Source organism: Planomicrobium stackebrandtii (genome assembly GCF_030814955.1).
Classification (GTDB): Bacteria; Bacillota; Bacilli; order Bacillales_A; family Planococcaceae; genus Planococcus; species Planococcus stackebrandtii.
The window spans coordinates 288,358-401,491 of sequence record NZ_JAUSWB010000004.1 but is presented as its reverse complement, the minus strand read 5'-3'; the positions used below and the strand labels follow the sequence as shown (position 1 = coordinate 401,491).

The 113,134-nt window shown below is 44.7% G+C and carries 106 protein-coding genes, 1 tRNA gene and 1 other annotated feature (1 of these 108 cut by a window edge); of the genes, 27 read left to right on the top strand and 80 right to left on the bottom strand.

The window, feature by feature from the left end:
- Positions 1–104: 104 nt before the first annotated feature.
- Positions 105–434, bottom strand: coding sequence for a YlaH-like family protein (locus QOZ98_RS09770; RefSeq protein ID WP_308787271.1), 330 nt, complete (start codon positions 432–434; stop codon positions 105–107).
- A gap of 24 nt (positions 435–458) precedes the next feature.
- The gene (typA, locus tag QOZ98_RS09765; protein ID WP_142826209.1) at positions 459–2,306 is read right to left on the bottom strand and encodes a translational GTPase TypA; all 1,848 of its coding nucleotides are present in this window, start codon (positions 2,304–2,306) and stop codon (positions 459–461) included.
- A 111-nt stretch (positions 2,307–2,417) separates the two neighbouring features.
- On the opposite strand from typA, the gene QOZ98_RS09760 reads away from it, so the two are divergent.
- Entirely contained in the window at positions 2,418–2,615 is a 198-nt protein-coding gene (locus QOZ98_RS09760; RefSeq protein ID WP_407676704.1) for a YlaF family protein, read from the top strand.
- Between the two features lie 34 nt (positions 2,616–2,649).
- Here the strand turns inward: QOZ98_RS09760 and QOZ98_RS09755 are convergent, their stop codons facing one another.
- Both QOZ98_RS09755 and QOZ98_RS09750 read right to left on the bottom strand, forming a co-directional pair.
- Entirely contained in the window at positions 2,650–3,441 is a 792-nt protein-coding gene (locus tag QOZ98_RS09755; protein ID WP_308787270.1) for an inositol monophosphatase family protein, read from the bottom strand.
- Positions 3,442–3,527: 86 nt separating this feature from the next.
- Positions 3,528–3,722: a hypothetical protein gene (locus QOZ98_RS09750; RefSeq protein ID WP_142826207.1), complete on the bottom strand. Its 195-nt coding sequence runs from the start codon at positions 3,720–3,722 to the stop codon at positions 3,528–3,530.
- 171 nt (positions 3,723–3,893) lie between these two features.
- Between QOZ98_RS09750 and QOZ98_RS09745 the strand changes: the two genes are divergently transcribed.
- Positions 3,894–4,535 carry a YktB family protein gene (locus tag QOZ98_RS09745; RefSeq protein WP_308787269.1) on the top strand — a complete coding sequence of 214 codons (642 nt, stop codon included), beginning with the start codon at positions 3,894–3,896 and terminating at the stop codon, positions 4,533–4,535.
- A gap of 21 nt (positions 4,536–4,556) precedes the next feature.
- On the opposite strand, the gene QOZ98_RS09740 is transcribed toward QOZ98_RS09745, so the two are convergent.
- Together QOZ98_RS09740 and QOZ98_RS09735 are read right to left on the bottom strand one after the other, a co-directional pair.
- A complete protein-coding gene (locus tag QOZ98_RS09740) occupies positions 4,557–4,835 on the bottom strand; it encodes a UPF0223 family protein (RefSeq protein WP_308787268.1) in 279 nt (92 codons plus the stop codon).
- Positions 4,836–4,850: 15 nt separating this feature from the next.
- The gene (locus QOZ98_RS09735) at positions 4,851–5,846 is read right to left on the bottom strand and encodes an NAD(P)H-dependent flavin oxidoreductase (RefSeq protein ID WP_308787267.1); all 996 of its coding nucleotides are present in this window, start codon (positions 5,844–5,846) and stop codon (positions 4,851–4,853) included.
- Between the two features lie 105 nt (positions 5,847–5,951).
- Here QOZ98_RS09735 and QOZ98_RS09730 point away from each other — a divergent pair, with 105 nt between their 5' ends.
- Positions 5,952–7,421, top strand: a complete 1,470-nt coding sequence (locus QOZ98_RS09730) for an aminotransferase class I/II-fold pyridoxal phosphate-dependent enzyme (protein ID WP_308787266.1) — start codon at positions 5,952–5,954, stop codon at positions 7,419–7,421.
- A 39-nt stretch (positions 7,422–7,460) separates the two neighbouring features.
- Here QOZ98_RS09730 and QOZ98_RS09725 read toward each other — a convergent pair whose 3' ends face one another.
- From QOZ98_RS09725 to QOZ98_RS09700, 6 genes are all read right to left on the bottom strand, one after another.
- Positions 7,461–8,291 (bottom strand): polysaccharide deacetylase family protein, encoded by an 831-nt coding sequence (locus QOZ98_RS09725; protein ID WP_308787265.1) that lies wholly within the window; start codon positions 8,289–8,291, stop codon positions 7,461–7,463.
- Between the two features lie 85 nt (positions 8,292–8,376).
- The gene (gene lpdA / locus QOZ98_RS09720) at positions 8,377–9,786 is read right to left on the bottom strand and encodes a dihydrolipoyl dehydrogenase (RefSeq protein WP_308787264.1); all 1,410 of its coding nucleotides are present in this window, start codon (positions 9,784–9,786) and stop codon (positions 8,377–8,379) included.
- A gap of 5 nt (positions 9,787–9,791) precedes the next feature.
- On the bottom strand, positions 9,792–11,195 hold the full coding sequence (locus QOZ98_RS09715) for a dihydrolipoamide acetyltransferase family protein (RefSeq protein ID WP_308787263.1): 1,404 nt from the start codon (positions 11,193–11,195) through the stop codon (positions 9,792–9,794).
- A gap of 28 nt (positions 11,196–11,223) precedes the next feature.
- Positions 11,224–12,201 (bottom strand): alpha-ketoacid dehydrogenase subunit beta, encoded by a 978-nt coding sequence (locus tag QOZ98_RS09710; RefSeq protein ID WP_308787262.1) that lies wholly within the window; start codon positions 12,199–12,201, stop codon positions 11,224–11,226.
- Positions 12,202–12,204: 3 nt separating this feature from the next.
- Positions 12,205–13,317, bottom strand: a complete 1,113-nt coding sequence (gene pdhA / locus QOZ98_RS09705) for a pyruvate dehydrogenase (acetyl-transferring) E1 component subunit alpha (protein ID WP_308787261.1) — start codon at positions 13,315–13,317, stop codon at positions 12,205–12,207.
- Between the two features lie 253 nt (positions 13,318–13,570).
- Positions 13,571–14,215: a YkyA family protein gene (locus tag QOZ98_RS09700; protein ID WP_308787260.1), complete on the bottom strand. Its 645-nt coding sequence runs from the start codon at positions 14,213–14,215 to the stop codon at positions 13,571–13,573.
- A 146-nt stretch (positions 14,216–14,361) separates the two neighbouring features.
- On the opposite strand from QOZ98_RS09700, the gene def reads away from it, so the two are divergent.
- Positions 14,362–14,928 (top strand): peptide deformylase, encoded by a 567-nt coding sequence (gene def, locus QOZ98_RS09695; protein ID WP_308787259.1) that lies wholly within the window; start codon positions 14,362–14,364, stop codon positions 14,926–14,928.
- A 315-nt stretch (positions 14,929–15,243) separates the two neighbouring features.
- On the opposite strand, the gene QOZ98_RS09690 is transcribed toward def, so the two are convergent.
- The gene (locus tag QOZ98_RS09690) at positions 15,244–16,014 is read right to left on the bottom strand and encodes a Cof-type HAD-IIB family hydrolase (protein WP_308787258.1); all 771 of its coding nucleotides are present in this window, start codon (positions 16,012–16,014) and stop codon (positions 15,244–15,246) included.
- Positions 16,015–16,299: 285 nt separating this feature from the next.
- Between QOZ98_RS09690 and QOZ98_RS09685 the strand changes: the two genes are divergently transcribed.
- Positions 16,300–16,512 (top strand): DNA-dependent RNA polymerase subunit epsilon, encoded by a 213-nt coding sequence (locus tag QOZ98_RS09685; RefSeq protein WP_142826194.1) that lies wholly within the window; start codon positions 16,300–16,302, stop codon positions 16,510–16,512.
- Positions 16,513–16,514: 2 nt separating this feature from the next.
- Positions 16,515–18,182, top strand: coding sequence for a ribonuclease J1 (rnjA, locus tag QOZ98_RS09680; RefSeq protein WP_308787257.1), 1,668 nt, complete (start codon positions 16,515–16,517; stop codon positions 18,180–18,182).
- A gap of 148 nt (positions 18,183–18,330) precedes the next feature.
- Here the strand turns inward: rnjA and QOZ98_RS09675 are convergent, their stop codons facing one another.
- Positions 18,331–18,990 (bottom strand): potassium channel family protein, encoded by a 660-nt coding sequence (locus tag QOZ98_RS09675; RefSeq protein WP_142826192.1) that lies wholly within the window; start codon positions 18,988–18,990, stop codon positions 18,331–18,333.
- A gap of 102 nt (positions 18,991–19,092) precedes the next feature.
- Positions 19,093–19,389: a hypothetical protein gene (locus tag QOZ98_RS09670; protein ID WP_308787256.1), complete on the bottom strand. Its 297-nt coding sequence runs from the start codon at positions 19,387–19,389 to the stop codon at positions 19,093–19,095.
- 382 nt (positions 19,390–19,771) lie between these two features.
- Between QOZ98_RS09670 and QOZ98_RS09665 the strand changes: the two genes are divergently transcribed.
- The 6 genes from QOZ98_RS09665 to QOZ98_RS09640 all read left to right on the top strand — a co-directional run bounded on the left by QOZ98_RS09665 (position 19,772) and on the right by QOZ98_RS09640 (position 25,407).
- Positions 19,772–20,311 carry a helix-turn-helix domain-containing protein gene (locus QOZ98_RS09665; RefSeq protein WP_308787255.1) on the top strand — a complete coding sequence of 180 codons (540 nt, stop codon included), beginning with the start codon at positions 19,772–19,774 and terminating at the stop codon, positions 20,309–20,311.
- A 15-nt stretch (positions 20,312–20,326) separates the two neighbouring features.
- On the top strand, positions 20,327–21,433 hold the full coding sequence (locus QOZ98_RS09660; RefSeq protein WP_308787254.1) for an ABC transporter ATP-binding protein: 1,107 nt from the start codon (positions 20,327–20,329) through the stop codon (positions 21,431–21,433).
- Positions 21,423–22,247 (top strand): ABC transporter permease, encoded by an 825-nt coding sequence (locus tag QOZ98_RS09655; RefSeq protein WP_308787253.1) that lies wholly within the window; start codon positions 21,423–21,425, stop codon positions 22,245–22,247. The genes QOZ98_RS09660 and QOZ98_RS09655 overlap by 11 nt, the downstream gene beginning before the upstream one ends.
- Entirely contained in the window at positions 22,231–23,037 is an 807-nt protein-coding gene (locus tag QOZ98_RS09650; RefSeq protein ID WP_142826187.1) for an ABC transporter permease, read from the top strand. The genes QOZ98_RS09655 and QOZ98_RS09650 overlap by 17 nt, the downstream gene beginning before the upstream one ends.
- Positions 23,034–24,110, top strand: a complete 1,077-nt coding sequence (locus QOZ98_RS09645; protein WP_308787252.1) for an ABC transporter substrate-binding protein — start codon at positions 23,034–23,036, stop codon at positions 24,108–24,110. Before QOZ98_RS09650 ends, QOZ98_RS09645 begins: the two co-directional genes overlap by 4 nt.
- A 106-nt stretch (positions 24,111–24,216) precedes the next feature.
- Positions 24,217–25,407, top strand: a complete 1,191-nt coding sequence (locus QOZ98_RS09640) for an MFS transporter (protein WP_308787251.1) — start codon at positions 24,217–24,219, stop codon at positions 25,405–25,407.
- A 20-nt stretch (positions 25,408–25,427) separates the two neighbouring features.
- Here the strand turns inward: QOZ98_RS09640 and QOZ98_RS09635 are convergent, their stop codons facing one another.
- The 14 genes from QOZ98_RS09635 to fadH all read right to left on the bottom strand — a co-directional run bounded on the left by QOZ98_RS09635 (position 25,428) and on the right by fadH (position 43,039).
- Positions 25,428–28,001 carry a VWA domain-containing protein gene (locus QOZ98_RS09635; RefSeq protein WP_308787250.1) on the bottom strand — a complete coding sequence of 858 codons (2,574 nt, stop codon included), beginning with the start codon at positions 27,999–28,001 and terminating at the stop codon, positions 25,428–25,430.
- Entirely contained in the window at positions 27,982–29,715 is a 1,734-nt protein-coding gene (locus QOZ98_RS09630; protein ID WP_308787249.1) for a vWA domain-containing protein, read from the bottom strand. Before QOZ98_RS09630 ends, QOZ98_RS09635 begins: the two co-directional genes overlap by 20 nt.
- 11 nt (positions 29,716–29,726) lie before the next feature.
- Entirely contained in the window at positions 29,727–30,587 is an 861-nt protein-coding gene (locus QOZ98_RS09625; protein WP_308787248.1) for a DUF58 domain-containing protein, read from the bottom strand.
- Entirely contained in the window at positions 30,584–31,576 is a 993-nt protein-coding gene (locus QOZ98_RS09620) for an AAA family ATPase (RefSeq protein WP_308787247.1), read from the bottom strand. The genes QOZ98_RS09625 and QOZ98_RS09620 overlap by 4 nt, the downstream gene beginning before the upstream one ends.
- 14 nt (positions 31,577–31,590) lie before the next feature.
- Positions 31,591–33,006 (bottom strand): hypothetical protein, encoded by a 1,416-nt coding sequence (locus QOZ98_RS09615; protein WP_308787246.1) that lies wholly within the window; start codon positions 33,004–33,006, stop codon positions 31,591–31,593.
- Between the two features lie 14 nt (positions 33,007–33,020).
- The gene (locus QOZ98_RS09610; RefSeq protein ID WP_308787245.1) at positions 33,021–33,863 is read right to left on the bottom strand and encodes an ABC transporter permease; all 843 of its coding nucleotides are present in this window, start codon (positions 33,861–33,863) and stop codon (positions 33,021–33,023) included.
- Positions 33,860–34,795, bottom strand: a complete 936-nt coding sequence (locus QOZ98_RS09605; protein WP_308787244.1) for an ABC transporter ATP-binding protein — start codon at positions 34,793–34,795, stop codon at positions 33,860–33,862. Before QOZ98_RS09605 ends, QOZ98_RS09610 begins: the two co-directional genes overlap by 4 nt.
- On the bottom strand, positions 34,792–37,149 hold the full coding sequence (locus QOZ98_RS09600) for a hypothetical protein (RefSeq protein WP_308787243.1): 2,358 nt from the start codon (positions 37,147–37,149) through the stop codon (positions 34,792–34,794). Before QOZ98_RS09600 ends, QOZ98_RS09605 begins: the two co-directional genes overlap by 4 nt.
- Positions 37,150–37,282: 133 nt before the next feature.
- Positions 37,283–38,398 (bottom strand): N-acetyldiaminopimelate deacetylase, encoded by a 1,116-nt coding sequence (locus QOZ98_RS09595; RefSeq protein ID WP_308787242.1) that lies wholly within the window; start codon positions 38,396–38,398, stop codon positions 37,283–37,285.
- Positions 38,399–38,410: 12 nt separating this feature from the next.
- The gene (gene dapD, locus QOZ98_RS09590; protein ID WP_142826175.1) at positions 38,411–39,124 is read right to left on the bottom strand and encodes a 2,3,4,5-tetrahydropyridine-2,6-dicarboxylate N-acetyltransferase; all 714 of its coding nucleotides are present in this window, start codon (positions 39,122–39,124) and stop codon (positions 38,411–38,413) included.
- Positions 39,125–39,192: 68 nt separating this feature from the next.
- Positions 39,193–40,068 (bottom strand): LysR family transcriptional regulator, encoded by an 876-nt coding sequence (locus QOZ98_RS09585; RefSeq protein ID WP_308787241.1) that lies wholly within the window; start codon positions 40,066–40,068, stop codon positions 39,193–39,195.
- Positions 40,058–41,536, bottom strand: a complete 1,479-nt coding sequence (locus QOZ98_RS09580) for an MDR family MFS transporter (protein ID WP_308787240.1) — start codon at positions 41,534–41,536, stop codon at positions 40,058–40,060. The genes QOZ98_RS09585 and QOZ98_RS09580 overlap by 11 nt, the downstream gene beginning before the upstream one ends.
- Positions 41,537–41,724: 188 nt before the next feature.
- On the bottom strand, positions 41,725–42,168 hold the full coding sequence (gene cbpB, locus QOZ98_RS09575; protein ID WP_142826172.1) for a cyclic-di-AMP-binding protein CbpB: 444 nt from the start codon (positions 42,166–42,168) through the stop codon (positions 41,725–41,727).
- Between the two features lie 103 nt (positions 42,169–42,271).
- Positions 42,272–43,039 carry a 2,4-dienoyl-CoA reductase gene (gene fadH / locus QOZ98_RS09570; protein WP_308787239.1) on the bottom strand — a complete coding sequence of 256 codons (768 nt, stop codon included), beginning with the start codon at positions 43,037–43,039 and terminating at the stop codon, positions 42,272–42,274.
- Between the two features lie 231 nt (positions 43,040–43,270).
- Between fadH and QOZ98_RS09565 the strand changes: the two genes are divergently transcribed.
- Positions 43,271–43,732: a YkyB family protein gene (locus tag QOZ98_RS09565; RefSeq protein WP_308787280.1), complete on the top strand. Its 462-nt coding sequence runs from the start codon at positions 43,271–43,273 to the stop codon at positions 43,730–43,732.
- Between the two features lie 43 nt (positions 43,733–43,775).
- On the opposite strand, the gene QOZ98_RS09560 is transcribed toward QOZ98_RS09565, so the two are convergent.
- The 5 genes from QOZ98_RS09560 to QOZ98_RS09540 form a co-directional block, all read right to left on the bottom strand.
- On the bottom strand, positions 43,776–44,636 hold the full coding sequence (locus QOZ98_RS09560) for an NAD(P)-dependent oxidoreductase (RefSeq protein WP_308787238.1): 861 nt from the start codon (positions 44,634–44,636) through the stop codon (positions 43,776–43,778).
- A 403-nt stretch (positions 44,637–45,039) separates the two neighbouring features.
- Positions 45,040–46,257, bottom strand: coding sequence for a hypothetical protein (locus tag QOZ98_RS09555; protein WP_308787237.1), 1,218 nt, complete (start codon positions 46,255–46,257; stop codon positions 45,040–45,042).
- The gene (locus QOZ98_RS09550; protein ID WP_308787236.1) at positions 46,254–47,408 is read right to left on the bottom strand and encodes a DUF58 domain-containing protein; all 1,155 of its coding nucleotides are present in this window, start codon (positions 47,406–47,408) and stop codon (positions 46,254–46,256) included. The genes QOZ98_RS09555 and QOZ98_RS09550 overlap by 4 nt, the downstream gene beginning before the upstream one ends.
- Positions 47,409–48,344 carry an AAA family ATPase gene (locus QOZ98_RS09545; protein WP_308787235.1) on the bottom strand — a complete coding sequence of 312 codons (936 nt, stop codon included), beginning with the start codon at positions 48,342–48,344 and terminating at the stop codon, positions 47,409–47,411.
- A 32-nt stretch (positions 48,345–48,376) separates the two neighbouring features.
- Positions 48,377–48,565, bottom strand: a complete 189-nt coding sequence (locus QOZ98_RS09540) for a hypothetical protein (protein ID WP_308787234.1) — start codon at positions 48,563–48,565, stop codon at positions 48,377–48,379.
- A gap of 221 nt (positions 48,566–48,786) precedes the next feature.
- On the opposite strand from QOZ98_RS09540, the gene QOZ98_RS09535 reads away from it, so the two are divergent.
- Together QOZ98_RS09535 and QOZ98_RS09530 are read left to right on the top strand one after the other, a co-directional pair.
- Positions 48,787–49,401 (top strand): CPBP family intramembrane glutamic endopeptidase, encoded by a 615-nt coding sequence (locus tag QOZ98_RS09535; protein WP_308787233.1) that lies wholly within the window; start codon positions 48,787–48,789, stop codon positions 49,399–49,401.
- Positions 49,402–49,461: 60 nt separating this feature from the next.
- Positions 49,462–50,097 (top strand): hypothetical protein, encoded by a 636-nt coding sequence (locus QOZ98_RS09530; RefSeq protein ID WP_308787232.1) that lies wholly within the window; start codon positions 49,462–49,464, stop codon positions 50,095–50,097.
- A 67-nt stretch (positions 50,098–50,164) separates the two neighbouring features.
- Here QOZ98_RS09530 and QOZ98_RS09525 read toward each other — a convergent pair whose 3' ends face one another.
- The 10 genes from QOZ98_RS09525 to QOZ98_RS09480 form a co-directional block, all read right to left on the bottom strand.
- Positions 50,165–50,608, bottom strand: a complete 444-nt coding sequence (locus QOZ98_RS09525; protein WP_308787231.1) for a MarR family winged helix-turn-helix transcriptional regulator — start codon at positions 50,606–50,608, stop codon at positions 50,165–50,167.
- Positions 50,609–50,698: 90 nt separating this feature from the next.
- Positions 50,699–52,048 (bottom strand): TrkH family potassium uptake protein, encoded by a 1,350-nt coding sequence (locus QOZ98_RS09520; RefSeq protein WP_308787230.1) that lies wholly within the window; start codon positions 52,046–52,048, stop codon positions 50,699–50,701.
- 224 nt (positions 52,049–52,272) lie between these two features.
- Positions 52,273–53,559, bottom strand: coding sequence for an anti-sigma-I factor RsgI family protein (locus tag QOZ98_RS09515; RefSeq protein ID WP_308787229.1), 1,287 nt, complete (start codon positions 53,557–53,559; stop codon positions 52,273–52,275).
- Positions 53,559–54,305, bottom strand: coding sequence for an RNA polymerase sigma-I factor (gene sigI / locus QOZ98_RS09510; RefSeq protein ID WP_308787228.1), 747 nt, complete (start codon positions 54,303–54,305; stop codon positions 53,559–53,561). The genes QOZ98_RS09515 and sigI overlap by 1 nt, the downstream gene beginning before the upstream one ends.
- Positions 54,306–54,538: 233 nt before the next feature.
- Entirely contained in the window at positions 54,539–55,333 is a 795-nt protein-coding gene (locus QOZ98_RS09505; RefSeq protein ID WP_308787227.1) for a TerC family protein, read from the bottom strand.
- Positions 55,334–55,555: 222 nt separating this feature from the next.
- Entirely contained in the window at positions 55,556–56,635 is a 1,080-nt protein-coding gene (locus QOZ98_RS09500) for an SDR family oxidoreductase (protein WP_308787226.1), read from the bottom strand.
- Positions 56,636–56,712: 77 nt separating this feature from the next.
- Positions 56,713–59,772, bottom strand: a complete 3,060-nt coding sequence (locus QOZ98_RS09495; protein WP_308787225.1) for an efflux RND transporter permease subunit — start codon at positions 59,770–59,772, stop codon at positions 56,713–56,715.
- A 134-nt stretch (positions 59,773–59,906) separates the two neighbouring features.
- Positions 59,907–61,475 carry a peptide chain release factor 3 gene (locus QOZ98_RS09490; RefSeq protein ID WP_308787224.1) on the bottom strand — a complete coding sequence of 523 codons (1,569 nt, stop codon included), beginning with the start codon at positions 61,473–61,475 and terminating at the stop codon, positions 59,907–59,909.
- A 106-nt stretch (positions 61,476–61,581) separates the two neighbouring features.
- Positions 61,582–63,042, bottom strand: coding sequence for a UDP-N-acetylmuramoyl-L-alanyl-D-glutamate--2,6-diaminopimelate ligase (locus QOZ98_RS09485; RefSeq protein WP_308787223.1), 1,461 nt, complete (start codon positions 63,040–63,042; stop codon positions 61,582–61,584).
- 19 nt (positions 63,043–63,061) lie between these two features.
- Entirely contained in the window at positions 63,062–64,114 is a 1,053-nt protein-coding gene (locus QOZ98_RS09480; protein ID WP_308787222.1) for a M42 family metallopeptidase, read from the bottom strand.
- A 230-nt stretch (positions 64,115–64,344) separates the two neighbouring features.
- Between QOZ98_RS09480 and QOZ98_RS09475 the strand changes: the two genes are divergently transcribed.
- Positions 64,345–65,913, top strand: a complete 1,569-nt coding sequence (locus QOZ98_RS09475; RefSeq protein WP_308787221.1) for an ATP-binding protein — start codon at positions 64,345–64,347, stop codon at positions 65,911–65,913.
- An 85-nt stretch (positions 65,914–65,998) separates the two neighbouring features.
- Here the strand turns inward: QOZ98_RS09475 and QOZ98_RS09470 are convergent, their stop codons facing one another.
- From QOZ98_RS09470 to QOZ98_RS09445, 6 genes are all read right to left on the bottom strand, one after another.
- On the bottom strand, positions 65,999–66,664 hold the full coding sequence (locus tag QOZ98_RS09470) for a PepSY domain-containing protein (RefSeq protein WP_308787220.1): 666 nt from the start codon (positions 66,662–66,664) through the stop codon (positions 65,999–66,001).
- Positions 66,665–66,774: 110 nt separating this feature from the next.
- Positions 66,775–67,494 (bottom strand): PepSY domain-containing protein, encoded by a 720-nt coding sequence (locus QOZ98_RS09465; RefSeq protein ID WP_308787219.1) that lies wholly within the window; start codon positions 67,492–67,494, stop codon positions 66,775–66,777.
- Positions 67,494–68,864, bottom strand: a complete 1,371-nt coding sequence (locus QOZ98_RS09460; RefSeq protein WP_308787218.1) for a HAMP domain-containing sensor histidine kinase — start codon at positions 68,862–68,864, stop codon at positions 67,494–67,496. The genes QOZ98_RS09465 and QOZ98_RS09460 overlap by 1 nt, the downstream gene beginning before the upstream one ends.
- Positions 68,848–69,546, bottom strand: coding sequence for a response regulator transcription factor (locus QOZ98_RS09455; RefSeq protein ID WP_308787217.1), 699 nt, complete (start codon positions 69,544–69,546; stop codon positions 68,848–68,850). Before QOZ98_RS09455 ends, QOZ98_RS09460 begins: the two co-directional genes overlap by 17 nt.
- A 62-nt stretch (positions 69,547–69,608) precedes the next feature.
- Positions 69,609–70,997, bottom strand: coding sequence for an aldehyde dehydrogenase (locus tag QOZ98_RS09450; protein ID WP_308787216.1), 1,389 nt, complete (start codon positions 70,995–70,997; stop codon positions 69,609–69,611).
- 117 nt (positions 70,998–71,114) lie between these two features.
- Positions 71,115–72,038: a Gfo/Idh/MocA family protein gene (locus QOZ98_RS09445; protein WP_308787215.1), complete on the bottom strand. Its 924-nt coding sequence runs from the start codon at positions 72,036–72,038 to the stop codon at positions 71,115–71,117.
- Between the two features lie 116 nt (positions 72,039–72,154).
- On the opposite strand from QOZ98_RS09445, the gene QOZ98_RS09440 reads away from it, so the two are divergent.
- Together QOZ98_RS09440 and QOZ98_RS09435 are read left to right on the top strand one after the other, a co-directional pair.
- Entirely contained in the window at positions 72,155–72,298 is a 144-nt protein-coding gene (locus QOZ98_RS09440) for a hypothetical protein (protein ID WP_308787214.1), read from the top strand.
- 182 nt (positions 72,299–72,480) lie between these two features.
- Positions 72,481–73,203, top strand: coding sequence for a thermonuclease family protein (locus QOZ98_RS09435; protein ID WP_308787213.1), 723 nt, complete (start codon positions 72,481–72,483; stop codon positions 73,201–73,203).
- A gap of 129 nt (positions 73,204–73,332) precedes the next feature.
- Here QOZ98_RS09435 and QOZ98_RS09430 read toward each other — a convergent pair.
- The 7 genes from QOZ98_RS09430 to QOZ98_RS09400 form a co-directional block, all read right to left on the bottom strand.
- Positions 73,333–73,405 (bottom strand) — tRNA-Val (locus tag QOZ98_RS09430).
- Positions 73,406–73,591: 186 nt separating this feature from the next.
- Positions 73,592–73,954, bottom strand: a complete 363-nt coding sequence (locus QOZ98_RS09425; protein ID WP_308787212.1) for a YolD-like family protein — start codon at positions 73,952–73,954, stop codon at positions 73,592–73,594.
- 12 nt (positions 73,955–73,966) lie between these two features.
- On the bottom strand, positions 73,967–75,226 hold the full coding sequence (locus tag QOZ98_RS09420; RefSeq protein WP_308787211.1) for a Y-family DNA polymerase: 1,260 nt from the start codon (positions 75,224–75,226) through the stop codon (positions 73,967–73,969).
- A gap of 449 nt (positions 75,227–75,675) precedes the next feature.
- Positions 75,676–77,709, bottom strand: a complete 2,034-nt coding sequence (locus QOZ98_RS09415) for a TRAP transporter permease (RefSeq protein ID WP_308787210.1) — start codon at positions 77,707–77,709, stop codon at positions 75,676–75,678.
- Positions 77,699–78,223: a DUF1850 domain-containing protein gene (locus tag QOZ98_RS09410; protein WP_308787209.1), complete on the bottom strand. Its 525-nt coding sequence runs from the start codon at positions 78,221–78,223 to the stop codon at positions 77,699–77,701. Before QOZ98_RS09410 ends, QOZ98_RS09415 begins: the two co-directional genes overlap by 11 nt.
- Before the next feature lie 77 nt (positions 78,224–78,300).
- Positions 78,301–79,281: a TAXI family TRAP transporter solute-binding subunit gene (locus QOZ98_RS09405; protein ID WP_308787208.1), complete on the bottom strand. Its 981-nt coding sequence runs from the start codon at positions 79,279–79,281 to the stop codon at positions 78,301–78,303.
- 121 nt (positions 79,282–79,402) lie between these two features.
- Positions 79,403–79,987 (bottom strand): phosphatidylglycerophosphatase A family protein, encoded by a 585-nt coding sequence (locus QOZ98_RS09400; RefSeq protein ID WP_142826140.1) that lies wholly within the window; start codon positions 79,985–79,987, stop codon positions 79,403–79,405.
- Positions 79,988–80,091: 104 nt separating this feature from the next.
- Here QOZ98_RS09400 and QOZ98_RS09395 point away from each other — a divergent pair, with 104 nt between their 5' ends.
- The 3 genes from QOZ98_RS09395 (at position 80,092) to QOZ98_RS09385 (ending at position 81,838) form a co-directional block, all read left to right on the top strand.
- Positions 80,092–80,814 (top strand): alpha/beta hydrolase, encoded by a 723-nt coding sequence (locus tag QOZ98_RS09395; RefSeq protein WP_142826139.1) that lies wholly within the window; start codon positions 80,092–80,094, stop codon positions 80,812–80,814.
- 73 nt (positions 80,815–80,887) lie between these two features.
- A complete protein-coding gene (locus QOZ98_RS09390; RefSeq protein WP_308787207.1) occupies positions 80,888–81,406 on the top strand; it encodes a YjcG family protein in 519 nt (172 codons plus the stop codon).
- Positions 81,407–81,838 (top strand): GNAT family N-acetyltransferase, encoded by a 432-nt coding sequence (locus QOZ98_RS09385; RefSeq protein WP_308787206.1) that lies wholly within the window; start codon positions 81,407–81,409, stop codon positions 81,836–81,838.
- Positions 81,839–81,898: 60 nt separating this feature from the next.
- Here QOZ98_RS09385 and fabI read toward each other — a convergent pair whose 3' ends face one another.
- Together fabI and mgtE are read right to left on the bottom strand one after the other, a co-directional pair.
- Complete coding sequence (fabI, locus tag QOZ98_RS09380) at positions 81,899–82,669, bottom strand: enoyl-ACP reductase FabI (protein ID WP_142826136.1); 771 nt, start codon at positions 82,667–82,669, stop codon at positions 81,899–81,901.
- 79 nt (positions 82,670–82,748) lie between these two features.
- Positions 82,749–84,119, bottom strand: coding sequence for a magnesium transporter (mgtE, locus tag QOZ98_RS09375; RefSeq protein ID WP_308787205.1), 1,371 nt, complete (start codon positions 84,117–84,119; stop codon positions 82,749–82,751).
- A 102-nt stretch (positions 84,120–84,221) separates the two neighbouring features.
- On the opposite strand from mgtE, the gene prpE reads away from it, so the two are divergent.
- On the top strand, positions 84,222–84,959 hold the full coding sequence (prpE, locus tag QOZ98_RS09370; RefSeq protein ID WP_308787204.1) for a bis(5'-nucleosyl)-tetraphosphatase PrpE: 738 nt from the start codon (positions 84,222–84,224) through the stop codon (positions 84,957–84,959).
- Here prpE and QOZ98_RS09365 read toward each other — a convergent pair.
- The 4 genes from QOZ98_RS09365 to QOZ98_RS09350 are packed head-to-tail and all read right to left on the bottom strand — an operon-like array spanning position 84,956 to position 87,728.
- Complete coding sequence (locus tag QOZ98_RS09365; protein ID WP_308787203.1) at positions 84,956–85,831, bottom strand: RluA family pseudouridine synthase; 876 nt, start codon at positions 85,829–85,831, stop codon at positions 84,956–84,958. The two genes, prpE and QOZ98_RS09365, sit on opposite strands and share 4 nt — an antisense overlap.
- Before the next feature lie 5 nt (positions 85,832–85,836).
- On the bottom strand, positions 85,837–86,643 hold the full coding sequence (locus QOZ98_RS09360) for an NAD kinase (RefSeq protein WP_308787202.1): 807 nt from the start codon (positions 86,641–86,643) through the stop codon (positions 85,837–85,839).
- Positions 86,640–87,317: a GTP pyrophosphokinase gene (locus tag QOZ98_RS09355; protein ID WP_308787201.1), complete on the bottom strand. Its 678-nt coding sequence runs from the start codon at positions 87,315–87,317 to the stop codon at positions 86,640–86,642. Before QOZ98_RS09355 ends, QOZ98_RS09360 begins: the two co-directional genes overlap by 4 nt.
- 21 nt (positions 87,318–87,338) lie before the next feature.
- Positions 87,339–87,728: a UPF0738 family protein gene (locus QOZ98_RS09350; protein ID WP_308787200.1), complete on the bottom strand. Its 390-nt coding sequence runs from the start codon at positions 87,726–87,728 to the stop codon at positions 87,339–87,341.
- A gap of 111 nt (positions 87,729–87,839) precedes the next feature.
- On the opposite strand from QOZ98_RS09350, the gene QOZ98_RS09345 reads away from it, so the two are divergent.
- The 3 genes from QOZ98_RS09345 to QOZ98_RS09335 all read left to right on the top strand — a co-directional run bounded on the left by QOZ98_RS09345 (position 87,840) and on the right by QOZ98_RS09335 (position 89,724).
- A complete protein-coding gene (locus QOZ98_RS09345) occupies positions 87,840–88,418 on the top strand; it encodes a CYTH domain-containing protein (protein ID WP_308787199.1) in 579 nt (192 codons plus the stop codon).
- Positions 88,419–88,531: 113 nt separating this feature from the next.
- A complete protein-coding gene (locus tag QOZ98_RS09340) occupies positions 88,532–88,930 on the top strand; it encodes a globin domain-containing protein (protein ID WP_308787198.1) in 399 nt (132 codons plus the stop codon).
- Positions 88,927–89,724 (top strand): ClpXP adapter SpxH family protein, encoded by a 798-nt coding sequence (locus QOZ98_RS09335; protein WP_308787197.1) that lies wholly within the window; start codon positions 88,927–88,929, stop codon positions 89,722–89,724. The genes QOZ98_RS09340 and QOZ98_RS09335 overlap by 4 nt, the downstream gene beginning before the upstream one ends.
- A 931-nt stretch (positions 89,725–90,655) precedes the next feature.
- Here the strand turns inward: QOZ98_RS09335 and pepF are convergent.
- The 10 genes from pepF to QOZ98_RS09285 all read right to left on the bottom strand — a co-directional run bounded on the left by pepF (position 90,656) and on the right by QOZ98_RS09285 (position 102,810).
- The gene (gene pepF, locus QOZ98_RS09330; RefSeq protein WP_308787196.1) at positions 90,656–92,464 is read right to left on the bottom strand and encodes an oligoendopeptidase F; all 1,809 of its coding nucleotides are present in this window, start codon (positions 92,462–92,464) and stop codon (positions 90,656–90,658) included.
- 45 nt (positions 92,465–92,509) lie between these two features.
- Complete coding sequence (locus QOZ98_RS09325; protein WP_308787195.1) at positions 92,510–93,616, bottom strand: competence protein CoiA; 1,107 nt, start codon at positions 93,614–93,616, stop codon at positions 92,510–92,512.
- Between the two features lie 71 nt (positions 93,617–93,687).
- Positions 93,688–94,344 (bottom strand): adaptor protein MecA, encoded by a 657-nt coding sequence (gene mecA, locus QOZ98_RS09320; RefSeq protein WP_308787194.1) that lies wholly within the window; start codon positions 94,342–94,344, stop codon positions 93,688–93,690.
- Between the two features lie 243 nt (positions 94,345–94,587).
- Complete coding sequence (gene spxA, locus QOZ98_RS09315; RefSeq protein WP_006829729.1) at positions 94,588–94,983, bottom strand: transcriptional regulator SpxA; 396 nt, start codon at positions 94,981–94,983, stop codon at positions 94,588–94,590.
- Between the two features lie 453 nt (positions 94,984–95,436).
- Positions 95,437–96,645 carry a putative glycoside hydrolase gene (locus QOZ98_RS09310; protein WP_308787193.1) on the bottom strand — a complete coding sequence of 403 codons (1,209 nt, stop codon included), beginning with the start codon at positions 96,643–96,645 and terminating at the stop codon, positions 95,437–95,439.
- 303 nt (positions 96,646–96,948) lie between these two features.
- The gene (locus QOZ98_RS09305; protein WP_308787192.1) at positions 96,949–97,887 is read right to left on the bottom strand and encodes an ABC transporter ATP-binding protein; all 939 of its coding nucleotides are present in this window, start codon (positions 97,885–97,887) and stop codon (positions 96,949–96,951) included.
- Positions 97,887–98,942: an ABC transporter ATP-binding protein gene (locus QOZ98_RS09300; protein WP_308787191.1), complete on the bottom strand. Its 1,056-nt coding sequence runs from the start codon at positions 98,940–98,942 to the stop codon at positions 97,887–97,889. The genes QOZ98_RS09305 and QOZ98_RS09300 overlap by 1 nt, the downstream gene beginning before the upstream one ends.
- Before the next feature lie 15 nt (positions 98,943–98,957).
- Positions 98,958–99,986 carry an oligopeptide ABC transporter permease gene (gene opp3C, locus QOZ98_RS09295; protein ID WP_308787190.1) on the bottom strand — a complete coding sequence of 343 codons (1,029 nt, stop codon included), beginning with the start codon at positions 99,984–99,986 and terminating at the stop codon, positions 98,958–98,960.
- Positions 99,986–100,921: an oligopeptide ABC transporter permease gene (opp3b, locus tag QOZ98_RS09290; protein WP_142826120.1), complete on the bottom strand. Its 936-nt coding sequence runs from the start codon at positions 100,919–100,921 to the stop codon at positions 99,986–99,988. Before opp3b ends, opp3C begins: the two co-directional genes overlap by 1 nt.
- Before the next feature lie 185 nt (positions 100,922–101,106).
- Entirely contained in the window at positions 101,107–102,810 is a 1,704-nt protein-coding gene (locus QOZ98_RS09285; protein WP_308787189.1) for a peptide ABC transporter substrate-binding protein, read from the bottom strand.
- Between the two features lie 234 nt (positions 102,811–103,044).
- Between QOZ98_RS09285 and QOZ98_RS09280 the strand changes: the two genes are divergently transcribed.
- Positions 103,045–103,395, top strand: coding sequence for a DUF3899 domain-containing protein (locus QOZ98_RS09280; RefSeq protein ID WP_308787188.1), 351 nt, complete (start codon positions 103,045–103,047; stop codon positions 103,393–103,395).
- A 43-nt stretch (positions 103,396–103,438) separates the two neighbouring features.
- Positions 103,439–103,652 (top strand) — a binding site (T-box leader).
- 47 nt (positions 103,653–103,699) lie between these two features.
- Positions 103,700–104,689: a tryptophan--tRNA ligase gene (gene trpS / locus QOZ98_RS09275; protein ID WP_308787187.1), complete on the top strand. Its 990-nt coding sequence runs from the start codon at positions 103,700–103,702 to the stop codon at positions 104,687–104,689.
- A 36-nt stretch (positions 104,690–104,725) separates the two neighbouring features.
- On the opposite strand, the gene QOZ98_RS09270 is transcribed toward trpS, so the two are convergent.
- The 7 genes from QOZ98_RS09270 to fabF form a co-directional block, all read right to left on the bottom strand.
- On the bottom strand, positions 104,726–106,456 hold the full coding sequence (locus QOZ98_RS09270) for a peptide ABC transporter substrate-binding protein (protein ID WP_308787186.1): 1,731 nt from the start codon (positions 106,454–106,456) through the stop codon (positions 104,726–104,728).
- Positions 106,457–106,745: 289 nt separating this feature from the next.
- Complete coding sequence (opp4A, locus tag QOZ98_RS09265; RefSeq protein ID WP_142826115.1) at positions 106,746–108,572, bottom strand: oligopeptide ABC transporter substrate-binding protein; 1,827 nt, start codon at positions 108,570–108,572, stop codon at positions 106,746–106,748.
- Positions 108,573–108,689: 117 nt separating this feature from the next.
- Positions 108,690–109,601, bottom strand: a complete 912-nt coding sequence (locus tag QOZ98_RS09260) for an ABC transporter permease (protein WP_308787185.1) — start codon at positions 109,599–109,601, stop codon at positions 108,690–108,692.
- A 25-nt stretch (positions 109,602–109,626) separates the two neighbouring features.
- Positions 109,627–110,589: an oligopeptide ABC transporter permease gene (gene opp4B / locus QOZ98_RS09255; protein WP_308787184.1), complete on the bottom strand. Its 963-nt coding sequence runs from the start codon at positions 110,587–110,589 to the stop codon at positions 109,627–109,629.
- Positions 110,590–110,594: 5 nt separating this feature from the next.
- Positions 110,595–111,530, bottom strand: coding sequence for an ABC transporter ATP-binding protein (locus tag QOZ98_RS09250; RefSeq protein WP_142826112.1), 936 nt, complete (start codon positions 111,528–111,530; stop codon positions 110,595–110,597).
- Positions 111,517–112,533, bottom strand: coding sequence for an ABC transporter ATP-binding protein (locus QOZ98_RS09245; protein WP_142826111.1), 1,017 nt, complete (start codon positions 112,531–112,533; stop codon positions 111,517–111,519). The genes QOZ98_RS09250 and QOZ98_RS09245 overlap by 14 nt, the downstream gene beginning before the upstream one ends.
- A 563-nt stretch (positions 112,534–113,096) precedes the next feature.
- Positions 113,097–113,134, bottom strand: partial view of a beta-ketoacyl-ACP synthase II gene (gene fabF / locus QOZ98_RS09240; protein WP_308787183.1) — the final stretch only. 1,198 nt of this gene lie beyond the right edge of the window; the window shows 38 of its 1,236 coding nt (coding positions 1,199–1,236); its start codon lies off the right edge, out of view; its stop codon occupies positions 113,097–113,099.

The window sequence follows — 113,134 nt, the reverse complement described above, 5'->3', positions numbered from 1 at the left end:
TAGCAGAAGGACCTAAAAACTTCAGATTCTTTTTTTACTACATAACCTAAACTAAGTAAAAACGAATAAAATCTTAGTTTCTCAACAAGCTGAAACGCTGTATCTCAATGAGATACAGCGTTTTCGCGTTTTTCGCGCCATAGGCGGATTTTATAAAGAATCAGTATGAGCGCTGCAATAACGAGCCCTTCCACAATCGGCAGGAAAAAGGCCAGAAACGTAAGCCCCAAACCGCCGACTGCCAGAAACAGGCCAATCAATGCATTTTTTCCAATTGATAACTTTTTAGCAAACCCCAATTTATAGACGAATGCCGAAAGCAGGAAAATTACCGCAAACAATGCGTATCCCGCCATTTCATAGCTCGGCAGATTCTGATATAGAATTCGGGCTACCGGATACATATGGTCATAGACAAAAGCTTGATCGTCCACGGGCTATACATCCTTCCCATTCGCTTATTCTTCGATGGCAACTTTCTTTTTCTTAGCCATACGTTCACGTTCGTTTTTATCAAGAATTTTTTTGCGCAAACGAATCGTTTGTGGTGTAATTTCGCAATACTCATCATCGTTCAAGTATTCAAGAGCTTCTTCAAGACTCATCAAACGTGCTTTTTTCATCGTAGTTGTCTGGTCTTTGTTAGCTGAACGAATGTTTGTTGCAGCTTTGATTTTTACAATATTCACTGTCAAATCGCTGTCGCGGTTATGTTCTCCGACGATCATGCCTTCGTAGATTTCAGCACCGACTTCAACAAATGCAGTACCACGGTCCTCAATGCCCATCAAGCCGTAAGTCGAAACTTTACCGCGCTCCATAGATACCAATACTCCCTGGCGACGTCCGCCCACACGGCCAGAAGCAACTGGCTGGTAGCTGTCGAATGTATGGTTGATGATTCCGTATCCGCGAGTCTGTGTCAAGAACTCAGTTGTGTAACCGATCAATCCACGTGCTGGTACGTTAAACACTAAACGAACTTGTCCGCTGCCGTTGTTGACCATATCCAGCATCTCGCCTTTACGTTCACCTAATGATTCGATGATTGAACCTGTATACTCTTCAGGTACATCTACTTGAACACGTTCTACTGGTTCGCAGCGAACTCCGTCAACCATACGTACGATAACTTCAGGTTTTGAAACTTGAATTTCAAATCCTTCACGGCGCATGTTTTCGATAAGGATCGACAAATGCAGCTCTCCGCGTCCAGATACAACCCAAGCGTCAGGTGAATCTGTAGGTTCTACACGTAAAGATACATCAGTCTGCAACTGAGCGTCCAAACGTTCCTGAATTTTTCTAGAAGTAATCCATTTACCTTCTTTACCTGCAAATGGGCTATTGTTTACTAGGAAAGTCATTTGTAAAGTAGGTTCATCGATGCGCAGGATCGGCAATGCTTCCTGATGATCCTGTGGACAAACAGTTTCCCCTACGTTGATGTCTTCCATACCAGAAATGGCAATCAAGTCGCCAGCTTCCGCTTTTTCGATTTCCACCCGTTTAAGGCCCATGAAACCATGCATTTTCGTAACACGGAAGTTTTTGAATGAACCGTCAAGTTTCATCAAAGAAACAGATTGTCCAACTTCGATCGTCCCGCGGAATACGCGGCCGATTCCGATACGTCCAACATAATCACTATAATCAAGAAGAGCAACCTGGAACTGAAGTGGCTCATCTCTGTTATCGATTGGCGCTGGGACGTGTTCCAGGATCGCATCATAAATGACCTGCATGTTTTCTTCCTGATCAGCAGGATCTGAAGAAAGACTTGCTGTGCCGTTCATACCTGATGCAAAAATAACCGGGAATTCCAATTGATCGTCATTCGCTTCAAGTTCAATGAACAATTCGATGACTTCGTCAACCACTTCTTCAGGACGTGCAAAGTCACGGTCAATTTTGTTTACAACAACGATTGGCTTCAGGTTTTGTTCCAATGCTTTTTTCAGTACGAAGCGCGTTTGTGGCATACAGCCTTCATAAGCGTCTACTACTAATAGAACACCATCAACCATTTTCATGATACGTTCAACTTCTCCACCGAAATCAGCGTGTCCAGGAGTATCCAAGATGTTGATTTTAGCGTCTTTGTATTGGATTGCAGTATTTTTCGCAAGAATTGTAATTCCGCGTTCTCTTTCGATATCGCCAGAATCCATCGCGCGTTCGTCAACATGTTCGTTCGAACGGAAAGTTCCGGATTGTTGTAGAAGCTGATCCACTAGAGTTGTTTTACCATGGTCAACGTGGGCAATAATTGCAATGTTTCTTAGGTCGTTACGTAATTTAGTCATAATTTCACTCCAATATTCTTTTTTCATGTCTATAACTGTGCTAGTATAGCACATATAGGTGTAAAACCCTAAGATTTTATTTCAGGCACTAAGCTACGGGAGGAAAATCGAGTGAAAAGCTTAATTAAAAACACGAAATGGATTTTTGTATTGTATTCCCTGGCAGCAATACTGGCCATGGTCGGAATTGGCTTAGCTGTTGGCCTGCGCAGTGTAATTGGCATATTTGCGGCAATCTTATTGCTTTGTCTCATCATGGGCATGGGCTTCAAAAAGAAAAAAGAAATGCGGGAAGCCGGATTACTATAAGTATAAAAAAAGATGCGGAATTCCGCATCTTTTTTTACTTGAGCCGAATATATTTATTTAATAGCTCCTGATGTATTGCTGGATTGGCTGCGATGAATGTATCTTGTTTCAATAAGTTCGCAGAGTCACCTTTAAAATTCGTCGTTACCGCTCCTACTTCCTGCGCAATGACCATGCCGCCGGCAATATCCCACGGAGATAGCCTCATGGAAATATAAGCATCTACGCGTCCACTTGCTAAATAGGCCAGTTCGAGGGCAGCTGAGCCATAAGAACGCATTCCGCGAACGTCGCGAATCAACTGGATGGCAGCTTCGTGATCTATGCGGCGGTTTGGCACCGCCCAGGTAGCATTCATGGCTACAATCGATTCGGTGATTACTGTTTCCATTAATGGCTTCAGCTGTTCATCGTTGTAATAAGCCCCGCCGTCTTTGGCACCGTGGTATAAATCATCGTTGACAACGTCGTAGATATAACCGAGTTTACCGACCCCGTCTTCATAGATGCCCAATGAAATGGCAAAATTTCGTTTCTGATGGACAAAATTCATGGTGCCATCAATCGGATCCAGCAGCCAAATAACCCCTTCTGAATCCTGGATGTCGTCTCCAAAGCCTTCTTCTCCGAAAATTCGGTGACCCGGAAAATCCCTGCGGATACGCCCAATGAAGAATTGTTCGATTTCCTTGTCGATATTCGTCACCAAATCATTGGCATTTGATTTCGACTCAATTGTGATGTCGGTCAAAAATGAATTGCGGATTCGGTGACCCGCCTCTTTTATGAGCGACTTTATGTAATTGTCCATAGCATGCAAGTCCATGTATGCATTCCTCCTCATTTATTTCAGTATAACGAAAAAGGCATCTGCTGTCTTACTTCAGCAGATGCCTTTAATGTATAGATGGATTAGAGCGCATGGAGGGCCTCCAGTTCTACGTGAATCTCTTGGAGACGCAGCTTGCTTTTTGAAATTTGATTATCATCTTTCTGCTGCATTGCATCGAATAATGACGCAAGCTCATAATCTAGTTCCAGTTTCAGCACGTGCACATATTCCTTCTCTACATCCGCTTTGCGGATTATCTGAATCATCTGTTTCATAATGAGCACCCCTTTCTCATCATACTCCGAAAATTCTGACTAATCTTGTTACAATTATTATAATACCACTTTATGCGACTGAAATCCATTGGCAGAATCGTATTTATATTCTTTTTTCCCAAACTTCGTTAAAATGAAACCTGATTACCTATTTATAAGGAGGATATTTACTTGAAGCCTTACTGGAATGAACAAGATTTCGAAGTTTTTAACACTCCTGGTCTAGATACCCGGATGAATGCATTGAAAGAATACGTACGTCCAAAGTTCGAAGAGCTTGGCACTGAAGTGTCATCATACTTTTCCGGAAAAACTGGAGATGAGTTTTTTCCGCATGTTGCCAAGCATATGCGAAGAACCGTCAATCCACCGAACGACAGCTGGGTAGCTTTTGCCCCTTACAAAAGAGGATATAAAGCGGTGCCCCATTTTCAGATTGGCATGTGGGAAAGCCATGTATTCGTTATTCTCGCTGTGATTTACGAAGCACCGAATAAAACATCGATGGCTGAAAACCTGCTTCGTTCGGAAGTACTGAATCACCTGTCAGAAGACTTTGTTGCTTCCGGCGACCATATGAAACCACAAGCCGATTCCTTGATCGAATTAGGTAAGGAAGGCATTGAAAAGTTGTTGATTCGCCTGCGCGACGTAAAAAAAGGCGAATTTGTGATAGGCCGCCATTTGACAAGAGAGCAGGCTGCTTCTTTAAATAAGGAACAGTTTCTGCAATTCGCCGAAGAAACCTTCGATGCTTTATTACCTGTATACGATGCCTTGCTCCAACCAATAAAAGAACCTGTCAGCCGCTGAGGCTGCAGGTTCTTTTTGCTGTCATTTCTTTTTCAGTTTGATGCTTTCGCTGCCGGTTCCTGCTTTCATTTCTTTTATAACCGGGAAACTGGCATAGCCGCTTTCTTCTTCAAATTCACGGAAGTAGGTTTTTTCTTCCGATATCGCAGGAACCACCTGCTTGAATTTGCGGTAACGCGTCAGTAATTCCTGCCGATTGATGCCTTTCTCATAAGCCAGTTCGATGCCTTCGAAAAAACTTACAACATCAATGATTTCTTCTGTAGACCATTCAATCGAAAATGGATAGGAATAATCCATTTTTCATCCCTCTTTTCATTCAGTGATTGCCCATTTTTTCCGGACTTCTCCAGCTTGTCTGACCATGTCGTCGATCAGTTCCTGAACCGTCGGAACATCTTTGATCAGCCCTGTGACCTGCCCGGCCCACCCAAAGCCCTGATCTTTTTCTCCATCATAAATAAAGCGTTTGTTGGCTTCACCGCTGATAAACTCTTTCAAGGCCTCGTAAGTCGGCGTCTTGCTCTCGATTTCCAGAATCTTGTCCGTCCAGCTGCTGCGCAGGGTCCGTGCCGGAGCTCCGATGCTGCGTTTGATGATAACCGTATCGTTCTCCGAGCTGCTGACCAGCTGGTCTTTATAGGCTTGTGAAGCATGAACGCATTCTTTGGTTGCGATAAAGCGTGTACCCATCTCAATGCCTTCTGCACCGAGTGCATGAGCAGCCATCCATCCTCTGCCATCGCCGATTCCGCCCGAAGCGATCACTGGAATTTTCACGGCATCCACTACTTGCGGAATCAATACCATTGTTCCGATGTCGTCACGCCCTAAATGTCCGCCGCCTTCTTGGCCCACGACCATCACAGCGTCAGCACCTAAGCTTTCTGCTTTTTCTGCCTGCCGCCTTGCAGCTACTAAGACTAATTTTTTTATATCTGTCCCTTTCAGCTGTTCAAATATTGGGGTCGGATTACCGCCCGTCATCGAAACCACCGGCACCTTTTCTTCGATTGCTACGTCCAGCATATGTGAAAATGCACGCCCATGATCGCCAATCGCAAAATTAACACCAAAAGGCTTGTCCGTCAATTTCTTTACACTTTGTATTTCTTTCCGCAATTCTTCAGGTGTGGCTAAGCTCATTGCTGTAATTTGTCCGAGCCCGCCAGCATTCGAAACAGCCGCCGCTAATTCCGCATAGGCTAAATAAGCCAAGCCTCCCTGTATGATAGGATAGCGGATTCCCAATAGTTCTGTCACTCTCGTTTTGAATTCCATCGACTCACTCCTTTTCTCTCTATATGTCATGTATTCGCTTCTGCAACAGAAAATCCTTTTATTTTGTACTATAGCGAGTAGCATCATGCTATAATTCTTTTTGTTTTCATTTTATATAGTGAGGTGGGCTTATCATTGTCTCAATTAGAAACTCCGTTATTTGATGCGCTCTTAAAGCATCGAAACCGGCACCCGATCCAATTCCATATTCCCGGTCACAAAAAAGGCCAGGGCGTCGATCCCGCATTCCGGGAATTTGTCGGCGATAATATTTTATCCATCGATTTAATAAACATCGCTCCTCTGGACGATTTGCATTCGCCTAAAGGCGCGATCAAAGAAGCGCAGGAATTAGCTGCCAAGGCATTCGGCGCAGATTACACATTCTTTTCAGTACAAGGCACAAGCGGCGCCATCATGACTATGATCCTGAGCGTCGTCGGTCCCAATGACAAAATATTGGTGCCACGCAATGTTCACAAATCTATTATGTCTGCCATCGTCTTTGCCGGAGCTATTCCAATTTTCATCCACCCGGAAGTAGATCCAGAACTTGGCATCTCGCACGGTATTTCAGCCGAAGCAGTAGAAAAAGCGATGATCGAATATCCTGATGCCAAAGCGGTTTTAGTCATCAATCCGACTTATTTCGGTGTAGCTGCTGATTTAAAACGAATTGTCGATATTGCGCATGCACGAAACGTACCTGTATTGGTTGATGAAGCACATGGTGTCCATATTCATTTCCACAAATCTCTGCCCGTATCGGCAATGGCGGCAGGGGCCGATATGGCAGCAACTTCAGTCCATAAGCTTGGCGGATCCATGACGCAAAGTTCCGTACTAAATGTCCGGGAAGGCTTAGTATCGCCCAAACGCGTACAGTCTACTTTGTCTATGCTGACAACTACATCGACTTCCTATCCGATTCTCGCATCCCTCGACACCGCACGCCGCCAATTGGCTATCCATGGCTATGATTTGATAGACCAGGCGATTCGGTTGGCTCAGGATGCACGCAAGCGCATCAATAAGATTCCTCATTTGCACTGCGTCGGCAAGGAATTGCTGAATTCATCAGCCACTTTTGATATGGATCCGACAAAGTTGCTGATCACAGTCAAAAATTTAGGCATTACTGGCCATCAAGCTGAAGAATGGCTGAGAGAAAACGCCAATATTGAAATTGAACTTTCCGATTTATACAATATTCTCTGCCTGGTGACGATTGGTGACACCCGCAAAGAATTAAACTTATTGATTAATGCCCTGCAGCGCATGAGTGAGGCTTTTGACAGTGATGCGGCTATTATCGAACCAGTCGTGCTGCTGCCGGATATCCCACGCCTCGCCATGACACCGCGCGATGCTTTTTACGCGACAACCGAAGTCATTTCCATCGATGACGCTGTGGGCCGCATTTCCGCCGAATTCATCATGGTTTATCCGCCAGGCATTCCTATTTTCATTCCCGGCGAAATCATCACAGAAGAAAACATCAATTATATCCATATGAACGTTGCTGCCGGCTTGCCGGTACAAGGACCAGAAGACGATACACTGAAGATGCTGCGCGTTATAAAAGAACAGCAAGCTATCAGATAAACACACAAAAGATCCAAGAGCCTCTGCTCTTGGATCTTTTTAAATGCCCTCTATAGTGGCAGGATCTACAAAGCCATAGCCCTTGTCCTTCAAGCCTTGAATAATTTCTGGAAGTGCTTCCGAGGTCCACTCGCGGTCATGCATCAGCAAGTTGGCGCCATTGTTCAGAAATTCTGTATTGACCATGATATCTGTTAAGGATTGGGCATTCTGGTACTGCTGTTCCCAGTCATAGCCGTAAGTCCAGTTCATGAGCACCATTTCCTGCTCTTTTACGAGCTGCTTGCTGAAATCGGTATTGGCTCCATGGGGTGCCCGGAAAAATTTAGGCTTTTCTCCAATAATTTGTTCGATTGTATCATTCAATTGCAAAATTTCTTCACTCTGCTGCTGTTCAGTCAGATCTCTTAAGTTCGGATGGCTGTTGGTATGGTTGCCGATCGCGAACCCCATTTCATGCAGGTCTTTTAGTTGTTGTTTTTCTTCATCAGTATCCAGAAAATGGCCATTGACGAAAAAAATTGCTGGGATGTTTTGGCTTTTCAAGGTTTCTGCCATTTCCATTGCATGCTTATCTGGCGCATCGTCAATAGTCAGCAGCACAACTTTTTCTTCCGCACCATCGATTGGCTGCACTGACCAGTTTGCGGAATTAATTTCGTATTGCGGGTCGGGCATTTTTATTTTTTCTGGTTCTTCTTGTGCCGGTTCTTCTGTGCTTTCAGCGGCTTCTTCTGGTTTAACAACCTCTGCTGTTTCTTCAGCCGTTGCAGATTCCGTTTCTTTATTAGAAGATGCCTCATTTTCTTGCCCGCATGCTGTCATCAATATTAATATTCCTGCAAGCGCAGTCCATTTTCTATGTATCAAACTAAACACCCCTTTACTGAACAAATCTTACCATGTAAAGAAAATTTTTTCCAAAAAAAAGAAGCCGCAAAAGCGGCTCCCATGTTTATTTGATGATATGAATCGGTGTTCCAAGAGCTACTTCAGCAGCTTCCATTGTAATTTCAGCAAGTGTTGGGTGAGCATGAATCGTCATTGCGATATCTTCCACTGTCATTCCAGCTTCGATAGCAAGGCCAAGCTCAGCGATCATGTCTGATGCGCCAGCTCCAACAATTTGTGCACCTAACAGCAAGCCGTCAGATTTACGTGAAACCAGTTTCACGAATCCTTCAGTTGCGTTTAATGAAAGAGCACGGCCGTTTGCAGCGAATGGGAATTTCGCAGCCGCAGCTTCAAATCCTTCTTCTTTTGCCTGTTCTTCAGACAAGCCAACGCTTGCAAGTTCCGGATCTGTAAAGCAGACCGCTGGAATAGCCATATAATCAACTTCAGACTTCTCGCCTGCAATTGCTTCTGCAGCAACTTTACCTTCATATGAAGCTTTATGCGCCAATTGAAGGCCAGCTACCACATCACCGATTGCATAAATGTTGGAGATGTTTGTACGGCATTGTTTGTCGACTTCGATCAAGCCGCGGTCAGACATGTTCAAGTTCAATTCTTCAAGACCCATATCGTCTGTATTTGGACGACGGCCAACAGTTACAAGTACATAATCAGCTTCAAGCGTTTTTTCTTCCCCGCCTGCTTCGTATGATACTGTAACGCCAGAATCAGTTTCTTCTACACCTTTAGCAGATGCTTTAGTGATAACTTCAACGCCTTTTTTCTTCAATCCTTTTTTGACGATTGCTGTCATTTGCTTTTCAAATCCAGCAAGGATGTCCGGTGCGCCTTCAAGGATCGTGACTTCAGAACCCATGTTTGCAAATGCAGTACCAAGCTCTGTACCGATATACCCGCCGCCGATAACGACAAGTTTCTTCGGAAGCTCAGTAAGTGCCAAAGCTCCAGTTGAATTAATTACGCGTTTTGTAAATTTAAAAGTCGGGATTTCCACAGGACGTGACCCTGTTGCGATAATCGCATTTTTAAATTTATAAGTTTGTGAAGACTTATCATCCATCACTTTTACTGTATTTTCATCAACGAAATAAGCTTCGCCGCGTAAAATTTCGACTTTATTGCCTTTTAGAAGAGACTCAACGCCTCCAGTCAATTTCTTAACGACCCCATCTTTGAACGCTTGCGCTTTTTCAAAGTTGAGTGAAACTTCTTTTGCAACAATTCCCATATCTTCTGAATGCTGAGCTTCCTCAAAACGGTGCCCAACAGAAATCATCGCTTTTGAAGGGATACAGCCGACATTCAAGCAAACGCCGCCAATGTATTCTTTCTCAACGATTGTTACTTTCTGGCCAGTTTGAGCTGCACGGATTGCTGCAACGTAGCCGCCAGGGCCTGAGCCAATTACGAGCGTGTCTGTTTCGATCGGAAAATCTCCTACTACCATAAGTTTTACGCCTCCATTAATAGTAATTCAGGTTGACTTAATAAACGTTTAATGTGATTTAATGCATGCTGTGCAGTTGCTCCATCGATCATTCTGTGATCAAAGCTTAATGACAATGCTAACACAGGTGCTGCTACAATTTCACCATTTTTAATTACTGGTTTTTCTGCAATTCGGCCAATTCCAAGAATCGCCACTTCCGGATGATTGATGACCGGTGTGAACCATTGCCCGCCGGCAGAGCCGATATTCGTGATCGAGCATGAAGCGCCTTTCATTTCAGCTGCGGATAATTTACCATCGCGCGCTTTTGTTGCCAAGCCGTTGATTTCATCAGAAATCGCGAATACCGATTTACGGTCTGCGTTTTTGATAACCGGAACCATCAAGCCTTTTTCTGTATCAGCTGCAATGCCGATATTGAAATAATGTTTTTGAATAACTTCGCTTGTTTCATCATCAAATGATGTGTTCAATGCTGGGAATTCACGCAATGTGCTGACCAAAGCCTTTACCACGTATGGCAAATACGTCAGTTTGATTTCTTTTTCTGCTGCAATGTCCTTGAACTTTTTACGGTGTGCCACCAATTCAGTAACATCCACTTCATCCATCAAGGTAACGTGAGGAGCGGTATGTTTTGAGTGAACCATCGCTTTAGCGATTGCTTTGCGTATACCGGACATTTTCTCACGAGTTTCAGGGAATTCGCCTTCAGGAGCTGCTGCTGCTTTAGGTGCCGCTGCTGCCGCTTTGTCGGTGCTTTCTTCTCCCGCTTCTTGTGGTGCTTCAGAAGTTGCCGAAGCCGCAGGAGTTGCTGCTTTTTGATCGCCGTTCATGAATGCTTCAACATCTTCTTTCAAAACACGGCCATTATTGCCGGATCCTGAAACTTGCTTGATGTTAACGTCATTGTCGCGCGCAAATTTGCGGACTGACGGCATAGAGATAACGCGTGCGTTCGGATCAGACTCTTCAGTTGTGTCAGCTTGCGGCTGGGCTCCAGCACCTGTCTGTTCTTTCGGCTCTTCTTCTTTAGCAGGTGCTTTGTCAACGTCCTGGCCTGCTTCAGCAGTACCGGATTGCACTAGTTCTTCTGTTTCTTCTTGCACTTCAGGAGCGGCTTCTTGTTTGTCCCCGTGATCTCCTTTAAAGTTCATTTCTTCAGCATCCGGCGCATCGATGCGAACCAGAATGTCGCCGACTACAGCAACAGTTCCTTCTTCAACCAATACCTCTTCAACTGTTCCTGAAACAGGTGATGGAATCTCAACGACGGCCTTGTCATTTTGCACTTCAACAAGAATATCGTCTTCTTCGATCGTATCTCCCGCTTTAACAAACCATTTTACAATTTCACCTTCGTGGATACCTTCACCGATATCCGGTAAACGAAATTCAAAAGCCATATATATCACCCTTTCGGTTCTGTCTAATTTAGAAAGTAAGTACTTTCTTCGCTGTCTCTACTATATCCTTCGAGTTTGGCAGCCAAACTTGTTCCGCTTGTGAGAATGGGAACACAGAGTCTGGTGCAGTAACGCGAAGAACTGGAGCTTCTAATGTCAAAATTGCACGGTCCGTAATTTCAGCTACAACGCTTGCTGCAATTCCAGCTTGCTTTTGAGCTTCTTGGACAACCATAGCGCGGCCAGTTTTCTCCACTGAAGCAATGATTGTTTCAATATCAAGCGGCTGGATGGTGCGAAGATCAACCACTTCAACCGAATAGTTTTCTTTTTCAAGCTCTTCTGCTGCTTTCATGCTTTCTTGTACCATTGCGCCGTAAGCAATAATTGTCAAATCTTTGCCTTCACGCTTCACGTCAGCTTTGCCTAGAGGAATCGTATACTCTTCTTCTGGCACTTCTTGACGGAAAGAGCGGTACAACTTCATGTGCTCAAGGAAAATAACGGGATCGTTATCGCGAATTGCCGAAATCAGCAAACCTTTTGCATCGTAAGGAGTGGAAGGAATGACCACTTTCAGACCAGGCTGAGCCGCCATTAAGCCTTCCAATGAATCTGCGTGCATTTCAGGTGTATGAACCCCGCCCCCGAATGGCGAACGGATTGTTACAGGAGAGTTCAGGCTGCCGCCGCTGCGGAAACGCATGCGTGCCATTTGTCCGCTGATAGAGTCCATCACTTCAAAAACGAATCCAAAAAACTGAATTTCCGGAACAGGGCGATAGCCTTGCAAAGCTAAACCTATTGCCAAACCGCCGATGCCTGACTCCGCTAAAGGCGTATCAAAAACACGGTCTTCCCCGAATTCTTTCTGCAAACCTTCTGTTGCACGGAATACACCGCCGTTGTTCCCTACATCTTCACCGAAAACAAGAACATTTTCATCGTTCTTCATCTCTGTTTTCAGAGCTTCGGTAATCGCTTGGATCATTGTTAATTGTGCCATGGCTTACTTCGACTCCTTTGCTTTATAAATATCCAATTGTTCCTGAACATTAAACGGCACATCTTCGTACATGATCTCCAATAGATCGGATACTTTCTGTTTTGGAGCGCCGTCAGCTTTTTTAATTGCTGCTTTGATTTCTTCTTTAGCTTTTTCAATTACTTCATTTTCTTTTGCTTCATCCCAGATGCCTTTTGCTTCCAGGTATTTGCGGAAACGAACAAGCGGATCTTTCTTTTCCCATTCGCTGTCGATGTCTGAAGTCCGGTAGCGTGTTGGATCGTCGCCAGCCATTGTATGTGGTCCATAGCGGTAGCAAAGTGTTTCGATTAATGTCGGTCCGTCGCCTTTAACAGCACGTTCACGGGCATCGCGTGTTACCGCGTATACCGCCAATGGATCCATTCCGTCTACTAGGACGCCTGGAATTCCAGCAGAAACCGCTTTTTGAGCAATTGTCTTCGCTGAAGTTTGAAGTTCGCGAGGCGTAGAAATCGCATACTGGTTATTTTGCACAATGAAAATAGCCGGTGCGCGGAATGCGCCTGCAAAGTTTAATCCTTCATAGAAATCACCTTGTGAAGATCCGCCGTCTCCAGTGTAAGTTACTGCAACAGCATCTTTTTTGCGTTTCTGCATACCAAGTGCTACTCCAGCTGCCTGGATAATCTGAGCACCTATGATAATTTGCGGAGGCAGAATGTTCAAACCTTCAGCCATTTGGTTCCCCATGAAATGTCCACGGGAGAAAAGGAATGCCTGGTGCAACGGCCAGCCGTGCCAGATCAATTGCGGCACGTCACGATAGCCCGGAAGAATAAAATCTTCTTTTGTCAATGCAAAATGCGAAGCTAATTGGGAAGCTTCCTGCCCCGCAGTTGGAGCGTAAAATCCTAGGCGTCCTTGACGGTTCAATGAAATCGAACGCTGATCAAGGATTCGGGTATAAACCATACGAGTCATCAATTCCTGAAGATCTTCATCCGAAAGTTTCGGGTCCGCCTCTTCGTTGACGATTTCGCCTTCCTCATTCAAAATCTGAACCATTTCAAACTTTTCTTCGATTGCGTTAAGCGTTTCCACTGGATCGAACTGCTGTGATTTTTTCGCAGCCATAAAAGCAACTCTCCTTTTTTATCTGTATTAAGATAATTATATACAATTTATGATACAATTTCGCATTCCTTTTCAGTATACGTCACAAGAATAACTCGGTCAATCATAGAGAACCTTACATTTTAGGACAACAACAATTGAAAGATAATTCGAATTCCATGAACTGTATCAGTAGTTTTTCACCGCTGTATTATAATACAGCGGCTGCTCAATCCATCTTTTATAGCACAGAAAAAGCGACCTTATAGGCCGCTTATTCCTCACTTTCACTTAAATTTTCCAATGTGCTGTCCTTTAAACTATTTACCTGTTGGGTTAGTTCATTAAACTCTGTAACAGCCAATTGCACTTGCTCATTTTGTGAGTTTACTTCCGCAGCCTTTTCCTGGAGCATCTGCAATGTGCTTTGGTCATCTTGAAGCATTTCATATAATTCCTTTTGACGAGCGATCAATTCTTCGTACGCTTCCGAAAATTCGTCATGTGCCGCAAAGCGTTCCAGCATTTCCGCTTTCAGCGCTTCCAAATCTGCTATCACGGATTCCTCTTCGGCCGATTCGATTACGCTGTCAATTTCAGCAAAATTTTCCTCGGCTGCCTGCATTGAATCCTTTTCAGTCTGAAGGAAGCCAAGCCGCTCATCTGCTGAATCCAGTGCTTCTTGCGCCTGATCTGTTACCTCGCCTTGCTGCTCCTGCGTCAATGCCATTGTTTCTTCAAATAATAGCTGCTCCGCTTTTTCGCGCTCTTCCAGGTCGCTTTGCACTGCCCGATAATCTTCTTCCGCGTCAAAAGTATCATTTAACACTTGATCTAAATCTTCACGAATGCCCGATCCCGAACATGCTGCCAACATTAGCAGGCTGGAGACCATAGCCATTTTCCCAAGTCTTTTCATCCTGATTCACCCCTTAATTTCCATGAATTAACTATAGTATGCAGAACAATAAAATACAACTGAGCCAATAGCTTTTTCTTTTTTCAAAATTGCTGAGTTGAGTTATACTATTAAGTATAGCAAGCCATTTGAAAGGATGAAATCACTTGATACGAATGAAAGACATAATACGTGAAGGTCATCCTACACTCAGAAAACGTTCTGAAGATGTAAAGTTTCCGCTTTCTGAAGAAGATCGAAAACTGGGCGAAGACCTTTTGGAATATGTAGTTAACAGCCAGGACGATGAACTGGCTGAAAAATATGATTTGCGGCCTGGAGTTGGAATTGCCGCTCCCCAAATAAATGAGGCAAAACGAATGTTTGCCCTTCATTTTGATGAAAGTTCTGGAGAAAATCTGAGCATGATTGCTGTTAACCCGAAAATCGTCAGTCATTCTGTAGAGAAAGCGTATCTGGCTGCCGGAGAAGGCTGTTTGTCTGTTGACCGTGCAATTCCCGGTTACGTTCCGAGGTATGCCAGAGTCACCATCAAAGCGTTAAACTTAGATGGAGAAGAAATCAAAATGCGCTTAAAAGGATTGCCTGCCATCGCCTTCCAGCATGAACTCGATCATTTGAATGGAGTTATGTTCTTTGACCACATTGATTCAAAAAATCCATTCGCTGAAATTGAAAATGCAATCGCAATTGAAAGAGACTCGGCTGAGTAAGCCGAGTCTCTTTTTAGTTGCTGCGTCTAGTGCCCGTCAGAGCTACACAGGCGCTTTCGCTTTTCTTCATTGTCCAGCTCCAACGGCCAGCTCCTCGGGTCATAAGCCACTCTGGCTGTGCGGCTGGAAACATGCCGCTTCGCCAGATCGTCTTATGCCTGTCGGAGCTGAATGGCCGTTTTCGCTTTTCTTTGTCCAGACTTCAGCGGCCAGCTCCTCGAGTCGCTTCAGCCTTACCAGCAATGGCAAAGACCGCCATTACCGGTAAGGCTTCCAGCGCTTGTCGGAGCTAAACGGCTGCTTTCGCTTTTCTAATCAAATCAATTTCAAATGCTTGAACGCTTTTGCCAATCCGTCGTTGTCGACGTGGTCGGTGACGTAGGATGCGCGTTTTTTTGTTTCTTCGTGGCCATTCTCCATTGCTACGCTGTATCCCGCGATGTCCATCATCTGCAGATCGTTCAGCCCGTCTCCGAATGCGATTGTTTCTTCAATCGTATGGCCTGTGGCGCGGATCAAATGTTCAATGCCGCTTGCCTTTGTGCCGCCTTTTGGCGTGATATCACAAGATACCCGGTGCCAACGGACAAAGTCCACTTCTTTAAAAGTATCGTGATATTGCTGTTCGTCTTCTTCTTCGCAAAATACCAGCGCCTGATAAACTTCGTTGTTCAAATAAAATTCCTTATCTGCTTCCGGATGGGGCATTTTCAGGGTTTTGATGCTTTCATCGATGTCCGGATGAAAATCGATGGAAGAAACCATTTTCTTTTCGTTCATGAACACTATTGGGTGGTTTCGTTGTTCTGCAAATTCAAAAATATCATTAAGCATAGTCGAATCAATCGCTTCTTTGTGAATGGCTTGTCCTTTATGGGCAATATACTGGCCGTTGAATGTAATATACGTATCGATATTCAGTTCTTCTAAAATTTTAGTGATCATAAAAGGTCCCCGGCCGGTAGCAATCGCCAAATCATGGCCATTCTTACGCGCCTGTTCCAACGCTTCTTTAGCGGAAGGCGGCAACTTCTTATGAGAATCCAACAAAGTTCCATCAATATCCAGCAATAATAATTTCGGCATTTTTTAGTCTCCATTCAGTTTTAATAAGGCTTTAAAACAAAAGCCCGACTTCTTTACAATTATCAGAAAACGCAGTATACTCGCCTTAAGGAGTGGTTAGCCATGCTGAAACGTTTGAAAAGAAAACTTCTCAGACAGCTCAATGGCATCATGAACAAAAAGAAAATTGCATAAACGTTTTAGCCCTTCTTTATAAATAAGGAGGGCTATTCTTTATTTTAGTCTAATGACATGATAATATAAAGGAAGTGCATTTATTTGAGCGTGGAAAAAGGAGAGCAAACAATGATTTTTAAAGTATATTACCAAGAAAACCGTTTTCAAGTACCAGTTCGTGAAAATACCCAAAGCCTTTATGTGGAAGCAGCATCCGAGCGTGAAGTCCGACACCATTTAAAAGATCGCAACTATAATATTGAACTTGTTCAACTACTGGAAGGCAATCACCTCGAGTATGAACAAGCTGGCCAATATTACGAAGTTGAGAGCATCGAATAACGATGAAATTTGTCAAGAACGACCAAACAGCTGTTTTCGCCTTAGGCGGACTGGGTGAAATCGGCAAAAATACGTACGGTGTCCAATTCCAGGACGAAATCATCCTGATTGATGCCGGCATTAAATTCCCGGAAGACGATTTGCTCGGAATCGATTATGTTATTCCGGATTACACATACTTAGTAAAAAATGTCGACAAAATTAAAGGCCTTTTTATTACACATGGCCACGAAGATCACATCGGCGGCATTCCCTACTTGCTGAAGAAAATTAATATTCCAGTATACGGCGGCAAATTGGCACTTGGCCTATTGCGCAAAAAATTGGAAGAACACGGCTTGCTGCGACAAACAAAAATGACTGAAATTGCAGAAGATGATGTCATCAAGTTCCGCAAAACAGCTGTCAGCTTTTTCAGCACAACACACAGTATTCCTGATGCTTTCGGTGTAGTAGTAAAAACTCCACCAGGCAACATCGTCCACACAGGTGACTTTAAGTTTGATTTCACTCCAGTGGGAGAGCCTGCCAACTTGTTGAAAATGGCTCAAATCGGCAGTGAAGGCGTGTTGTGTTTGCTGTCTGACAGCACCAACGCTGAAGTTCCCGATTTCACCATGTCGGAACGAAAAGTCGGCGAATCCATTAAAGACATCATGAGAAAAATCGATGGTCGCCTGATTTTCGCTACTTTTGCTTCTAACATTTATCGTCTTCAGCAAGTTACCGATGAAGCTGTTGCACAAGGACGCAAAATTGCCGTTTTTGGACGCAGCATGGACAATGCAATGACAATCGGCCGCGAGCTTGGCTATATCAACGCTCCGGAAGATGCATTTGTTGATACACAAACGTTGAATCGCCTGCCGGCAAATGAAGTATTGATTCTTTGCACCGGTTCTCAAGGCGAACCAATGGCCGCTCTTTCGAGAATCGCCAACGGTACTCATCGTCAAATTCAGATTCAACCAAACGATACAGTCGTCTTCTCGTCTTCTCCGATTCCGGGCAATACGAGCAGCGTCAACCGTACCATCAATCTGCTGTTCCGTGCTGGAGCAGACGTAATTCATGGATCACTTAACAACATCCACACATCTGGGCATGGTTCAGAGCCTGAAAACAAATTGATGCTTCGTTTGATCAAGCCAAAATACTTCATGCCGATACACGGTGAATACCGGATGTTAAAAACGCATGCAGGATTGGCAGTAGAATGTGATGTTCCACTGGAAAACACATTCATCATGGAAAATGGTGAAGTTCTAGCACTCGGGCAGGACGAAGCTTCTATTGCAGGCCGGGTCCCTTCCGGCGACGTTTACATTGATGGCAGCGGAATCGGCGATATCGGCAACATTGTCCTTCGTGACCGCCGGGTGCTTTCAGAAGAAGGCCTCGTCATCGTAGTTGTTAGCGTAGATATGCAAAAAAATAAAATGGTTTCCGGTCCAGACATCATTTCGCGCGGATTTGTCTACATGCGTGAGTCAGGTACTATGATTTACGAGGCGCAGCAAATGCTGAATCGCCATCTTAATAAAAAAATACACAGCAAAAACACGGAATGGGCAGAATTGAAAAATGATATTTCTGACGTTCTTGGACCGTATTTGTATGAAAAAACAAAACGCCGCCCAATGATTTTGCCAGTGATTATGGAAGTTTAATAATACAGGCTATAAAAAGGTGCACCGGATATCTATCCGGTGCACCTTTTGTTTTGGCCAGTTAATTTAATGAAATAATAGAAAAGCTGCAGCAGATTGATGTCTGCTACAGCTTTTCTATATATCCAGGAATTACTGGCATTCTTTTTTAATTCATCATTTTCTTTTCGAAACGATTGATGTCTGCATCAGAGCCGATGATGATCAGAATATCTTCCTGCTCGATTTCCATGTCGGCCTGCGGGGAAACGATAATATCGCCCCCTCTTTTTATAGCCACAATATTGATGCCATAGCGTGCACGGATATCAAGGCCAATCAAAGTATAGCCAGCCAGTTTGTGATTTGCCTTTATTTCCATGATGGAATGTTCATCGGACAGTTCCAGATAGTCCAATACGTTATTGGACAGGATATTATGGGCAATCCGTATGCCCATATCGCGCTCGGGATGGACTACCTTATCCGCACCGATTTTATCCAAAACTTTTGCATGGTAGTCATTTTGCGCCTTAACCGTAATTTTTTTTACGCCAATTTCCTTCAGCATAAGGGTTGTCAAAATACTGGCTTGAATATTTTCACCGATTGCAACAATTACATGTTCAAAATTCCGGATTCCCAGTGATTTCAATACCGTCTCGTCTGTCGTGTCAGCTACGACAGCTTGAGTAGCAATTGAAGAAAACTCATCCACTCGTTCCGAGTCCTTATCGATTGCCATTACATCCGCATCCTGTTCAATCAATTCACGCACAATGCTGCCGCCAAAACGGCCAAGTCCAATGACTACAAATTCCTTTTTCATACTCATCCTCCAAATATTCTATTCATATGGTTTTAGTTTAACATAGATGGCGTGAACTAAAAATCTTCTCGGCTGATCAATCGACGCAGAAAAAAACCCCGCTTATCGGCGGGGATCCAGTGGGCGTTTCGGGCGGTTCTCACAATATTCACAGCTGATGTCAGTGCAAGGTTCTTCGCGCCATTCATTGCAGCTTGCGCAATAGCTTGCATCGAATTCATCGTCAAACGTCAATGCTGCCAAGCAAGTATGGCAATACGTATGGACATCCATCCAATTGATAAAACGCTTGCCGGCTACAAGGTATAGTCCTTGCTGGTCTTGTTTGTAATTCATAATTGATGGTCTTTGGATAACCCGATTTTTCGGATCAAGAAAGAAGTTCATTTTGCCGTTCACATTAATCACTCCTAGAGTTTGGTCGAGCTGTAAAAACAAATTTACTCGGCGCCGGCGTGTTCACGGGCCGATGGTATAAAATCGTTGGTATCCGGTTTATGAAGGTTTTTCGTTTCACATCATTTTAGTTTTTATAATCGTTCATGTCATAGGATCGGTTAGTTTGTTAAAGTTATATACCATTATTAATTTCACACTTTCTCTATGATAGTAAAAACAACCGGTAAATTGCAATAGATAACAATCCCTTATTGAAAATAAATTCCGACTTGAAATATTTAAATCGTTTCGTATAATGAATATATGCTATTAGTAAACTAAAAGTATATTTTAACTAAACTTAAGTGAAATCATCACTTATTAAGAATCGAGGAGAATTCTGATGGAAATCGGAACCAAAATTAAACGCCTTCGATTAAAGAACGGATTGACTCAAGAAGAACTGGGCAAACGGACAGACTTGAGCAAAGGATTTATTTCTCAGCTGGAGCGCGATATGAACTCTCCTTCCATTGAAACCTTCTTTACCTTACTGGAAGTGCTCGGTACCACTCCAAAAGATTTTTTTGCTGATGAACATGATGTCAAAATCGTTTATTCCCCATCAGATCATACAGCGCATATTGATGAAGACGCAGGATACGAAGTAGAATGGCTGATCCCTACTTCCAATGAAAAAGAAATGGAGCCGGTCTACCTGACATTACGGGCCCAAGGCGAGTTCAAAAACTTCGAACCGTCTTCTGCCGAAACATTCATCTATGTATTGGAAGGCCAGGTCCTGCTTCAAATCGGCGATCATCGATATGTCGCAGCAACTGGCGACTCTATTTATTACGAAGCTTCTGATCATCATCAACTGATCAATGACTTTGATGGCATATCGGAAATGATCATCGTCACAACACAATCTTATTTATAATTCAGGAGGGATTTTATGACTGAAACACCCATCATCCGCTTTGAAAATGTCACTCAGACATACGAAGGTGTCGGCAATGTTTTGGACAATGTCAGCTTTGAACTTGAAAAAGGAAAATTTTATACATTGCTTGGTCCATCGGGCTGTGGAAAAACCACAATCCTGCGTTTGATTGCCGGATTTGCAACACCTACCAGCGGCGATATTTATATAGAAGATAAAAAGATGAACACCGTTCCTGCCAACCAGCGCCAGGTCAATACGGTGTTCCAGGATTACGCGCTATTTCCACATTTAAATGTCTTTGAAAACATTGCTTTCGGACTGCGCATCAAAAAAGTCAAAGGCCCGGAAGTCGAACGACGCGTGCGGGAAGCATTGGCATTCGTCAATCTGCAAGGCTATGAACAACGCGAAATTGCGGAAATGTCAGGCGGACAGCGCCAGCGTGTCGCCATAGCCCGCGCCATTGTCAACGACCCGGAAGTTATTTTGCTCGATGAGCCGCTTTCTGCATTGGATTTGAAATTGCGGACAGAAATGCAATACGAATTGCGTGAACTGCAGCAGCGTTTAGGCAAAACTTTTGTTTTTGTTACGCATGACCAGGAAGAAGCACTCGCAATGTCCGATGAAATTTTTGTCATGAATGCCGGTCAAATTCAGCAAAGCGGCACCCCTATGGATATTTACGACGAGCCCATAAACCGTTTTGTTGCTGATTTTATTGGAGAATCGAATATTGTCAGCGGCGAAATGGTTGCGGATTACCAAGTGCGCTTTGCCAATAAAAATTTTGAATGTGTGGATGCCGGATTAAATTCCAATGAGCAGGTGGAAATCGTCATTCGCCCGGAAGATCTGGAAATCACGTCAAACGGTTCCGGCAAAATGGCTGTTACGGTTGATACTCAATTGTTCCGCGGCGTCCATTTTGAAATTTCCACAATCGATGAAGTGGGAAATGAATGGCTGGTCCACTCCACGAAAAAAGTGGAAGTCGGCTCTCAGATCGGCTTGGATTTTTTGCCGGAAGCGATTCATGTCATGCGCTTGAACGAATCGGAAGAAGCGTTTGATGCCAGACTGGAGTCCTACGGAGCAGCAGCCAATGAAAGATAACCCGTCGCGTCCGCTATACCTTGTTCCTTATTATTTATGGATTGCCTTGTTTGTCATCGCACCGATTGCGCTAATCTTCTATTTTTCGTTTTTGGATCTAGCCGGGGCATTTACGCTGGAAAACTACCAAAACTTTTTTTCTTCTGTCTATTTGCGAATGACCTTGAGTTCTTTCTGGTACGCTTTCCTGATTACGTTGATCACCATCCTAATTGCTTATCCGACTGCTTATTGGCTGACCAAAACTAAGCATAAGCAGCTTTGGCTGTTGCTGATCATCATTCCTTCGTGGATCAACCTGCTGCTGAAGGCTTATGCCTTTATCGGGATTTTCGGCTTATACGGGCCTGCCAACAAATTGCTTCAAACCTTTGGTGCAGGACCTTGGCAAATTTTGTTTACCGATTTCAGTTTTATCTTTGTTTCCGTTTATATTTTCATACCGTTTATGGTGCTGCCAATTTTCAATTCATTGGACAAAATCAATCCCGCGTTGATCGATGCGTCACGCGACTTGGGAGCTTCGTCTTTCACCACTTTCAGACGGGTCATTTTCCCATTGGCGATTAATGGCGTCAAGTCTGGTGTGCAGGCAGTATTCATCCCTGCCCTGTCGCTCTTTGTCATTACCCGCTTGATTGCCGGCAACAAAGTCATTACACTTGGTACGGCAATTGAGCAGCAATTCCTGGTCACTCAAAACTGGGGCATGGGGTCAACTATTGCTGTGTTTTTGATCCTGTTTATGATCATCATCATGATGCTGACAGGCCAAAAAGAAAAAGGAGGTGCATACAATGGCAAAACTAAGTAAGCCGGCAAAAATCTATTTGGCACTCGTCTTTGCCATTCTCTATGCACCCATTTTCTATTTGATCTTTTATTCCTTCAACAGCGGCGGTACCATGTCGAGTTTTGAAGGATTTACACTGGAACATTACGGTGCGGTCTTTAACGATACCCGCCTCTTGATCATTTTGATGAACACCGTGATAGTGGCTTTACTGTCTTCTCTCATTTCGACAGCTATCGGGGTTTTGGGTGCTATCGGCATCGTATTTTTGCGGAACCGTAAAACACGCAATGCTGTATTGTCCTTGAACACCATCCTGATTGTCAGCCCGGACGTTATTATCGGAGCATCGTTCCTCATTCTATTCACCATGATCGGCGTCCAGCTCGGCTTTGCTTCAGTGCTGATTTCCCACATCGCTTTCAGCATCCCGATCGTTGTGATTATGGTCCTGCCAAAACTGCAGGAAATGAGCAGTTCGCTGATCGATGCGGCAACCGACCTTGGGGCATCCAAACGTGATATATTGACGCGCGTCATCATCCCTTATATCAAACCGGGTATTTTTGCTGGATTTTTCCTTGCTTTAACTTATTCACTGGATGACTTTGCTGTCACTTTTTTCGTTACAGGGAACGGGTTCTCGACCCTGTCAATCGAAATCTATTCCATGGCACGAGCTGGAATCACGTTGACCATCAATGCACTTTCCGCATTAATCTTCGTTGTAACGCTTGGATTGGTCCTTGGCTATTATTTCTTTACTCAACGGGCTGGACAATCCCCTGGAACAGGAGGCGCTAAAGTATGAAGGACATCACTAGAGCGGCCATCGCCATTCTTGTCGTATCAGCTGTTCTCCTCTATACCGTCAATGTCTTGGAAAAGAGTTCAGCTACAGCAGATGGCGGCACCATCTCAGTCTATAACTGGGGCGAGTACATCGACCCCGAACTGATCGACCAATTCGAAGAAGAAACCAATATTTCTGTAGTGTATGAAACCTTTGATTCCAATGAGTCGATGATGACCAAAATCGAGCAGGGCGGAACAACTTATGATGTAGCCATGCCTTCCGAGTATGCCATCGAAAAAATGAAAGATAATGATCTGCTGCAACCGATCGACCATGAGCTGATTCCAAATCTGCAAAATATCGATCCATATTTTCTTGATCTCCCTTTTGATCCGGGCAATGAATACTCAGTTCCTTATTTCTGGGGAACTGTCGGCATTGCATTCAACCCGACTTTGCTGGAAGGCCAAACCTTTGAAAGCTGGGATGATCTGTGGGATCCAACACTTGAACAGGAAGTTATCCTTGTCGACAGTGCCCGTGAAGTGATTGGAATGGGATTGAATAGCCTGGGCTACTCTTTGAACTCGACCAATTTGGACGAGTTGCGCGAAGCCACCGACAAATTAAAGACCATGGGCCCGAATGTTAAAGCCATCATTGGGGATGAAATTGTCGAAATGATGCGCCGCGAAGAAGCGGCTGTTGCGGTTACCTGGTCTGGGCAAGCTGCAGACATGATGTGGATCAACGAAAACATCGACTATTCGGTTCCAGAGGAAGGATCGAATTTATGGTTCGATAACATGATCATTCCTTCAACAGCTGACAATGTAGAAGGAGCACATGCTTTTATCAACTTCATGCTGGACCCTGAAGTGGCTGCTCAAAACGCGGACTATGTCGGATATTCTACGCCAAACGAGCAGGCTATAGCCTTGATGGATCCCGAAGTTACAGGAGACGAGCGATTTTATCCACCGGAAGAATTGCGGGAACGCCTGGAAGTCTATGAAAATTTGGGACTAGAAATGCTCGGTACCTACAATGAATTATTCTTGGAATTTAAAATGGATATGGAAAATTGACAGGCAAAACTTTTGCCTGTTTTTTTTGTGGATTTTGAGGTATAGTATGTAGATTCTAAAGTCTAAAATTTAGTGAGTCGAAATAACAATGAAAGAAGGTCTCTTTATGGCCGTTAGATCAAATAAGTTTGCACTTTATGTGCTGATGTTCAACATGTTTATTGCCATGAGCGGAATTGGTTTGATTATTCCGATTATGCCTGCCTACTTGGATACATTCGGTGTGGCAGGCCAGGCTCTCGGCACCCTGATTGCCACTTTCGCCTTGGCCCAATTCTTATTTTCTCCTTTGTCCGGCCAGCTTTCCGATAAATATGGAAGAAAAAACCTGATCATCTTCGGTTTGATCGTCTTCGGTTTGTCCCAGCTGGCATTCGGATTGGCTTCTCATTTATGGATCCTCTACCTTGCCCGCTTTTTCAGCGGCTTGGGCGCAGCTTTCCTCATCCCTCCGATGATGGCATTTGTTGCGGATATTACGACATTCGAAGAACGAGGAAGAGGCATGGGGCTGCTCGGCGCCTCGATGTCTCTAGGCTTTATGATTGGGCCCGGAATCGGTGGGTTTTTAGCTGAAGTCAGCATAGAATTCCCGTTTTACATTGCTACGGCTGTAGCACTGATTGCAGCCTTTATTTCTTTTGCGGTGCTGCCGAATGTTGTCCCAACCATCAAGGCTGCCGGTACGAAATCTGAAAACCTGCTCCAGCAGATGAAACGGTCCACTTATACACCCTATTTTGTCATGCTGCTGGTGATGTTTATTTTCGCTTTCGGTTTAGCCAACTTCCAGTCGACCATTGCCTTATATGCAGATAAGAAATTTGGGTTCACACCAAAAGAAATTGCCATTCTGATCACTGTCGGCGGATTTGTTGGTGTGGTTGTCCAAACATTTGTCATTGATAAGCTCTTTAAACGGTTTGGCGAGATGAAAGTCATCCTGGTCAACCTGCTGGTATCAGCAGCTGCGATGATCGGCATCTTGTTTGTCAGCTCGTTTTGGGCAATTTTACTGGTGGCAGCTGTATTTTTCACGGCCGCTTCCCTTTTGCGCCCAGCCATCAATACCTTGATTTCCAAATTAGCGGGTGATGAACAAGGCTTTGCAGCAGGCATGAACAATGCCTATATGAGTCTAGGCAATATGATCGGACCTGCACTCGCCGGCATCCTATTCGATATCAATATGAGCTATCCTTATATTCTCGGTACTGCCATCTTAATCACTTGTTTCTTCATCGCCAATACATGGTCGATGCGAAAACAGCAGCTTTTGGCCACAAGCCGGAGCTAAAAATAAAAAGCGAAAAAGAGTCAGCCTCTCTTTTTCGCTTTTATTAATTGATCGATAGCCGCAGGAGAAGAAGTCTCTTCTTTTGCAGATTTTCTTTTTAATGCGGGCCTTGGAATCCCAAAGCGCCTAAGTGTGATATCCGTGAAAAACAAGATCATCGCTGCCAGCAGCACGAACAGCTGAATTGGACGAATCATACCGCTGGTATAAGGCATATCGCGGAATGCATCTTCCATATCGGTCAAGACCTGCCCACCTGTCCGTTCAGCGAGTGTTGTCAATAAAGGCATGTTCATCTCTATGGTTCGGTATTCATCGCCATAAGGGATTGTCAGGCCGGTTTTATAGGCGGCTCCATTTTCATTTGTGACGCTGAAAAACACCAATCCCGGCTTAGTATCCAATTTGACGTCTACTTTTCCGGGCGCCACCGGTTCTGTCTCCAGCGTAAGCTCATTGCCTTGTTCATCAACCGCCGTAACCGTCAAGATCGCTGAACTTTGTGCAGGATCCTCAACTGTGTAAACCCCCTGTTCTTTTCGGGTCACTGAGTAGGGAATTTCTTCAAACGCCGGCAACAACTCGGAAACGCTGCGATTCCAGAAATCCGGCCACCTGTTCCAGCTCTGAAAATCTCCGCTCCATGCCCCGCTTCCGGATGTGTAAGCAATTGTTTTGCCGAGGCCGTAATTCCAGCTGGCGAGCACTGGGTCGCCTTCCTCGCTTTCCAACGCAACTGATGCTGTGCTCTTTGCTGTTGTGGCAATATAGGCGTTTAGCTGAGGGACACCATCCCCAAATAATTCATTCCACTGGCTGTCATAAACAATAGGATAAAAAGGTTCATCCACAATAAAAGTTCGGGACATCATGATGGTTTCACGCGACAAAATGGCTGGGATTGTCGTAGCATCGGTTACATCGTAAAAACGGCCGCTTCCGGTCGTTGCCAATTGCTCCAGCAGATTCCGGTCCGCGTCCTGTCCAATTGAGACCGTGGATAACGTGATGTTATTGCCTTTGCCGCCTTCAATCAACGCATCATAATCATTCGAAGTTGCCGATTGGCCATCCGTCAGCAGGATAATGTGCTTTCGCTGCAACTCCAAATTTTCCAGTTCCATATAAGCTTGCTGCAACGAACCATAAATTTCGGTCCCGCCTCCGGGTGTGATGCCCAAAATTTTATCCACTGCTTCCTGCGGATCGGTCACTTTGGCTGTCGGCAAAATTTCCCAAGGATGATCGTCAAAGGCAATGACGCCTAATGTATCATCTGGCCGAAGCAGTTCAACCGACCGGGCTGCCGCTTCTTTCGCCAACTCCATTTTCATGCCCATCATGCTTCCTGAACGGTCCATGACGATCATCAAACCAAGGGAAGGCAGTTCGTGCTTGCCTTTGACTTCCATTTCAACCGGAAGCAGGCGCTCAATCGGCGTTTTGAAATAGCCGCCAAGGCCAAAGCTTTGTTCACCGCCGACCATCATAAACCCAACCCCAAATTGCTGAACGGCCTGTTCGATGATATTCATCTGCTGCTCCCCAACCGACGTACCCGAAACGTTATCAAAAATAATGGAATCATAGCGAAGGATGGCAGACAAGCTGGTCGGCAATTGATCCGAAGACATCTGGGTCACACGCAAATTGTTTGTATCCAGTAGATCGGGGATTGGACTTGGCTCTCCCCCGTTGACCACCAGCACTTCCGGATTTCCAGATACTTCGGTGATGCTGGCCAGTGAATTATTTTCCAGAAAAGCATCTTGCGCTGTTTCCAGACGTACTTCATACTTTAAAAGGCCTTCTGAATTGGCCGGGTATGAATAATTAAAGACATTCTGTCCTTCCGCCAATTCGATTTCTTTTATATCCAAGCCACGGTCATTTACAGAAAAAACTAACCTTGCCTGAGCTGCTGCATCTGCATCAACGGTGACACTAAAGGATTGGGCTTCTCCTAAAAAAGCACGAGAAGGCGTTTCAAAGCTGCTGATGGCCATGTCGTTTTGCACGGCTTGCTCGACTGGCCAGATGTCCACCTGCAACCGGTCAGATTCCAAGCGGTTCAAGCTTTCCAGAGCGGAAGACTGCGTTTCATTGCCATCAGTCAGAACAACCAACCGCGTCGCCAGGTTAGGGTCCCCGCTGTTTGAAGCAAGTTCCAGCGCACGGGCGATATTAGTGTGCCCCTCTTCTCCGGCTGCAAGTTCAGCGGGCAAAACCTCAGGCTCTGCAGTCATTGGTATGAGACTCAAAAAATCTTCGGCAAAAGTATACACGCCAACCGATTGATGATCTTTTTTCGCTGGCAATGCCGTTTCTATAGCAGTTGCCATCTCCTTCTCCATTCCTTCAAGAGAAGCCGACCGGTCGAGCAGGAAAATGACTTGCTCTTCTTTCACAGGACGCAACAGAGAAGGTGCTGCTAACGCGAAAATCAGCAAAGCGACAGTCGCTATGCGCAGGATATAAACTACTTTCGCCAGTTTAGAACTGGTTGTGAAATTCTTTATGCCAAACCAGCCAAAATAAGCGATTGCGGGGACTAACAGGAAAAGCCAGAGCGGTTCATCGAGTCTCAATTCCACGGCGGTACACCTCCCATTCCACAGCAACCAGCAGCAGGATCAACAGGATAATAAACGGCACAAATGAAAAACGGACCGTATCTTGAGCAGTTTCTGCAACTCCCATCGTGTATGATGAGCCGGCAGTCAACGTTTTTTCTTCGCTGGCCAGCTGGACGATCAAGGTCTTAGTCTCTGCATCTCCAATTACCTCATAAACTCCAGGTTCGGAAGGCGCAATAAATGGGCCTTCTCCCTCGATATATGAATGGCTATAGTCGCCATCTTTAAAAATTTCCCATTCCCCCGTATCCGAAGCCAAGGATACGGAACGGTGTTCGTTAGGCTGGAAAAACCCAAGAAATTCCTCATCTCCGGATAAACTGTTCATGGCGCTCCATAGAAACAATGGGAATGAAGGGAAAAGAGGCCAGTCAGTAGACTCGACATCTGACAGCACCACAATGTCGCCTACTGGAGACACTTGGATAAAAGGCTGTCCGGAAATTAGAGCGATGGTTTCATAGCCGTCAAAAGGCGGATACAGTTCGGAAACGTATACTTCTTCCAGTTCGGCATACGCAAATAACGGGTGTTCCTGCGTTTCGATTTGCCCCGAAACTTCAAATGCAGTTTCGTCATTGCGGCCGATTAACAGGATTGGAACCGCTCCTTCCAATAGCTCGCTTTGATTGGTCACAACCGGCAATCCGGAGTCCGGCTGCAATTGGGCTGTATCTGCCAGACGAACATCCAAATCGAGCGAACGAAAGCCGCTGGCAATCAACTCATGCAGCGCCGAATCAATAACGACCGCATTTCCTGGAGGCGCTAAGTAGGTAGCCATGGTGTTATCGGCTGCATAATCGTCCCGCACGTCTACAGTCGCCTGCCAGTTTTTATCAGCCGGCAGTTCTTCAAAAGGAACCAGCAGTTCTTCAGCAGCTGCCAATTCTACCTCCACCGTTTTTTCCGTTGCACCAGCGGATAGCCGGACTAGAGCTGACAAAGTCTCATCGCTGTCATTCACCAGCTGGACAATGCCACGGACACCATCTTCAGTTTCGGATAGGCCGAACTGTTGGATGGCTAAATTGCGGAGCGTTTCCGAGACGCCATGAACCTTGTAGCTTTGGTCTGTTTTATTGGCTAGCAAGTCGCGGTCTAATGTATCTGTAAAGATGTGGATGACTGTCGAATCGTTGGCCGCCAATGTATCCGCAAATAAAATCGTCTGTTCCATTTCAGCCTTTTCGTAGCTTACCGCCAGTTGATCGACTGCTTGTTCAATCGCATCAAGATTCTGCTCATTGCGGACGACCACTTCCGGACTGGCACCTGTTGTTACAATCGATACCGGTTTGCCGCCAGCTTGTGCCGCTAAACTTTTCATTTCCTGCTGGTGCTTTTCAAAGTGAGACGGTGAACCCGCCAGCATCGTCGCTGAAGTATCCACTACAAAAATAAAATCATTGCCTGCCAGCGTTTCCGATTCGCTGAACGGCCCAAGCAATGCCAGTACGCAAAGCAGAAGCGCTGCCAGTTGCAAGTAAAACAATAAATGATGCTGCAATTTTTTTAAATATGGAGAAGCCTGCAGCTCTTTCATCTGTTCTTGCCAAAATAGCGTTGATGACACGCGCTGGTCCTTATACTTTTTTCTAAAGAAATAATAGAGGATCACGGCCAGCGGCATAATTGCTGTCCAGACCATTCCCCAATTCGATGCTCCCATGCCGCTTCACCTCATTTGATCCAATTTTTTCGTACCATCTGATGAAATAGCACCTGCTCGATTCCATCTTCTGCATGCACCGGCAAATAAGCAATGCCATAGGTCCGGCATAGCGACTCCAGCCCTTTGGCATGCAGTTCGCTTTGTTTTTGATACGAGCGCAGTGCCTGTTCTGTAACCGTGACATTCAATACTTGCTGTGTTTCTTCATCTATAAAACGAAGGTCGCCTTTGTACGACGGAGAACGTTCTTCTTCAGTACTGATGTGGATAAACCGGATATCATGCGCATAGGCCGGTGCCTGCTTGAAGAAAAGTTGCCAGTCTTCCAGCGGTTCCAACCCGTCCGATACGATAAACAGAACTGTAGAATCTTTCGCTGCATGGAAGCTTGCCTGCTTTACAAACGAAAGGGTTTGCGGATCTGGCATCGAAGCTATAAAATGTTCTAATAGTTTTTTCGCAGACTTCCCTTTTTTGCGAAAAGGCACAACTTCTTTTTGTCCAGCTGAAACCGTCAGGCGGTCGTCACTTCCCAACACTAAGAGTCCCAAGGAAAAGGCCAGCTGTTTGGCAAAAAGCCACTTGCTGTCCATCGATTTTGAACTGTCGATCAGGAGGTGGATGCGCATCTCCTGTTCATCCAGAAAGCGCTTGATATAGACGCGTTCGGTTCGGGCGTAGACGTTCCAGTCAATGTGTCGAACGTCATCTCCCGGGTGGTATTCACGAAAATCGGAAAAATCCAGTGAGCTGCCAAAACGCATCGACCGATGAGAGCCTTTGTGATGGCCCCTGATTTTCGTTTTAGTTCCAATGGCGTAGCGGCTGAGACGAGAGCCCCAATCAGCTGGCAAGTTTAACAAAGTCATTTTAAAACGCCTTTTCCAGCTGTGCTGAGCACCAGGTCTATCAACTCATCCGCTTCTTTCCCTATCGCTTCAGCTTCGTAATTCAATAGGAGGCGATGCCGCAATACAGGCTTGGCTACATATTTCAAATCACCGATGGAAACATGATAGCGTCCTTCCATCAACGCTCGCGCTTTAGCGAGGCGAATCAAGCTTTGCAAGCCACGTGGTCCACTGCCATATTGCACATACTGCCGAATAGAATCGTGCTCAGAATTTTCAGGATGAGTATTTTGAATAATATCGACAGCTACCATCAATATGTCATCTGCCAGCAAAACTTCTTTTACCATCTGCTGTGCTTCGATCAGACTGGCGGTATTCATCTTTTTGCTAAGGAGGACCGTATCAGCACCTGTTGTTCTTCGGCTGATTTCGGCAAGGTCATTGCGGCTTGGATAGGACACCAGGATTTTGCATAAAAAACGGTCCATCTGCGCTTCCGGAAGCGGATAGGTCCCTTCCATTTCAATGGGATTTTGTGTAGCCAGTACGAAAAATGGCCGCGCCATGTCTTTTGTATCCCCTAGGATGGTCACCGTTTTTTCTCCCATTGCCTCAAGCAATGCACTTTGGGTTTTAGGAGTCGCCCGGTTGATTTCATCAGCCAGCACCATTTGGTGGAAGATTGGTCCTTCCCGGAATGTAAACTGCTGGCGCCCTTCTGCATCCCGTTCAATCAGACTTGTGCCGGTAATATCCGACGGCATCAAATCAGGCGTAAACTGGATTCTTGAAAACGACAAATCAAGCACATCTGAAATGGTTCGGATCAACATGGTTTTTCCTAGCCCTGGAAGCCCTTCAAGCAGTGCATGACCATCCGCTAAAATAGCGTATAGCGAAAACTCAACTGCGCTTTCTTGCCCTACGATAAATCGGCCGATTTCTGATTTGACTCCTCCAAGCAATTGGCTCATTTCTGTAAATTGGTCAGTCGTATATGTCATAAAACCCCTCTTTTCTATTCGTCGGTTTCAATATCCGTAAAGTATTGTTCCACAATGGTTTGCAGATCAGGCGGCAATTGCAGGCGATCCGCGCTTGAGAAATAAGAAGCTGAATACTCACCCACTACGTCGGCAAAAGGCTGAACGCTTCCTGTGGTTGCAGGAACAGGCCCCTCTTGCTCTCCTGCCGCCTTCCCTTCATCTATTTCACCGCTGTCAACCGCGGTTTTGCCTTCTCCACCGATGCGGGAGGGCACAGTCAACAAGCTGCGGCTGCCTTGCCCTTTGCCAGCACCTTGACCCTGGCCTTGACCTTGACTCTGTCCTTGACCTTGACTCTGTCCTTGGCCTTGCCCTTGACCCTGTCCTTGTCCCTGACCTTGTCCTTGTCCCTGACCTTGTCCTTGTCCCTGACCTTGTCCTTGTCCTTGTCCTTGGCCTTGTGCCTCGCCTTGGTTGCCTTCTAATTCTTCAGCTTCCCCTGTATCTTTTCCACTGTTTGATGCCTGACCACTGGTATTGGATCCACTGCTTTCATCTGAAGATTCACCATCAGCAGACCCGCTTGGATTTTCTTGGCTGGATTGTGCACGATTGGCAATGGTCTGCTGCAATGGAAATGCTACCGGTTTGCCCATATCGCTTAGAGCTGTTTGGGTTTTCCCAGCTTGATCGGCTAATTGATCAGAAGCTTTTTGTAAATCCTCAGAGGTGGCTTCAGCATCAGCTTTCTGCTCTTCTGCAAGCTGCAGGTTTTTAAAATCCAGTTCTTTTTGTTTTTTGACGAGTTCTTTCAACACGGCTTCAGGATCTTCAGTTTTTTCTATTGCTGACTTTAATGCATCCAACTCTTTTTGAACTATTTCTGTTTGTGCCTGTTTTTCTATTTCATCAACTTCTTCTTTGATGTCTTCCACTAGTTCCAGTTCTTCTTCTACATCATTTGCCTGATTTTGCAGATTGCTCGGAAAAACCAACAACAGCAGCATCAAGGCACTGCTCGCTAGTGCCCCAATCAGCCACTTTGGCCGCAGCCAGGCTTTTCGTTCTTTACGGAACAGCTGATAGCTGTAAGGAAGGGTTTCTGCTGTTTTATTCGTCAGCTCTTCTGCGAGTGTATTTTTCCCATTCAGCTTCCATACAGTCAGCAATTGGTTATGCGGCGTGAAACGGTCCAGCTCTTGTACCGCCTGCTGAATGTTCGGCAAATCTTTAATCGTCAATAAGATCCAACTTGCGATAGCGGCAACTCCCGCTGCATATGCATAAAATTCATAATAAGGAAGCACAAACAACCGCGACACCAGCAGCAAAGCCGCCGCTGAAACAAATCCTGCAAACAAAGCGAACTGAAAGCTGCGGCTGAAATGAAGCAGTCTCAACTGCCTGGCTGTCTTTTTGACATACCTTTGAATATCGCGATTGTTCATGAGATCCCCTCTCCTTATTTGTATTTATTCATATTGACTCGAAGCTTTTTGACAGCCAGTAAAATACAGGCAATGGTCAGCAGGCTGTAGAAAATCACGTACCCGATCCACAACGGAACCGGTATCATTGTCACGGTCTGCAACTGATCTTCCATTGGCGGTTGAAGCAAGGTCAGCATGACTGCAGCCGGGTTAATGGATGCCCAAAAATGAGCCATTGGTGACATGGATGGCGTGCCTGAACCCATCTGCGAAACCTGTACCGAGATCAACAGGAAAAATGCTGTGACGCCTGCGATGAAAATCATTGCGCCATATGTGGCAATGATGGCGACAATGGTTTTCCGAATTAAAGTCGAAAACATCACGCCGATGCTGGCGATTGCCAACAAAGTCAGCAAATAAAACAGGAAGATGTAAAACAATTGGCTGGGTGAAACCCCTCCATACAAGAATACCAGACTGTAAATTGGCAATCCGGAAACAATCATCAGCAATAAAAAAGCAATGGATGATGTCATTTTCCCAAAAATGATTTGAAAAGAAGTCTGGGAGGTGGTCAGCAAAATATTCAAGGTTTGTTTTTCCCGCTCAGAACTGATGGTTCCTGCCGTTAATGCGGGTGTAATAAATAAAATCAAGCCCAATTGAATATAAGTCATGATGCTAAACAGCATAAAACTCTCATCTGGCCGGAAAAATCCATTCACTGTTAAAGAGGTAGCCAAAAAGATAAAACCAAAAACGAAAATGCTCATGGCGATCAAGTAAAACAGGATACCGGTAAAGCTTTTTAGGTTGCGGAAACGCAACTTAAGTTCTTTGATCAGCACCGGATTGGTAAGGAGCGTTTTCATCCAGTTTCCACTCCTTTTGTGATCGACATAAAGACATCTTCCAAATCTGTTTCTTCTTCTGAAAAAGACAGGATCGGCAAGTTCTGTGCTATTGCCTGCTGCAGCAAACGCAATTGATCTTCTTCTGTTCCGCGATAGAAAAACTGAATAATATTTTTATCATGCTGTTCTTCTATTTGAGAAACAAATGGATCCATTTCGAAAAACGGAACAACAGAATGAGTGTCTCCCTTAACTTTAACCCGGAGCACTTTTTCGCTTTGCAACTGAGCTTGAATTGCGTGGACAGAGCCCTGGGCAATCAACTTGCCATTATCGATAACTCCGATGCTGTCGCACATTTCAGCAAGCTCCGGCAAAATATGGGATGAAATCAAAATGGTTTTGCCCATCGCTTTCAACTCTCTCAAGATATCCCGCATTTCCACTCGCGCACGAGGATCCAGTCCAGAAGCCGGTTCATCCAAAATCAGGATTTTTGGGTCATGGATCAAAGCTCGCGCTAAACATAGCCGCTGTTTCATCCCACGGGACAGCAAGTCGACATAGTCATAGCGTTTGTTCTCCAGATTGACCAATTCCAACAGTTTTGGAATCAGCACCGCACGCTCTTTCGGCTTGATGCCGTAGCTTGCCCCGTAAAAATCCAAGTACTCATCTGTTTTCAGCTGATCGTAAACACCAAAGAAATCCGGTACATAGCCAATTTGCCTGCGCACTTCCTGTGGATTTTTGGTGACACTTATGCCATTGATAAATGCATCGCCGGCAGTCGGCTGAAGAAGGGTTGCCAGTATCGAAAAGGTCGTTGATTTTCCCGCGCCGTTTGCACCGACAAAACCAAAGACGGTGCTGTCTTCCACAACCAGATTCAAATCTTGAAGCGCATAAAACGAACCGTATTTTTTAGTCAACCCAATTGTTTCAATCACGGGGCAATCACTCCTTTCAATTTAACTTTTGGCACGACCACTTCAGCAGTTGTTGAACCGTCAGCCATTTTCAATTTTAGCTGGATGTCTCCATCCTCTCCTATATAGTTTGTTGCATTGTCGGTGAACTTTTGATTGGATTGGGTGATTTCTTCGTAGTCTTCGCTATCATGATTTAATAAGCTGACAGTCAGTCCCTGGCCTGAAGCAGCTATCGATAGTTCATTCCATTCTGCCTTTTCCAATTCAATGTCTTCCGGCAGTGTATACGTCAGGTCATAATCTCCAGGTTCCAGATAAAACAAGTAAGGGTCATTCGGCATATTATCGAAAAAGGCATTCGTGCTGGCGCCAGCCAGTTCCATGCCAAATGCATCCACATTCAAGCTGATTTCCCCACTCAAAGTCAATTCCGGCTTAAAGCTTTGTGCAAGCAAGTGGACAGAGTCTACTGAGGCTCGCTGATTTTCCAGGCTGATCGGCACGATGGCATCCTGCGTATAAGCGATGACATATGGACTTTTCCCATTTTGTGACATTTGGTCAAAAGAGGTGGAAAGCAGCGCTTGGCGCCGTGCTGTTTCCAGCTCTTCCAAATCAGCAATTGGCTGATAACTATAGGATTGCCCGATAGCTGCCGCAGGTGAAAGAATATCCGACTGAATGGTTTCATCAACTGCCAGTTCTTCCCCCGGATTCAAGTCGCCCATATCCAGTAAGCGGGTACCCGTCCAAATTGATACGTTTTCCACTCCAAATGGGAAATTATTGAGAATTGTGCCGATCACTTTATTATCCGCTACTTCCAACTCAATACCGAAGTTTCCACTGTTTTCGATATATGACTGTCCCATGATCGATTCGACAGACCAATACCGCATATCCCGAACTGTCATTTGGTTGTTTGTTGCTCCTTTTTCCATCATTGCCGAAAGATAAGGCTGTGTCTCGGAAAATTCACTGGCCAACCGGTATGTCATGGTGGTGGTGGCCGGAGCTGTAAACTGATAATTTCCCCCGCGGTTTGACAACAGTGAATTTACATAGTATCCATTTAGTCCATTATCCGCATCCACTTCAAAAAAACCAGTCTGCTGGATTTGCGGATTGCCGATCCGGTCTTTGGCTCCATAAGCGAAAAGTCCCAGCGAAGTCAGCAAAGCGACTGCCGGAATGATGAACCAGGCAAATTCCCGCTTGTCCTTTTTCTTTAGCACAATATAAAGAACCGGGACAATCAACAGAATATACAGGAGAATAATGGCAATGATAAACGGTTTTGAAACAGCAAAACTGTCAAACAGCTCGTTGACATCCCCAACTTCGTATGTCATATAATCAAGAATCGACTGGCCACCCATAGCGTTGTAGTTCACCATTGGTGCTGGAAAAAAGTTTGACAGCATCTGGCTATAACCTTCTTGCGCAGAGACGGTTTCATCTCCAAGAGAAAAACCCATCTGTGTCAAGCTGCCAGAGCCAACCGCCTGCGTTGCAGCCAGTACTTGGCCATCATTTTGCAGCTTAACTGCTGCTCCTTCTTTGGCTGTTGCCTGGAAAGCCGGCAGTGGACTTTCAAGACCTGGAACCGATACTTCGGCTTCATCAGCCAACTCCAAAGGCAGGTATTCGCTTAAGTTGCCAAGTTCAGCTTCCACGCTGCTGGACGAACCAGTAATGACACGGCCGCCTTGTTGAACCCATTGCAAAACAGCCTGCTGGGTAGTGTCCGGCAGATCACTGTAAGAAAACTCATCAATGACCAGATAATCGATCATGCTCCAGGCTTGCACATCTGTCGGCAATGTAAAGTTCGTTAATTGATTGAGATGAATCACTTCCACGCCTTCACCTGAGGGGACAGCAAGCTGCTCCAATGGAAGCAGCCGATCCTGATTATCCGTCAAAGTGGCAACAAACATTGTTCCCGGCGAATAATAGGCGGGCTGTATCGTTTTATCCCCTTTAAAAACAATCGATTCCCCTTCTTCCCATCCTCCCTCAAACAGGAAAATGCTTTGGTCGTTGGGTCCTCCCGTATAGTTCGTTTCCGACAATCCGGATGACGCAATATGAAGGGTTTTGCTTTCGCCTTCAGCGAGTTCAAGTGGCATCGCCATTCCAGCTCCCAGATTGTAGGTTTCCGAATAACTGACCACTAAATCTCCCGAGAACGCTGAGCCCTCATTAGTGACTGTAAACTGAAGCGGCAATCCCTTTTCATATTTGACCTTATTTTGAAAACCGGCACTAGAATCTACTGTAATTTCAGGCGCCGCCAACGATACCTGCGGCACGATAAATAAACTAATAAACAATGCAAAAGCAAAAAATGCCAGCAAGCGTTTATGCATGATGATCCCCCTTTTACTCGTCTCTTTATTAGTACGCTGGCAATATAAAATAGTTCCATGTTCTTATAAGAAAATCAGCAGCTGAACCACTTTTTTTCCACAAAAAAGAACAGGTAGCCGAGGCTGCCTGTTCTTATAGTTCTGTAAAGAAACTGTGGATCAATTCCGGCATAAAGTTAAGAACTTCTTCATCCGGCTCCAGCTTTGCGTGATGCAAGCCGTGGGGTGAGGAAACGCCTGCCCAGAACATCAGCCCGGGGATTTGCTCGGTAAAGTAGCCAAAATCTTCGCCTGTCATAGCTGCCTCACTGCGAATTGCTGTTATGCCTTCCGCTTTGCCAGCATATTGGAGGAACTTTTCCGCCAGCGCCTCATCATTAGTCACTTGCAAAAAACCTGAACCGTAATCGATGCTTACCCGGCAATTGTAAGCTGTCTCGACCGCCTGGCAGAAACCTTCAATCCGCTGCTTCATGTGAATCATGGACTCACTGTTTAAAGTACGGATTGTTCCTTCCAACCGCGCGTGCTCAGCGATAACGTTCTGAACCGTTCCGGCACTCATCTTACCGATTGTCAATACCGCGGAGTCCATCGGATTGACATTGCGGCTGACGATGGTCTGCAATTGCAGCAACAAAGAAGCAGCTGCAATTGCCATGTCTTCCGTTAGATGCGGAAAAGCCGCATGCCCGCCTTTACCGTGAAGATCAATAAACAGCTCCGACGTATTGGCGAACAACAACCCCGGCCGTGTGCCAACTGTACGGACCGGAAGCTCCGGCGCAATGTGCAGCGCACAAATCACGTCCGGCAGAAAGTCCGGTTTGTCATTTTTCAGCCATTCACGGAATGGCAATGCTCCTCCAGGCCCTTCTTCTGCAGGCTGGAACAAAATCACCGCATCGTCTTCTATTGGATGGTCAATGAGTTTTTGCAGCAGTCCAAGCGCAATCGCCATGTGAATATCATGTCCGCATGCGTGCATAAATCCTGGATGAACAGATTGAAATGGCAAGCCTGTTTCTTCAGTAATCGGCAAGGCATCAATGTCCGTTCGCCAGCCAATCCGCTTTGTTGGATTGGTGCCAGGCACTTTAACCGCAATCCCGGTCCGCCATTCCACCACTTCCAGCCGTTCTTGCGGCAACTGGGAAATCGTATTCAATAGATAGGCTTGTGTTTTAAGTTCCTGAAAACCAATTTCCGGAATTTGGTGCAGATCTCTTCTGATTTTCACTAAATCCATTGGATTCACTGATTAAAGCTGTCTAAGTTCTTGTTTGATTTCTGTTTTTGCACGTGTTTTTGCATCCATCAATTTCAATACGCGTGCCGGCGTGCCGCCTACAACTGAGTTTTCAGGAACATCTTCGATAACGATTGCTCCTGCTGCGACTACTGCACCTTTACCGACGCGAACACCTTCAAGAACCACAGCATTGGCACCTATCAAAACATCGTCTTCAATGATGACTGGAGTTGCAGAAGCTGGCTCGATAACGCCAGCCAGAACTGCGCCCGCTCCAATATGGCAGTTTTTGCCGACTGTTGCGCGGCCGCCCATGATGACGCCCATGTCGATCATTGTTCCATCACCGATGACTGAACCGATATTGATGACAGCGCCCATCATGATGATGCAATTATTGCCAATTTCCACGTTTTCGCGGATAAACGCACCGGGTTCGATACGGCTGTTGATGTTTTTCATGTCAAGCAATGGAATCGCTGAATTTCTGCGGTCATTTTCCACAACCGAATCTTCGATAACTGCCGCATTGGCTTCCAACGCCTTCTGAATATCTGTCCATTCGCCGAACACAGTGACTGAACTGCCTTCTCCGAATACTTTGGAGTCTGTGCCGTAATCCAAATCAGCAACTCCTTGGCCTTTTATGTACGCTTTTACGGGTGTCGCCTTTTTTGCGTTCTGTATGTACGAGATTATTTCGTTTGCATCCATCTGTTTCATCAATAAAAACCTCTTTCCATTAAGTGATGTTGTTATTATATCTGATTCAGCATAAAAATTCATCCGCTTCACCTTAATAAAGCGGCATGTTTTTCGACTATATCGACAAATGCCTCTACTTGACGCAGCTGAAAAGCGGATTCATAGCCGATGAGCCACGTATCCCGCGTCAATTCCAACTCCTCCTTATTATTCGTCAGTGGCATCATATGCACATCTTCCGTACCGGTCAATGTAATCGATGGCAGGATGGCGTAACCAATGCCGTTGACCGCCATCTGCTTGCAGGTTTCAATCTGATCCACGGTTATTTGCCTTTTCGGATTGGATGCAAAATGCTTTTGCCACCATTGCTGAATTTCCTCGTAATAGTTCGAGTCGCTTTTAAACTGGATAAACGGGCGTTCAGTCTGAAGAAGTTCCTCGAGCGAACGGATTTCCTTGTCGACCAAATACAAGGTATCTTTGAATAAATGCAGCTTCGGCCCTTTCCAATCCGTATGGCCGCGCACGATTCCGATATGCGCTTCGCCGTCATAAAGCGAACGGACAATTTCAGAGCTCCATCCAGTGATCAGCTGAATTTTTGCTTCCGGATAAAGTGTCACAAAATCCTTTAGTACTTTCGGCAGCCAGTTTTGGCCGATGATCGTCGCGCAGGCAATTTTCAGTGTGCCATGCACTTTGGAAGTCAACGTATGCAGCACTTCAAAAACCTCTTCTTTCCGCAGAATGGTTTCATTGGCATATTGAATAACCAATTCTCCGGCCGGTGTTGGCGAAAGCCCTTTTTGCGAGCGAATAAACAATTGCTGGCCCCAATCTTTCTCGATAGACTGCAGGCGCTGTGATAAAGCCGGCTGCGACAAAAATAGCCGCTCTGCCGCTTTTCTCATATTGCCTTCTTCGGCCAGCACTTTAATGATCAATTCTTCATTTGACATTGCTTTTCACTCCTTTTGGGCCGCGCAGCCCGAAGATCAGGATAAAACTGGCGAGTGCGAAAGATGCTGTGACCAGGTAGACATTATGAAGCGCGCCGGCCAACGCCAGCTGAAGAAACTCCAATGCCTCTGCTGATATGCCTGCACGGCTGTCGGCACTCAGCAAATCATTGATTGAGCTTAAAGAATAATTTTCACCATTTTCAGCAAAGGAGCGCAGCAAAGAACTGTTCAAGATGCTGCCAAGCAAAGCAACGCCAATCGTGCTGCCCAAATTTCGCATAAACATATTCGAAGCGGTAGCAGAACCGCGCTGTTCATAGGAAACGGCTGCCTGAATCGAAACAATAAACGCGGTGCTGGTCAAGCCCATTCCAAGACCCACAAAAAAGCTCGACATAGCTGCCCATAAAGGACCAAATCCAGGCTGCATAAAGATAAACAGCAAGGTTCCCGCGACGAGAAAAGCGCCGCCTGCTAATGACGTTCTGAAATAGCCAATTTTTAGCAGCAGCCGTCCGGAGAAAAAGGAAGCCAATGGCCAACCGATAGACATGGCCGTCAAGGTAAAGCCTGCAATGGCTGCTGGCTGCTCCATTACACCGGTCACATAAGTAGGCAAATAGCTGGAGATGCTGATCAAAATGACGCCGGTTGCCAAGGAAACCAGATTGGCATAGAGAATGGTTTTATTCCGCCAAATCTCAAAAGGCATCATTGGGTCGACCGCCTTCTGTTCCGCCCAAATGAACAACACAAAAAACAGTACGCTGGCTAACAGCAAAATCAGCGATTGCCTGGATAGCCAGTCAAACGACACGCCGCCTTCGACCAATAAATACAGCATGCTTGATAAGGCTGCTGTCAGCAACGCTGCCCCTTTGTAATCGATTGCCGGTTTTTTTGTATTCACCGGCTCTTTCAAATACAAAAGCACACCAAGCAGGGACAAAACGCCAAGAGGCAGGTTGATCCAAAATACATATTCCCAGCCAATAGTTGCAACGAGGATTCCGCCAATTGCAGGGCCGGTAACAGCTGAAATTCCCCAGACACTCGATAAATACCCTTGAACTTTCGCGCGTTCCTCACTCGAATAAATGTCACCGACAATTGTAGTTGCAATCGGCATGACTGCGCCGGCTCCCATTCCCTGAACAAACCGGTAAAAAATCAGTTCTTCCATTGAATCGGCAAAACCGCACAACAAGGAGCCGAACAAAAACAGCAGCATCCCTACTGCAAATATGCGCTTTCGGCCAAATATATCGGACAGCTTGCCGTATAGCAAGACCGTTACAGTGCTCATCAGCAAATAAGCCGAAAAAACCCAGCTATATTTCGAAAACCCGCCAAGTTCAGACGCTATGCTTGGCATGGCGGTCGATACGATGGTCGCTTCGACCGCACTGACGAACATTGCCAACATAACAGCTGCCAAAACAAGCGGCCTTTTTGTTTTATCCATTAACCAAACCTCTTTTCACCTGACAATAAAAGCGAAAACGCCTTTCAGGTACGACAGACATAGCCAGAACGGCTTATGCTCCTGTCATCTGGGCGCTGAAATCTAAAAATATATATAAAACAGCAATCATATGCTTTTTTAAGCATAAAAAAGGCCTCTGAGATGAGACCTTTTTTTATGTTGCCTGTTTATCTTTTCAATTGATAAATTTGTTTTTTCAGCTGTTTTAATACAACCCGCCGCGTCAAAATTCCCATAAACATTTCTTCGTCATCTATCACACAGAGAAAATTTTGGTTGATAACCATGTCCAATGCTTTTTGAAACCGTTCGTTAATGTGGATCAAAGGCAGATCTGTTTCCATGATATCTTCCACGCGGATATCAGAAAGCCGTTCGTATTCTATATGATCCATTCCGAGAATTGCATCAGTAATCCGTTGTGCATTGATCAAGCCGCGAAAGCGGTATTTCAAATCCAAAACCGGAATGGCTGAGTAGCCCGTCTTTGTCAATACGAGCAACGCATGTTCAGCACTGTTGCCCATTTGAACATGTGCAACTTTCTCGGAAGAAATGATATAGTCTTCGATTGGGGTATCCAGAAAATCTCTGCTTGGTAATGAAATCATGTACTCTACTCCTTTTGCATCGCCTATGTTAGATGCCATCCATTCAAACATCATCATAACACATCAACATTCCTGAAACTATTTAATTGGTGCAAAAAATACCTTAAAAAGGGAATTTGTTCAGCCATTGGCCGCCGTCCAAAGTGACGATTTCTCCGTTCATATAGGAAGCTTTTTCTGACATGATAAAGGCTGCAAGCTCCGCAACTTCCTCTGGTTTCCCAAGTCTGCCAAGGGGAATCGACTCTAAAGTCCGTTTCGCTGCTTTCTCCGATTCCCACAGCTTGTCTGCTCCGCCCGTCCGCTCGATGGGACCTGGGGCAATGCCATTGACCCGGATCCCAAACTGTGTGCCCCATTCAACCGCCAGCGTCCGTGTCAAGGACATAACGCCTGCTTTAGCTGCGGCTGAGTGTGCAACTCCAGCTCCCGCATTCCAGGCGTAGGTGGCAAGCATATTCAGGATCTTGCCTTTCGTACCGTTTTCAATCCAATAGTTGCCGACTGCATGAGAACAGAAAAAAGTACCATTCAAAACAATGTCAATTACTGACTTCCAGCCGTTGGGCGATAACTTTTCTGCGTGGACAATGAAATTTCCAGCGGCATTGTTGACCAATCCATCCACTCTCCCAAACTTTTCGTGAGCGAATTGCACCATGGCTTTGGCATGTTCAGGTTCCCGCACATCCATTTGAAACACTTCAACTGAACCCCGGCTTCCTGTAATCGCTTTCACAGCTTCGTTCAGCTTATCCATATCGCGTCCTGTAATAACGACATTCGCGCCTTCTGAAGCGAACTTCTTGGCCATATGCAACCCCATGCCGCTCGAGCCGCCTGTAACAATAATCGTTTGATCCGTAAACATTCAAACATCCCCTTAAGATTAGATTATGTACATAAAAAGAAAAAATTTTATATGCCGTCGGTTCACCGGACGACAACTTTTTATACATAGTTTCACTTTACTAAAATTAAATTCTACAGAGCAGTTGGATTCTCCTTTTTGTGCGTATGTCTCCTTCAGTATACAGTGGCTGGAAATTTTGATATGATGGATTCGAAACTACCTATTATTTTGGATGAAAGGAATGAGTTCATGACAGTTGCCAAGTCAGATTCAGATATCGCTCAAGCCATTTTTACGGTTAACCGGCACGCAAAAACTGCCCCCGACAATCATTATTTGTATGCGCTGAAAAAAGAAGCACTCAATCTTATGATTGAAAAAAAGCGCGCTACAAAAATCGGTTTGCACTTCAGTAAAAACCCTCAGAAAAGCCAACAACAATCTTCCGTCCTCGTAAAATGCGGCAATTACTATTTTCATATGCTCCCGAAAAAAGAAGATTTTTCTTCACTCGAGCATCTTGGCCACCTGGATGATACGTACCGCAATCCGCCAAGCCGAATGAACTTGAAAGTAGCAAAAGAAATTTTGCGGACTTTGACCGGATTGGAGCCGCAGAAAAAAGAAGCGGCTGTCTCCAACTTCACCAAGTCCTACCAGCCTCGGCAATTAGACCGATTTTATTCGCCAAAAAAATCTTATTTTGATTGATGCTGCCGATCAGCCGGAAACCTTTACGGGTTTCCGGTTTTTCTTATGCCTCGTATTGGCGGATCAAAGTTTGGGTTCCGTTATCTTCATACCCTTTAGCCGCCAACTCTTCGTACATGCTAAGCGACAACCGAAGGCCAGGCAAATTCAATCCCCAGTTTTCCGCTTCCTCGGCAGCAATCTTCATGTCTTTGATAAAATGCTTAATGTAAAAGCCTGGACGAAAATCTTCATTGATCATTTTTGGCGCCAAATTCGACAGGGACCATGACCCAGCTGCTCCAGAAGAAATAGACCGCAAGACGCGCTCTGGATCAAGACCTGCTTTTTTGGCATAGATCAAGGATTCGCAAACTCCCATCATATTATTCGCAATGTTAATTTGGTTGCACATTTTAGTATGCTGCCCAGAGCCTGCAGGACCCTGGAAGACAATGTTTTCTCCGAACAAGTTAAGCAAAGGAGAAACTTGTTTAAAGATATCTTTTTCACCGCCAACCATTATCGACAAAACAGCGTTTTTTGCGCCCACATCCCCGCCGGATACTGGAGCATCCAAAGCATGCAGGCCTTTTTCAGCAGCCGCTTCAAAAATTCGCTGCGCCAATTGCGGCTTGGAAGTTGTCATGTCGACCAGTACTGCACCTGCCTTCGCATGTTCCAGGATGCCTTTGTCACCAAAATAGATTTCTTCAACGTCTGAAGGATAGCCGACCATTGTGAAAATGACTTCACTGTTTTCAGCCACCTTCTGAGGTGATTCAACCAGCACTGCACCTGCTTCAACCAGGTTCTCCGCTTTTTTAGCCGTTCGTGTATAGATGGAAACTTCATGCTCATGGTCCAGCAAATGTTTGACCAAGCTGTTGCCCATAACTCCAGTACCAATAAATCCGAGCTTCATATGTATTTCCCCCTTTTGTATATATCTTCAGTTTAGCAAAAATCTTCAGGATATTCACTCTTGTAAAAAAATAACTATACATATCAAACTCATAAACTTTTATTGCTGACAACTTGCATTGCAGCAGCTATATTTGTTGAACTAATGATTTTCGCCTACTGATTTGCTCCGTATTTTTATAAATGCGGCAGGAAACTTAAACTTGCCTTCAATCTAATCCATCCCCTGGCGCAGATGCGGCCAGGGGCAATGTATGGAGCTCATATTATATTCAACCGTCTGCATTCTCTTCAACCTCAAAAAAACAAAAAAAAGAAGCCGACCCGTATAACGGACCGACCACAAAAGGGGGAAATGAGAATGTTGCTGTGTTCAAGTATATTATCCCCTTCCTTAAAGCTCTTTAAACATTTTCTTTTAAATATCTGTCTTTTATTTCAGCAATTTCACTAATAAACTGATTCGCCTGGGAGTCCGGCAGTTGTTTATCTCCATATCGGACTTGATCATAGGTTTTAAAGAAAGAATCGGTCACATCCCATTGCATTCGCACTATCCACTCCCGGACCGTTTCGTAATTTTTGCGGCCCATTTGTTGTTCTGTTGCCAAAAGTTCAAGACCGCGAAAAACCTCTCTTATTTGATGGAGATCCAGGTTTTGGCTGTAAGGCGAAGCTGGGTTCCGCAGAAATTGCAGCGCCGAGGGATGATCATGCCTTTTGATGATGACTTGGCTTTCTTGTACCTGTTCTTTAGAATCCGGCTTTATTTTTCGCAGCCACAGCACTAATGCAATCGCACATGCCAACACGACGAGGCCCAAGAAAATCTCAACCGGAAAATCTGATGGCAGGGCTTCGCTTGCTGCAGTATCGCCTTGGGCTGCTTCTCCATCCGGCCCGAGTTTATCCAACGTTTCCTGCATTTCTTCCTCAGTCGATAGACCCGACAAAAAGCTCGTCACCTGTTCAAGCAGCAGAGCGAGCGGCCAAAACAAAATCCTTATTGCTCCTCCGACAACCCAGCCTGCCAAACTCCGGACTTCGTCAGCAATAAAAAAAGTAATGGTTGCCGCTGCGGCCGAAAGAGTCGCGACAATGCCGAAAGCGCCAACAGCCAGGCTGAGCCGCGCACCATCTGCTTTGGAATAAAAATAACTATGCAACAGACTGCTCACTAAATAAAACAGGATTGCTGCAGGGGCAATGGTGAAAAGCAAACGGCTTGTCTGTTCTTCTGGATTCAATAGAAGAACTATCCAGCAGACACTGAACACGACCAAAAACTTCATTAAAAAATGATGGCCATGATTGAACTCGCCGGATAGAACCGAGTATCGGGCGTGGAGCAAATAAGTGGCCAGCATGCCTAAAATCAGCGCCAGCCACAATGAAACTCCTGCCGTCCACATGGCGGCAGCAATGGACATTCCAACTGCCCATATCAGTCGGTAAGGGGTTTTCGAGAAGAGAAAACAGGAAATGCATGACATCCCAAGAGCTGCCAAAATCCATGTCCAAACTGCCGGCAATGCCGTTTCTTGAGCAACAAATACCAAAATCAGGGAAATTATGAAAGCATCCAGCATAAAGTAAATGGCTGATATTAAGCGTGCTGTCATGCCGGATCACGTTCCTTTCTGCCTGGCAGGACAGTTAATGCTGTTTGGCTGCTCCATTTGTTGATAATGCGCATGGCTTCTTTCGTTTCGTCGGTCAACAGATAAGTCGTACACGGCAGTTCTGCATGTATGTCCAGATGGCCCAACATGGCGCGGTAAGAAAGCGTAGCGCTGTTTTTCGATATGATCGACAACAATTCCAGTGACTGTTGCCGGTGCCGCTGCCCTTGTCCTGGAGGCAAATACAAATAAGGCATCTTGCCCGCTGAGCGGATATTGACTGCCAGCGCATAAGAAACTCCTGCATTAAAGCAACTTTCGATATAAGAAGCCACTTCTTCAATCCGCTCTTCCAGGTCGTGGATAGTTCCATAATGAGCCGAGACATTCAGTGCAAAAAGCATCGATTCATTAGCTACCTGCGAAAATATTTTTGTCTGGTAGTTTTGCATCCTGACACTGGCTTTCCAATGAATTTGATTGAATTGATCTGTTGAAACATAATCGCGTGTGCCGATTGGCTGAAAAGCGTCGTTGAAAAGCGAATGCTGCAAATTGAATTGTCCTGGCTTATAACGGGATGGCGCATAGCGGAAAGGGTATTTCTGAAGTTTTGGAAATACCAGCTGCTCGTGCAGAATGACCGGCTTGTATTCCAGCGTAACGCTGCCTTCACCAAATGGATGCGGAATGAGCAACTCCATTTTTTTGATGCGCGACACGCCTCTTTTTTTGCCTGTCACAGGCACTTTTATTTCAATCGTCTGTTTGCTGTCTACGGTAAAAGGCAGATCAAGCTCCACTAAATCTCCATAACTTGCTCCCTGACCGTTTGTCGGTTCCACAGCATCGTAAAACCAAATTTTCAACTGCCCGCCCCAAATTGGCAGGCCCTCATTTTTAAAAACGAGATCCCAGGAAGATTCGCCTCCATAAAGTACACGCCTGCGTGTTCGATCATTTTGAAACACCAGATTTTTTCCGGCTCTATCCAAGTAAAGCTTTTGGAGCCCAACCACTGCGGCTGCAAAAATGATGACAGACGCAGCAGTAAACTGTAAAAAGGCCATAGCCATAAAGAACAAGACGCTTAAAAAGCCCAGCACCCATTTCGTATTTTTTGCTTCATCGTTATGGCGTATCCATGCCATCTAAAATGCCTCTACCGGTGAAGCTACTGAATTCAAAATTTCTTGTAAAACTGCCAAAGGCTCATGAACAAGCATGCCTTCAGCTGTCAGCATCAAGCGATGGACCGCGACAGGTTCAAGTATGTATTTCACATCGTCCGGTGTCACAAACTGACGCCCTTCCATAAAGGCCTGGCCTTGAGCTGCCTGAACAAGCGCCAGCGCTGCCCGGGAACTCAAGCCGAGTTCAATGGCCGGATGCTCACGGGTCGCGCGTACCAGCTCCAATATATACGTTTCAATATCTTCATGGACTGCCACTTCGCCAGCAGCTACACGCCACTTCCGTACGTCTTCAACTGACGCGGCCGGCAGAATTTCTTTTTTGTGGGAAAAGTTGCCGCGAAAATCCCGGATGATGGACAGTTCTTCTTGATATCCTGGGTAACCGATTTCCAGACGGAACAAAAAACGGTCCAACTGTGCAGCAGGAAGCGGAAATGTTCCCTGTTGCGATTCCACCGGATTTTGGGTAGCGATAACAATGAACGGATCCGGCAATTGAATGGTCTCACCGTCAATGGTTGCCTGCTTTTCTTCCATAGACTCTAAAAGACTTGACTGAGTCCGCGGTGTTGCCCGGTTGATTTCATCAGCCAGCAGCAAATTGGTTTGCACCGGTCCTGGGCGCAATTCAAACTCCTGGGTTTTCGGATTAAAAAAACGAATGCCTGTCACGTCTGACGGCAAAACATCCGGTGTAAATTGAATTCGCTGAAACCGGCCAGCAAACGATCCTGCAAATGCTTTGGCCATCCACGTCTTGCCTGAACCTGGTACACTTTCAAGCAGTACATGCCCCCCCTGAATCAACGCAATCAGCATAAAATCAATTTCTTTTTCTCTGCCAACCACCAATTTATTTAGCTGTGCTTTGGCCTGTGTTAACTTCTCCACAATGTCCCCTCCGCTTCTAAAATTATACTTCCTTATTTCGACGGCTCTACCGTATATGTATAGACTGTGGTTCCATGATGGTAAGCTGTACCTCTAAAGTGCTTGAAATCCTCTCGTGCGATCAGTACAGTGCGAAAATCTAGGAAATCCTCCTTCTCAATTGTGATAGATTCGATTTCCCCGTTTTTTAAACTTTCGAGTTGCTGGTTATAGTCAGTCATGAATTGTTCTCCTTTTGCCTTAGTTTTGATGGAGCCTTCTGTTATAATACTAGACGGATGATAATTCTCGGTTTCGGCTAGCATCATATAAAGCCACCTTTTAGACAGATATTAAAAATCTGTACTAAAAATTAGTATACAGCAAGAAAACAAGTCGAACATCTTTGCTCTTGCCGCTTCCCGTAATGTGGACATGGCTGCGATTTTTTAGGAGGATTTGCATGATTAACTTTTTAAAACAGCATTCTTTGATTTTGATGCTGCCCCTGGCTTTTTATTTGTACAATTTAGCTTTTGATAACACTGCTATCTTTTGGTATATGTACACATTTGCAATGCTGATCCTTATGTCACTCGCTATTATATTCGTCAAGATTTTTGATGAACTTGTCACGTGGAAGTCGCTGGTTTATGGCTTAGGCTACGGAACTCTCCTCTATGGCCTTATTGCTGTTGGATTCCAACTGCTTCTTTTGACTCCGTTCAACATATCAGGACCGGTCAATTCCTTCTTATCAGCATTTGCACCTGTTTCGATTTGGCATTATCTCCTCTTGATGTTTATCATCGTGCCGGGTGAAGAGATTTTCTGGAGGGGCCTGGTGCAACAGAAACTGAAAAAATACATCTCCACGCCGCTATCGGTTCTGGCCAGTGCCATTCTTTTCGGCTTTGCTTTGGCATTAAGTGGCTTTTGGCCCGGTGTGGCAGCAGGTATTGCAGCTGGGCTGATCCTGGGTCTGCTTTACGAATGGAAAAAGAGCCTGCCCGTCATCATCGTCGCCCATTTAGTCATGATTGTCCTGCTGTTCCTTATTCTGCCTTTGCCGGTCTAAAAATGAAACATTCCTCCTTTTCGGACGTCTACTAGACAAACCGATAGGAGGAATTTTTTTATGAAGAAGCATTTATTTTTATTATCATCCGTCCTGACGGTTGGCATTCTTCTGGCAGCTTGCGGATCGCCAGAAACTGCAGATGAGGAGCCAGGTACTGCGCCTGACGAAGCGACTGAAGAAGTGGTCGAAGAAGAAACCGATGACAGTGTGCCAGCGGAAGAAACGGAAGAAGAAACCGATGCCGGCGAAAATACAGAAACAGCTGAACCAGCCGGCACCCTGACACAAAGCGACGAGCAAACTTATGAGTTATACGTGCTCGACGGCTACGAACTGACAGCTGAAGAACCGAGAAAAGATGCGCTTTATGCAGCTGATAATTCTGCAGTCTTCATGCGCATCGAAACCTTTACTCCGGAAGAAACAGACTTTGCGGCGGCCGAAGAAAGCATGATACAGACTCTTCAAGCTGTTAATCCTGAGCAGGAGCCTGCTGAAGTTGCAGATTTTAATGGAGCGGATTTTGACCAGTCCACAGCTTATGAAGTGCCGAGCACTGAAGGCACCGTAACCGGCATTGTGTTTGAAAAAGAGGAACTTTTGGTGCGTCTGACGATTTTTGACGACAGCACAGTCAATGCCACTGACGACTTGATCGCCATGGGCAAAACAATAGAATCGCTGGAACAATAAAATAATATGCGGCTTTATATTTTAACCGCAAAAAGGCCATCCGACATGCGGATGGCCTTTTCTGTGATTAGTAGGATAAGTCTTTAATCGACAACCCCAGTTTCTTCATCAATTCAATGGCTTGCTCTTTTTCTTCGCTTGACAGCGCATCGGTCAATTCATGCAATTTCTTTTCGTGCTCCGGGAAAATCTGCGCCATGAACTCTTTGCCCTGATCTGATATTTCCGCATAAGTCACGCGCCGGTCGCTTGGGCAATTCACTCGGGTGATATAGCCTCTTTTTTCAAGCTTATCAATCACGTATGTGATGGAACCGCTTGCCAGCAGGATTTTTCCCCCAATTTTTTGAAGAGGCTGTTTTCCTTTATGGTACAGAAGCTCCAAGACAGCAAATTCCGTCGGATTGACTCCGCTTGCCTGAAAAAAATGATTGGTCTGTTCGGTGATTGCTTTATGTGCACGCGACAACACAATAAATAATTTCAATGATTGTTTAATTTCTTCGTTCATGCTATCCACTCTTTCCACTGTTTAAGCTACGTTACACTAATTATAGTCTTTTTTCCTTAAAATAACATCTTCCAGGACTCTTATGCATCTTTAACCGATGATTACACGTTCTTTTGGATAATGGAATTTTGTCGGATCTGTTTTGCCGCCGATTGTAAAGAGGAAGGAAATCAACCCGACCCGTCCGACAAACATCAATGCCATGATGATGAACTTACCTGGCTCCGACAGGTCGCTCGTGATGCCCAGAGACATTCCGCATGTTCCAAACGCTGAAGTGATTTCAAATAATATTTCCACAATCGTTGCCTGCGGTTCCGTGATGAGCAAAGTAATGGTGGCAACCAATACCATGAATACTGCCAAAAAAATAACGGCAAAAGAACGAAAAACATCAATCAATTCGATCTCACGCTTGAATATTTGAATGGTGTTTTTTCCTCGTGCAAAATTGATCAAAAAAAGGATTGCGATGGCAAACGTGGTGGTCCGAATACCTCCTCCTGCCGAACTTGGAGAAGCTCCAATAAACATTAAAGCGCTCATAAAAATATTGGTCGCCTCACTGAATTGCGTAATATCCACTGTAACAAGTCCACCCGAACGTGATGACACCGAATGAAAAATAGCCGCAAATGCAGCTTCATGCCAGCTCATTCCCCTAAATGCACGGAATGACTCTAGCAACAGAATACCAATCGCTCCGACTGCCAATAAAATAGCAAAGATGCTTGTCGTGATTTTCGTAAATAACGAAAAACGGAAATATTTTTGCTTATTGGACAAAAACTCTTTTACTTCAATTAGAACCGGGAAACCAATGGCTCCTAAAATGATAAGAATCATATTAATGATCTGAACGAAATAATCATTAAAATAAGGAATCAACGATTCACCTGTAATATCAAAGCCCCCGTTTGTCGTCGCTGTAATGGATCCGAAGACGCCATGAAGCAGAGCTTCCTGGAATGTCGGAAAATACTGTGTAAAATAAACCGTCAGGATAAGAGCCCCAACTGCTTCAATCAGCAGCAGAATTTTTACAATTTCAACAATCAGCTTTACAACACCGGACATGCTCGACTGATTATGGTCAACCATGATCAGTTGGCGCTCCCGCAAGCCGATGCGTTTGCCGACCAACAGCCAGAAAAACGTACCAATCGACATGATGCCGATTCCACCCAGCTGCAAAATAAACATCAACACGACAATTCCGAACGTGGTGTAGGTTTCTACTACGTTGATAACGGTAAGCCCTGTCACACTCACAGCGCTTACCGCAGTGAACAGGCTGTCAATCCAAGGAATGGCCATTCCTGGTTTGTGGACATTCGGCAATCTTAATAATAAGAAGGAAATTGCAATTGCTACAAAATAATACGAAACAATTGCCTGGGCAGGTGTAAGATTTCGTACTTTTTGAAAAGTTTTATTCATTAGACATTGATTCCCTTCAACATTATACTCTCTCCCCATTCTATGAAAAGAATAGACAAAAAGAAAGAGAAATCGAAAATCTATTTATGCAGAACCAAAAGATCAAGGTTTTTAAACAATTTAGCAAGAATACATTTTAAAAACCCTACCGCACCTGCGAGCAATCGAGTTGAATTAATAAGCGGCTGACAGAAAAAAAAGAAAAAAGAGCAGAAGAACTTCTCCTACTCTTTTTCTGTATTCTCTCGCGTAGCTTCTTTTTTAGGAGACTGTTCGTTTTTCTTTTTCTCTGTTTGCTTTTCTTTGCCAGGATTATCGGCAGCCGGTTCTTTTTTCTTTTCCTGTCCGGGTGGAGTGGGTGATTCTTTTTTCACTGCCGAACTATTGGCAGAAGCATCCTTTTTCTTTTGTTGGCCTGGGGCCTCACTGTTTCCCCGCTCCTCATCTGCTTTTTCAGGTTTTCCTTTTTCTTTGTTCTCAGAAGGCTGTTCTTCTGGCACTGAATTTTCTTTCTGTTGTTTCGCTGGAGGAGGATTCTTGGGTTTTTTTGAAGGTTCTTCCGCCTTGCCGTTTTGTCTTGGTGTTTTTTGCCGTTTCTCTATCTTCGGAGATGGTTTATCATTTTTCTTTTCAGCTGCTGGAGGATCGGCTTTTTTTTCTGCTGCAGGAGAAATTGATTTCGTTGGAACATCTGGCTTTTTTTCAGTTGTTTCTTTTTCGCTCTTAGTCTCTTTGGCCTCATTTTTTTCTTGATTGCGATTTCCCGCATTATTTTCGCTCGGTTTTTCCGGTTCACTTGCCGGTTCTGTTTCTTTCAGATCAGGCACGGTCTGTGTCTCCTTTGGCGGAACCTGTACTTCAGGTTCTTCCTTTACCTTCAGAGTTTCAACTTTTTCAATCATCTGGCCGACAGGCACGAGATCTTCTTTAGATTGGCGCCATTGCTCACGCGTTGCTTCTTTCATTTGAATCGTAACTTTGTCATTTTCCACAATTGAAGAAACTGCCATGACGACTTTTTTTATGGATTGATCCTGCTTGCTGCGATCTTCTTCAACTGAAGTAATGGTAATTTGCTCAGTCTGTTCGGTTACAGCTAACTCAAAAACCTTGTTCAATACGTCTTGGAGAGAAACGTTCTCCCATTCACCCAGCTCGTGGATCAACTCATGTCCATCAGTGTTCAGGTCGCGTATAGACACTACCTCGTAGCGGTCGTTGATGCCCAGTTCTATGCCCGGGTTGATTTCAACCTGCACATAGCTAAAGGCTTCTTTAACCGGAAACACCAGTACCGACATGAATAAAGCAATGGCAGCTATCGCTGCTGCTACAGGAGCCATGACGGGCTGAAAGCGAACTGCCCGTTTTCTTTCAACTGGATAAAAGGATGCTTCTTCTCCTATTGCAGGATTGCCGGTAGGTGTGCCTTTAACAAACCCCCCATTTCTAACTAGAAAAATTGAGCGGTCATCGTTCAGTTCAATGCATATTCCCGATTGTATCCGCATCAATTTAACCGCCCTTTCAAGTAATCTTTCAAAAAATGCAGATCGCTCATCTGCAGCAATGCCATTGCAATTATGTATTTTCGATTGCGCTCAATCGTTTTTCGGGAAACCTTAACCAGTTTTTCAATCTCTTTGATCGGCAGCTTCTTCTTGTCCATCAAGTAATGCTTGTATTCGTCCGTTTCAGCTACCAGCTGAGCGATTTGGATGGAGGTAATGCGCGCATCCTCATGCGCCGGAGACACCTTGGCCAGCACATGAAATGATAACCCGAACTCCTGAAGCATTGTTTCATACAAAGATATTTCCTCACGTCTTTTTTGGTCCTGCTCTTTGAGCGTATATGCATGAGTAGCTGCATGATCCGCAATGCCGTTATGAACTTCTGGTTCTGCTGACGGCATGAAATCGTGGCTGAATTCTTCCCGCCGGTTTTCTTTGCGTATAAAATCGATGACTCGCCTGCGGATGACCATATGGGCAAATGTCAGAAACGAGGCATTATTGGTTTCATCAAATTTTTCTATAGCTTCATTAAATGCCGACAATGCCACGCTGTATTCATCATCGTGATCATCGATAAATCGTTTGCATACTTGAGAAGCCGTTTTTTTCATAAAAGGTGAGTAAGAAAAAAGCAAATCGTGCAGCGCTTGTTCGTCGCCATCTTGTGCTTGCAATACCATTATTTCGGCATTGGATTTTTCAATACGTCCAAATCTTCCGCTTAATGAAGCTAAAAGCACACCATTCACCTCTTCTCAAAGTCACTGCCTACTTGATTGTAACTTTGAAGGATTCAATTGAAAAGAGGCAGGTATTTTTGTTCTTATCATTATTCGCTTATCAATTCTCTTTTTTGTCGGTAGTCGGCTATTTTCTCTTCAATATATTTCCTTTCTTAAATAAGCATAGAAAAAAGGTGCATTGAATGAGATCAATGCACCTTATTTTTTAACTCTATTTGCTAAAGATTTTTTTATTTTGCTTCATGTTCTTTAGCTTGATCTTTGTTTTGTTTAACTCCAAGAATTCCGCCAACAACTACAATTCCAAGCAGTACTGTCCAGAAGACAAGTGTCCACGGTGTAGAGTGCGGGAAATCATGTGGCAAGACGCCAACATTTTCGTGGGATAATGTCATCACCAATAATTTGACTCCTACCCAGCCCACGATAACGAATGCAGCAGTTTCAAGTTGCGGATATTTCTCAAGCAGCTGCACGAATTTATGTGCTGCAAAACGCATGATTATGACACCGATTAAACCACCGGCAAGCATGACCATAAACTGCCCTGAGTTAATGCCGCCAATGTCATCCATTCCAAACACATTTAAGTGCGGCAATGTAACAGCCAAAGCGACTGCCGCCAGCATCGAGTCGATGGCAAAAGCGATATCGGCCAACTCAACTTTTAATACGGTCATCCAAAAACTTGAACCTTTTTTCTCAGGTGCATCAACGCCCTCAAGAATTTCGTCCGTATCCCCTTTACGCTGATCATAAATGCTCTTGATCGAGATGAACAAGAGATAAGCCGCCCCAAGCGCCTGTATCTGCCAGATGTTAACAAGCAGTGTAATCATGAACAATGCTGCAAAACGGAAAACAAATGCCCCTACCAACCCATAAAATAATGCTTTTTTCTGTTGTTCTTTCGGCAAATGCTTAACCATTACTGCCATTACCACTGCATTATCTGCAGCCAGTAATCCTTCGAGTCCAACCAACACCAATAGGACCCATGCATACTCCAATATTATTGCTTCCATTCCATTCTCTCCTCCTAATTTTTACCCACAAAAAAGACCCTTGCCTAAAAAAAGGCAAAGGTCTCGCTAAGCAAATTAAATTTGCTATCACAACCGATGGCTACTAACCATGTCTTGACGACTGTGAAATAGGTTTCCCCATAGCTACTCCCCCTTGACTGAAAGTCAAAGTGTATTATTTTGTAATGTCAGTATAGCATCATTTTTATGGAAGTGGTAGTTTTAAATGATGGGAATTTGAAAATTTTTATCCTTTTTATGCAAGTTGTAAAACTGAACCATAGCCGGTATGGTTGCCAGAAAATCTGCGCAGCGTATACCACTACCTGCCAGCAGCCGTTCTGCATTTTGCGTGTCAAAATCTGCGGACCATGTCAGGTAATCCAATGTTTCCTTTTCGACCCCCAGCCCTTTTCTTACCGGTGCTATAGACAGCGATAATTTGGCCAGCCTATGGGGCAGGCGCCCTCTTGGATTTTTTCCAGTCATCGATTGGACCATGCTGCGATAAACTTCTTCTACTGGGTGGGAATTGGGATCCGTCAAATGGACAGTTTGCCCAGATGCCGCTCCCTGTTTACTGAGATAAATGGACGCCTCTAAAATATAATCTACCGGTACAACATTTATGTAGGATTTGGAATGCCCAACGAATGGAACAGCCGGCAGAAACTTCACCCGATCAATCAAATTCAAGAAAAAATAGGGGCCATCAAATTTGATGGTTTCCCCTGTGACCGAATGACCACGGACAATGCCGGGCCGAATGATTGTCACAGGTGCTGTCTTCTTCATTTCATTTACCAGCAGTTCCGCTTCAAATTTGGTTTCTTCATAGAAGTTTTTGAAGGCTTCCGGACGAACCAATTGATCTTCGTAAATAGTGCCTTCCCGATTGCCCGCTACGTAGGCTGTACTGAAGTATACATATCGCTCCAGTTTAGGAAGCTCGTTGATAAATTCATTAACCTTGCGTGTTCCTTCCACATTGACTTTCCATGCTATATCTCTGGGAACGGCCAAATCGTAAATAGCGGCAAGATGCCAGAAAATCAGCGGTTTGTCCCTCAGATATGCTTTGTCGCTTTCGGTCAATCCCAGCCCCTCTTTTGTAATATCTCCTTCTATCAGTTTGATGCTCCGGCAATTGGTTTCTTTTCGGATGCGCTCGGCTTCCTTTTCTGCTTTTTCCCGTTCAGACGATAAAATAATAGCCGAAATCGATTCGTTTTGCTCGGCATGCTTTTGGATCAATTGGCTGGCAATAAATCCTGGAAACCCTGTGAATACTATTTCTGTCATAGCTCCAGCCTCCTTTGCTCCCATCATACTAAATTTCCCAATAGATTGCAGCAAAAGAAAAAAGTAAACCCGAAGGCTTACTTTTTGTTCATTTTTCTTGTTTGTCTGTCAAACAAGCTATAGACAATCGGTACGATATAAAGTGACAGTAAAGTCGAACTGATGAGTCCGCCAATTACTGTGATCCCCATCGGCTGATTGATTTCTGTACCTTCTCCGATTCCAATCGCCAGCGGCAATAGCCCCAGAATGGTCGTTAATGCTGTCATCAAAATCGGTCGGCGGCGGTCATGAACAGAAGTGATGATGGCATCGTAAGAATTCATGCCTGCTTCTTTCCGTTGATTGATGTAATCCACCAGCACAATCCCGTTATTGACGACTATACCTACTAGAACCAGTATACCGATGACGGCGGTAATGCTGATAGGCGTCTGTGTAACAAACAGCGCAATCGCTACGCCAATCGCCATCAATGGCACAGTAAACATGATAACCAGCGGATACTTAAAGGATTCAAATTGTGCTGCCATGACAATGTAGACAAGTACAATAGCCAAAACAACAGCCATCATCATGTCGTTTATCGAGTTATCCAGCAGCTCACGGTCGCCCCCAAACGAAATCATCGTGTTTTCATTCAAGTCCAGTTCTTCGATGGTCGAGTCCACCTGATCTGACATGTCTCCCAGTGTAATGCTTGATTGGTGCTGAAGTGTAAACGAGACACTGTCTGCCTGATCTACCCGTTGGATGCTGACGGGACCTTGGGCCACTTCAATATCGGCCAGCTCCTGAAGCTCCACAAATTCTCCTGCCGGCGTTCGAAGAGACAGGCTCCGAAGCTGTTCAAGACTGTCCCGTTCTCCTTCTTCATAAGCCACATATACACTGAGAACTTCATCATTCTCCGCCAATACTTGTGTAGCCAAAACCCCGCGTGTGATGTTATTCACCGTTTGGGCTATCTGAGCCGGAGGCAGCCCGTATTCGGTCGCTGCTTCACGATTGATGGTCATTTGGATTTCATCAATCGTTTCCTGACGGTCGTTCGTCAGCTCAGTCACTTCTGAAAGCTCTGTTAAAGCCGCCTCTATATCGGCAACCGCGGTGTCCAGACGGGCACGATCCGTATCCGTTACAGTGAACGATAACGTGTTCGGTGAGGAGCCCGCTGCAGTCTGCAAATTAAAGCTGACTAACGCACGTTCCCCAACAGTCTCAAGAATTCGCGGCTGCACATCATCCACAAAATCAAAAATCGAACGGTCCCGATCTGCCAAATCCACCAGCTTCACATAAATCTCAGCGGTATTCGATTCCGCAGAGCCTTGTGCCTGGCCCTGCTGCGTAGCCCCGATCAAACTGACATACACATCGACTTCTTCTTCAATTTTCAATTCTTCTTCTATCAGATCGACCACTTCGTCCGTCGCTGCTCTTGAAGACCCATTTTCGAGCTCGACGGAAACACTGACAAAGCCTTCATCGGTCGCAGGAATAAATTCCGTGCCCACTTGCATAACGCCGAAAGCCCCGACCACTAAAAGCACCAGTGCCGTAAACAACACGACAATTCTATGGCGCAGCGCCCAAATAACGGACCCTTCGAATGCTTTGACACTTCTGGATGCATCCCTCTCCACTTTCGGTTTAGCACCGGGTTTCCCAAGCATTCGGGAAGCCATCATTGGAATGACAGTTAGCGCAACTGCCAAAGAGGCAATAAGACTGAACGAAATCGTCAAGGCAAACTCAAAGAATATTTCACCGATCAATCCCGAGATAAAGATGACCGGAATGAAGACAGCTACCGTGGTCAAAGTGGACGCAATGATTGCACCAGAAACTTCCTTCGCCCCTTCGGATGCTGCTTTTTTGGCATTTTTGCCCATCGCTAAATGCCGTTCAATGTTTTCAATAACGACAATTGCGTTATCTACCAGCATTCCGATTCCTAATGCCAGCGCACCCAAAGTTAAAATATTCAATGCAAAGTCGGCAAAAAACATAAGAACAAAGGTGACGATGACTGAATATGGAATTGCTACCCCGATAATAATGGGGCTCCTAATGCCGCGCAGGAAATAAAACAGGACCAGCATAGCAAAAAGACCACCCAAAACCAATGTCTGGCCAATATTGCCAATGGCAAGTTTGACATAGTCGCCCTGGTCAAAGAGGATGTCCGCTTCGACACCCTCGAAACGCTCTTCGCTCAGCAGTTCATCCAATCTTTCCTGGAAGGCATCTGAAACATCTGCTGTATTTGCCTGTGACTCCTGGAGAGCAGATAATAAGACAGCCGGCTCTTCATTGGTCCTGGTTTCACTGTTGCTTTCACGTTCACTGACATTAACTTCGGCTACATCACCAATGGTGACATTATCGCCTTCTAGCGGGTCAATGGTCAGCACCAAATTCCGGATTTCCTCTACATTGGTCAAGGTGCTGATAATCCGGGTTGTCAGGTTGCGCCCATCTTCGGTCTCAATCGGTTCACCAGGCAATGAAATATTGTTGGCTTGGATCAACTGTACAACATCTGATTGCTGCAAGCCCCGCTCTTCCAATTCAGCCTGATCCAATTCGATTTGAATTTCTTCTATTAAAGAACCTGAGATATTGACGCTCGCCACTCCATCCGTTTGGCGAAGCTCTGTTTCCAGCTCTTCTGCAATTACCCGTACATCGGCATCCGGATCACTCGAACGCAATGATAATTGAAGAATCGGAAATTGTGAAGGATCAAACTTTAAAAAACGCGGATCATTTGAATCATCCGGAATCGGTGTTTGATCGATCCGCTGCATAATGTCTGTTTGGACTTCGTCTATATCTGTCGACCAATCAAATTCCAGCAGGATAAAATTCGAGCCTTCCTGGCTATTCGATTGAATCGATTCGATTCCCGGCAATGTAGCCAAGTTTGCTTCTAGAGGTTTCGTGACTTTTTCACTTACTTCTGTCGGGCTGGCGCCTGGGTAATTGGTAACCACTACACCAATTGGCGGATTGAGCTCGGGGATTAAAGTAATCGGGATGCGGGTGAATGATACCGCTCCCAGAATGATGATCAAAAACATGATTACCAGTGTAAAGACTGGCCTTTTTATCGAAAAATCGCTTATTTTCATTTGCTCAACCCTCTCTCCGTGTTCTTCTATCATAAGAAAAATTGCCTGCAACCGCAAACTTTACAGAAGGTGTTCACTGATCTGCCACTTTATTGAAGAAAACAAAAAAACCTGCCAGCAGCAGGTTTTTATTTTTATAGCAGACTGTATAATCGAATGCCTGGATTTTTATCCTGGAACCATCGTGTCGCAAACTCGTTTTCGAATAAAAAGACATAGTTGTCAAAACGGTCGCGTACCAGCATTGAACGGCCGCTGGACATTGATTCTTTGACATCTTCTTCATTTTCAATCCAGCGGGCGATTTTGGAACCGATCGGCTCCATCCGCACATCCACATTGTATTCATTTTTCATCCGGTGTTCGAACACTTCAAATTGAAGCTGTCCGACTGCCCCAAGAATGACTTCTTCCAGATGAAGCGTTTTGTAGTACTGGATTGCGCCTTCCTGAACAAGCTGAAGGATCCCTTTATGGAAATGCTTTTGTTTCATGACGTTTTTAGCAGTAACTTTAACGAAAAGTTCCGGCGTAAACTGCGGCAGGCTTTCAAACTGGAACTTCTTGCCGCTCGTAATGGTATCTCCAATTTGGTAATTTCCTACGTCGTGGAGACCGATGATGTCTCCCGCCACCGCTTCGTTGACCATTTCGCGGTCATCTGCCAAAAATTGAGTTGTCTGTGACAGCTTGAAACTTTTTCCGGTGCGCGCCAAAGTGACGTTCATTCCACGTTCAAACTTGCCTGATACGATGCGCACAAATGCAATGCGGTCACGGTGAGCCGGATTCATATTGGCTTGGATTTTGAAAATAAATCCAGAGAAAGGCATCTCGATCGGATCAATTTCCTCATTGTCCTGCGTATCGCGCGGCTGTGGTGATGGTGCAAATTGCAGGTAAGTTTCCAAAAACGTTTCGACGCCGAAATTAGCTAACGCACTGCCGAAGAAAACCGGCGTCAACTCACCTTTTTTCACACGATCAATTGAAAAGTCGTTGCCTGCTTCATTCAACAGTTCGATGTCATCCATTGCCTGTGTATAATAGGAAGTTTTCTTCATCTCGTGGTCTTCGATCAATTTGCCCTGTTCGTCAAGTTCCAGGAAACGATCTCCTTCAGATCGGAACGGTTCGATGCGCTTGTTAAAACGGTCATAGATGCCCAGGAATTCTTTGCCCATGCCGATTGGCCAGTTCATCGCGTAGGATTGGATGCCAAGAACTTCTTCCAGTTCCTCCATCAATTCCAAAGGCTCTTTACCTTGGCGGTCCATCTTATTGATAAAAGTAAAAATCGGAATGCCGCGCATTTTACAAACTTTGAACAGCTTGACAGTCTGTGCTTCAATTCCTTTGGCAACATCGATGATCATGACAGCACTGTCGACTGCCATCAATGTACGATACGTATCTTCACTGAAATCCTGGTGCCCGGGAGTGTCCAGAATATTGACGCGGTGTCCGGCATAATCGAATTGCATGACGGAAGAAGTAACGGAAATCCCCCGCTGCTTTTCAATTTCCATCCAGTCGGATGTGGCGAACTTGCCGCTCTTTTTCCCTTTGACAGTTCCCGCATCACGGATCGCTCCCCCAAACAGCAAAAGCTTTTCTGTTAAGGTTGTTTTCCCGGCATCCGGGTGGGAAATGATCGCGAAAGTTCTTCTATTTTGAATTTCATTCTGTAATTGGTCTGACATGTTTATACGCTCCTTTAATCTACTCTCTTCATATTAGAGAAGGGGACTGAAAAAAACAAGGAATTTTAACGTTTGCAGAAAAAAAGGAGCCTTCATGGGCCCCTTTTCACTGAAACTTTTTCATCGCTTCCTGTATCGCGATTTCTTTGTCGCTGTGTGGATATTTGGTGCTGCCGATAATCTGGTAATCTTCATGCCCTTTACCGGCGAGAATGATGATGTCACCCGCTTCTGCTTGCTGCACCGCGTGCTTGACCGCTTCTTCCCGGTCGCCTATGCAGGCAAACTGGCTATGGGTCATTCCGATTTCCAAATCGCCTAAAATACTTTCATAGCTTTCGTCGCGCGGATCATCTGTCGTTAAGACGACATAATCTGCAACAGACGCTTTTTCAGCCATGATAGGGCGCTTTGTCTTATCTCGGTTGCCGCCTGTGCCTACTAGAAAAATGATGCGTTTTTCTTTAAAGTCCTGTACGGCATCAATTGCTTTCTCGATGGCATCAGGTGTATGGGCATAATCAATGAAAACAGAAATAGGTGCTTCCAGCTCCACTTTTTGCATGCGTCCTTCAACCGGAGCTATTATTGCCAAAGCCTTTAATATTTCGCCCAGTTCATAGCCTTCCGCGTACAATGCAGCAATGGCCGCCAAGGCGTTGGACACATTAAACTCACCCAACAGTTTCATAGAAACCGGGAATTGCCCTTCTTTGCAATCCAGCGTAAAGGTTGTTCCTTCATGCGTCAATTGAATATCTTTCGCCCGGAATTGTGCGTTGTTTTGAATTCCGTACGTGTAAACCGGATGCGGGGTCATTTTCGCCATTTCGTTGGACCATGGATCATCGGCATTTAAAATAGCTTGTTTCCGGTTGGCCAGATCCTGTCCCAGTTGCGAAAACAATAAGCTTTTGGCATGGCCGTATTCTTCCATCGTGCCATGAAAATCCAGGTGGTCGTGCGTCAGGTTAGTGAAAATCGCAGTATCAAACTCCACTCCGGCCAGGCGCCCCAATATTAATCCATGCGACGATACTTCCATGGTCATGTGTGAGCAGTCTTCGTCACGTGCACGTGCAATCATTTGCTGTGTCGTGAGTGCGTCATTTGTTGTATTGGCCGATGGATGCAATTGGCCGTTCAAGTCAAAACCGATTGTTCCTGTCAACCCTGATTTCTCACCAAGCTTCATCAGCATCGAATGCAAAATTCCCGCTACGCTGGTTTTGCCATTGGTGCCTGTGACACCGGTCATGTGCAGAAGCTTGGATGGGTAGTCGTAAAATTTTGCAGCCAACAGCCCAAGCGCCCGCGAAGTGCTGTCGACAATAACGACTGTCGCATTGTCAATCGTCAACGGTCGTTCTGCTACGATCACCGTTGCTCCCTGATCGGCTGCCTGCTGCGCGAAATTATGGCCGTCCACTGTATAGCCCGCGATGCAAACAAACATGGAGTCTGCTTTAATATCCCGGGAATCTATTGTCAGGTGTTCAATCGTTTCCGGCAGTTCACCTTTAATCTGCTTGTATGGAATTGACGTCAGTAACTCTTTGCTGTTCATAAAATCCCTCTCCTTACTGTTAAGAAACCATGGGAGACAACACATATGCGTGTAGCAATGCTGCCGCCGCTTTTAATGAATCGGTATGTGTGCGTTCGTATGAATGGGAAGCTTCAATCCCGGGACCAAACAATGCATGCTTAACATCATGGCCAGCACTGATAGCAGCAGATGCATCTGACCCATAATAGGGATAGATATCGACTTTGTAATCGATGTCATGATCTTGCGCCAAAGAAATTAAATGGCGGGTCAATCCATAATGATAGGGTCCGCTCGAGTCTTTTGCACAAATAGAAACCGTATATTCATCCGATTCCTGGCCGTCTCCGATAGCACCCATGTCAACAGCGATATACTCCTGCGTTTCCGGGGGAATGCTGGAGTTGCCGCCATAGCCGATTTCTTCGTTGTTGGAAATGTAGAAATGGGTTGTATAAGGAAGCTCTTCTCCAGTTCCGCTGAAATGCTTTACCAGCTGAAGCAATAAAGCAGTGCTTGCCTTGTCATCCAAATGCCGGGATTTGATGTAGCCGGATTGGGTCGCTTCAAATCTTGGCTGGAAGGATACGAAATCTCCCACTTCAATGCCCAGGCTTTGAACCTGCTCTTTCGAAAATGCTTTTTCATCCAAGCGCACTTCCATATTGTCGGCAGTACGTTCAGCCGTGCCCGCATCTTTGTAGACATGGACTGTTGTCTGGTGAAGCAGTATTGTTCCGGAAACGGTCGAACCGTCCGCTTTATGTATGAGGCAATTTTCGCCTTCTATCGCATTGAACTTAAAGCCGCCAACCAATGACAGCTTTAAACGGCCGCTCGGTTTGATTTCTTTCACCATGGCGCCTAATGTATCGACATGTGCAGTCAACAGTCGATGATGCTGCTGATCTCTTCCTCGGATGGTCGCAATCACTGCCCCTTTATGGGTCGTTTTGTGCTCAACATTCCACTGAGCCAGCAAAGTGCGAATTTTTGACATGACGTCCATTGTGTAGCCGGACGGACTCGGAATTTCCACTATTTCTTTCAATAACTCGATCGTTTCGCTTTGATTCCATTGGTAAGTCATCTCTATCACTCCTCGGTCTTATAATCATATCAAAATCAAAGATGTTCGGACAGTCCTGTCTTATAGTATTATAGTATTTAGTTTAAGTCTTTTTTTCAGTTGAACTGCATTCAGGTACCGCTTTGCCTAATTCCCGCTAAAGTTCCTTCCATTTTTAAGCAATGCAGAGGCGGTTTCTTTGGTTCAACCTATTCGATCAAAACTAAAATGCATAAAATTCGAGGTGCTTAATGGATAGCAATGTAACCAATCGCAAAAGAAATCAATTATTCATCCATTTATATGGGTTTTCAAGCATTTTGCATTTCTTGCTCAATCAATGGGTGGATATGAATTCAGCCATTATTTCTCCATTTTTCGGCATGGCAACTTACGTCATATTGCTGGTTTTTTTTTCCTGCAATATAAAGGAGCGGGTACTTCAACTTGCTGTGTTGTTTGCCATGAACATCTATGTCTTCATTTTGAATTTTGAATCCTTATCTTCCATAACGCTTATTTTTTTTGTAATGCCCATTATTGCTGCCGCCTTATACAACGACACGAAACCAATCATCCTGCTGGCGATTGTCACTTCTTTCGAGTTTTTACTTCTCATTACCGTATTTGACCGGTTTACCGCAAGAGCTCCGCTGCCTTATATTCAATTGTCCATCATTGTCTTTTTCACAGCAGTACTGACGATCACCTTGCTTCACAGCATTTATTTCAGCCGGTATTGGAAGCAGTTAGAGATGAAAAATGCATCAATGGAAAAGGCTCTGCTGTCGAAAGAAGGTTATTTGCAGCTGTTTTTTGAAACTGCCAAAGACGCCATTGCCGTGTTCGATTCGAATAATAAAATCATTGCAGTCAATCCGGCTTTTGAAGAACTGTATGGATGGACTTCTGAAGAAAGCATTGGAAAATCGCTGCCTCTTTATCCACTGGATATGAAAGAAGACGCCGAGAGGCGAACCTGGGAAGTCCAACAAGGAAAAAGTTATTCTCTCCTGGAAACGGTGGATGCCCGCAAAGACGGGACGCGCTTTCATGCCCAAGTGACATTATCCCCTATTTTCGACCAGTTTGGAAAAGTGATTGCCACTTCCATCATCTCACGAGACATGAGCTATCAGAAAGAATCCGAAAAAATGATGCTGCAATCCGAGAAACTCAAACTCGCCGGGGAAATTGCCGCAGGTGTTGCACATGAAATCAGAAATCCCATGACCGTTATTTCCGGATTCGTCCAAATCATGCACAATGACCCGAAACATCAGTTTCCAGAATATACGGCTTTGATTCAGTCCGAAATGGAGCGCATCAATTTAATCATCAGCGAATTTTTGGTCCTGGCTAAGCCCCAGGCTTCGGCCTTGAAAAAATTCAGCATCCAGAATGCACTGGATGATATTCTGCTGTTGTTTGGTCCAGAACTGAACCTCCATGGCATCACCGTGAAAAAAGACTGGCAGGAAGATTTTCATGTGAACGGAGAAGAGCACCACATGAAGCAAGTTTTCATCAACTTATTGAAAAATGCCATTGAATCCATGGAACAGCCTGGCGAAATTTGGATTTTGCTGAAAGCTGAAAAAGATTCTATGCTGTCTATCAGCTTCAACGATTCTGGAAATGGCATTTCCGAAATAGATCTGGGTGAAATTTTCCAGCCTTTTTATACAACGAAAGCAACCGGGACCGGTTTGGGGCTGCTCATTTCACAGAAAATCATTCAAGAACACCAAGGCGACCTTATTATATCGAGCACATTGGGAGTCGGAACAGCCGCAACCATTCTTTTGCCAGCAAAATAACCACAGACAGAGGGAGAAAAATCCATGGATTTTTCTCCCTCTGTCTTTTTCATCTTAACTGTTTTACCGAACTTCAGGCTTTTGGTCAATCCCAGTCGTTGTCATCATCGTCATCATCATCGTCGTCAAAATCCGAATCGACTTTTAGAATGGATCCGTCTTTTGCATGAACATCGACATCATGCTCGGAGCGCCCGTCTTTAATTTCGATCTCGTAATAAGCAACACCATCGTCATTTTCAAGCTCGAAGCTTTCGACTGTTCCACTCACCACGGCTAATGCCGCTTCAATGGCTTTGTCTGAACCGATCAGCCCCTCGCTTGAAGAAGCAGATTTGTTGTTCGAATCGCTTGCAGCTGATGGTGAGTTGCTAGGCGCTGCTGATTTCGATTGGGAAAGATCATCGTCTCTGTCTTTTTCACGTTTTTGCTCCAGTACTTCGCCTGTGTAAGCATCAAAGTCAAAATCATACTCATAGCCATCAAAATCGACATCGACTTCGTAATGGGCTCTTCTGTCATCATTGTCCAGCTCGATATCGGTAATGCGGCCGTTTGCCAACTCCAACGCTTTTGCTGAAATTTCTTCAAAACTGAGCATTTCTTCGGTTGCTGGCGACTTTTGCACCTCGTTGGTCACCGTTCCTGATGTGGATGATGGATCTGCTGCGGGTGTATCCGAGTTCGCCAAAACGATTCCTCCAAAAGCTAAAACCCCTGCTGCCACTGGAATGTAAATTAATTTTTTCATGTTCTTTCTCCTCCTCATTTGTTGTTACTCTTACAATAACCTTCTCTTCTGAGCAGAAGATTAAGGCTCTATGAGAATTTGATGAGAAATACATGAAACTGTTCTCAGAGTCAGTCATCCTCGTCCCACTCGACCGACATGGTATCGCCGCGGATCGCGTGGATTTGAATGGTCGCTTCTTGATCGGTCTGGTCGTTTTCAATTTCCACCAGATAGTAGCCGCCGTCTGCCGTCTGCACAAACTCGGCTTCCTGCGCCTCTCCGCTCAGCGTTTCTTGGGCCAGTACGATTGCTTCATCACGCGTAATGACTCGGTCTGGTTCTGGTTCTGGCTCAGGTACCGGTTCATTGACTGGAGCTGAAGCTTCGACCGCCTCTTGGCTGATCTTCCGCACTTCACCGGTAGCTGCAGACAAGACAACCGTCGATAACTGCGTCTCTTCTTTTACTTTGACGTCATATTCATTGCGTTCTTCGTTATAAGCAACGCTGTCAATCGTCCCAGCTGCCTGCTCCAATGCAATTTCTCCTGCCTGCTGTTCTGTCACTTCTTTTGCTGCTTCCGTTTTTTCAAGCAATTCCATCGTCTCTACTTGGCCGTTCTGGCGGTTGACGAGAGCCAAATAACGTCCATCCGGCCGTTTAAATTCCACTCTGTAGGCATCTCCGGATTCTGTGGTTTGCTCCACTTCTCCCCCGTAAAGGCTAATTACTGTTTCATTTGCCTGGTCTGCGGTAACTTCCGGAGAAGTGCGTGGGAATAGTACAAAAGCCAGGACGGCCACTCCAAACAAGATTGTTGCTGACGCCATTAACATCCATTTTCGCATCACAATCCCTCCTGATTTGAGTGTACATCATCAACATTAAAATTCTCTGAGAAAATGATGGATACTGTAGTTCCCAGCTGCTCAATGCTTTCAAGTTCAATTTCGACCTTTAAAGAGTCAGCCAATTGTTTCGCCAGCGCCAGACCCAGACCAAAACCGCCTGTTTCCCTGCTCCGTGCTTTATCCACGCGGTAAAAACGTTCAAAGACCAATGGCACTGCTTCTTTTGGAATGCCGATCCCCGTATCACGGATTTGAATCACAGTGTCCCCGTTCCTTTTTGCCACCACTTCAATCTTGTCCGAGCTGTATTTCCGTGCATTGTCCAACAGGATATACAGCAGTTGCTTAAACTTCGCAACGTCGGTAATTACCGGCAAGGATTGTTCCGTTGTGATCAGTTTGAATTCACGATCATAGGATGCGTTCAGTGCTGTGACGGTTTGTTGCAGCAGCTCGAGAGCATCCACTTCCATCCATTCCACCTGGGATTCGCTGCGGCGGGCAATGTGAAGCAATTGCTCAATCAAGGCCTTCATCCGATCGGTTTCTGCACGGATCGCCGTCACGCTTTCTTCTGCAATCTGTTTATCCTGCATGCCTTGCCGCTCGAGCAGCTTGGCGTAGCTGCCGATTACAGTCAGCGGCGTCTTCAGCTCATGGGATGCGTTGGAAACAAACTCTTCCTGCTTGGAATAGTTTTCTTCCAGCAAGCCCATCATCTCGTTGAAGGTATTGCCCATCTGTGTCAGTTCGTCCTGCGACTTCCCTTCAATCGGGAGCTTTTCAAATTGGCCATTGCGCTGGATGCGCGTCATGGTTTTCGTCAAGTTTGTAATCGGCAGGGTCACAATTTTCCCGAGCACGATGCTGGAAATAATAACAGGAATCATGGCCAACAAGGTCCCAGCCACGAGAACCAGGCGCAATGTATTTAAATTATTCGTCGTTTCCCGCAATGACTGGGCAACTGTCAATTCCGCTACTTGGCCGTCTGTCCAGATGACCGGTGCCTTGGCATAAGCAAAGCGTTCGCCTTCCACTTCGACCGTTCCGGACTGGCCGTCGAGTTCAGCAGGAAATTCCACAGTAAGCGCTGGAGATTGGATGGGTGATGGCTGTTCTCCTTCCGGGAGTGTTATCTTCACAAGCCCATTTACCGGCATATATGCACGAAGCACAATGCCAGGATCTGCAGTTTCATTTTCATTGAGCTCTGATACCAGTGCGTTTGTTTCTGCCTGCAGCTGTTCCACTTCCGTTGAATACGTCAGCTGACTGAACGAAAAATAAATAACAAAAGCCAGGATCAGCAAAATGACCAGCATGAGCAATGCCGAGGACACATGGATTTTATTTTTTAGCTTCATTGCCCTGCTCCTTCATGACATAGCCGACTCCGCGAACCGTCTGGATGTAAGTCGAACTTTCGCCGGTGTCCACTTTTCTTCGCAAATAACGGATATAGACATCTATGACATTGGTATCACCATAGTAATCGTAACCCCATACAGCATTCAGCACTTGTTCGCGGCTGAGCACCTGCTGTGGATTTTTGATGAGATACAGCAGCAGATCGAATTCACGCGGTGTCAGTTCAATCAACCGCCCATTGCGTTTCACATCGCGCGTGCTTTCGTTCATTTCAAGATCATGGAAGCGGTGCACAGCTGAATTTCCATTGCCGCTCGACAAGCGCAGACAGGCGCGAATTCTTGCCAGCAGTTCTTCGATTTCAAACGGTTTGGTGACATAGTCGTTAGCTCCCAGATCCAAGCCGGCTACTTTGTCTTTAACATCGTTTTTTGCAGTCAGCAAAATAACCGGAATCGCTGCATCGGACGAACGGATGCGTTTCAATACATCAAGACCGTGGATTTCCGGGAGCATCAAATCGAGCAGCACCAAATCCCAGTCCTGCTCGCGAAATTGAATCAACCCTTCCGATCCCGTATAGGCGACACCTATCTCATATCCTTCAAACTTCAATTCCAGTTCGAGCACGCGTGCAATGCTTTTTTCATCTTCCACTATTAAAATGCGTTCCGCCATCACCATCACCTCTTCTGTTTATCATAGCAGGAGTAAAAAGAAAAAAGCGACCCGCAGGCCGCTTATCTCAATACCGTTTTGATCCATTTCGCTTTGTTTTTATAAGGTGGGAAAACGATATTTACGGAAAACTTAGTTGATTTCTTTAGAATCGATTTGGCGTGTGTGAACGTTTCAAAGCTGGCTTTGCCGTGATAGGAATTGATTCCTGACGTGCCAACTCCACCAAACGGCAAGTAGGAGCTGCCTACATGGGAAACCGTGTCGTTGATGCAGCCGCCGCCAAATGGCAATTGATCCAGGAAAAATCGGACAGCGCGGTCGTTTTCCGAGAACAGATATGCGGACAGCGGTTTTGGCAACTTCCGTATTTGGCGCAGCAATAACGGCAAATCCGTATAGCTGATGATTGGCAAAATCGGCCCGAAAATTTCATCTTCCATTGAAGGACTGTCCCAGGTAATGTTGTCCAACACCACAGGTTCAATATAGCGGTCACTGCGATCCATTTTACCGCCGTAGATGATATTGCCGGATTCTTTCTGCACAATCTCTGCTAAACGGTCAAAATGCTGGTGATTGACGATGCGTCCGTAATCCGGACTCCTTTGTGCATCTTTGCCGTAAAAATCCTGTATCGTTTTCGTCAGCTTTTTCAGGAATTCGTCTTTGACCGATTCGTGCACACAAATATAATCAGGTGCTACACAAGTTTGGCCGGTGTTCATCAGTTTCCCCCAGGCAATGCGTTTTGCTGCCAGATCGAGATTCGCTGTCTGGTCGACAATTGCCGGACTTTTCCCGCCAAGTTCCAATGTGATTGGCGTTAAGCGCTCCGAGGCCGCTTTCATGATGACTTTTCCAACATTGACGCTGCCGGTGAAGAAAATATAATCGAACGAAGCGTGAATCAACGCCGTGACTTCTTCCCGTTCGCCTTCGACTACCCGAATGTAATAGGCAGGGAACGCTTCTTCAATGATCGTGCGAATCGCTTTTGCCACATTCGGCGTTGCTTCAGAAGGTTTGACCACTGCACAATTGCCGCCGATAATAGCGCCGATAAGCGGCTCCATCACCAATTGGAATGGATAGTTGAATGGCCCAATAACCAATACAGAGCCATACGGTTCGCGGATAACAAAGCTTTTCGATGGCTGAAGGTGGATCGGCGTCTTTACTTGCTCAGGCTTCATCCATTCCTCCAGGTTTTTAGCCATGCTGCTGATGCTGTCGAGCACAAAGCCGACCTCTGTTGCATAGGCTTCAAATTCACTTTTGCCGAGGTCGTTCTTCAAAGCTTCTATCACTTCTGCTTTATGGGACTGGATGGCGCTCTTTAACCGGAGCAATTGCTCGATCCGAAAAGCGGCCGGTTTTGTATCACCTGTATAAAAATAAGTGCGCTGTTCTTCTATCATCTGTTCTACGTCGTTTGCTGTAAAATTCACTGTCCATCCTCCTTCAAGTTTCTACATTATACCAATTGAGGCTTTATATAAGCTAAGCAAATGATTTGCGTCAAGCTAACCCACAAAGATGATCGGGTGCGGCCCAAAGCTGAGCACTTATTCAGCCAATAAATGATCGATATAACGCTGGATGACCAGACCTTCATCAAAGTTAACTAAAAAAGTCGACTGTTTGTTCATTTCTTCAAAAAGCGACGGAACCTGTTCAAATTCTGTAATTTCCTGCCGGTCTTCACCTTTTTTTGATTCGTAGAGATTTGACCAGTTCTCCAGCGTCAAAACCCCTTGTTCCCCGTAAACTTTAAATTGCAGCAATTCCTTCTGGCCGGTGCCGCTGATGCCTGTCAGCAAGAAAGGGATTTGTTGAGCGGTAACACCATGCGCGATCAGTCCGGTTTCGCATTTATCCGCTTGTTCCGGATACGTGATGTGGTGGGAAGTGAATGATAGCTCACCAAAGAGCCGGTTCATCAACTGGAAATAATGAGGGAAAACTTCACGGACAAATCCGCCTTGGCTTCTTGAACCGATCCATGGATTTTGCTGCCACAGCCTTGGCCAGTCCGGAAAAAAGGTTTGCAGTTCTACTCGGACCACTTTACCGATGTCGCCCCCTTTGATGCGCTTGGCCATCTCACGGACTGCCGGTTTGTACATCAACGGGAAATGCATGGCTGTTCGGACGCGGTTGTCCTGGACAGAGGCTGCCATCAATTCGCCGCCTTCCACATTATGTGCCAATGGTTTTTCACATAGGATATTGATTCCTGCACTGGCCGCAAGTTCTGCAATTTCTGCGTGAAAAGCGGGCGGCGTTGCTATGTAAACCCAGTTAATGTCCGAATGCAGCACTTCTTCCACAGATTTTGCCATTGGAATTCCGTAGGCTTCACTGATTTCTGTAAGGCGTTCTGTCTGTTGGTCGTAGACTGTCTTTATTTCCACATGGCTTTCCTGCTGAATTTGTTTAATGATCCGCTCCCCCACAATGCCTGCTCCAATAATGCCAATTGAAATCATGTAAAATCTCCCCTTTGAGTGCCTTTCGGCTTTTTTTCACTATTTGTTTATTAGTGTAACCTGTAAGGGTATAGAATAGTCAAACAATACCATTACACCCTCAAGGAGGAAATAACATGGACAATCCCAAAAATTGGTGGGAGCCGATTTTCACAGGCCAATTAGAAGTCGGCGTCAACAAAGAAAAGCTCGAAAGTACTATCGAAGAATCATTCTTGTATTACGATGAAGCAGCATCGCCAACGGAGCCGGCCCTTTAATTGCTGAGTCTTGCTTACTCCCGTTGCTCAAGTACATAAAAACGCCTTGTTCAATTTTGGGATTGAAAAAGGCGTTTTGTTATGCAGATTTTCAGAAGCATTGCAGGTCCGCAACCAGCTGCCTGATTGCCAGAAGGCCCATTTGTTCATATAATAATGAAGAAATGAAAGCGGGGATCCCTATGAAACTGAAACTTATGCTGTTGGCTTTATTCTTTCTATCCGGCTGCAGTATGCTGGAATCGACTGACACATCCAGCACGACCGATCGCATTGATGTGGAAGTGACGCAGGTCATTGACGGCGACACCATTAAAATCATCTACGAAGGCAAAGAAGTGACTGTTCGGTACCTATTGATGGATACGCCGGAAACCAATCACCCGCGACTTGGCGAACAGCCTCTTGGCAAAGAAGCCACGGAAGCGAACAAACGGCTGATCGAATCAGGTGACGTATCGATCGAGTTTGACGTCGGCGACCGCTTTGATGATTATGACCGGCTGCTGGCTTATATTTATGTCGATAGCGAAAGCGTCCAGGAACAAATGCTGGAGTCTGGTTTGGCCAGAGTCGCCTATGTCTTTCCTCCAAATACCCGTTACCTTGACGAATTTGAGCAAGCGGAACAAATCGCAAAAGACGATGGAGCTGGCATCTGGCAATACGAAAACTATTCAACTGACCGAGGCTTCAATTCAGATGCCTACGGACAAGAAGATGCCGCCTCTTCTGCTGAAGAACAGACGAACCGCGACTGTGACATCAAAGGCAATATCAACCGCAGCGGCAATAAAATCTACCACCTGCCAAGCGATTCTTCGTACGAACAGACCAATCCCGAAGAATGGTTCTGTTCGGAGCAGGAAGCAGAAGATGCCGGCTTTCGGGGTGTTGGGCAATAGGATGGGCGACCCTTGGGCAGAATTTATAGGACTTTATCGCCCCTGGCATTATTGGCAATTCCTCAAGGAAATCAGTTCGAAGTCAACAAAAAACCGCGCAACCTAAAGGGCTGCGCGGTTACTCTTATATGATTCCTACTGGGCTCGAACCAGCGACCTCTACCCTGTCAAGGTAGCGCTCTCCCAGCTGAGCTAAGGAATCTCAATTTCCAGGACAAATACAATTATATCCTGCCTGTGAAAAAAGTCAATAGCTATTCAGGAAGAATAATTGATAGCTACTTTTAAGTCCATCCGTTCAATGTAACAGCTTCAAGACATTGATAGTTTCCAACATAATAGGACTGCAGGTGTGCTGGTATATTTTCTGCCAGTACACCTGCAATTTTCAATCAACAATCACAATCGAAACCACTTCGTCCATCGGCAGCCTGTGCTTTTCCAATTGATCTCCGTAAATCAGCATCCGGCTTTTTTCATCGATTCCTTGAATCACTCCTCGATGCGTATGGATCGCGCCGGCCTTCCAGCTATGGATGATGACGTCGCATTGGCGCTTGAGTGCGATGTCCATTTCCTCCTGCATCAGCTGCAGGTCGAACTCATTCAGATCGGGTTTGGGCATCTTTTCGTCTTTTTCGTACCATTCCCGGATCATCTCGACATGCTCCGGCAGCATTAATGCTGTCCACTTGATCTTTCCGCGGTCTTTGATGTCGCCTACTGTCTTCAAGTATTTATTGCGTTTCATTGGACCACCCCCTTATTCTTTATTGTGTCCGCCAATCAACTTCGTCCGTGCTATGGCAGTGCCTGCACCGGTTCCCGAGATTCCCCGGTAAATCGCCGAATACCCATATCGTTTCCGTATTGTGTCCATCGCTTCTCCGAGGCTTCTGTTTTCGAACTTCCTTTCATCAAAGAGGCTTAGCTGCATCGACGATTCCTCTTCCAGGTTGCTGATAGCCAGTGAAATCTTTCGAACCGGTTTATGCTGGAAATGCTCCCGGAAAATCTCTAGGCAAACCTGGTACATCTTCAATGTGTCATTTGTAGCTTCGTCGATGGATCGCGAGCGGGAAAATCCACCGCCAAAAGCTGTCTTGCTGTAGACGACACTCAAGTGGATCGTTCGCCCCGCACGACGGGCTTGGCGCGTCCGCATCGCAACGTCTTCGCACATTTCCAGGATGATCGTCATGATGTCTTTTTCTTCTATGTAATCCCGGTATAAAATCTGGCCTTTTCCGTAACTGATTTGCCCTTCTACTAAAGGCGAGCCCAGATCTGATAGATCAATGCCATTGGCATGCTGGTGCAGCTGGTTGCCTAAAATGCCAAACTGCTCTTCCAATAGCGAGACGTCTGCGCACGCTAAATCACCAACCGAATAAATGCCCATACTGTTCAAGGTTTTTTCTGTGCGGATTCCAATCCCCCACATTCTGCTTAAAGGGCTCACTGGCCACAACTTCATTGCGATGTCGGCATGGGTCCAATAAGCAAAACCTGTTTCTTTCGCTTCCAGATCCAGGGCCAGTTTAGCCATCAGCATATTCGGCCCTCCCCCGACAGAGGAGGGCAACTTAAAAAACTCCAGCAAATCCTGCTGGATGCGGCGCATGGTGAACGCCGGCGGACCCCATAGCTTTTCAGTACCCGTCAGCTCGATAAAACTTTCATCCACGCTGTAGATATGAATCGACTCTTTCGGCACATAGGTTCCCAACAGTTCTGTAATCGCCATGGACTTTTGCAAATACAGTTTCATTTTCGGTTCGATCAGCAAAATGTCCTGATGGTCTGGAATTTCAAAAAGCCGGGTGCCGGTTTTCACCCCAAAGCGCTCCTTCATCATCGGCGATGCCGCTAACACCACACTTCCTTTCCGTTCCTGATTTCCGACAATGGCAAGACAAACTTCCAGCGGGTCCAGCCCGAGCTCGACTGCGGAAACGCTGGCGTAAAAACCGCGCATATCGATGCAGAATATATAACGTTCTGGCAATTCAAGACCTTTCATAATTACCACCTCTCAAAAGGGAACGTATGTTCTTATAATATACCACGAAGTTCCTTACAGCAATCCTTTTTGAAAAAATAAAAACCCTCTGCCATAGGATGATTCCACATCCACAGCGAAAGGGCTTTTCTAAAAGAGTTTATTTTATTGTTTGAAGCATTCAAACATCGTGTGTCTACAATGGTATATTCGTGAAATTTTCTAACAACTTTACATTTTGCTGCTGACATTATAAGATGGGACAAGTAAGAGATTTGACATCGATCGTTCTTATTGGGTTTTGAAAATCAGTGGGAAACATTGGGTGCCAAACCCACTGCAAGCTTTAGGAACAAAGTTTGCTTTGAAAAAGCTATCGCCTTCGGGCGGTGGCTTTTTTCGCTGTTTCTGGCAAAATGAAGCAACAATAAAAACCGGCCGGGCTGATGCCCGGCCGGTTTTGTATTTTATTAGGCTTCTACTGTTTTAGCAGGCTTTTTATCGCGTGCTAACCATTGAATTCCGAATAGGATGACAAACGATATTGCACCAATCGTATCAGTCAAGCCTTCCGGATAAATCAAAGCCAATCCAGTTGCGAATGTAATAATGCGCTCGAACCAGTTAAGCTTCCGGTACCAATAGCCGATCAGCCCTGCTCCGATGGCTACCATTCCTGTCAATGCTGTAATCAATACCCAGATCAATTCAAGCCAGGTTGTATCGATCATTAACAGAGCCGGCGACAACACGAACATATAAGGAATGATAAACGCTGCAGCTGCTAATTTGGCTGCGATAAACCCGGTCCGTATTGGTTCGCCGCCTGAGATTCCTGATGCTGCAAATGCTGCAAGCGCAACAGGCGGTGTGATATCTGCGATAATCCCAAAGTAGAAAACAAATAAATGGGCAGATAAAGCGACCACCAGCGGCACTGCTGCTCCAACTGGCTCATCAAGCATCAACAGCGTAATAATGGCTGGTGCCGCTATTGTAGACGTGATGACATAGTTGGCAGTGGTTGGAGATCCCATACCCAGAACAATCGCCGCGAGCATCGTGAAGAATAGCGTCAACAGGATATTGCCTCCTGAAGCTGAAACCAGCCCGTTGGCCAAACTCAATCCGAGTCCAGTCTTCACGACCACCCCGACAATAATACCGGCTGCCGCTGTTGCAGCTGCGACAGCCAAAGCAGTTCGGGCACCGTCGACAAGTGCTAAAATGATATCTTTGAAATTCAGGCGTGTTTCCTTATTGAATGCACTGACGAAAATTGTTAACAGAATTCCGTAAAGTGCCGCCTGCATCGTTGGAATACCAATTAAAAGGAAGACGATGATGGCGATAATCGGTAAAAGAAGGTAAATCTTTTTCAAGACTTCTTTGCGGTCCGGCATTTCTTCCGGAGACAAGCCTTTTAGACCAATCCGCTTGGCTTCAAAATGGGTCATGATCCAAACACCCGTAAAATACAAAAGCGCCGGTATAGCCGCGGCTTTTGCAATTTCCCAGTAAGTCACGCCCCCGATAAATTCCACCATCAGGAAGGCTGCAGCCCCCATGATAGGCGGCATTAATTGTCCGCCTGTAGAAGCTGCGGCCTCTACCCCTCCAGCAAATTCTTTCTTGTAACCCAATTTTTTCATCATCGGAATCGTATACGAACCCGATGTAACGACGTTGGCAACCGAACTCCCGGAAATGGTTCCTTGCAGGGCGCTGGAAAAAATCGCTACTTTTGCCGGTCCACCTGTTAAACTTCCGGCCAGGGACACAGCTAAATCATTGAAATACTGTCCGACCCCAGTTTTCACCAAGAATGCTCCAAATAACAGGAAGGTGAAAATAAAGGTTGCCGATACGCTAAGCGGTGTTCCTAATATCCCATCGGTTGTAAAGAACATTAGCTGGATAACTGCATCCAAATCCTGGCCTCTATGGCGTAAAAATCCAGGGAAGTAAGGCCCGAAAAAGGCATAGGCCAAAAATAAACTGGCAATGATCGTAATCGGCATGCCTACTGCCCGGCGTGTCGCTTCAAGCGTCAGCAAAATCGCTAAAATTCCGACAATCAAGTCCAATTCGGTAACACGTCCTAGCCGGAATACCAAATCATCATACATAATCGGCCAATAGGCAGCTACGCCGATTGACAGCAGCGCCAGTATGTAATCATACCAAGCAACTTTATGGCGAGCCCCTTTCCGCTTTCTGGCTGGGAACAGTAAAAAGATCAAGGATAAGGCAAATCCTAAGTGAACCGAGCGCTGAATATAAGCGGTATACTGTCCAAAAATAGCGGTATAGAGTTGAAATAAGGAAAATGCCAGTAAACCGAAAAAGACCACATGCTTAATCATTCCGCTTAAATCCCGCGTATTTGATTCGGGATCGTATTTCTGTAAAATTTCTTTTTGCTTTTCCTCTGAGATGTAAGACTCATCCTCTGGTGGAAGCTTTTGCTGTTCACGTTCTTCTGGAGACAACTTATCGCTCATCAATTCTCACTCCTTCTCTTAGTTGAAATAGGGATAAGCGCTGTACCCGAAAAGTATAGGACTTACCTCTTTCAAGTGTTTTTTTCAAATCCATTTGGTGCCCTTTGGTGCGAAATGATAATCCCGCATCAACGTCTCCCACAAACAGACGGAACTCGGGAATTTCCCTTACCATATTCTTAATAAAGTATTTCCCGTCCTTTTCGACAAAGGTCTCGCCTTCTCCTGCATTCGAGGGCATGCCAATATTGAAATCTTCATATTCAAGCTCTGTCATCATCAACACATCATTTTCAGCTACTTTGTAGCTTTCAATAACTTCTGACAGATGAATGGAATGTGTATATTGGATTTGAAAAAATGGGCTTTCTATTGGTACATAAGCCGCTGTTTTTTCAGTCTCATTATCGATAAACACATAATACTTGTGAAAAGGGAAGAATGCGATTAAGGAGCCGATTAAGATGAGGGCAATCAATAATGGAAGAACGATTCGTATCCGGAGTATCCGCATATTTTTTCTCCTCCATCTATAAAACAAATAACTGACGGCAGAGCTTGCGCTTTACCGTCAGTTAATCGTTCATTCAATTAATTTACTTCGTCAAAATAGGCTTGCGCTCCTGGGTGGACATCGATTCCGATTCCGTCAAGAGCCGTTTCTGCTTGGATAAAGTCAGCTTTTGCGTGCTGGATTTGATCTGTGTTTTCATAGATCGCTTTCGTGATGTCATAAACAAGATCTTCTGAAAGATCGTTTTGAACTACGAGCATAGCCAAAACAGAGACAGTCGGAACTTCTTCAGTCAATCCGTAAATGCCAGACGGTACAACGTCATGAGCATAATATGGATATTTTTCGATCAGTTCGTCAGCTTTGTCCTGTTCTACAGGTACAATGACAACGTCTGAAGTAGCTCCAAGACTTTCAACTGCGCCTGTTGGAGTTCCTGCAGTGATGAATGCCGCATCAATTTGACCTGATTGCAAGCTTTCCTGTGACTCACCAAAGTCAAGGTTCTGAGCATCAATGTCGTCCATTGTCATGCCATGGATTTCCAATAATTGTTCAGCGTTAATATAAGTTCCAGATCCTGGGGCGCCAACAGAAATGCTTTTGCCTGCTAAATCTTCATATGAAGCAATTCCAGAATTTGCAGTAGTAACCAATTGGATCGTTTCCGGATAAAGTGCACCGATGGCCGAAACCGTATCAATTACTTCTCCTTCGAACATGTTAGATCCTTCAGCTGCATAGAATGCTGTATCGGTCTGGACAAAAGCAATTTGGGCAGCTCCATCAGCAAGTGCTGTCATGTTCGCAGCAGATGCCTGTGAAACTTCAGCAGTAGTATCCAACCCTGTTTCGTTTTCAACGATTGTGGCCATTGCTCCGCCAAGCGGATAATATGTTCCTGTTGTACCGCCAGTCAGGATGCTTAGGAATTCGGGATCTGCTGCCCCGCCGCCTTCGCCTTCCGGTTCTGTAGCTGCATCATCTCCGCAACCTGCCAAAAATACAGATCCTGCAAGAGTTACTGCAGCAAATAAACCAAATTTCTTTTTCAACATAAGGTGACCTCCCTTTTCTATAGTGTTTTATGTTCCAATTTAATAATACCATGTCTTTCTTACTAGTTTCAACGACTTTCCAAAATACAAACGCTTACAGTGGGAACATTTAGAAAACTCCTTATGTTTCGGCACCTTCCACATGCGTTTCCGGAGTCGTATCTTCCGGGGCCAAATCTTCGAACGTTTTTCCCTGTTCTTCCAGGTCGCGTGTCCGATGTGCGATGCGGGCGGATGCACATGCAGCAATACTCGCTACCAAATCATCCAGAAAAGTGTGAACCTGGCCGCCGTATTTTGTATCGAGCTTGTGAATGATTCCTGTTTTGTTTTTATCCAAATGTCCGAATGTCGTAACAGCAATGCTGCCATAAGTTAAAACCGCACCCAGCCCGATCATTTCATCAACGCCAAAAAGCCCTTCATCCGATCCAACAATCTGTTGAAGCGGGCGTGACAGTTTCCCTTGCTCTGCCAGTTCGTCCAATTCGATGCCAACAAGCAAGGCGTGCTGCATTTCACGTTTACGCAACACACTCTCAACCGATTCCATACAATGCTCAATGGTAAGCCCTTCGTTAAAAGGCAGCTGCATATCCAAAACTATTTTGGCTATGTCTTCATTCGTAACCCCTCTGCGTTCCAATGCTTCATGCGTCGCCTTTGTCACGTCGTCTGAGTGAACCCGAAATTTTGCACCATCCATGTCAAAAACCCCTTTCGCTCTAGTAAGTTGGTGTTCTTTCCCATTATACCTTGGACATTCAGTATGGTACAATTTTCTTACAGAACCTTAAAGGAGGCTTCCGAATGACGACTGGAAAGGTAGAAGATTTATCCATCTACAGCAAAGAGCTCCAGGAAGACATGCAATTGCTTGTCTATCTTCCTTCCAATTATTCTCCCCTTTATAAATACACGCTGGTCATCGCTTCTGATGGCAAAGATTATTTTCAATTAGGGCGGATTCCACGTGTTGTGGATGAATTGTTGGAAAGCCAGGAAATCGAAAACATTATCGTGGTCGGCGTACCTTATAAGAGCGTCGCTGATCGAAACAAAAAATATGAACCCACCGGCGAACAGCATGGTGCTTATCTGCGCTTTCTGGCACACGAACTGGTGCCGTTCCTTGACGAAAAATATCCGACCTATCAGGTGGGCATGGGGCGTGCCTTAATCGGTGATTCGTTGGCCGCAACCGTCTCCCTTATGGCTGCCTTAAAATACCCGAATATTTTCGGCCGTGTTATCCTGCAATCGCCGAAGGTCGGGCAAGAAATGCTGACCGCAGTGGAAGCTTTCCAATCGGCTAATTCTTTTACTGTCTACCATGTGATTGGAAAAGAAGAAACGGCTGTCAAACTGGGCAACGGCACCACCGAAGATTTTGTTGAACCCAACCGGCAATTAAATAATTTAATGAAAAATAAAGGGTTTTCGATCTTTTATGAAGAATTTGAAGGAGACCATACTTGGAAGCATTGGCAGCCCGATTTGAGGCGTGCGCTTATTCAGAACTTTGGCATGTAAAGGCTGACCGAGTTCCGAGACAAAGTTGGCACCATTGCTATGGATGGTTATCACAGACAAGGAGGTCATTAAGATGAACTATGGAGTCGCAGCTTTTCCTTCAAAAAAATTGCAGGATCTCGCCAATTCGTACCGCAAGCGTTATGATCCGCACTATGAGCTGATTACCCCTCACATGACGTTAAAAGGACCATTTGAGGCAGATGCATCAACAATTAAAGATGTCGCAGCAGAAATGCAGAACATCGCCAAGCGGCAAAAACCCTTTAAGCTACATGCTACGCGTGTCAGCACGTTTTCACCGGTTACCAATACTTTGTATTTCAAGGTGGAGCCAAATGCTGAAATCGCTGCATTGCACGAAGATCTTCATTCTGATTTTTTCGGAGGCATGCCAAAGCATTCTTTCGTGCCGCATATTACGATCGGACAAAAACTATCCGATACAGAACATGCCGATGTTTTCGCGCAATTGAAGATGGCTGGCATCGACCACGAAGAAGTGATTGACCGTATGCACCTGCTTTATCAATTGGAAGATGGTTCATGGACGGTCTACGAGACATTCAGATTAACTGGAGATGATCAATAAGTGCTGAAAGTAAAAATTGCTGAAATTCAGATGGAAAAAGAACAGGCTTTCGATATCCGCAGAAAAGTTTTTGTGGATGAACAACACGTTCCGATTCATATTGAGATGGATGAATACGATGATACAGCGGTTCATTTTGTCGGTTATCAGCTTGAACAGCCGATTGCGGCAGGGCGCATCCGGGAAGTGGAAGCAGGCCTTGGCAAAGTTGAACGGGTATGCGTACTTTCCGAATACCGCGGCCAGCATATCGGTGTAATGATGATGAATGAGATGGAAGAGTACGCACGAACAAACGGTATTTTCAGACTCAAATTGAATGCCCAAACCCATGCACTCGCCTTCTATGAAAAACTGGGCTACGACATCACATCCGATGAATTCATGGATGCCGGCATTCCCCATAAATCGATGGAAAAAGTCGTTAGTTAATCTATGAACACAAAAAAGCAGATCAGCCGAGTTATCGGCCGATCTGCTTTTTTATATTTATTATAGAATATGGAACCCGCTGTCTACATGGATGGTTTCCCCTGTAATTCCGCGTGACATATCGCTGAATAGGAAAGCAGCGGTATCGCCCACTTCTTCAGGTGTCGTATTGCGGCGAAGCGGTGCTTTTTCTTCGATTTCATGAAGAATGGAGTTGAAATCGCTGACACCTTTCGATGATAGTGTGCGAATCGGACCAGAAGAAATAGCGTTGACGCGGATGCCATGCCGTCCAAGATCCGCTGCCAAATAACGAACGGACATTTCAAGAGAAGCTTTCGCCACTCCCATGACATTGTAATTCGGCATGACGCGTTCGCCGCCGATATACGTCAATGCGACAATGCTTCCGCCTTCAGCCATCAATGGCTTGGCGTTTTTCGCGATGCTTGTCAATGAGTAGGCACTGATGTTGTGCGCCAATAGGAAGCCATCTCTTGATGTATCCGAAAAATCACCGGACAATTCCTCGCCTTTTGCAAAAGCGATGCAATGTGCCAATCCGTGGATGGTTCCCACCTGCTCTTTAATGGCAGTAAAACATTCCGCTACTGCTTCATCGTTTGTTACGTCGCATGGCAAGATCAGTTCGTGGGTGCCATCGAGCGTTGCTACCAAATCACGTACAGATTTTTCGAAGCGTTCGCCTGCATAAGTGAAAATCAGATTTGCTCCCGATTGATCCAAAGAGCGTGCAATCCCCCAAGCGATGCTTCGCTTGTTAGCTACTCCCATAATGACAAAAGTCTTTCCTTTTAATGATATTGACATGTCCATTCCTCCTGCGTCTGTAATTATTACCTGGTACTAATAATACCTCACAAAAAAGAAAAGTGCAATTCGCACTTTTCTAGAGCCGGCTTAGGAATGTTGTTGCTAAGCCTAAATAAATCACAATTGAAATGATGTCATTCAAGGTGGTGATAAACGGTCCGGATGCTACGGCTGGATCGATTTTCATCCGATGAATCAATAACGGAATAAATGAACCTGCCAATGTGGCAACGAAAATGGAACTCATAACGGCAGTTCCAACGAGCATGCCAATGAGCAATTCGTCTTTCCAGAAATAAACCAGTCCGACTACAACAACGCCGCAGACAACACCAGTAATCAGGCCTGTCCCAGCCTCGCGGAACAGCAGCTTCATTTTGCTCTGCTCTTCAATGTCGCCTGTCGCAATTCCCCGGACAGCTACGGCCAGTGCCTGTGTTCCGCTGTTTCCGGCCATTCCCGCAATCAGCGGGATAAAGACAGCTAACAGCGCAACCTCATCCAAGGTCGCTTCAAACATACCCATCAAATTGGCCGTCAGCATTCCAAGGAATGTCAACAACAGCAACCAGGGCAGCCGTTTTTTTGCAGCGGTCAAGGGCCCTTTGTCAAACGTGTCCATATCGGAAACGGCGGCCAGTTTGGAGTAATCGTCCGATGCCTCTTCTTCGAGCACGTCAATGATATCGTCAACTGTAATAATGCCAAGAAGATGGTTTTGGAAATCGACAACCGGCAAAGCAAGAAAATCATAATCTTTGATCATCCGGGCCACTTCTTCCTGGTCTTCGCTGACCGAAACGCTGACGACCCGTTCGTTCATGATGGTGCTGATGAGCGTATCTTCTTCGGCAAGGATCAAATCTCTTAATGTCACAATACCCGACAGTTTCTTATCATCATCAATTACAAACACATAATAGATAGTTTCGGCATTCGGTGCTGCATTCCGCAAAATGTTCATCGCCGAGCGCACCGTAGAGTTTTTCGGTATGGCCACAAACTCCGTGGTCATGATGGAACCCGCTGTATACTCTTCGTAATGCAGCAAGTCCTTGATTTGCTGCGCCGATTCCTTATCCATAATCGTCAAGTAGCTTGCGACCTGTTCTTTATTCAATTCATTTAAGACGTCCACCGCGTCATCTGTGTACATATAGGACAATAAATCAGAGGCGTAACGCGCGTCCATCTCATGGAATAAGTCTTCGTATTCATCATCATCCAAATCAATAGCTTCAAAAATATCCGCCATCTCTTTAGGAGAGAGATACTGATACAGCAATTGCCTGTTCCCGGAATCCGCCTTTTCATAAAAACTAGCCTGGTCGTATGGATGGTGCGATAAAAACTCATCGCGGAATTCTTTCACATCTCCGCGGATCAGCAATTCAGTGAACAATGCATCATTCAATTCTTCATCACGTACTGCTTTTTCTTCCATCATGTATACTCCCTCCTTTCGAAGATTCTCTATGCTTGCTATAGTAGTCTATACGCTACACCCTAGGTATGTATAGTAAATTTTAAAACAAAGAAGGTGTCCATTATGAAATATGACATTATTGGTGATATCCATGGCTGCTACCAGGAGCTGCTGGAGCTCATCAAACAGCTTGGCTATGAAAAGCAAGGCCATATATTTGTCCATCCGGAAAACCGCAAACTCGCCTTTGTCGGCGATGCAATGGACCGCGGCCCCCAATCTCTCGATGTTCTGAAACTGCTGTTTGCGCTGCAGGACGAAGGCATTCTGTACTATTCTCCCGGAAATCATTGCAACAAACTTTTTCGTTTTTTTAAAGGGCACGATGTTCAGCTTGCCCACGGCCTGGAAGTCACTGTAGCAGAATGGAAACAGCTGCCCGATCCGGAAAAACAGCAATTCCGAAAACGCTATATTCACTTTTATGAGCAGCTTCCCCATTACCAGCAGCTGGAAAACGACTTGATTGTGGCCCACGCTGGATTAAAGGCTGAGATGATCGGGAAACCGCTCAGCAAAGGCATTGCGATTTTTGTACTATATGGCGATATCACTGGAAGATTTCACGCTGATGGCCGTCCCGTCAGGCGCGACTGGGCCAGAACCTACCGAGGAAAAAAATGGGTGGTTTATGGACACACGCCAACTGCAGAGCCTTATTTCATCAACAACACCGTCAATATCGATACCGGCTGCGTATTTGGCGGCACTTTGACCGCTTTCCGCTTTCCCGAAAAAGAAATAGTTTCAGTGCCTTCCCAGCAGCCTTATCAACCGGATCGCTTTCACCTTTTCCATTAAACCAATGACTGCATGTCCCGGTTCAACGAAGAGCGGAAAAACAGCGAGTCCCCAGAAACTGGATGGATCAGTTCCAATTCTGTACAATGAAGCGCTTGGCGACCGATCAAATCCCTTTTGCCCCCGTACAAATCATCCCCAAGCAGCGGATGGCCAATATGGGCTAAATGGACACGGATCTGATGGGTTCTTCCGGTATTCAGTTGCAGGGTAACATGCGAATAGCCTTCCAGTTTCTCGATTACGCGGACTTCGGTTTCTGCAAATTGCCCGTCTTCACGCACTTCCCTTTCGATAATGCTGGCATTTTTTCGCCCGATGGGAGCAGTAATTGTAAATGCATCTTTTTCTACTGTTCCATGAACCAATGCCTCGTACCGCCGTTTCATCTTTTTCTCCTGCTGCTGCAGCGAGATCATGTGATGGATATGGCGGTTTTTTGCGATGCAAACCAGCCCGGAAGTATCCCGGTCCAGCCGCGTCGCAATATGCAGAGTGGAAGGAATGCCATGGTCATTGAAATGCTTCGCGACAATATTGGCCAAGCTGCCAAACGGATGCTCTCGCGATGGAATGGTATTTTGTAAAGGCGGCTTTTCAACAATCAGCAGCGCCTCGTCTTCATAGACGATTTCCAGGTCACCGTCTTCTGCAGATAAGCCTTTCCCATGCTCTTCAATCGGAAAAATAACGGTCACGGCATCACCTTTTTTCAAGGGATGCCTGACCGTTACTTCTGCGTCATTCACTAAAATTTGACCGCCGCCATATTTAACGGAAGCCAATGTCCGTTTGGAGATGCCCCAGTCCCCAAGCGCCTCGCGCAACAGGCTCGGGGCTTTAGCAGTATAGGTCAATTGAAAGGGTTTCATGGCGCTCAATCTGAAAGCTCGCTGTCAATAAAGGAATCGTGGACGCGTTGCCAGAATGGAAACGCGCGGAATCTGGCAAATCGAACTTTTTCATATGCAACTCTGTATTCGATCGATTTTACATCTTTATGAAGCAGCTGAAGATGATCGATCGTCACCATGAAATCAGGCGCTTTTACCGGACGCAAAGCACAACGGTGATGGCCAGGCAGGACCAGCGGCGATCCCACCGTCCGGAAAACCCGGTTATTGATAGAAGCCATCTCTGTCAATTGCATTGCCTGCAGCGACGGATGGATGATGGCGCCTCCCAGCGCCTTGTTATAGGCTGTACTCCCTGAAGGGGTGGACATGCACAGGCCATCTCCTCTAAAGCGTTCAAAATGATGTTCATTTAGAAAGACGTCCATAACCAATGTGACATCCGGAGACTTGACGGTCGACTCATTCAACGCCAAATAAACGGCCGGTTCCTCCAGGTTCTGGTAATGGATGCTCACTTCCAGCAATGGATACTCAATCACTTCATATTCCTTTTTGGCAATCGATAAAACAAGTTTCTCGATTTCAATCGGCTTCCAATCAGCATAAAAACCAAGATGGCCTGTATGTATTCCGACAAAAGCCACATCTGCAAGCTTTTCACTGTATTTATGGAATGCATGAAGCAAAGTTCCATCCCCGCCAATTGACAGGACTACATCAGGCGACTCTTCGTTCCACTCCATCCCGAAATCCTCCAGGTAGTTTCTAGCAGTGGCCATCAGTTCATTGGATAATTTGTCACTTCTCGATATGATATAAAATTTCATCGTTCTGGTCGACCTCCCTCTCTATCGGTTCGAAAATGAGTTCCAGGCGATTCCTTGAATTCGGTGAAGTAGGCCTGAGCATCCTGAATTTCATCCCGAATCTGAGACATTTCCTCATCCAATTGAAACGCAGCTTCGGCGGCGCGTTGAAGCCGGTTCTTGATTTCTTCCGGAAAAACACCTTTATATTTGTAATTCAAGGAATGCTCAATCGATGCCCAAAAATTCATTGCCAAAGTCCGGATTTGAATTTCCGCTAAAATCAGCTGCTCTCCGTTGATGGTCTGAACCGGGTATTCCACAATGACGTGGTAGGAGCGGTAGCCGCTTTGTTTTTCATTGGAGATATAGTCTTTTTCCTCCACAATACGCAAGTCTTTGCGCTGCCTCAACAAACCGACCACCGTCTCAATATCTCCGACAAATTGGCACATCATTCGAATTCCGGCTATATCCTGCAATTGATGGGCAAGCTCTTCAGAAGGCTCAAACGGAATGCCTTTTTCCAGGGTCTTGTCGTAGATGCTCGCTAAAGGCTTGACGCGGCCAGTCACAAACTCAATCGGCGAATTTGTGTTGTCGGTCTCAAACTGGCTTCGCATCCCTTTGAATTTTATCTTTAATTCATCTACTGCCTGTTTATATGGTGCTAAAAATCGATTCCATTGACCCATCTCCGGTCCTCCTCACTTCTTTTAAGATCGTGAAGCAAGTGCCTCATGAAATGCCTGTTCTACAGCAGTACGGAAAGCTTCTCCGTAGTTGTCATTGCCTTCTATGTTCTCTACCAGCATCCACAGCTCTTCGTGGAACTCTGCCAGCGGCATGACTTGTTTGCCCCATGTTAAGAGCGGAACTTTTTTTTGCTGCAGCGCTTTGGTCAACGCTGGCCATGTATGTACGCCAAACTGAACATATATATAGTCAGTACCCGTATCCAGCAAATAGACAAACGCCTGATTGTCAGAATCTGTGAGCATTTGCCCTGACGCTTCAATTGCTTCAGCCGGTTCGGTTTCTTCAATGAAAAATTCAATGTTGTTTTCAGTGATTTCAGTTCGGTTTACTGCTACGAATTTATGCAAATTGATACTTCCTTTCTAGCTTCTTAATAATGATATTTTAACACAGCTCTGCCATTCGTTGCAGTTTGCACTAAACTATCCGATAATGAAGTTAACAGAGAGGTGTTACCCATGACAAAAGAACTTGAAATCGAATTTAAAAACATGCTGACAAAAGAAGAATATACACGCTTGCTGAAAGATTTTGCCGCTTTCCATAACGGTCCTGTCACCCAGCACAACCATTATTTTGATACCGATAATTTTCAATTGAAGGCACAGCGCAGCGCATTGCGCATCCGGAATAAAAGCGGCCTTTTTGAGTGTACGTTGAAAACTCCTGCTCCTGTCGGCCATTACGAAATTACCGATAAATTGACCAAAGAGCAGGCGCGGCGCATGCTCGAATTAAAAACTTTCGAAGCGGCTGAAGTATCAGATGCTCTGCAAAAAATGGATGTATCAATTGCGGAGTTGAAAACGATCGGCACGTTGACTACTCACCGCGTGGAATTCAATTACCTGGAAGGCTTACTGGTCATCGATCATTCTGAGTACAATGGACAAGAGGATTTCGAACTGGAGTTTGAAGTGGCAGATGCCGAAACTGGCCAAGAGCGATTTTTCCATTTCCTTCAGCAACAAGTGATTCCCGAACGGCCAGCAAACAAAAAAATTGCCCGCTTTATGGATTCTGCATCTGTTCACTGAACAAAATAACATTCTCTAAACCTAAAATTTGGCAGCTGCTCAATCGATTTGTTTGAGATATTCGGGCTGCGTTGTTAGAATGAATTTACAGCTAAAGCAAAGGAGACACGATAATGACTGGAAAACCTATTATTCCGTATGAAGAAATTGGTGCGGAAACATTATCAAAGTTAGTCGATGCATTTTATGCCCGCGTAGCGGAGCATCCACAGCTGCAGCCTATTTTTCCAAATGACCTTTCAGAAACCGCCCGTAAACAAAAACAATTTTTGACCCAATACTTAGGTGGACCCAACCTTTATTCAGAAGAGCATGGCCATCCGAGACTAAAGGCAAGACATCACCCATTCGCAATTACGCCTGCCAGAGCTCAGGCTTGGCTGGAGTGCATGAGTGAAGCAATGGACGAGGTGGGGTTAAGCGGGAAATTCCGTGAAACTTTATACAATCGCCTTGTTATGACTGCGCATCATATGATCAATGAGTATGACAGTGAGGAGGAGTTGGAGTGAGCAACTTAGATTTGGCTCAGGAAATTCGTGAGCCTGCGAATTCCTTTAAACCAATGGAACTATACGTTTTCGTAGATCCATTAAACTCGGAATGCTGGGAACTGCAAGGGATCATCCGAAAATTACAAATCGAATACGGCCATTATTTTTCCATGCGCATTGTTTTGAGTACGCAATTATTCAACTTAAACAAGTCAACACTGTCATCAAATATTGATACCGATAATTTGACTCATCCTGTCTTGCCGTCTGTAGCGATAAAAGCTGCAGAACTTCAGGGAAAACGTTCAGGAAACCGGTTCCTTCACAAACTGCAGGAGTATCTGTTCCTTCAGTCCAAAGATGTCTCTTCATACAGCGTCTTGTTGGAAATAGCGGAAGAAGCAGAATTGGATCAGGAAGAATTCAAATTGGATTTTCATTCTGTACATACCGCAAAAGCTTTCCAATGCGATTTACAGATTACCCGCGAAATGGAAATCAACGAAGTTCCAAGCATTGTCTTTTTCAATGAATGCATTGAAGACGAAGGCGTCAAAGTATCCGGACTTTATTCTTATGATGTTTATCAAACAATTTTACAAGAAATGCTGGGGGAAGAAAGCCTGAACCGGCAAACCCCGCCATCCTTGGATGATCTTTTCACAAAATACTCAACTATGGCAACTAGAGAAATTGCTTCTATATACAATATTTCCGAACAAACCGCAGAATGCGAACTGAAAAAACAAGTTCTTCAACAGAAGCTCGAACGCATCTGCATGCCGAAAGAAACCTTATGGAAAGTAAAATAACCTGCCTCCCACTTGTGGGAGACAGGTTATTTTTTATGGCTCGTATTTGGTTTTGAAAGTATTTATATAAAATCAGAACGTATATCCACACAGTTGAAATAAAGCTTCCTGTAAATAGCTGTAAGGGACTGCGTTGGCGCTTTCGCTTTTCTTCATTGTCCAGACTCCGATGCCCAGCTCTTCAGGTCATAAGCCAACCCGACTGTGCGGCAAAGAACGCCACTTCGCCGGTCTGCCTTATGCCCGTCAGAGCTACACGGGCACCTTCGCTTTTCTTATTGTCCAGACTCCAGCGCCCAGCTCTTCGGGGTCATAAGTCATTCCAGCTGTGGGGCAAAAAGCGCCACTTCGCTGTTCTGCCTTATGCCCGTCAGAGCTACACGGGCGCTTCCGCTTTTCTTATTGTCCAGACTCCAGCGCCAGCTCTTCGGGGTCATAAGTCATTCCAGCTGTGTGGCAAAAAGCGCCACTTCGCTGATCTGCCTTATGCCCGTCAGAGCTACACGGGCGCTGCCGCTTTTCTTATTGTCCAGACTTCAGCGCCCAGCTCTTCGGGGTCATAAGTCATTCCAGCTGTGTGGCAAAAAGCGCCACTTCGCTGTTCTGCCTTATGCCCGTCAGAGCTACACGGGCGCTTTCGCTTTTCTAAAACCAAAGCGAAAGGCGCCTTCCACGTCCGGAAGGCGCCTTTCTATATTACACAAAGGGGATGGGAGAAATGTTCACGCTCAAACAAAGGGGTGTATGTTTGTATGTGATTTATTTCACAACATAATCTTATCACGGAATAATAGTTAATGCAATAATTCACAATCACTTTCACAAATTCGTCATATTCAATCTTTTTTATCCTAACGCTTACTCTTTTTTAATTATCTTTATATAATAAAAAGAAAGAAGCAGACTTATAAAATCAGCTTCTTTCCTTATTTTATTTATTCAGCAATAATTTTTCGAGTTCATTCAGCTTTTGTTCAAATACTTTGCAAGCTTCTTCAACAGCTTTTGATTGTGTCATATCGACACCGGCTTTTTTCAGCACTTCAATCGGATAGTCCGAGCTGCCGGCCTTTAGGAATTCATTAATATAGCGATCTACTGCAGGTTGCCCTTCTTCAAGTATTCCTTTGCTCAATGCTGTCGCCGCACTAAAGCCCGTGGCATACTGGAAGACATAATAATTATAGTAGAAGTGTGGAATTCTTGCCCACTCCAAACCAATTTCTTCATCGACTGCCACATCCGGTCCGAAATACTTTTGGTTTAGTTCGTAATAAACCTCTGTCAGGCGATCGGCTGTTAATGCTTCCCCGTCCTGATCCATTTTGTGCATCATGTGTTCAAACTCGGCAAACATGGTCTGGCGGAATACTGTTCCACGGAATCCATCAAGCCAGTGGTTCAATAAGTATATGCGCTCCTGGTCGTCTTCAGTTGCTTTTACCATGTATTCGTTCAGCAGAGCTTCGTTGGTGGTCGAAGCCACTTCCGCTACGAAAATAGAGTAATCACCGTAAATATACGGCTGGTTTGCGCGTGTATAGTAGCTATGGACACTGTGGCCAAATTCATGGGCCAATGTGAACAAATTGTCTACATTGTCCTGCCAGTTCATCAGGATATAGGGATTGGTTCCATAAGCACCGGATGAATACGCTCCACTGCGCTTTCCTTTGTTCTCTTTGACGTCCACCCAGCGGTTGTCGATGCCTTCTTGAACAATGCCTACGTATTCCTCGCCAAGTGCTCCAAGGCCTTTAAGCATAATCCCTGTGGCATTTTCATATGGAATCTCCATTTTCACTTCTTTAACCAAAGGAGTGTGCATGTCCCACATATGAACTTTGTCGATTCCCAGTACTTCCTTGCGCAACGCTGCGTAGCGGTGCAAAAGATGAAGGTTATTGTTGACAGTCTCCACCAGGTTATCGTAAACAGCTTCCGGGATATGGTCGTCAGCCAAGGCTGCCTGGCGAGCTGACTCAAACTTCCGGATCCGTGCGTTAACGTTATCGCGCTTAATGTTGCCCGAAAGCGTGGAAGCAAAAGTATTGCGGAATTTGCCATAGGTTGCATAAACCGCTTTAAACGCATCTTCCCGCACGCGGCGATCTTTGCTTTCCAAAAAGCGGATGTAATTGCCATGCGTAATTTGGACTTTTTCGCCTGACTCATCTTCTATTTCCGGAAACTCTAAATCTGCATTGTTCAGCATGCCGAACGTTTCTGATGATGCGCGGCTTACTTCAGACATTTGCGCAAGCAAGGATTCCTGCTCGGCAGGCAATACATGCGGACGAAGTGAATTCAATTCCTCAAGCGCCTGCTTGTACAAACTCAAGCCTTTGTGGCTATCCACATAGCCGTTTAGGACAGATTCTTCCAGAGCCAGTATTTCAGGCGTCAGGAATGACAAGCCAGCTGAGACTTTCGCAAACAAAGATTTCACGCGGCTGTCCATCGCCTGGTATTTCGAGTTGGTCGTATCCTGATCGTAGCGCATATGCGAATAAGTATAAAGGCGTCTCAACCGTTCGGTCAACTCATCTTTATAAACCAGCACCTCATAAAGCGCTTCGGCACTTTCCTGCAATTTTCCTTGATACGACTCTGCTTTGTCTCCGATTGCAGAAACTTCCACAAACTCTTTTTCCCAAAGTTCATCGGTTTCGAATATATCTTCCAATCTCCACGTTAATTCTGTTGGAACTTCTTCTCTTGCCAATACTTTGTTGACCATTAAATTTCCTCCTCTGTCCCATTCTTTCGGGAAACGAACTACACCTTATTTTCTCAATTTTCGCAAGTTTTTGCAATAGTTATCATAGGTGATTTCCAAAAAGCTGGAATCTTTTGAAAAACCCTCTTTTAACAGCAAATATAGATCCAGGTAGCGGGACATTATTTCCGTTGCTTCAGGAGCCCTTGAAGGATCTGATAACACTAGTTTTCCAGAAGCGATCAGCCCATCCACCGAAATCCCCTTTTCCCATGCCGCCGCTGCCTGCAACTGCCACAACACTGCCGGCTGCTTCAGACATTCGGCACCGAGCAATGGAATTCCGAAATGAGCCGGCAAATTAGCCATATCCAGCTGCAACTCATAACATAATCGGCAGTACAAACTTTTTATTCGATTTTCGTTATACAGCTGGCTTCGGATGTATTGCTGGCGCACATTCTGAAAAATTCCCAGAACTTTATTAAATTCCTCTTTGGTCAAAAGCTTTGGAATTGCGAAAGGAAAAACTTGCTTGCTTGCCTCGATTGACTTGGTTTTTCCTACCCAACGATTCGAGCTTACATAAAACAAGCTTGAATGATAGTAAAATCGATTGTCCGGTGGATAGAACAACAGGATGAAAAAAGTTTCGGCGACATTTTGCCTCATTTCAATTTCATGCGTTTTCAGTCCGAGTAAACTGATTCCTTCGGGGCAGGATTCTTTTAAACCTTTGATCCAAACAGGCTTCAACTTCATCTTTAAATAACCTTCGGATCGCTGTTTGAGTTGTTGGACCGGAATTGTGCTGCATTGAAATTCAATCGCAAGGTGGCGGTTGACCAAAAGATCCGCGCGCTGACGGATTTGGGGGAGATAGCTTTCTAATTCGGCTTTGAGGTTTAACTGAGAGAAGAATTTGTAAAGAAGAAGTTTTCCTTGGAGATGAAGAGAAGATTCTGGTTCGCTGAAAGTGTCGCAATCTGTTCGAGTCTGGTGGGCAAAATGAGGGATGTTGATTTCTCCGATTTTCAAACGCAGCGGCGCTTTGCAGGAAGGACAAAAAAACTGTTTTCGCTGGCGCATCTCCCTGAGTTCAGTGCGGGTATGCTTGCCGGTTAAATAAAACAATTCCTGTTGTTCGGTTTTGGCTACTAATATATAGATCACTCTCCTTTCTTCTAGTTTATGGAACTAGGAGCATTTTGGCAATAAAAAAAAAGACCTCCTGAAAGGAGATCTTAGCCAAAATAATGAAGTACATTTGAGAGCGCATCTTCTTTGAAAATTGGTTTTCCGTATTCTTCAAGACGGTGAACTGTTACCGGCGAGATACGTAAATACTCTGTAATGATACTAACATTGTTTTTAATGTCTTCTTCCGAATGGAGGAGTTCATCAAAGCTTGTATATAGATAATATTTGTTCTCGAAATGATAAACTGCAGATTCAATCGGCACGTACATCAACCGGCGCGCAATTGGCAGCAGCTCTTCCACTTCAGAAAAAACAAATGTATATTCAAGTTTCTTAATGTCAGGTTCATCAAAAACCGGTTCGAATTCATCAAATTCCGGAGTGACCGCATCTTCACTTGCAAACATTTTGCGGCGTTCTTCTATATCATCAGGCAAATCAAGCTTCTGCCCATCTTTAGTTAATTGCGCACGCGTTACTGTGACTTCAAGACCCTTGTCCATAGCCTGGACTTGGATCCAAAGCGGACCTTCCATTACGAAATCGGCTTCTTCATTAACTTCATCCATCATTTCCCAAAAAAGCTCTTCGCTCTTATCTCTGTTAAACCAGATTTCGTCACGGCTAAACCCTCGCTCTTCAACGTCGAGATAGGAAATGTAAAATTTAACTGTGTTGTCGTTGATACGTTCGATTTCCATTTTACACCTCTCCTTTACGGTTTGGACTAAGAGAACATTCCTCAGAGCCGTGCTGTATTGCTTTTAACAAGTATAACTTTTTTCATGAGTAAAGAAAAAGTTTATGCCTATCACCAAAGACAAGTTACAAGTACATAGAGTTTAATGCACTTAACAGATTTATGCAACTAATTAAAATAAAGAAAAGCTGCCCAAGATCTTTTATGAAATACCATAAAGACCGGACAGCTAATGTGCTTTTAGTTAGTTTACCATTCGCTGAGCTTCAAGCAATTGATAAGCTCTAACCTTACGTGGAAGGAATCGACGGATTTCATCTTCATTGTAGCCGACCTGCAGGCGTTTTTCGTCCATGATAATCGGACGGCGCAACAGCCCTGGATGTTCTTGGATTAACTCATAAAGACGTTGAAGCGGTAAACTCTCAACATCCACATTCAATTTTTGGAATATTTTAGAACGGGTTGAGATGATTTCATCTGTGCCGTCTTCAGTCATACGTAATATTTCTTTGATTTCACTAATTGTTAAAGGCTCAGAAAAAATATTGCGTTCTGTGTATGGAATCTCGTGTTCCTCAAGCCAAGCTTTAGCTTTTCTGCAAGATGTGCAGCTCGGTGAAGTAAATAGTGTAACCATCATAGTGGAGCACTTCCTTTCGGATTCTTAAAAACTTATTATTTGCTTCAAATTAGAATCATTATAGTTTAGAGGCTCTACATTCATTATACAATGTATGGAGTGAATTTAATAGTATATCTTAATAAAAAAATTAGAAATCAATCTTTTTGTCACATAATAGCTATATATTCATTATACTTACACAACTATGTAATATAATTTTACCCCTTTTTCTTTTGTCGTAAACTTCCAAACCGAATTTATTTATTCTCAGTTACGGAATCTTTTTGAAAATGCTATTACATATATATATTACGTTTCAAAAAGAAAATAGTTTCATTTATGGCTTGATTATATGATGAATAATCCCGTTTATATATAGAAGCAGAAAAAATCACTTATTAAAAGGCGCATCTGGGTTGCTCTACACAGAGAGCCCGGCCGAAGAACGCCAAGCTCTCTTGCCACCAATCAAGGAGTATAGTCCACACCAGGTGAATAGGAGTTTCCGGCATTCCATAGAAGGTATTCATCAATTCCATTATCGTGCAGGGCTTTTATTTGGGCTTCCACTTCTGGCTTGCCATAATTCATATAGTTGCCAGCCCCGAGGTAGCTTGCTGTAAAATCCTGCAGCCATGGACGCGAGACGGGCGGGTTGTCCAATGCGCCTAATACCTGGTTTTCCACTTTGGCATACTCAGCCACCAGTTGATATGGTTCCAGATCCGGTTTTGCGATCCCGAAATAAGAAGTCCAATGGCTTGGGTAAATCATAGAAGAGATAACATCCACATTTTCAGAGATCTTTGAAAAATTCTGGCCGATGCCTGGAGCTTCCGGCAAAGTTGCAGCATAACCAAAAATATCGACTGATACTTCTACTCCGTAGGGTGCTAACTGCTCCCTTGCATATGCGACAAAATCCGTAACTGCTTCTACTCTTTTTTGTGTTGGGTCGATATCCGCTTCTTCATAATCACCAAGCGAGTAGCTCAGACTCTCCGCACGGTTTTCAAATCCTTCAGGAAAACGGACATAATCAAATTGGATTTCTTTAAATCCGAGTTTGGCAGCTTCGATAGCAACTTTCACGTTGTAATCCCATACTTCTTTCATGAATGGATTTACAAATGATTCGCCGCGATTGTTTTTCCAAACCTGGTCACCATCCATGAACGTCAGTTCCGGTCTTTCTTCCGCCAAAACTGTATCTTTAAAAACAACTACACGGGCAATTGGATAAATTTCTTTTTCTTCTAACCGTTCCAGCATAGCTCTTGGATCTTTTATCAACCCTTGTCCCATATCAAGCTCTGCCAAAACCGAGCCTTCCTCAGGTATGTATGTCAAGTGGCCAAAATCTTCTTTTATGTCAATAACCATAGCATTCAAGTCCGACTCATCCACCAGATCGATCAACGAATCGAACCGTTCTCCCCCAGCTGAGTTAGCGGTTACAAAAATTCCGCGGACAGCATCCGGATAAGCAAAGTCCAAGCCCGAATCAAACGCATACAAACTTGAAGCTGCCAACACTTGCGAATCAAGTTCGGCTACATGGTAAGACCGCGGTGTGAAATCCGGCGCCTTGTCTTCTTCAGCGGCATAAACGTTTCCCGCACTTGCTACACTGATGCTTGCTGCATAGATTGCCAGCCATTTCCACGATTTCGCCATTTTCTGCACCCCTTTATTCCTCTTTTGCAACCCAAGAAATGTCCGTGTTAACTCGGAAGAATCATTTCAAAAGACTGAGTGGATCTACTAACTATCAACCAGGGTCCTATAACACCATTTGATTAAAGTTTTCATATCCATTGTTCTTCCATTCTATCATTTTTCTGACAAATTGAAATAAAATTATTGTAGTTTGATTCAGTTTTTTCAAAAGCCTATTCTGTCTCCCAAATTCGAATTTTGAGCGCCGCAGGAAAACTGCTTGCACAAAAAAACGATGCCCCTTAGGACATCGTTCTGCTATTAATTGGTTGCCGAAGCTGCTTTAATCGATTCGAGTTCACGTTCTGAACATTGAACAAAATGGCCAGGACTGATTTCTCTCATACGGACATCATCTGCTTTAGTATAGTTGTGAACTGCAGGGTCATAAGACTTACGGACCCGGTTGCGTTCGTAGTTTGGATCCGGTAAAGGAATAGCTGACAATAATGATTGCGTATAAGGATGCAACGGGTTATTGTATAGCTCCTCTGCTGGTGCCAATTCTACTAACTTACCGAAATACATTACGCCGATGCGATCAGAAATATATTTAACCATCGATAAATCATGGGCGATGAAAAGGAAAGTCAAACCTTTTTCTTCTTGAAGTTCCTTCAATAAGTTGACGACCTGTGCCTGGATGGAAACATCCAATGCAGAGATCGGCTCATCGGCAATGATGAAATCAGGATCTACAGCCAAAGCACGGGCAATTCCAAGACGCTGGCGCTGTCCGCCTGAAAACTCGTGAGGATAGCGGTTAGCGTGCTCTTTGTTCAACCCAACAGTCTCCAGTAAATCATAGACCATTTTTTTGCGTTCAGCAGGATTTTTTGCCAAGCCGTGGATATCGATGCCTTCAGCAATAATATCCATAACTTTCATCCGCTGATTTAATGAAGCGTAAGGATCCTGGAAAATCATCTGCATTTTACGGTTGAATTTTTTCAGTTCCTGCTTTGATTTCTTGCCATGGACATTCTCGCCTTCATAGAAAACATCTCCATCCGTTGCATCATATAAACGAATGATTGAGCGGCCGGTTGTGGATTTCCCACAGCCTGACTCACCAACCAATCCTAAAGTTTCACCTTTATAAATATCAAAGCTGATATCATCTACCGCGCGGACTTCATTCGCTTTACCGATATTGAAATACTGTTTCAAGTTTTTAATTTCGAGTAACTTTTCAGCCATTATACCGCGCCCCCTTCATAATATCTGCTGCCTGGGAATTTCTTCATTCGTTCAATAACCGTCAATGGCGGTTCTACTTGCGGCGCATCTGGGTGCAATAACCATGTTGCTGCAGAATGAGTATCACTGATTTTAAAGAATGGAGGGTTTTGCTCCATATCAATTTTAAGTGCATACTCGCTGCGAAGCGCAAAGGCATCTCCTTTCGGAGGATCCAGCAAATCAGGAGGCGTTCCTGGGATTGCATACAATTTTGCATCTTCTGTATCCAGCGATGGCATAGAGCTTAATAAGCCCCATGTATAAGGATGCTGCGGGTTATAGAAGATTTCATCGACTGTTCCGATTTCAACAATTTTCCCGCCATACATAACCGCTACGCGATCTGCTACGTTTGCAACAACACCAAGATCATGGGTAATGAAAATAATCGACGTATCAATTTTCTTCTGCAAATCTTTCATCAACTCTAAAATTTGCGCTTGGATGGTAACATCAAGTGCCGTTGTAGGCTCGTCTGCGATTAAAATCTTCGGGTTGCAAGCTAGTGAAATAGCAATGACTATCCGCTGGCGCTGCCCGCCTGAAAATTGGTGAGGATATTGCTTCATCCGCAATTCCGGTTTTGGCATGCCCACAAGGCGCAGCAAGTCGATTGCTACTTTTTTAGCTTCGCTTGTGCTGATTTTTTGGTGTTTCAGCAATGGCTCCGTCAATTGGCGGCCAATCGGCATTGTTGGGTTCAAAGACGTCATCGGATCCTGGAAAATCATCGAAATTTCTTTTCCGCGGATTTTCTGCATTTCCTTGTCGCTCAACTTCGTCAAATCACGTCCACCGAATAAAATTTCACCACTTTTGAATTCTGCTGAACTTTCCGGCAGCAAACGCATAATGGATTTTGTCGTAACTGATTTGCCTGAACCCGACTCTCCAACGATTGCTAAAGTTTCGCCTTTATATAGATCAAAGTTAACCCCGCGTATCGCTTTAACTTCCCCGCCTTGGGTGTTAAAGGAAAGCTCAAGGTCCTTTACTTGTAAAATTTTCTCCATTGTCAACTTTCCTCCTTAATCTTTCATCTTCGGATCGAGGGCATCACGAAGTCCATCACCGATCAAGTTGAACGCAATCATGATTAAACTTAACAAGACAGCCGGGAATGCTAAAATATGCGGTGAGAATTGAATTAACGCATAACCATCGTTAATCAATGTACCGAGTGAAGCATCCGGCGCCTGAAGCCCCAGTCCGATAAAGCTTAAGAAAGCTTCAAAGAAAATAGCACTTGGAATGGTGAACATCGTATTGATGATAATGACACCCAGAACGTTCGGCATTAAATGTTTCCAGATAATGCGGGTATCGCTCGCTCCCAATGTGCGGGCAGCCAATACGAATTCCTGGCTCTTATATTTAAGCACTTGTCCACGGACGACCCGGGACATGCCGGTCCATCCGGTTATGGTCAAGGCGATAATAATGGCCAGTATTCCGGGGTCCATTATTAGGATAAACAGAATAACGACAACCAAGTTAGGAATACCTGTCAAAATCTCAACGATCCGCTGCATAAAGTCATCAACGCGGCCGCCAAAGTAACCGGAAATTCCTCCATAGATTACGCCGATCAACATGTCGATTGCAGCTGCAACAAAGGCAATGAATAAGGATACTTGAGTGCCTTTCCAGACACGTGAGAACATATCACGGCCAAGGCCGTCAGTTCCGAACCAGTAGTTGACTTCGACATTTTTCATCTCATATAAGTCGACTTCCTGGCCGCCTAATGTGCCGACACCATCGAGAATTCCAAGATTTTCAACTACCGGAATTTTCGGCGGCAAGTTTGCGTGAGTGATTGTTTGTGCATTCGGCTCATAAGGGCTAATAGCCGGCCCTACAAACGCCATGATGACAACTAGGCCGAATAAAATTATGCTGAACAACGCGCCTTTGTTTTTGCGGATACGGTACCAGGCGTCCTGCCAGAAGCTGACACTTGGTTTCGTGATGCGTTCCGCTTGATGAGAATCCAATGTAATCCGCTCGAACGAACCTTGCGGCAGTTCCGGAATTTTATCAATTTTTTGAGTCATTAACTTTTACCTCCTGAAAGACGGATACGAGGATCAATGACACCATACAATATATCTACCAGCAGGATAATCACAATTAGGAATACTGAGAAGAAAATCGTGGTTCCCATGATGATAGAGAAATCGTTGACCATGATCGATTTAACGAATTGTTCCCCGATGCCTGGAATTGCAAAAATCTGTTCTACAACGAGTGATCCGGTAAGGATGGATACAGCCATTGGACCAAGAACCGTCACTAATGGAATCAATGCGTTACGGAATGCATGTTTAAATGCAATTTCAGAGCCGCTCGCGCCTTTAGCTTTTGCTAATGTAATGTAATCCGATCCAAGAACTTCAATCATTTCAGTGCGGATAAAACGTGCTGCTGTTGCAAGCGGGAACATTGCCAATGCGATGGATGGAAGAACGCTGGACATAAAGCCGTCTTTCCACAAAGCTACAGGGAATAATTCCCACTTTAATCCGAACCAATATTGAAGCAAAGATGCAAACACGAAGGAAGGAATCGATATTCCGACAATCGCTACAAATGTGCTGGTGTAATCAACCCAGGTATTTTGCCTTAAAGCAGCAATCATTCCCAGTAGAATTCCCAAAACTGTTCCTAGGACCATCCCTTGGAAACCGATTTGTGCAGAAGGACCCATTCGGCTTAAAATGACATCTGTAACTTCCGCTCCTTTAAACTGATTGATGGAAATTCCTAAGTCACCTTGCACTAGCCCGAACATGTAATTGAAATACTGAACCGGAAGCGGTTCGTTCAATCCATATCTAGCTTCTACGACTGCCCTTTGTTCTGGAGATAATTTATCTGCGGAAGCGACGGGGGATCCTGGTAAAATTTTCATTAAGAAGAATGTGAAAGTAGCGATCAGTGCTAAAGTGATCACCATATAAATTAAACGCTTGCCAATATACTTCGCCATAGTGCACCTCCAAAAATAATTCTATTTTGACAAGTCCATAACATAAAATGGAGCTTGCAGCATTCATTAGTTAGCAGAAAATGGTCAATTTTCGGTTAATTCCTTTACATTAGAAAAGAGAGTATATCGACCTGTAAATGCGATATACTCTCTTTCTATTTTGTTGTTACAGTAGCGGGATTAAATTATTCTTTGCCCGAAATGTATGCCCATTTGTAGCTGTAATCTCCACCGAATGGGTGTGTAACGATTCCGTTAACATAAGGCTGTTGAAGAGACATCAAACCACGCTGATAGATTGGCGCGATTGCAGCGTCATCTTCCAGAAGGATTTTTTCAGCCTGTGCCATTGCTTCCCAACGTGCAGCAGGATCTGAAGTCAATTCACCTTTAGCAGATTCAACTAAAGCATCATACTCTTCATTTGAGTAAGACATTTTGTTTTGAGCAGATCCAGTAACAAACAAGTCAATGAATGTCATAGGATCCTGGTAATCAGGTCCCCATCCAGCAGTTTGGATGTCATAGTCCTGAGCTTCGTCAAGTTCTAAACGAACTCCGAAAGGTACAGCTTTAAGGTTGATCGTCAAACCTTCAAGATTAGTTTCAAGTTGTTCTTTAAGATAAGCATCCATGTTTTTAGCAGTTTCAGTGTCTCCACCTAGGATTTCAAGAGTAACTTCTTCTACTCCCAATTCTTCAAGGCCAGTAGCCCAATGTTCTGCAGCTTCTTCAGCGTTGAACTCAACAAGATCTCCATTTACATCGCGGAAGTCCGTATTGTTTTCATCGAAAGTGAATTCTGTTGGTACTAGGTAGTTAGCTGGCAATGATCCGTTAGCTAATACTACGTCAACCAAATCTTGCTTGTTGAAACCTTTTGCAATTGCCTGACGAATGTTGACATTCGAAAGTGCATTTTCTTCGCCGTTACGTTCTTGGTTAAGCTTGAAGTAGAAAACAGTTGGTTCCAATTCAGTAACCAAGTTTTCGTCATTTGCATATTGCATTGCAAACTCGCCGCTCAAACCAGCGCGGTCTTTTTCGCCAGAGTTGTAAAGGTTAACTGCAGTAGCAGGCTCTTTTACAACGTCTACGTTGATTGTTTCAAGTTGTACTGTTTCAGCATCCCAGTATTCAGGATTTTTTTGCATTGACCAAGTTAAACCAGTACCATCCCAGTCATTAAGAGTAAATGGTCCGTTGAAAATTAAGTTTTCAGAATTAGAAGCATAAGCATCGCCTTTTTCAGTAATGAAAGCTTCGTTCTGTGGGTAGAAAGTTGGGAAAGCCATCAGTGACATGAAGTAAGGTACTGGACGCTCTAGTTGTACTTCAAGAGTTTTTTCGTCTACAGCAGTAACTCCAAGTTCAGTTGGTTCCATTTCACCTGCAGCAATTTCAGTAGCATTTACAATCGAACCAGCCATCATGTAAGCTCCGTACGGAGAACCTGTAGCAGGATCAATTGAACGTTGCCAAGAGTAAACGAAATCGTTGGCAGTAACTGGAGTACCATCTGACCAGTTTGAATCACGTAGTGTGAATGTGTAAGTCAAACCATCTTCGCTGACTTCAGGTTCGCCTTCAGCAATTGCAGGTTCAGCTAAGTTTTCTTGATCTAAACGGAATAAGCCTTCGTTAACGTTATTGAAAATGTTAAACGCAACTGCATCCTCAGCTAATGAAATATCCATAGTAGGAATTTCAGCTGTTTCCATCAAGTTAAGAACTTGCTCTGAGTCTAAATCCCCAGCTTCTTCTGTACCTTCTGTTTCTTCTGGAGCTTCAGTTCCTGTGTCAGTATCGTCTCCACCGCCACATGCTGCTAGAAAAGCACTTAGAACTAAAACTAGGCTTAATAGCCAAAAAATCTTGCTGTTCTTCACTTAATTGACCCCCTCGAATTTTCTGAAAAATTGGTACAAGGCTAATTATACATAATATTTTTTTCTTGTACAGAACTTTTTTTGGAAATTTTTACACTCTTGTAACAATTCCGTTACATTGATATTACAGAAAACCGCAAGAATATTGGATTTGTAAGCGTTTTCGGCGTCTACGATAAACGAATATTTTTTTGATTTTTTTTAAAATTTCTTCTACAATTGATAAGAAACGAGGTGCCAAACTTGAAAAAAATCCTTTTTTTCTTAATTGCTATACAATTATTGATTTTTATCACCATATTTTTACGATCGGAAAACCTCTCTCTTCTGTCATATATTAACAACTCATTTATCTATGGCGGCATCTTAATGTTTTTTGGCTTGTGGATTTTTGTCGTCCGGACAGGTGTATTTGATATATTCACTGCCAGCATGAGAAAAGCTTTCAAGCTAAAATCCACATTGGATGACGACGAAATGCGGCCGCCTTCCGAAGCTCTAGGCTTTTCTAGTGCACCATTGCTCATTTCAGGAACTATCACCTTGCTGTTAATGGCAATTTGTTTAGCGATTTACAGTCTCTAATATTGCGTCCTGATTTGTTAATGTATTATAATAATAGGATATAAAATGAGCGATGAAAAAGAGGAGTAAATGCAGTTCCTTCTATAATAGAGAGTCTGTGGTTGGTGAAAACAGATGAAGTGCTGCATTGAATGGACTTTTGAGCTGAACCGGTGAACAAATAAGTAGCCGGTTCCGTGTTCTTCACGTTATGAAGAAGAGTGGCCGGCGACGGCAACTAGGGTGGTACCGCGGAAAACACATCATTCGTCCCTTTTTTTTTTAGGGATGTGTGCTGTGTTTTTTACTTTGAGGAGGAATTGAGATGAAAAAAATCTTTTCAGGCGTTCAGCCTACCGGTACAGTAACACTCGGAAATTACATAGGCGCTTTTAAACAGTTTACGGATTTGCAAGATGAATATGACTGTATCTTTTGCATAGTGGATCAACATGCGATCACGATGCCCCAGGACCGCTTAGAGCTGCGCAAAAATATCAAGGCATTAGCGGCGCTTTACCTGGCTGTCGGCATCGATCCTGAAAAAGTGACGTTGTTCATCCAATCGGAAGTTCCGGCGCACGCACAAGCCGGATGGATGCTGCAATGCGTTTCGACCATTGGAGAACTTGAACGCATGACCCAGTATAAAGACAAATCAGCTAAAAATGCTTCTGTACTAGCCGGGTTGTTAACTTACCCTCCATTAATGGCTGCTGATATCCTGTTGTATCAGACCGATATTGTGCCTGTAGGGGATGACCAGAAACAACATATTGAACTGACACGTGATCTAGCAGAAAGGTTTAATCGCAAATACAACGATATCTTTACAATCCCTGATATCCGTGTTCCGAAAAATGGCGCTCGCATCATGTCACTTCAAGATCCAACAAAAAAGATGAGCAAATCAGATGCCAACAAAAAAGCAATCATCACATTGTTGGATGACTTGAAAACGATTGAAAAGAAAATTAAGAGCGCAGTGACCGACTCAGAAGGCATCGTCAGCTATGATCCAATCAACAAACCGGGTGTGGCAAATCTATTGACCATTGAAGCTGCTCTGACCGGTGAATCAATTGAGAATCTGGTCGCGAAATACGAAGGTTCAGGTTATGGAGATTTTAAAGCTTCTGTCGCTAAAGCTGTTACTGAACACTTGGCACCTATCCAAGAACGGTATGCTGCTTTGATCGATTCGGACGAACTGGACAAAGTTCTTGACGCTGGCGCTGAAAAAGCCAACTTCCTGGCAAACAAGACATTGAAGAAAATGGAAAACGCCATGGGTCTCGGGCGTAAAAGAAAATAAAACAAAAAGGGCTGCTCTGATTGCAGCCCTTTTTGTTTATTCTTTTCCAGAAATATATGTCCATTTAAAACTATAATCACTTCCAAATGGGTGTTTAACGATATTTTTCACGTAAGGTTTCTTCAACGACATGGTCCCCATCTGAAAGATAGGGGCAATGGCCACATCTTCTTCGAGCAGGATTCTTTCAGCTTCGGCCATAGCCTCCCACCGGGCAACCGGATCTCGTGCCAGCTCCCCTTTAGCCGATTCGATCAACGCATCAAATCCTTCATTCGAATAAGACATCGAGTTGAGTGGAGAATCCGTCACAAACAGATCAAGAAATGTCATTGGGTCCAAATAATCCGGTCCCCACCCTGTATGCAGGAGATCATAATCCTGTGCTTCTTCAAGTGCCAGGAGTTCCTCAAAAGGGACTGTTTTTAAATCAATAGTAAGTCCCTCCAGATTTTCTTCCAATTGAACTTTCAACTCTTCATTCAGTTCAATAGCAACGTTATGATCTTCTCCCAAAAGTTCCAGCGTGAGTTCATCCAGCCCTTCTTCTTCTAATCCCTGGCTCCATAATTCAGCAGCTGCTTCAGTGTTGTACTCAAGCATGTCTCCATTTATAGAACGAAAATCTTCACCGTTTTCATTGAAAGCGAATTCCGACGGCACTAAATAGTTTGCCGGCATTGAGCCATCTGCAAGGACTTTTCCAACGATGTCCTCCTTATCGTAAGCTTGTGCCAGAGCTCTGCGAATGTCCTCATTTGCCAGAGCTGTTCTTTCATCTTCACGCAGCTGGTTGAATTTAAAGTAAAACACGTTCGGACTCTGCCCTTCCATCACTTCCGGATCATCGGAATATTGCTTGGCGAATTCACCTGCAAGAAACGTAATGTCTTTTTCACCAGAAGTGTATAGGTCAACAGCGGTCTGAGGATCTGTTACAACGTCTACATTGATCGTTTCAAGAACAACTGTTTCAGCATCCCAATATTCTTCATTTTTTTCCATTGTCCAGCTTGATCCATCACTGCCGTCCCAATTGGTCAATTTGAATGGCCCATTATAAAGAACCTGATCAGCGTTTGTAGCATAAGCGTCCTCCGCTGCTGTAACAAACGCTTCATTTTGGGGATAGAAAGTTCCGAACGACATCAGGGAAATAAAGTATGGAATTTGGCGCTCGAGTGTAACAATCAATGTGCTGTCATCCGGTGCTTCTACGCCTAATTCCGAAGGCTCCATTTCACCTGCAGCAATGGCTTCGGCATTTGCGATAGTTCCCGTCATCATGTAAGGTCCATAAGGCGACTCTGTAGCCGGGTCTATTGCACGCTGCCAGGAGTAAACGAAATCTGCTGACGTAATCGGTGTACCATCCGACCAGTTGGCGTCACGCAAGGTGAATGTGTAAGTCAATCCATCTTCACTAATCTCTGGTTCTTCTACAGCAAGCGCCGGAATCGCTTGGTTGTCTTCATCCAGACGGAAAAGCCCTTCATTAACATTGTTCAATACATTAAACGTACCCACATCTTGAGCAATTACCGAATCCAGCAATGTCAGTGCACCCATTTCCATTATGTTGAGAATTTGTTCGTCATCCTTCTCGAAATGATTTTTTTCGTCTCTGCTCTCCTCTTCTTTTGTCTCTTCACCGCCGCTCTGTGCTGCATCCGTCTCTGTGACAATGTCTTGTTCGCTGCATCCAGACACAACGACAATTGCCAGTAAAACCAATACCATAAACATAAAAACTTTGGTGATCTTCACTTCTTTTCCTCCTTCAAATTTAGTCTATATGTATGATTTCATTATACGCTTACCTCGCTAAATTCATATCATTTATTTGATAATTAAGATAAATTAATCAAATTTTTATCATCATAAAATTTTATAGATCCAGAAAGACAGTAGTTTAAGCAGATGAGTGAAATTAACAGGACTTCCTAGTCGTCTTATAAATTCGAAACGACGTGCCGGGATGCGAATGGACTAAAAACTGTAATGCATTTTCAAACAAAAAAAAAAAAAGCAACCCGAGGGTTACTTTTTCTTTTTACTATTCTGCAGTGACTGGTGATTCTGCGTTGACCGCAAGTTCATTCAAGTAAACTTCCGTACCATCGCCGATTGCATAGTTTAATACACGATCGTTAACCGGGCTTAATACTGCACGGTACAATGTCGGGAATACTGGTACTTCCTCAACCATCAACTGCTGCCATTCGTTGTAAACTTCCTGGCGGTATGCAAGGTCAAACGATTCTTCTGAACGACCTTCTGCAAGGAGGCGCTCGTTATCTTCATTTTCCCAACGCGCAAAGTTGTAAATGGCGTTAGCGCCGTAGAGCCCTGAAGGATCTACGTCAATGCCTACTCCCCATGCTGCTTGGAAGACATCTACATTTGGATCATCTTCGCCGCCGTTGCCGACACGGTCATAAAATGAGTTGAATTCAAGCATTTCCAAGTTCACTTTCAAACCAACAGCTTCCCAAGACTGAACATAGTATTGTGCCAACGGTTCAGCTGTGTCGCCGCCTGTCATTGAGATAAAGTTAATCTCAAGTGGATTGCCTTCCGGATCTTCACGCAAGCCATCTCCGTCTGTATCTGCATAGCCTGCATCATCCAAAAGCTGATTTGCTGCTTCAGGATCATACGCACGGCCTTCATTGCTATCGTCATGGAATTCAGGGTGGGATGGTGGAATCAATGTTGTCGCATTCCAACGCAAACCATTATAGAAACGTTCGCCGACTGCTGTGTTGTCTACTGCATGCCACATAGCTTGACGAAGTTCCTTGTTGTTCATTTTCGCTTCAGGGTCATAAGCTACCGTGCTGCTTTCAGCATCCCATGTTCCTAATTTAAAGCCAATATAAGTGTAGGCGCGATCAATCGCTCCTAAATATTCCACGTTCGACATTTCAGCATTATCCGGGAATTGATCCACTGGGAACTCACTGATCAAGTCAACTCCGCCAGTTTCCAGTTCCTGAACTACTGTCGAACTGCTGATTACTTTGATTGTAACGCCATCGAGGTTTGGTTCGCCGCGCCAGTAGTCTTCGTTTTTAGAAAGAGTTACAGACTCTCCAGGTACAATGCTATCCACTTTGAATGGTCCAAAACCGATTGGGTTTTCACGCACTTCAGGTGAAGAAGAGATATCGGCAACTGCCATGTCTCCAAAGATGTGCTTAGCCAATGGGTAAGACCAGATGCTTCCTGTCAAAAGAGAAGGTGTAGATTCAATATACGTAATTGACAAAGTTTTTTCGTCAACTACTTCAATGCCTGAAATCGTATCAGCAGATCCGCTGTTGTACTCTTCCATTCCTTCAATGTTTGTGAAATCAGAGTTATAGCGCGGGCCGTCATAGTCGGGGTTACCGATTACTTCGTGTGCAAACAGCCAGTCTTCTGCAGTTACAGGTTCGCCGTCATGCCAGTTGACATTGTCGCCAATTGTAAAAGTGAATGTACGGCCGTCTTCTGAAACTTCATATGTTGCCGCTCCATCATTTGTGTAGACATAGTTTTCATCCCAAGTTAGTAAACCTTCATCAAACCATTCAAGGATTTCAGCATCCGGCGCGCCAGAATAGAAGTTCCAGTTTAGTGTTCCTTCAAATACGGTATCTGATACCAAACCAAATGTAATAGTTCCGCCGTCAATCGCTTCGCCTTCATTTGTTTTCACGTTGCTGAAATCATCGATTGAATACATTCCGCCATTCTCAAGTTCCTGTCCACCATCAGTTTCGGCTTCTCCGCCGCCTTCTTCTGGGGAAGCCTCTTCATCACCGGAACAAGCTCCTAATATCAAAGCAAAAGACAACATTGGCAATGCTAAATATCTAGACCATTTATTTTTCGGCATTCTCTGTTTCCTCCTCTTTCTTCTCGAATAAAGCTCTTTTGGACTGTTGTTGCACTTGAATAGAGTAATTTCTGCCTGGTACTTAGAACCCTACTCCCCCTTTTCCCCACTTTTTTGTTACCCTCTGCGCTGCCGGGCATCGGTAGCGCGTTTTAAGGCTTGCCCGACATTATTTATACAAAGCATCAAGACAAAAATGAGTATTGATGCCGGTAACCAAATCCACCATCTTAATTCCAGTGTTTGAGGGTTTCTTGCATAACTGATCAAAGTCCCTAAACTTGGAGTCGATTCCGGAAAGCCGAATCCTAAAAAGGAAAGGCCAGATTCGATGCCAATATTTCCTGCCAAATTTAACGTCATCGTCACAATGATGATCGAACTAAGATTTGGCAGCACCTGGAAAAACATGATTTTAAAATCAGAAGTTCCTAATGTTTTGGAGGCTTTCACATAGTCCAATTCTTTTTCCTGAAGTGCTTTTGAACGAATCAGCCTCGCAATTCCCATCCATAAGAAAGCTGTCATGATTAACGAGAAGGATACGATGCTGTATCCAGGTACAGCTGTTACGAATGCGATAACAATCATCAAGATTGGGAGAACCATAAAAAAGTCGACAAAACGCATGAAGACATTATCCACAGTGCCGCCGTAATATCCAGAAATCAGTCCGATCAAAATACCGATAATTCCTGTCAAAAGTGTGACCAAAAAGCCGATTGCCAATGAATTGCGCGTTCCAATAATCAATTGGCCAAAAATGTCGCGTCCACCATAGTCAGTGCCCAGCCAATAAGTGGCCGACGGTGGTTCATAAAGAGCGAAAAGGTCGACTTTGATGATTTCGGACTGGTCCATGATGATGGATGTACCGAAAACACCGATAATGATCAGGAACAAGAACAGAAGAGAACCAAATGCAATTTTGTCCCGAATTAACTCTCTTAGTAATATACTAAATCCGGATGGGCTTTTGCCGAGGCTTACATCCGGAATTTGTGCTCCGCTGTCTTTATCAATTCTCATATTTACACCTCAAAATTGTCATTTATTATTTAATTCGGATACGTGGATCGACCAAACTCAAGATAATATCAGATAACAATGCACCAATAATTGCCGCAAGTCCGAACAACAGGACTAGAGCCGTCATTACGCTGTAATCACGTAAACTGATGGAAGAAAGGAACAATTCACCCATTCCTGGGTAGCCAAAAATATTTTCGATGAATATGGTCCCGCCAATCAAACCGGTAATCTCGTAGCCGAAAAACGCTGCGATTGGAAGCAAGGAATTCCGCAATACGTGGCGATTATAAACCCTTGATTCGGAAGATCCCTTGGCACGGGCAGTTACGATAAAATCTTTTTGTTTTGTATCAATGATCTCACTTCTCAAATACTGGACTGTAGAAACAGTCGTGATCAATGCCATCGACAATGCCGGCAATAATAAATGGTTGAGTTTGCTGATAAAATAGGCAAAAGTCCCAGGCTCTGTGCCTGGTGCAACACTGCCGCTTGTTGGGAACCAGCCGAGCTGGAATCCAAAAATGAACAGCATAACCAAAGCGAAAATAAATAATGGAGCTGCAAATCCGATGTACGTATATCCTGTGATGGCACGGTCTAACCATGTATCGTTAAAGCGGCCGCTGATGATGCCAAGTGGGATGGCGATCAAGTAAGTCAGGATCAAGGTTGCTAAAGACAGCCACAATGTATTGATCATGCGTTCACCGATCAGTTCGGATACAGGCATCTTAAAGCGGAAAGATTGTCCGAAATCCCCTTGCAGGACCCCTTTAACCCAATCGACATACTGGACATACCAAGGATTGTTCAATCCGAGCCGTTCTCTCATCGCTTCAATGGTAGCGGGATCGATATTTGGATCGATCAGCCCTGTCAAAGCATCGCCAGGCATAGCCTGAGCTAAAATAAAGACCAAAATACTTAAGACAATAATTTGCGGGATTGTTATAAGCGTTCTGCGTACAATTAATTTCCACATACCATTCAACCTCTCTCAGGCAATGCTACTTGATGGGTAGCTGAAATTGATTTTAACGAGAAAGGCAAACCTTCTTCATCAAAAAAGTCTTTTTCCAGCTTGTCATATTCGGTTTTTACTAATTTGCGGTTTTCATAGTGCATTTCGCGATTCCGTGGATTGCTGTCTGGAATGGCCGCTATCAAACGCTTCGTATAAATATGCTGCGGATTCGTAAAAATTTCTTCTGAAGTGCCGTGTTCTACATATCGCCCTTTATACATAATGCCGATGTGATCGCACATGTGGCGGATGATGCCCAAATCATGGCTGATGAATAAATACGTCAAGTTCAGTTCTTTTTGAATTTCTCGCATAAAGTTCAGAACCTGGGCCTGTACAGATACATCCAAAGCTGAAACCGGCTCATCCGCAATAATCAATTTCGGGTTGAGCGCAATTGCCCGGGCAATGCCAATCCGCTGCCGCTGCCCTCCCGAGAATTCGTGCGGGTATTTATAGATGGATTCAGGACTTAGTCCCACCAACTCCATCAGCTCCTGAATACGGACTCGCTCTTCTTTAGGAGATAGGTTTTCATAATTGCGAAGCGGCTCAGCTACAATATCCGCCACCCGCTTTTTGGGGTTCAGGGAGGAAAAAGGATCCTGGAAAATCATCTGAATATCTTTTCGCACATCGATATATTCTTTTTTGCTGACAGAAGCCAAATCTCTGCCTTCGAACATGACTTTTCCTGAAGTTATATCATTTAATCCAATAATTGCGCGGCCTGTCGTCGTTTTTCCTGATCCGGATTCACCAACCAGCCCATATGTCTGGCCCTGCTCAATCGAAAATGAGACGCCATCTACCGCACGCACATGATCTTTAACTGTCTGAAAGACACCCCCGCGCACCGGAAAGTGAACTTTCAGATTTTCAACTTCAATTAGCGACATAATTGCGCTCCTCCTCGGCTTGTTCTGGGAAGTAAAAGTCCTTGTAGCAAGTGCAGCGCACATAATGGCCAGGACTAATTTCGTGGAGTTCCGGTGAAGCCTCGTGCTCAGATTCCTCGATCCAAGGAATTCGTGAAGCGAACCGGCATCCGGTTCTCGGCAAATTCTGGAGCGACGGAACGACGCCTTGTATTACGTGAAGTTCTTCTTTTACATCATTTAATGTCGGGATTGAGTTTAAAAGAGATCGTGTATACGGATGCTGCGGGTTTTCCATCAACGTATAAACATCCGCGATTTCCACAATTTGCCCTGCATACATAACCGCTACCCTATCTGCCATTTCCGCCACTACCCCTAAATCATGGGTGATCAGAATAATTCCAGCATGGATCGTTTCTTTCAATTCTTTTATCAAATCCAATATCTGCGATTGGATTGTCACATCCAGAGCAGTAGTTGGCTCATCTGCAATCAGCAGTTCTGGCTGATTTGAAATTGCCATTGCGATTACAATACGCTGACGCATCCCTCCAGAAAGTTCATGTGGATATTGATGATAGGTTTTTTCGGGTCGGGGGATGCCGACCTGATTCAGCAAATTAATGACCTGCAGTTTTCGCAGGTTCTTGGAGCTTTTTGGGTTATGGAGGAAAATCGCTTCATCGATTTGGGCACCTACTACCATAAGCGGATTCAGCGCAGAAAGGGCATCCTGGAAGATCATCCCCATCTCTTTGCCCCTCAGTTTCTTCATTTGATTAGGTCCTGCTTGTACTAGATTACTGCCTTTGTAATTGATTTCCCCTTCAATTTTGGCTCTTGTGTGCAGTCCCATAATGGAAAAGGCAAATGCACTTTTCCCAGAACCTGACTCGCCAACAATTGCTAACACTTCATTTTTTTTGACTGTTAACGTTACATCGTCGACAGCAGCATAATGATGATCTTTTATTCGAAAGGACGTTTTTAGATTTTTGATGTCAAGCAAAACTTCACTCACATTTATCCCCCTCAACTGATAACTATTCTATGGTAATTTGATAGCTTACTATTGCAGCCGGCACATCATAAAAATTCAATCTTCAGACTTATCATTTTAAAAAAATAAAGTAAAAACTGTAAGTTTTCACTTATGTAAAAATTTCACATAAGCTACTATACTTTTTTTAAATAATAGTCTCTCTTATTAATTTTATTACAATAAAATTACAAAAACAATATTATTTTTAATTTTCCAAAAAATCAAGCCGTATAAAACTTGCATTTCTTTGATAAAACGCTGAAGAATAAGCATTTTAAGAGCTTTTTATTTTAGACATAAATACTTGTTCCCTAACAATCGGCAATAATAGGAGTTATTAATCACATAACTAGAATTATTCATCCAAATACCTCAATACTATTGCCTCTCTAATTTAGGATAACATAAGACAAAGAATAATCGGAAAACTTTTTCAATTTTTATAAAATTATGGGTTTATTCCCTAATCATTTACTTTCATAAATATAAAAATGGCAAGCAGCGGATTGTTTCCGCAGCTTGCCATTTGCTCCTGTTACTCTTTAAATCTTTTTGAATACCAAAGATGCATTATGTCCGC

Excerpts from the sequence above, each read along its gene's own strand:
- typA (WP_142826209.1), bottom strand. The coding sequence starts at position 2,306 with ATGACTAAATTACGTAACGACCTAAGAAACATTGCAATTATTGCCCAC.
- QOZ98_RS09755 (WP_308787270.1), bottom strand. The coding sequence starts at position 3,441 with ATGGACTTGCATGCTATGGACAATTACATAAAGTCGCTCATAAAAGAG.
- QOZ98_RS09750 (WP_142826207.1), bottom strand. The coding sequence starts at position 3,722 with ATGAAACAGATGATTCAGATAATCCGCAAAGCGGATGTAGAGAAGGAA.
- QOZ98_RS09740 (WP_308787268.1), bottom strand. The coding sequence starts at position 4,835 with ATGGATTATTCCTATCCATTTTCGATTGAATGGTCTACAGAAGAAATC.
- QOZ98_RS09735 (WP_308787267.1), bottom strand. The coding sequence starts at position 5,846 with ATGACATATAGAGAGAAAAGGAGTGAGTCGATGGAATTCAAAACGAGA.
- lpdA (WP_308787264.1), bottom strand. The coding sequence starts at position 9,786 with ATGGTAGTAGGAGATTTTCCGATCGAAACAGACACGCTCGTAATTGGC.
- QOZ98_RS09715 (WP_308787263.1), bottom strand. The coding sequence starts at position 11,195 with ATGGCTTTTGAATTTCGTTTACCGGATATCGGTGAAGGTATCCACGAA.
- QOZ98_RS09710 (WP_308787262.1), bottom strand. The coding sequence starts at position 12,201 with ATGGCACAATTAACAATGATCCAAGCGATTACCGAAGCTCTGAAAACA.
- pdhA (WP_308787261.1), bottom strand. The coding sequence starts at position 13,317 with ATGGCTGCGAAAAAATCACAGCAGTTCGATCCAGTGGAAACGCTTAAC.
- QOZ98_RS09700 (WP_308787260.1), bottom strand. The coding sequence starts at position 14,215 with ATGAAAAGACTTGGGAAAATGGCTATGGTCTCCAGCCTGCTAATGTTG.
- QOZ98_RS09690 (WP_308787258.1), bottom strand. The coding sequence starts at position 16,014 with ATGCCGAAATTATTATTGCTGGATATTGATGGAACTTTGTTGGATTCT.
- QOZ98_RS09685 (WP_142826194.1), top strand. The coding sequence starts at position 16,300 with ATGATTTTTAAAGTATATTACCAAGAAAACCGTTTTCAAGTACCAGTT.
- rnjA (WP_308787257.1), top strand. The coding sequence starts at position 16,515 with ATGAAATTTGTCAAGAACGACCAAACAGCTGTTTTCGCCTTAGGCGGA.
- QOZ98_RS09675 (WP_142826192.1), bottom strand. The coding sequence starts at position 18,990 with ATGAAAAAGGAATTTGTAGTCATTGGACTTGGCCGTTTTGGCGGCAGC.
- QOZ98_RS09665 (WP_308787255.1), top strand. The coding sequence starts at position 19,772 with ATGGAAATCGGAACCAAAATTAAACGCCTTCGATTAAAGAACGGATTG.
- QOZ98_RS09660 (WP_308787254.1), top strand. The coding sequence starts at position 20,327 with ATGACTGAAACACCCATCATCCGCTTTGAAAATGTCACTCAGACATAC.
- QOZ98_RS09655 (WP_308787253.1), top strand. The coding sequence starts at position 21,423 with ATGAAAGATAACCCGTCGCGTCCGCTATACCTTGTTCCTTATTATTTA.
- QOZ98_RS09650 (WP_142826187.1), top strand. The coding sequence starts at position 22,231 with ATGGCAAAACTAAGTAAGCCGGCAAAAATCTATTTGGCACTCGTCTTT.
- QOZ98_RS09645 (WP_308787252.1), top strand. The coding sequence starts at position 23,034 with ATGAAGGACATCACTAGAGCGGCCATCGCCATTCTTGTCGTATCAGCT.
- QOZ98_RS09640 (WP_308787251.1), top strand. The coding sequence starts at position 24,217 with ATGGCCGTTAGATCAAATAAGTTTGCACTTTATGTGCTGATGTTCAAC.
- QOZ98_RS09630 (WP_308787249.1), bottom strand. The coding sequence starts at position 29,715 with ATGGGAGCATCGAATTGGGGAATGGTCTGGACAGCAATTATGCCGCTG.
- QOZ98_RS09625 (WP_308787248.1), bottom strand. The coding sequence starts at position 30,587 with ATGACTTTGTTAAACTTGCCAGCTGATTGGGGCTCTCGTCTCAGCCGC.
- QOZ98_RS09620 (WP_308787247.1), bottom strand. The coding sequence starts at position 31,576 with ATGACATATACGACTGACCAATTTACAGAAATGAGCCAATTGCTTGGA.
- QOZ98_RS09615 (WP_308787246.1), bottom strand. The coding sequence starts at position 33,006 with ATGAACAATCGCGATATTCAAAGGTATGTCAAAAAGACAGCCAGGCAG.
- QOZ98_RS09610 (WP_308787245.1), bottom strand. The coding sequence starts at position 33,863 with ATGAAAACGCTCCTTACCAATCCGGTGCTGATCAAAGAACTTAAGTTG.
- QOZ98_RS09600 (WP_308787243.1), bottom strand. The coding sequence starts at position 37,149 with ATGCATAAACGCTTGCTGGCATTTTTTGCTTTTGCATTGTTTATTAGT.
- QOZ98_RS09595 (WP_308787242.1), bottom strand. The coding sequence starts at position 38,398 with ATGGATTTAGTGAAAATCAGAAGAGATCTGCACCAAATTCCGGAAATT.
- dapD (WP_142826175.1), bottom strand. The coding sequence starts at position 39,124 with ATGAAACAGATGGATGCAAACGAAATAATCTCGTACATACAGAACGCA.
- QOZ98_RS09585 (WP_308787241.1), bottom strand. The coding sequence starts at position 40,068 with ATGTCAAATGAAGAATTGATCATTAAAGTGCTGGCCGAAGAAGGCAAT.
- QOZ98_RS09580 (WP_308787240.1), bottom strand. The coding sequence starts at position 41,536 with ATGGATAAAACAAAAAGGCCGCTTGTTTTGGCAGCTGTTATGTTGGCA.
- cbpB (WP_142826172.1), bottom strand. The coding sequence starts at position 42,168 with ATGATTTCATTACCAAGCAGAGATTTTCTGGATACCCCAATCGAAGAC.
- fadH (WP_308787239.1), bottom strand. The coding sequence starts at position 43,039 with ATGTTTACGGATCAAACGATTATTGTTACAGGCGGCTCGAGCGGCATG.
- QOZ98_RS09565 (WP_308787280.1), top strand. The coding sequence starts at position 43,271 with ATGACAGTTGCCAAGTCAGATTCAGATATCGCTCAAGCCATTTTTACG.
- QOZ98_RS09560 (WP_308787238.1), bottom strand. The coding sequence starts at position 44,636 with ATGAAGCTCGGATTTATTGGTACTGGAGTTATGGGCAACAGCTTGGTC.
- QOZ98_RS09555 (WP_308787237.1), bottom strand. The coding sequence starts at position 46,257 with ATGACAGCACGCTTAATATCAGCCATTTACTTTATGCTGGATGCTTTC.
- QOZ98_RS09550 (WP_308787236.1), bottom strand. The coding sequence starts at position 47,408 with ATGGCATGGATACGCCATAACGATGAAGCAAAAAATACGAAATGGGTG.
- QOZ98_RS09540 (WP_308787234.1), bottom strand. The coding sequence starts at position 48,565 with ATGACTGACTATAACCAGCAACTCGAAAGTTTAAAAAACGGGGAAATC.
- QOZ98_RS09535 (WP_308787233.1), top strand. The coding sequence starts at position 48,787 with ATGATTAACTTTTTAAAACAGCATTCTTTGATTTTGATGCTGCCCCTG.
- QOZ98_RS09530 (WP_308787232.1), top strand. The coding sequence starts at position 49,462 with ATGAAGAAGCATTTATTTTTATTATCATCCGTCCTGACGGTTGGCATT.
- QOZ98_RS09525 (WP_308787231.1), bottom strand. The coding sequence starts at position 50,608 with ATGAACGAAGAAATTAAACAATCATTGAAATTATTTATTGTGTTGTCG.
- QOZ98_RS09520 (WP_308787230.1), bottom strand. The coding sequence starts at position 52,048 with ATGAATAAAACTTTTCAAAAAGTACGAAATCTTACACCTGCCCAGGCA.
- QOZ98_RS09515 (WP_308787229.1), bottom strand. The coding sequence starts at position 53,559 with ATGCGGATACAATCGGGAATATGCATTGAACTGAACGATGACCGCTCA.
- QOZ98_RS09505 (WP_308787227.1), bottom strand. The coding sequence starts at position 55,333 with ATGGAAGCAATAATATTGGAGTATGCATGGGTCCTATTGGTGTTGGTT.
- QOZ98_RS09500 (WP_308787226.1), bottom strand. The coding sequence starts at position 56,635 with ATGACAGAAATAGTATTCACAGGGTTTCCAGGATTTATTGCCAGCCAA.
- QOZ98_RS09495 (WP_308787225.1), bottom strand. The coding sequence starts at position 59,772 with ATGAAAATAAGCGATTTTTCGATAAAAAGGCCAGTCTTTACACTGGTA.
- QOZ98_RS09490 (WP_308787224.1), bottom strand. The coding sequence starts at position 61,475 with ATGTCAGACCAATTACAGAATGAAATTCAAAATAGAAGAACTTTCGCG.
- QOZ98_RS09485 (WP_308787223.1), bottom strand. The coding sequence starts at position 63,042 with ATGAACAGCAAAGAGTTACTGACGTCAATTCCATACAAGCAGATTAAA.
- QOZ98_RS09480 (WP_308787222.1), bottom strand. The coding sequence starts at position 64,114 with ATGACTTACCAATGGAATCAAAGCGAAACGATCGAGTTATTGAAAGAA.
- QOZ98_RS09475 (WP_308787221.1), top strand. The coding sequence starts at position 64,345 with ATGGATAGCAATGTAACCAATCGCAAAAGAAATCAATTATTCATCCAT.
- QOZ98_RS09470 (WP_308787220.1), bottom strand. The coding sequence starts at position 66,664 with ATGAAAAAATTAATTTACATTCCAGTGGCAGCAGGGGTTTTAGCTTTT.
- QOZ98_RS09465 (WP_308787219.1), bottom strand. The coding sequence starts at position 67,494 with ATGCGAAAATGGATGTTAATGGCGTCAGCAACAATCTTGTTTGGAGTG.
- QOZ98_RS09460 (WP_308787218.1), bottom strand. The coding sequence starts at position 68,864 with ATGAAGCTAAAAAATAAAATCCATGTGTCCTCGGCATTGCTCATGCTG.
- QOZ98_RS09455 (WP_308787217.1), bottom strand. The coding sequence starts at position 69,546 with ATGGCGGAACGCATTTTAATAGTGGAAGATGAAAAAAGCATTGCACGC.
- QOZ98_RS09445 (WP_308787215.1), bottom strand. The coding sequence starts at position 72,038 with ATGATTTCAATTGGCATTATTGGAGCAGGCATTGTGGGGGAGCGGATC.
- QOZ98_RS09440 (WP_308787214.1), top strand. The coding sequence starts at position 72,155 with ATGGACAATCCCAAAAATTGGTGGGAGCCGATTTTCACAGGCCAATTA.
- QOZ98_RS09435 (WP_308787213.1), top strand. The coding sequence starts at position 72,481 with ATGAAACTGAAACTTATGCTGTTGGCTTTATTCTTTCTATCCGGCTGC.
- QOZ98_RS09425 (WP_308787212.1), bottom strand. The coding sequence starts at position 73,954 with ATGAAACGCAATAAATACTTGAAGACAGTAGGCGACATCAAAGACCGC.
- QOZ98_RS09420 (WP_308787211.1), bottom strand. The coding sequence starts at position 75,226 with ATGAAAGGTCTTGAATTGCCAGAACGTTATATATTCTGCATCGATATG.
- QOZ98_RS09415 (WP_308787210.1), bottom strand. The coding sequence starts at position 77,709 with ATGAGCGATAAGTTGTCTCCAGAAGAACGTGAACAGCAAAAGCTTCCA.
- QOZ98_RS09410 (WP_308787209.1), bottom strand. The coding sequence starts at position 78,223 with ATGCGGATACTCCGGATACGAATCGTTCTTCCATTATTGATTGCCCTC.
- QOZ98_RS09405 (WP_308787208.1), bottom strand. The coding sequence starts at position 79,281 with ATGTTGAAAAAGAAATTTGGTTTATTTGCTGCAGTAACTCTTGCAGGA.
- QOZ98_RS09400 (WP_142826140.1), bottom strand. The coding sequence starts at position 79,987 with ATGGATGGTGCAAAATTTCGGGTTCACTCAGACGACGTGACAAAGGCG.
- QOZ98_RS09395 (WP_142826139.1), top strand. The coding sequence starts at position 80,092 with ATGACGACTGGAAAGGTAGAAGATTTATCCATCTACAGCAAAGAGCTC.
- QOZ98_RS09390 (WP_308787207.1), top strand. The coding sequence starts at position 80,888 with ATGAACTATGGAGTCGCAGCTTTTCCTTCAAAAAAATTGCAGGATCTC.
- fabI (WP_142826136.1), bottom strand. The coding sequence starts at position 82,669 with ATGTCAATATCATTAAAAGGAAAGACTTTTGTCATTATGGGAGTAGCT.
- mgtE (WP_308787205.1), bottom strand. The coding sequence starts at position 84,119 with ATGATGGAAGAAAAAGCAGTACGTGATGAAGAATTGAATGATGCATTG.
- prpE (WP_308787204.1), top strand. The coding sequence starts at position 84,222 with ATGAAATATGACATTATTGGTGATATCCATGGCTGCTACCAGGAGCTG.
- QOZ98_RS09365 (WP_308787203.1), bottom strand. The coding sequence starts at position 85,831 with ATGAAACCCTTTCAATTGACCTATACTGCTAAAGCCCCGAGCCTGTTG.
- QOZ98_RS09360 (WP_308787202.1), bottom strand. The coding sequence starts at position 86,643 with ATGAAATTTTATATCATATCGAGAAGTGACAAATTATCCAATGAACTG.
- QOZ98_RS09355 (WP_308787201.1), bottom strand. The coding sequence starts at position 87,317 with ATGGGTCAATGGAATCGATTTTTAGCACCATATAAACAGGCAGTAGAT.
- QOZ98_RS09345 (WP_308787199.1), top strand. The coding sequence starts at position 87,840 with ATGACAAAAGAACTTGAAATCGAATTTAAAAACATGCTGACAAAAGAA.
- QOZ98_RS09340 (WP_308787198.1), top strand. The coding sequence starts at position 88,532 with ATGACTGGAAAACCTATTATTCCGTATGAAGAAATTGGTGCGGAAACA.
- pepF (WP_308787196.1), bottom strand. The coding sequence starts at position 92,464 with ATGGTCAACAAAGTATTGGCAAGAGAAGAAGTTCCAACAGAATTAACG.
- mecA (WP_308787194.1), bottom strand. The coding sequence starts at position 94,344 with ATGGAAATCGAACGTATCAACGACAACACAGTTAAATTTTACATTTCC.
- spxA (WP_006829729.1), bottom strand. The coding sequence starts at position 94,983 with ATGGTTACACTATTTACTTCACCGAGCTGCACATCTTGCAGAAAAGCT.
- QOZ98_RS09310 (WP_308787193.1), bottom strand. The coding sequence starts at position 96,645 with ATGGCGAAATCGTGGAAATGGCTGGCAATCTATGCAGCAAGCATCAGT.
- QOZ98_RS09305 (WP_308787192.1), bottom strand. The coding sequence starts at position 97,887 with ATGGCTGAAAAGTTACTCGAAATTAAAAACTTGAAACAGTATTTCAAT.
- QOZ98_RS09300 (WP_308787191.1), bottom strand. The coding sequence starts at position 98,942 with ATGGAGAAAATTTTACAAGTAAAGGACCTTGAGCTTTCCTTTAACACC.
- opp3C (WP_308787190.1), bottom strand. The coding sequence starts at position 99,986 with ATGACTCAAAAAATTGATAAAATTCCGGAACTGCCGCAAGGTTCGTTC.
- opp3b (WP_142826120.1), bottom strand. The coding sequence starts at position 100,921 with ATGGCGAAGTATATTGGCAAGCGTTTAATTTATATGGTGATCACTTTA.
- trpS (WP_308787187.1), top strand. The coding sequence starts at position 103,700 with ATGAAAAAAATCTTTTCAGGCGTTCAGCCTACCGGTACAGTAACACTC.
- opp4A (WP_142826115.1), bottom strand. The coding sequence starts at position 108,572 with ATGCCGAAAAATAAATGGTCTAGATATTTAGCATTGCCAATGTTGTCT.
- QOZ98_RS09260 (WP_308787185.1), bottom strand. The coding sequence starts at position 109,601 with ATGAGAATTGATAAAGACAGCGGAGCACAAATTCCGGATGTAAGCCTC.
- opp4B (WP_308787184.1), bottom strand. The coding sequence starts at position 110,589 with ATGTGGAAATTAATTGTACGCAGAACGCTTATAACAATCCCGCAAATT.
- QOZ98_RS09250 (WP_142826112.1), bottom strand. The coding sequence starts at position 111,530 with ATGTCGCTAATTGAAGTTGAAAATCTGAAAGTTCACTTTCCGGTGCGC.